We start from the raw sequence: 115,343 nt of genomic DNA on the forward strand, positions 1-115,343 counted from the left end.
TTAAAAAGAGACTAACGGTAATGCGCTTCTTTATTATTGCAGGGATGCTCTTACTTACCATTTCTTATGTTGGGGCAAGCTTTGTTTCGAACGTGTACTTCTTAATAGGAATTCTTGTATTTGGCAGCGTAGGAACCGGCATGATTCTGCCCTGCCTCAATTCTATGATCATTGGATCGGTTACAAAGACAGAGCGTGGTATGATTACGTCTTTGTATAATGGTGTCCGGTTTATAGGAGTAGCGTTGGGGCCTCCGATTTTTACGTGGTTGTTGGGATTTTCGACGAAAGTTATGTTTTACTCGATTGCTTCTGTCACGTTACTATTTGCTATAATTGCATTTTTTACTATAACGCCGCAAAAGGGCAGCAATTCTCAAGGAGCTTCACAGGAAGAAACTGTTAAAAAAGAATCTTCAGCAGGCGGGAATTCAATGGATTCGTCAAGATCAGCAGGTACTAACAGTGACGCCGAATCCTCTGCAAAGGAAAAGAGTCTTTTGGATCAGAAGGCTTTGGACGAGATGACTTTGTTATTAGAAATGCGAGAGGAAACAAAAGAGCAGCAAAAACAGGAGCAATTGAAAAAGGAACTGGGCTTCGACCTAGGAGATTTGTTTGAAAAGCTACTTACCAAAAAAGAAAAAGAGAAAAAGAAATAGATGCTTAGCCTCCAGTTTTGGAGGTTTTTTTGTATTCTACTATTTCTATATAAAAAAATTACTGCTAACAAAAATAAACAAAAGTAAAAACAAGGGTGGTTCTATTGACATTTCAAGTAACGATGATATGATAATTTATAAATTGAATCCGATAATTTTATACAACTTCTTATCAAGAGCGGTGGAGGGACTGGCCCTATGAAACCCGGCAACCTTGATTCATTCAAAAGGTGCTAAATCCAGCAGAAGTATTTCTGAGAGATAAGGAGAATGGCAGATACATAGACATGAAGCCCTTCTTCTTAGAGAGAAGGGCTTTTTTGCATAGATTTTTCACAGACAAACAAATCACAAAGGGCGGTCATAGAGGAAAAAATGTATCCTTGCAAGCATATAACCAAGTATTCCGATATAAAAATAAGGTATTAGAGAAAAGTGGGGGAACGTAGGTATGTATCTGTTAAAAAGAATATGTACCATGCTCATAACGCTATGGATTATTGTGACACTAACCTTTGTCATTATGCATCTTATACCGGGTGATCCATTTGCTACTGATTCGCAAATGCTGCCGGCTGATGTCGTCCAAAATATGCGGGAAAAATATAATCTGGATAAACCAATGGCACAGCAATATTTGTTATATCTAAAGGATTTGGCCCAGTTGGATTTAGGACCTTCCATACAATCAAAATCACGTGATGTAAATACCTTGATTGCTTCTGGATTTCCAGTATCGGCAACACTGGGTCTACAAGCGCTATTTTTAGCTTTATTTCTTGGTATTTCCTTAGGGATTATCGCAGCCCTTCATCATAATAAATGGTTAGATTACGTTTCGATGTTTATTGCGATCATAGGGATTTCTGTCCCAAGCTTCATTCTGGCTCCCCTGCTAATCAAATTAGTTGCGGTTGAGTGGAAGCTTTTGCCGGCTGCCTCATGGGGATCATGGAAGCATTCAATCCTGCCGTCTGTTACATTAGCGGTCGGTCCCACGGCTATTATCGCCCGCTTTGTTCGGGCTAGCATGCTTGAGGTTTTTAGTCAGAATTACATCAAGACGGCAGAGGCAAAAGGCTTACCTACGTTTGCAATCGTGGTAAAGCACGGCATTCGTAACGCCTTGATACCAGTTTTAACCTTTATCGGGCCGTTGTTTGCAGCGCTGATTACGGGGACGTTTGTGGTTGAAAAAATCTTTGCTATTCCAGGTATTGGCAAGTATTTCGTAGATGGCATCTTTAATCGTGATTACCCAGTTGTGATGGGAACAACGGTTTTTTATAGCACGGTCCTGATCTTGTCGTTGTTTTTGATCGATGTGTCATACCGACTGGTGGACCCAAGAATTAAGCTAACGAGCAAGGGGGACTAACAGATGGCGCAATCTTCACTGCATTCTGAACAAGATCATCTTTTTCGACCTGTGGATAAACGAGTTTTTGAGAAGCATCAGATAGACCGTCCTAGCCTAAGCTATGGCAAAGAGATGCTGCGAAAAATCATACAAAACAAGCTGGCGATGCTTGGTTTTAGTTTATTAATCCTTGTGGTCATGCTTTCGCTGATCGGTCCGCATCTAGTAGCCTTCAGTCCAGAAAAGCAAGATTTGATGCTTGGAAATCTCAAGCCTTCCGGTACTCATTGGTTTGGGACAGATGATTTAGGACGAGATATGTGGGCGCGCACCTGGGCAGGTGGACAGATTTCTCTTTTTATCGGCTGTATCGCAGCAACCATCGATTTATTGATTGGCGTAGCTGTCGGTGGAGTCTCGGGTTATATGGCAGGACGCGGTAGGATAGGGGATCGTATTGACAGCATCCTGATGCGTATTGTCGAGGTTTTGTACGGCATTCCTTATTTATTGGTTGTGATTTTATTGATGGTGGTGTTAGAGCCTGGACTGTCCACTATCATTATCGCCCTTTCTGTTACAGGCTGGGTTGGCATGGCTCGTTTGGTACGTGGTCAGGTATTGCAGCTAAAACAGCAAGAGTTTGTACTAGCGGCCGAAAAGCTAGGAACCTCGCACGCCAAAATTATTTGGAAGCATCTGTTGCCAAATGCCTTAGGAATCATCATCGTGAATCTGACTTTTACGATACCTCAGGCTATCTTTGCTGAATCCTTTTTAAGCTTTCTAGGTTTAGGGGTACAAGCACCGAGTGCTAGCTGGGGAACGATGGCCAATGATGGTATAGGCGTGATTTTAAATGGCCAGTGGTGGAGACTGTTTTTCCCGGGCCTATTTATTTCACTAACGATGTTTGCCTTTAATGCTTTCGGAGATGGCTTACAGGATGCACTTGATCCTAAAAGTAAAAAGTAGAAGGGAGGGATAATCATGGGACATTTGTTAGAGATAGATGAGCTGGAAGTTGGGTTTACGACATATGGCGGTGAGGTTAAGGCGGTTCGTGGGATTTCGTTTTATGTGGACAAAGGAGAGGCGGTAGCCATTGTCGGTGAGAGCGGCTGTGGCAAATCAGTTACAGCGCAGGCAATCATGGGAATGGTTAAGGCAGGAAGCGGTGTTAGAACGGAAGGCTCTATTCGCTTTGCTGGACAGGAAATGACAGGTTTGTCTAAAAAGGAATTGCAGGAGATCAGGGGTTCTAAAATAGGAATGGTGTTTCAAGATCCAATGACATCACTAAATCCTACGATGAAAATCGGCAAGCAAATCGCAGAGGGCTTACTAAAGCACCAAGGGCTCTCCCAACAGGCGGCACAGCAAAAAACGATTGATCTGTTGCGGCAAGTGGGCATCCCAGAAGCAGAGAAGCGCTATCATCAGTATCCGCATGAATTCTCGGGAGGAATGCGCCAGCGGGTCGTAATTGCGATTGCGATTGCCTGTAATCCACAGCTATTGATCGCTGATGAGCCAACAACCGCATTGGACGTGACCATTCAAGCACAAATTCTTGACTTGCTGCTTGAATTGCAACAAACAACCAATACTTCGATCATTATGATCACGCATGATTTAGGAGTCGTTGCAGAAGTGGCTCAGCGGGTGGTAGTGATGTATGCTGGCAAAATTGTAGAAACAGGGACAGTCGATGAGTTATTTGAATCCCCGGGACACCCATATACAAAAGGCCTATTAGACTCGGTGCCAAAGCTGGAACAAGCCGGGAAGCATAGATTAGTCCCGATTGATGGAGCACCACCAGATTTATTTGCTCCGCCAAAAGGATGTCCATTCGCTCCTCGCTGTCCATATGCGATGGAAATTTGCCTGGATCATCTCCCTCAGCCGACCACATTTTCAGCTACACATCAGGCGAACTGCTGGCTGCATGACCCAAGGGCTCCACGCCAACAAGAGTTTAGAGTAGCAGGGAGGGAGTAAGAATGGTGCGAAGCCTAGAGATTACAGAAGATAAGGAACAATCTGAAACTATGTTGGAATTACGCAATGTAAAAAAATACTTTTCCTTAGGCTCTGACCAAACAGTGAAATCGGTCGATGATATTACGCTTTCTATTAAAGCAGGCGAAACCTTTGGTCTGGTGGGGGAAAGCGGAAGCGGGAAATCAACGCTGGGACGCACAGCGGTCGGATTGTACCAGCCTACAGATGGACAAATTCACTTTGCAGGGAAAGACATCACAACCTATAGTCGGCAGGAAAAGCGTGAATTCAATCGGAATATGCAAATGATTTTCCAAGACCCTTACTCCTCCTTAAATCCGCGTATGCGAGTAGGTGACATTATCGGAGAGGGGATGGATGCTTATGGCATAGCGAAAGGGGCTAAACGTACAGAGCGTATCTATGAGCTTTTAGAAAAAGTAGGTTTGCGACCAGAACATGCAAAACGGTATCCTCATGAATTTAGCGGAGGACAGAGACAGCGAATCGGGATAGCCCGAGCCTTAGCAGTAGAGCCTACCTTTATTGTGGCAGACGAGCCTATTTCCGCTTTAGATGTCTCGATTCAGGCACAGATTGTTAATTTATTAGAGGATTTACAGCAGGAACGAGGACTAACCTATTTATTCATCGCACATGATTTGGCGATGGTGAAGCATATCAGCGATCGGATCGGTGTCATGTATTTGGGTCAGATGATGGAGGTTGCAGACAGTGAAACATTATTTCAGGAGCCGCTTCATCCATACACACAAGCCTTATTGTCGGCGATCCCAGTATCATCTACAGCAACAAAGGCAAAGAAAGAACGTATCGTGTTAACAGGTGAGCTGCCAAGTCCGTTGCAACCACCAGCTGGATGCCCGTTTTCAACCAGATGTCCCGTTGCAATGCCGATCTGCAGAGAAGCGAAACCAGAGTGGAGGGAGGTGAAGCCGGATCATTGGACGGCTTGCTACTTGCACCATTAAGAAAAGAGAGAGATAACGAGGAGGAACCATCAGTGAAAAAACTTTTATCGCCAGCGTTAGCCATTCTATTATTCCTAGTACCAACTCTGACTGCTTGTGGAAATCAAACAGGTACAGCAGGTGCGCCTGAAGCAGGAGCTAGTGTTAAACAGGAATTGACAGCAAATTTGGCAGGTGAACCATATTCACTTGATCCTGCCATTGCGACAGATACGAAATCCTTTTGGATTATTGATCATCTTTATGAGGGGCTGTATGCCTTTGATAAGGAAGGAAATGTGGTTGAGGGGGCTGCTAAAAAAGTAGAGATTTCTCCAGACGGAAAAACCTATACCTTCACGATTCGTGACGATGCGAAATGGTCTAATGGTGATGCTGTGACAGCCAAGGACTTTGAATACTCCTGGAAGCGTGTCTTACATAAAGAGACGGGGGCTACTAATGCATTTTATCTGTATTACATAAAAGGTGCAGAGGCCTATAATAAAGGGGAAGGTAAGGTAGAAGATGTTAAAGTAAAGGCAACAGATGACAAAACACTGGTAGTGGAGCTGAATGCACCTACTTCCTATTTCCCAAAAGTAATGATGAATAATGTCTACTTCCCTGTAAATCAAAAGGTTGTAGAAGGAAATAAAAATTGGGTAGCGGAAGCAAATACCCTCGTATCTAATGGAGCTTATAAATTATCTAGCTGGGAACATGACAGTCAATTAACGCTAACAAAGAGCGAAACCTACTGGAACAAATCGAATATCAGCATGGATACACTACATTTCAAAATGGTGCCAGATGCAACTACTTATTACCAAATGTACAAGACAGGTGAGCTAGATATCATTGATACGTTGCCAATCGATGCTATCGAACAAGAAAAGAACAATGCGGAATATGTAAGTCTACCTAAATTTGGGACTTATCTGTATACTTTTAATGTAACGCAGGAGCCATTTACAAATGCTAAAATCCGTCGCGCCTTTGCTTTAGCTGTCGATCGTGATCAATTGACGAAGAATGTGACTAAGGCAGGTGAAACACCAGCATTCGCTTATGTGCCGCAGGGTGTTAAAACGGCTGGTTCTGATTTCCGTAAAGAAAAGCCAACTTATTTCACGTTTGATCCAACTGAAGCGAAGAAGCTATTGGCTGAAGGGATGAAGGAAGAGGGCTGGAGTAAACTACCTGCGGTCACATTGAAGTACAATAATGCACAAAACCATAAAAAGGTAGCCGAAGCTCTGCAACAAATGTTTACAAATAATCTTGGCGTCGATGTGAAGCTGGAAAACCAAGAGTGGAAAACCTATATTGATACCTACAAACAAAGTAACTTCCAGATGGCTCGCATGGGCTGGATTGGTTCTTTCCTTGATCCGGTTGCAATGCTTGATTACTATCTAGGCGAGAGTCCGAATAACCAAGCGAAGTGGGTCAATTCACAATTTGACGAGTTAATGGAAAAAGCCAAAGTAGAGCAAGATGAAGCAAAGCGTAATCAATACCTACATGAGGCTGAAGATATTTTCATGCAAGACTTGCCTGTGCTTCCAGTCTTCTTCTATTCACAGAACTATTTAAATACCAAAACCTTGAAGGACGTCACATACAGTGTTTATAAGAATCCAGACTTGCGTTGGGCTAAAAAAGTAGCAGAGTAGCAAGTAGGGCTAACTATTAGAGTAAATGCTTTTAGACGCATACCTGACACCCTAGGTCTGCTCCTGCCTCAAGAGGAGCAGACCCTCTTTTTTCATACAACACACATGCTTACAAGCAATGAAACAATATAATAGCAAACTTGGTTCAGCCAATGCCAGCAAGATAAATGATTCACCAGTGAAGGAGATTGCTATGGATACAATTATGGATACGCTGTTTCTAACAGGCTTACTCCTAGTGCTGGGAGGAGCGATTATTTATGTATGGATAAGCAATTTTTTTGCCACGTTTATGAAGGGATTCTATCTATTAGGTAGCACTCTGTTTAAAAAGTCAAAGGCACTTCAGCAAATTGACGAACAGATGTCTGAGGATACAAATCTGCAAGAATGGAAACGAAAACGAGCAAGGCAACTGATGGCGCTCCTGTTAGTGGCAGGGATGCTTTTGATCATCCTATCTCTGATTTGGGCTGGCATCCAGTTGTCATGACACCATATAGGTAATAAATAGAGCAAAATACGTAACGAAAAGGGGAGGATACATATGTCAGAAGCAGTAACAATCATTACAAATGCTACAATCATCCTAGGCAATGGGCATAAAATTGATTCAGGCAGTATTTTATTGGCAGAAGGAAAAATTAAGGCGGTGGGTAAAACAGAAGAGATTGCAGAGCAAATCAATCAGCTAAAAAATCAATACAAGGAGTCCGTTACAATCCATGCAGAAGGAAAGTATGTTACACCGGGACTCATCGATGTACATACCCATCTTGGCGTTCATGAGGAGGGTATCGGAAGAGAAGGGCATGATTATAATGAGACGAGCTCACCGGTGACGCCTTATGTAAGAGCATTAGATGGAATTAACCCTTTTGAGCGAGGTTTTCTTGAGGCTCGAAAAGCAGGTGTAACAACTGTTCAATCCATGCCGGGCAGCGCTAATGTGATCGGTGGCGAGATGGTTGTCCTAAAGACGGCAGGGACGATTGTCGATCACATGATTGTTCGCGAGCCCTCCGGAATGAAAGCAGCTTTTGGTGAAAATCCCAAGCGTGTCTTTGGCGCTAAGGACAAGGCACCTATTACACGGATGGGAACTGCTGCATTGTTTCGCCAGGAATTTATAAAGGCGCAAGAATATTTGGAATCTAAAGAAAAAGGAGGGTCCGTAAAACGTGATTTAGGCCTAGAAAATCTGGTAAAGGTGTTGAAGCGAGAGATTCCCTTACGTGCCCATGCTCATCGTGCTGATGATATTGTAACAGCACTTCGCTTAGCAGAGGAATTTAAGATTGAAATCACAATCGAGCATTGCACAGAGGGACATAAAATCGCGGATTTCTTATTAGAGAAAGGGGTCAGTGTTTCCGTGGGGCCTACTCTTTCCTCACGCTCCAAAATTGAGCTAGCAGATAAAGGCTTCCATACCCATCTTGCCTTGGCAAAAGCAGGTGTACCTTTTAGCATTACCACAGATCATCCTGTAGTAGGTATCGAATACTTAGTGAACAGTGTAGCGCACGCTGTAAGCGATGGTTTGGATGAAGCGTTAGCATGGCAAGCTATTACACTGCAAGCTGCCAAGCATCTAGGGGTAGAAGAACGTGTTGGTTCTTTGGAGGTTGGAAAGGATGCTGATGTGGTTATCTGGAGCGGACATCCGTTTCATATACAAAATAAAGTAGAAAAGACATTTATCAATGGTGAACTGGTGTATGAGCGTGTAGAAAACTAAGCAAAATGAAGCAGGTGGATTATGATGAGAGTAGATCAGACACAGGCCGTCCAGATGGGGACGGATCTCACTGAGTCAGAGCTGGAAAATAGAATCATTACCTACGTGGAACAAAACAAGCAGCAATTTATTTCTGTTAGTCATGCGATTCATGAGCATCCAGAGATCGGCAATGAGGAAGTGTATGCACAAGGGGTATTAACAGCATTATTGGAAGAGGCGGGCTTTCAGATTGAAAAAGGGGTGGCTGGTCATCCTACAGCGTTTCTTGCACGTAAAAAGGTAGGGGAGAAAACAGGACCTACGATAGGATATTTAGCTGAATATGATGCCCTGCCAGGTCTAGGCCATGCGTGTGGACATAATATTATTGGTACAACAAGTGTGCTTGCAGCTATTGCGTTGGGTGAAACCCTCCAAGAGACTGGTGGAGAGGTGGTAGTGCTAGGAACGCCGGCGGAGGAGGGCGGTCCAAACGGCAGTGCAAAAGGCAGCTTTGTTAAACATGATTTGCTGAAAGGAATCGACGCATGTATGATGGTGCACCCATTTAGCCACAATTGTATTACGGGGACAACCCTTGCTGTCATTCCTCTTGATTTCGAATTTATTGGCAAGGCGGCTCATGCAGCGGCTGCACCAGAAGAAGGGATCAACGCACTAGATGCTGTTATTCATTTGTTCAATGGGATCAATGCTCTTCGTCAGCATGTAACCGCTGATGTCCGTATTCATGGAATTATTACCCATGGGGGAGACGCACCTAATATTGTACCTGAATATGCTAAGGCAAGATTCTATATTCGTGCGGCAACGCGTCACAGATGCCTGAAAGTGACGGAAAGAATCAAGGAGATTGCCCAAGGAGCGGCATGTATGACGGGTGCGACTGTCAATATTATTGCTTTTCAAAATGAAGTGGATGATATGGTGCTTAATCGAACGTTTGATGGAGTGTTTCAAGCGCAAATGGAACGTTTTGGTTATTTGGTAGATACGCGTCATCAGGCGGGACTTGGCTCTACCGATGCAGGAAACATCAGCTACGTGGTCCCAACCATTCATCCCTATATTAAAATCGGCTCCGAAGAGTTGGTTTGTCATACAGATGCGTTTCGTGAAGCAGCCAAATCCCCAGAGGGTGACGCGGCACTGATTGTGGGCGCTAAGGTATTGGCTTTGACAGGTTTTACCTTAATGACGAACGAGGCTGTGCTGACAGAGATTAAACAAGAATTCTTTCAACGAAAACAGGAGCTAGCTCTACAGTCGTAAGCGACTGGGGGCAGCTCCAGCTTTTTTATATGCAACGTTCTTTTGTCAAGCGGTGCTAAAAGTGGAAGAGCATAGAGTATATTTATAAAATTTCGTACTGTTTTTTAGAAAGCTGGATGATAAGATGAAGGGAAGAAAAGGAGGCTGTATATTCACACTACATTTGTGGCCTTTATCTATAGCCTTATAGAAACTAGAAACGAGCTAATGTAAGGTCAATTCGCTATCCCAGCTCGAACAAGGCTGTTAAGATTTGATTCTGTTAAAATTCATGCCAATTTAGGTGAAAATTGCGCAAAAATAAATTTCCTCAAAAAATACTAAGAAATGTAATCCTGTTGTGAAGGGGATATGTTATAATTTTCCTACTACAATAGCTTCCTATCTCAAAAGTGGTCGGCTCACCCCTAGAAAAGATATGCCAGAGGGGGGTGAGAACATGGAGGTTTATCAAGCGCTGTCCCTGATGTTTATGTTTGGGATGTTCCTGCTAGCTTTGTTAACCTACCTGAAAAAGAAATGACCTCATGCTGTGCACAAAGCACAGGAGGTCATTTCTTGTCTATAGCAGATGAGCTGATTCACCGAAGAGAATCAACTATTGTAGTAGGCTGTGAGTGCGGCAACACTCACGGCTTTTTCTATATTACCATATGCAAGTAACTACATTTTAACACAAAAGGGACAAGGTGACTAAGCCTGTCCTGAAAAGACGTTACGCTTAGATTATTTAATATAGCCTAAGTCACGTAAATGAGCGATGGTCAGTGGATAGACATCGTCTTTTACAAAAGCGCTATATCGCTCATCTGAACGCAACTCCTCGGCTGTTGGAATTTTATCACTGATAAATGCCCCGCCAACCGATCCTTCTATAATAGTAGCGACCTGTCGTTCCGCCTCTGCTATATAAATATCTTTCACAATCGAATCTCCGACCGTATACTGACCGATTTTTTTGATGGCGGATAAGTGATAGCCTGTCTCTTCGTACGTCTCTCGAATGGCAGCAGCAATGCTTGATTCGCCAGGCTCTACTTTGCCTCCAGGAAGCTCATATCCTCGTTTGGTATGAATCGTGAATAAAAGCTTGCCTTGATAAAAAGGAAAGACAAGGACGTGCTTAGCCTGCTCCTCCCGAAATTCCGCCGGGTCAAAGCTTAACGTCATGGGTACGCCTGTCGTATCGTAAAAAGTGTCCATGTTAGGCCTCCTTGGCATGTAAAGCAATGTGTTTTGCGGTTTTCATAGCCTGACCGATGGCAAGTGAAAGACTAGCATAATCGCTTCCATTTGTAATGTCTCCAATGGCATATATCCATTCATGAGCAGTGCGCAGATGCTCATCAACCGTTAGAAATCCGCTCATTTTATCCACTAATTCTGCCACCGGGCTACTATTAGCAGCGATACCAACACGAGGTAAAATCCAGTCAACCTGCAAGCGGTGTATCTTTTGGTTGTGCGTTTGTAAATCAACCGAGCATCTATTGCCCTCCGATTGTGCCGCTTTTACCTTTGTTCCCATCCAAATGGTCACGTTAGGCAGTGAAGTGGCTTTTTGTACCCATTCTTGTCGGCCGCGAAATTGAGATTTACGGACGGCAAGCCAAATATGATGCGCGTAGGCCGACAGATTACAAACACTTTCTAAGGCACGATCTCCACCGCCAATCACCAGAATATCCTTTTGATCTAATAAATGAGCTCCCGAGGATGTAGAAAACTCTGGACCTAACACATGGGCCGAAACCTCTGCAAGCTGTGGCAAGTGAACAGGACTCACCCCTGTGGCAACAACTACATAATCCGCCTGATACGAGGTTTGATCTGTATGTATAATTTTGGTTTGATAATCAATGCTACGTAGGCATTCTTGATAGCGAATAGGGATTTGCAACACTTGCACACTTTCGCGTAAGTCTGTCAGCAATTCCTCTCCATTTGCATATAGTTTGGGGGGGAGGTCCCAAATGCGATTATGAATATAGTGAATTTGACCGCCAAGCGTATCGCTTTGTTCTATTACGAGGCAAGAAAGCCCAAGCCGTTTGCACCAAATCGCAGTGGAAATACCCGCCATCCCAGCGCCGACGATCAGCACTTGAACATGTTTCAATTTCATTTCCCCCGCTTCTTGCTAAGATGGTTGCTTCTCTTCATTATAACAAATATCACTGCACTGGGGGATACATTAAGCAACCATGCCCCTAAAACCACAATGGATTCCTCCTACAATGAGATTGTCTAAGCGGGCAAAACACGGTAAACTAGAAAACAGTTTTTTTACTAGATCAGAAGAATAAAGCTATTGATAAAAGGGAGCCGTTTACATGAAAGTCATTATTGCTGAAAAACCTGATCAGGCCTCAAAGCTCTCCAGCCCATTTGCACATAAAAAACAACAAGGATATATTGAAATCGCTCCGCATCGTTTATTCCCACAGGGAGCATTGGTGACTTGGGCTGTCGGACATATTTGCGAATTAGTTCCACCAGAAGAATACAACCCTACTTGGAAAAAGTGGAGCATGGAGACACTGCCCATGATACCGGAACGTTTTCGCTATCAGGTAATGAGATCAAAGGCCAAGCAGTTTACGATCATTAAACAACTGCTAAAACGCTCAGATGTCACAGAAATCATTCATGCGGGTGACGCAGGGCGTGAGGGTGAACTTATTATCCGCACGGCTATCGAGCTTGCTGGTGTAAAAAAACCAATGAAAAGACTATGGATTTCCTCCTTGACGGACCGTGCAATTGTGGAGGGATTTGAGCACTTACTAGACGAAACACACACTCGTAATCTGTATTATGAGGCGTACAGTCGCTCCTGTGCAGACTGGCTCATTGGTATGAATGCTTCTCGGATTTATACGATTCTCTTTAAGCAAAAGGGCGTTTCGGATGTATTTTCTGCAGGACGTGTACAGACCCCTACTCTAGCGCTCGTTGTCAAAAGGGAAAAGGAGATTGCTAATTTCAAATCAGAGCCATTCTGGGAAGTGATTGCTTCCTTTACCATAGAAGGAAAGAAATATGAGGGGATTTGGCAAAAGGACGGAGAATCCCGCTTGTTTGACGAGCAAATGGCTGCACGCATAGCTCAATTCTGTGAGAAAAAGCCTGCTAGTGTGCAGGAGGTTAAGAAGGAACGCAAGGAATTTTTACCACCCTTCCTATTTAATCTCTCATCCTTACAGGCAACCGCTAATAAGATTTTTAAGTTTTCGCCTAAAAAAACGTTGGATATAGCCCAACAATTATATTTGAAGGGATTTTTATCTTATCCGCGTTCTGATTCCAGCTTTGTTACACCAGGAGAAGCTAAGAGTTTTCCAGAAATTTTGTCCAAGCTGGCTAAAAAGAAGGAATTTCAATCATTCTTTCCTACGCCAATTCATTCAGTAGCAAATAACAAACGCTATGTAAATGAAAAGAAGGTAACGGACCACTACGCTATTATTCCTACAGAGCAGGTGCCACATTTGGACAAGCTCTCTGCTGACGAACGCCATATCTATGATTTGGTGGCACGCCGTCTGATCGCTGCTCATTATGAGCCGGCGATTTTTGACTATACTACGATTACTACCTTGGTGGATGGGCGAGCAACCTTTATCAGTAAGGGAAAATGTCAGGTACAAGCAGGCTGGCGAACCGTGTTATTTCAAGGTCAGGAAGAGGACGACAAGGATAAAGAGGAAGAAAAGCTACTGCCGCCTGTTGAAAAAAATGAAACAGGGAAGGTAAGCCGTGTAAAAGTCAAAGCGGGCAAAACCCAACCGCCGAAACGCTATACAGAGGGTCAATTAATTACGCTAATGAAGACCGCAGGTAAGCATTTAGAGAATAGCGAGTGGGAAAAGGTCTTGTCTAAAACCGAGGGACTCGGTACAGAGGCTACACGAGCGGGTATTATTACAATGTTAAAGGATCGCAAGTACATCGAGGTGAAGAAAAACCAAGTATTTGCCCTAGAGAAGGGGAGCTTATTAATTAATGCCATTGGAGATAAGATTCTTGCTTCTCCAGAGATGACGGCTCGCTGGGAACAACGGTTGGCAGAAATTGGGCAGGGGCAGGCTTCGGCGCAGGAATTTATGGAGCAAGTCAAAAAATTAGCGCACAAAATTGTTCAGGATGCTACCGAGCAATCTGCTACATGGGACTTTTCCGGCACGGATATCGAGGCAATGCCTAAGCAAGCCTCTAAGTTTACGGTAGGGAAAAAGATAGCGGTTTGTGCTGGATGTAGGGGCTCGATTGTAGATAAAGGGAATTTCTATGGCTGTGATCAGTATAACAAGACGGGGTGTAAAATCACTTTACCGAAAAAATTACTTGGCAAATCCTTGTCTGCCACCAATGTGAAAAAACTGATGGAGCAAGGAAAAAGCGGATTAATAAAAGGCTTTAAAAAAGGTGACAAGACGTTTGATGCCTATTTGAAATGGGATTTAGAGAAAGCGCAATTTCAATTCGAGTTTGAAGCAAAAACAGCTTCTTCGGGTGCTAAGGAGTATAAAAAACCAAGCGCAAGAGCACCGAAAGGGAAAAAAATTACAGAAGCGCTATATTCTACTGAGTAGAAAAGAATAAAAGAAGGCAAAGTAACAAACAAGAAAGAAAGGGGGTGTGATGATGAAGCAAGCAAGACCGATTTCCGTTAACGATCGAATAACATCAATTGATACCGTTAGAGGCATTGCGATCCTGGGTATCTTTCTGGTGAACTTCCCGGCTATGCTAGGAATCCAACCGCTTGACACGAGAGGGTATACCCAAGGGGCTGATGCCATGTTTCGCTTTGGCTATGACTTATTTATCCAAACAAAATTCTACTCCTTATTTGCCTTTTTATTTGGATTGGGGTTTTATCTATTTATGAGTAGAGCAGAAGCGAAAGGGTATAGGATGAGGGCCCTTTTTTCGATGCGTCTAGCTGTGCTGTTTCTTCTGGGATGCCTGCATTTTCTGCTTTTGTGGTACGGTGATATTTTACATATGTATGCATTAGTGGGCTTTTTACTTTTATTTTTTTATCGTCAGAAGGCATCAGCATTGTTTGTTTGGAGCATTTTTTTAATGGCTCTGTTTATGTTGTTTATCTGGTTTGCTTTTTCCGGGGATATTGATTTAGATCAAAAAGTGCTATTGGAAGCTCCTTGGTTTAATGGACTAGAGGATTATGCACAAAAAGTAAGTCAACGCTATGAAATGCTAAGTGGCATCCAGATTCTCAATGTAATTATCTATATTCCTGAATTACTAGGACTTTTTTTGTTGGGATTGTGTGCAGGGAAGATCAACTTTTTTCAACGTGTGCATGAATGGAAACGTGGATTGCGCATCACTCAGATTGTCAGTCTAGTAGTAACGATTCTATTGTTTATTCCGATGTTTCGTTATTATTTCAGCCATGAAGTCTATGTGTCTGAAGAAATTCAAAAGTACATTCAATTGACAGGAAAAACGTTGTTCGTCTTTTATCTCGTATCTATTGTTCTGCTTCTGGAAAACAAACGTTTTCGAGCAAAAATGCAAGGCTTCACATATGTGGGGCGTATGGCATTAACCAATTACTTATTGCAGACATTGGTAACAGTCCTATTGTTTTCCCTGTTTATTCCTAATACGGCAGGAATTCCGCTATGGATTGGATTTATATTTTGTATTACGATCTATCTATTACAGATCATGTTTAGTAAATGGTGGTTATCTCAGTATGCCTTTGGACCAATGGAATGGCTGTGGAGATGTGCAACCTATATGCAAAAGCAGCCACTACGGCTGAAGCAACAAAGCCGTGATCGATCATAGAAAGGCTAAAAATCTAGTTGAAATCTAATGGTTTATCATCTATAATGACATTATCTTTTTTAATAAAATAATAAATCCTCATCATATCTGGTGAGGTAGAGGTTGCGGTATTTAAGAGTATGCTGGACGAGACCCAGAGATGTTGTAGACTCCATCAGAAAGGAAAGACCGCCGAAGCTTGTACAAAGACTCTGTGATGTACAGGCTGGGGCTGTTTCCGAAAGGGACAGAACTGTCACGTTTATTTGCCGAATAAGCGTGTTGTGCTATCTTCATGGAAGGTATGATGCGGGTTACGTATAAATCCGTCGACAGATTCTAAAATGACGGATTTTTTATATTCCCACTCCTTCCTTGCACGTATCTTTGAAAAGATAAGGAGTGTTTTTTTATGTCACAAGCAACAACTGGGAATGAAAGTGTAACAAACATATCGGCAACTAGGGATGGGGGACAGCCTCAAGAATTGAAGCGCGGTCTAAAGGCTCGACACCTGACGATGATCGCTCTTGGCGGTTCTATTGGTACGGGGTTATTCCTAGCAAGTGGGGGAGCTATCTCTCAAGCAGGCCCTGGCGGTGCGATTGTAGCATATGTAGCAATTGGTATTATGGTATATTTCTTAATGACCAGCTTGGGTGAAATGGCAGCTTATATGCCGGAGTCAGGGTCTTTTAGTACCTATGCAACAAAGTTTGTAGATCCTGCTCTTGGCTTTGCATTAGGATGGAACTATTGGTATAACTGGGCTATTACGATTGCAGCCGAGTTATCTGCCGCTACGCTTTTAATGAAATTTTGGTTCCCGAACAGTTCATCTTTGTTATGGAGCGGCTTGTTTTTAGCCTTTATGTTTGGATTAAACTATCTATCTGTCAAAGGATATGGGGAGTCAGAGTTCTGGTTCTCGATGATTAAAGTAGCAACTGTTATTATTTTCTTGGTAGTTGGTATCTTAATGATTTTTGGCATCATGGGCGGAGAGGCTGTAGGTTTTACGAACTTTACCATTGGCGATGCTCCATTCCATGGCGGCTTTATGGCAGCCCTTGGCGTATTTATGATTGCTGGGTTTAGCTTTCAGGGTACAGAATTAATCGGGGTAGCGGCAGGAGAGAGCGACGATCCGCGTAAAAATATCCCGAAAGCCATCAAGCAGGTGTTTTGGCGCATTCTGTTGTTCTATGTTTTTGCCATTTTAGTTATTGGTTTGCTGGTACCCTACACCAGTCCGAATCTGGTAGGTGGAGATATAGAAGCGATTGCTCTAAGCCCGTTTACAATGGTATTTGAAAAAGCAGGCTTGGCATTTTCTGCCTCTGTGATGAACGCTGTTATTTTATCGGCTGTATTATCTGCGGGTAACTCTGGTATGTATGCTTCTACACGGATGCTGTGGGCGATGGCGAAGGATGGGAAAGCACCTAAATTTTTTACAAAACTAAACCGCCGCGGTATTCCGATTTACTGCTTGTTAATGACAGCATCAGTTGGGATGGTTGCTTTCTTCGCTTCTCTTTTTGGCGACGGGGTTGTGTATGCATGGTTGCTTAATGCTTCTGGTATGTCTGGCTTTATTGCTTGGTTGGGCATTGCAATTAGTCACTATCGCTTCCGTCGAGCGTTTGTGGCGCAAGGGCATAGCTTGAGTGAATTGCCTTTTAAAGCAAGATGGTTCCCATTCGGTCCGCTATTTGCTTTTATACTGTGCATCGTTGTTATTATGGGACAGAATTACGAGGCATTTATTGGAGATAAAATTGATTGGTACTCTATGATGGTGTCCTATATCGGCATTCCGATCTTCCTTGCTTTATGGTTGGGATACAAATGGGTCAAGAAAACAAAGGTTGTGAAATTGCACGATTGTGATTTTAGCAGTGCACATGTAAGAGACTAGCCTGTAGTCCTTTTATATTGCTCATAATAATCAATACAGGAAAAACCACTTTTCAAGCTGGAAGAAATTCTGGGGCTTGTGAGTGGTTTTTTTCTATGCTTCTTAAATGTTTCCAATCCACGTAAGCTTCTTGTCCATCGATTTTTCTTTTAAAAAAATTTAGTAAATATAAAAATTTTGTCGAACTAGCATTCTCTATGCCGAACGTTTTAGCTGGTATCGACAAAAGAAGAAAAGTTATGCGTTCAGCGTTCGACATGATTTGAAGGCAAGCTCTTTTATACTTAAAAGCAATGAGTTAAGCAGAAAGGAGCACAACCTTCATGATTACAAGAATCCTACAAATGCGAGCACAATCCCTATCACTGCAAGAAATCGCTACAAGGTGCGAGATGACCATTGGCCAAGTGAGATACCAACTTCATAAATTTGGACTGAAGTCGCAGGCTTACAAGGAGAGCAGCCAAAGCGTAGCAGAGGAGTCCTTCATTAATTTGTTCATGGGAAAGGTTGTTAGCCCACCTTTTTATCCTGCTGTCTATCCATTGGAAACGGACAGAGGGGAGAGCTATACTACTCAGGAGAAAGACTTTTTAGCTGAACAAACCCAAGGACAAGCTATCTTAGAGGAGAAGCGAGTCCCTTCTATAGCTGTTATTCCAACGGCACCAGACACTGTGTATATCCATTGGTCTATTTCTGAATATCGCCTGCATATGATTGCGGGGTACCTAAAGGAAGAGTGGGCGAAAATTACACAAGGAATTCGTCTTTATGAGGTGGAGGAAGGCATATCCTCTAATAGGGAGGTGGGGTATAAAGACGTGTATATGAACGAAGAAGCAGAAGCCTGCTACGTTGAACATTTGCAAACAGGGAAACAGTACGTAGCAGAGTTTGGTCTTTATGCTTCTGGGCAATTTTGTCCTATCATGCGGTCTGAGAAAGTGAGATTGACAGCTTACCGGTACGCCGTTTGGTAAAAATTAGGGATGACACTCCTTGAAGCGTCTAGTGAAGAAATAAGGATTTTCATGATAGATATGTAAAGCGGCCAATGTGTCGCTTTTTTATTTGTTTCTGTTCCCAAACCTTCTATCCTACTATTTCCCTTCATACAGTAAAAATGGAGTATTTGACGTGACTACCTTGTCTAGCATGGAGGGAATCAAATGAAAAAACAGATTGTTTTTGGAACAGACGGCTGGAGAGCTGTGATGGCCGATCAGTTTACGATGGAAAATGTACGGACCGTGGCAAAAGCAATTGCCTGTTATACAGAGGAGAATGGGTGGATCGATCGGGGAATCATCGTGGGATATGATACTCGTTTTATGGGACGAATGTTTGCGCAAGAGGTTGTACGTGTGTTAACTGCTCAGGGCATACTTTCGTTCTTGGTAAGTGAGCCGACCCCCACCCCTGTCGTTGCCTTTGGCGTAAAGCATTTTGGGGTAAGCGGCGCGGTGATGCTAACAGCTAGTCACAATCCCGCAGAATACAATGGAATCAAATATATTCCCGAATATGCAGGGCCAGCTTCTCCTGAGATTACCCAGCGCTTAGAGGTGTTGATTCAAGAGATTGTAGCAAGGAATGAACAGATAGAGACCCGCTGCATTGAGGAGGCTAAAAATTGTAAGCTATATCAGCCCATTCACTTAAAGCCTCACTATGAGGCACATATTCGCAGACTTATTCGCATGGATGCATTACAGCAAGCAAACTTAACCGTTGTCGTAGATGCCATGCATGGAGCAGGGAGCGGATATATGAGCGCTCTATTGCAGGAGGCCGGCGTTGCGGTGAAAAGCATCCGCGAAGAAAGAGATCCGTTATTTGGCGGAGGCCTACCAGAGCCCAATGAACATCATTTAGCGGAATTGTCTCGTCAAGTGTTGGTCGAGCATGCGGATTTAGGAGTAGCCAATGATGGAGATGCAGATCGGTTTGGAATCGTGGATCGACAAGGGAGGTATTTACCTCCAAATGAAGTGCTTACGCTACTTACCTACCATATGGTCAAAAACCGAAACGGTCAGGGCAAAGTCATTCGTACAGTAGCCACCACTCATCAGCTAGACCGGATTTGTGAATATTATGGATTGGATATAATCGAGACCCCTGTCGGATTTAAATATATTGGGGCGCAGATGCTCAAGGGTGATGTGCTTATTGGGGGCGAGGAGAGCGGGGGAGCCAGCATTCTGGGACATATTCCTGAAAAGGATGGAATTTTAATAAATTTATTAATTGCAGAAATGTGTGCGGTCGAGGGAAAGAGTTTAGACGAAATTAAAGCGGATATCCACCGCCAATTTGGACGCATGTATAGTATCCGATTAGATATTCGCTTGAAAGAAAAGGAAGCTTTTTTACGCCGTTTTAAAGAGAAGCCGCCACATGCGATCGCTGGATATGCTGTTGAATCGATTCATACACCGGATGGGTTTAAACTGTTACTAGAAGGTGGACATTGGGTATTGATACGCCCATCCGGCACGGAGCCCTTGCTACGGATTTATTGTGAGGCAACTGGATCAGAAGAGTTAGAAAGGCTGAAAGAGGCAGTAAGGGATTGGTTTGAGTAAACAAGCAAAAGCTTTACCCCCAATAAGAAAACGCTGAATGGAGAGAAACCGGCTTCTCGTGAGTTGGTTTTTTTCTCATGTCAGTTAAAAGTATGCAGGTCAAATCAATTGCATGGCGAAAAGTTCTTTCTAGAAAAAATTACACTATTAAAGGAACAATGTTTCTCACATCTTTCTTTGTTACAATAAAAAGAAAGATGCGATGACGAAGAGAGGGTACCGATGAAATTGGAGCAGGAGCTTTTAGAACGTTTTTTAGAAGAAGTAGTATTGGACTCACCTTCTCCCTATGACCCTGTGCAAGTCCTTTATGCTCCTCATCCATGGGAGATTGTTGGAACTGGTAATTATGCAGGTGTATTCTGTCATCCGGATTACCCTGACGTTGTTGTTAAACTGTACGCCCCAGGAAAACCGGGAATCGAAGAAGAGAGTGAGGTATATCGTCGTCTGGGCGAATCAAAATATTTTCCGATTTGTTATGAGAAGGGAGAAAATTATCTGGTAATAAAGCGGATGCGAGGAATCTCATTGTTTGATTGTGTCCGCTATGGAATCCCGATCCCTGAAAATGTAATTAAAGAAGTAGACGAGGCATTGGATGAAGCGAGAGAGAAGGGCTTATATCCTCAAGATGTGCATGGTAAAAATGTTCTTATGTATCAAGGACATGCCTATATCATTGACGTGAGCGACTATATCCATCCGGGAGAAGATCGCAAATGGAAGGATATTAGAAGCGCATACTATCGGATTTATTACCCTTATATTAAAGATCGTCGCATCAAGATTCCGTTGTGGGCGCTTGATCTGGTGCGTAAAGGGTATCGCTTTTATCGGAAGCTAAAGGGATTGACCTCCTTGAAACATAAAGAGAGACATAAAAAGAGCTCTATCTAATAAACAAGCAGGAAGTTATTGAAAAAAATTGCCCAACTGATTTTGCCTGTGGTACAATTTGCGGTGTTACTCTACGCCATTTCTGTAAGGAGGCTGTTATGTATTTATACTACATAATTGCGCTCGCGGTTATTGCCTTGGATCAATGGACCAAGCATCTCGTGGTGAAGTATATGGAATACGGGGAGTCCATTCCTTTGATTGAAAATGTGTTCCACCTTACTTCTCACCGTAATATGGGTGCTGCGTTTGGCATGCTCCAGAACCGTCGCGTGTTCTTTATTATTATTACTACTTTAGTTGTAATTGGGATTATCTATACTCTTTACAAACAAGGAAAAAGCAATCCGCGTATGTCCTTTGCCTTATCGCTTGTATTAGGCGGAGCCATCGGTAACTTTATTGATCGAGTTTCAACGGGACAGGTAGTGGACTTTTTACACGCTGTTATTATCAACTTCCCAATCTTTAATGTAGCCGATATGGCTATTACGTTTGGTGTAGCCGTGATGCTGATTGATATTTTTATGGAATCTCGCAAGCCATCACATTCTTCCAGCAAGTAAGAGCATACTACCATTAGAATGAATATATTTAGGAGCTTATAGATGACAGAGCAAACTTTCGAACGTTATGATTGGACAGTGGAAAAAGAAGAAGCAGGAGAACGCATTGATAAATTTTTGACTATGCAAGAAGGAGAATGGTCTCGTTCTCAAGTGCAAGCATGGGTAAAAGAAGGACGAGTTACGGTCAATGATGCTCCGATTAAAAATAATTACAAGGTAGCAATGGATGACGAGATCAGCTTGCGTGTGCCACCTCCAAAAGAGTTGAAGATCGAAGCGCAAGCGATGGATTTAGACATCGTCTATGAAGATTCCGATGTCGTGGTTGTAAACAAGCCACGTGGCCTAGTCGTGCATCCAGCGTTAGGCCATTATACAGGAACATTAGTCAACGGTCTCATGTATCATTGTAAGGATTTATCAGGTATCAATGGTGTGATGCGCCCAGGTATCGTTCATCGTATTGATAAAGACACGTCTGGTTTATTAATGATTGCCAAAAACGATAAGGCTCATGCGAGTCTAGCTGCTCAATTAAAGGAACATACCGTTAATCGTAAATATGTGGCTTTGGTTCACGGAGAAATTCCACATGAGATGGGGACAATTGATGCCCCAATCGGACGCGATCCCAAAAATCGTCAACAGATGGCGGTTGTCTTTGGCAATAGTAAGCCTGCTGTCACTCACTTTGTCGTATTAGAGCGGATGAAGGATTTTACCCTTGTGGAATTAAAGCTTGAGACAGGACGCACCCATCAGATTCGTGTTCACATGAAATATATTGGCTACCCGCTAGCAGGTGATCCCAAATATGGCCCACGAAAAACACTGGATATTAATGGGCAAGCCTTACATGCGAAGACACTAGGATTCATTCATCCGAGTACAGGTGAATACATGGAATTCGAGGCTGAGCTCCCACAGGAACTGCAAGCAGAAATTCAGTTCATACGTGAGCAAAAAAGTTAAACGTGTTGACAGATATAAAAAGGTATGACATAATCATTCGTAACAAAAGGTAACCTTTAAATCCAGTCCCGTGAGGCTGGCAAGGGCGACGGTGAATAACGCAGATATAGTTGGGATGGTTATGCCCTTCTTTATGTGCGCACGAAGCTTCTTGTCAGTGAGACAAGAAGCTTTTTTTGTGTCAGACCACCAGGAACAACACAAGCTAGCAGATAGTAGTCTCCCGAGTCTTGTAAAGGTCATCTACTTCTGCTGAAAGGAGCAACTCCAATGAACGAAAAAAGCATTATGATGGATGAAGCAGCGATTAGACGGGCCTTAACTCGCATTGCTCATGAAATTATTGAACGCAACAAAGGCGTAGAGGACTGTGTGATCATCGGCATTAAAACTCGCGGAATTTATTTGGCAGAACGCTTAGCCAAACGAATCGAGCAAATTGAGAATGTGAAGCTTCCCTTTGGTGAATTAGACATTACTTTATACCGAGACGATTTGACACACAGGTCTTCAGACGCTGTTGTTCATGGAGCAAAACTGCCTGAGATTACAGGGAAAAAGGTCATCTTGGTGGATGATGTGCTGTATACAGGACGTACGGTCCGAGCTGCTCTGGATGCCTTAGTGGATCAGGGACGCTCGAAGATGATCCAGCTCGCTGTATTAGTGGATCGTGGCCATCGCGAGTTACCTATTCGACCTGATTATGTGGGTAAAAACCTCCCAACGTCCCGTTCTGAAATTATTGCTGTACAATTGCAGGAAGTAGATGGAACGGATAAGGTTTCACTGATGCAAAAAGAAGAATGAATCGACAACTATATATCGCCTCTTTAAGGCTAATCCCGTGAGGTTAGCAAGGGGACTCGATCTAACGCTGGAGGTATGCGTACCTCTGTGCTTGGACCTGCCTCTTTGTGTACTCACGAAGAGGTTTTTTTGTGCAAAAAATTAAGAAAGCAGGGGAGAAAATGAGCAAACAAGATTTTGTAGACGTACATGAAACACCAGCTTTGACTCGTTTATTACCACTTAGTATTCAACACTTATTCGCCATGTTTGGCTCCACAGTACTAGTTCCAATCTTAACAGGTTTAGATATATCTGCCGCACTGATTGCCAGTGGATTAGGCACCCTGATTTTCATGCTGATTACGAAGGGAAAAATTCCTAACTATCTAGGTTCTTCCTTCGCTTTCATCGGCCCCATCATTACCGTGACAGCAACATACGGGCAAGGAGTTGCCTTACTGGGCTGCTTCCTATCGGGACTGGTTTATGTCCTAGTAGCAGCCATGGTACGAAAATTCGGGGTAGGCTGGCTGGATCGCTTACTCCCACCCGTTGTGATAGCTTCCATCATCGTGGTTATCGGTTTGAGCTTAGCAGGTGTAGCTGTAGATATGGCTACTAAAGTAACGGTAGAAGGAAAATCAGTAATCTCGCTTACTTCAATTGAAATCTCCTTAGTTACATTGCTGGTAACCATTATCGCTGCGGTTATGCTGCGCGGCTTCTTGTCACTGATTCCGATCCTGCTTGGAATCATTGGCGGGTACGGCTATACAGCTCTGCGACATGCGGATTTGATTGACTGGGCTTCCATTACAAAGGCTCCACTTTTTATCAGCCTGCCAGAAATGTTTTCGCAACACTTGCATGTTGGCCTGCTGACAACTGCCATGACGGATAAAGGAGCATGGTTATCAGCTCTGATTATTGCACCGATCGCGTTTGTCTCCTTAACCGAACATCTAGGCCATTTATTGGTAACAAGTAAAATTATGAATCGTGACTTAATGAAGGAGCCTGGCTTGCATCGAAGCTTGCTAGGTGATGGTGTAGCTACTGCGGTTGCCGCCTTTATCGGTGGACCACCTAGTACGACTTATGGTGAGAACATGGGTGTTCTAGCAATCACAAGAGTTTATAGTCGAGCAGTTATTGCCCTAGCCGCAGTATTCGCGATCTTATTCTCCTTCTGTGGAAAAATCAGCGCGTTTCTCATGACCATCCCAACGCCGGTACTAGGTGGCGTCTCCATCGTACTGTTCGGGATTATCGCATCCCAAGGCTTTAGGATGTATGTTGAAAATAAAGTCGATTTTGCGAATAAACGCAACATGATTATCGCTGCTTCCATACTTGTAACGGGAATCGGCGGGTACAAAATTAGCTTCGAGGGAGTTACCTTCTGGCAAAGCTTCTTAACGAACCTAACGATTGATAATGTAGCATTCTCAACCTTCATAGGAATTTTTCTACATGCGATCTTGCCTGGAAAGGAATCTGCGATGGGCGAGGCGCACAAGGATCAGGTAGAGTCAGCAGCATAAGCATTATGACAAACCATGCGGGCAAAGGAGTGGGGATAATGAAGAATCTGCTGGGAATCAAACACCTTGGTAAAGATGAGATCGAAGCAATCTTGCGAGAGGCCGAATATTTTGCAGCAAGGCCAAATGAACAGATTGACCTCTTACAGGGACGATTTGTAGCAAACTTATTTTTCGAAGCAAGTACACGTACCCGCTTTTCCTTTGAAGTAGCGGAAAAACGTTTGGGAGCTCATGTACTGAATTTTAGCGATAGCAGCTCTTCTACTACCAAAGGTGAGACGATTTATGATACTTTGCGAACGCTTGAATCAATGGGAGTAGAAACGGCCGTTATTCGCACCGGACAAAATGGATTATTTCATGAGCTTGCGAACGAACCAAATTTAAACCTGCACCTTGTAAATGCAGGGGAAGGCACGATGGAGCATCCAACGCAATGCTTGCTGGATTTGCTTACAATGAAGCAGCATCATGGGGGCATTCAAGGGTTACAGGTAGCTATAATTGGCGATTTGCGCCATAGCAGAGTGCTCGGCTCGCATTTAGATGCATTGCCGAAGCTCGGGGCCAAACTTATGATTACAGGACCAGATCAGTTGATGCGGGATCAGACAGCCTTGCCAGAAGATGTACGAGTGGTAGGGATGGAGGAAGCAATAGCAACGGCGGATGTGGTGATGATGCTGCGAGTGCAGCTAGAACGTCATACCGGCCATCTCTTTTCTTCTAAAGAAACGTATCATCAGGCTTATGGATTAACTAGAGAACGCGCAGCCATGATGAAACCAAATGCCATCATTATGCATCCGGCTCCTTTTAACAGAGGGGTGGAGATTGATGGACAACTGGTGGAGGGCGAGCAATCAGTTATCTTCCCGCAAGTTACAAATGGAGTAGCTGTTCGAATGGCTGTAATCGCGAAATTGATGACAGGAGGAATAAGCACATGGGAATCATCCTTAAAAATGGCAAACTGCTAAACGAACAAGGTGAACTTTCGATCAAGGATCTGTTAATCGTAGAAAATCGCATTGCTAAGATCGAGAGCAACATTGAGGCGGAAGCAGATCATGAAGTGGTGGATTTGAACGGACACTTCGTAGCCCCAGGTCTAGTAGATGTACATGTGCATTTCCGCGAACCAGGATTTGAAGCGAAAGAAACCATCGAAACAGGCGCTCATGCGGCAGTGGCAGGCGGTTACACTACGGTAGCCTGCATGCCGAATACACGCCCAGTGATCGATCGTGTAGAAACAGTAGAATTCGTTCTTCATAAAGCAAAACAAGCTAACCTGGCACGGGTTTTACCCTACACTGCTATTACCGTTCGTCAGCTTGGGGTGGAGCACACAGACTTTGCGGCTCTACAGCAATCTGGAGCCTTTGCACTAACTGATGATGGGGTAGGAGTGCAATCCACGAAAATGATGGTAGAAGCAATGCAAAAGGCGAAAGCGTTAGGAATGACTGTAGTTGCCCACTGTGAAGATAACGACTTGTTGCCTCCCGGTGCGGCATTGCATGATGGAGTGACAGCAGCTAAGCATGGGCTGCCAGGCATCCCGTCTGCTTCAGAAGCTGTGCATGTCGGCCGAGATATTCTACTAGCAGAAGCAACGGGGGTTCATTATCATGTATGCCATATCAGCGCAAAAGAATCCGTGCGACTTGTACGCGACGGGAAACGTGCAGGTATCAACGTTACCACGGAGGTAACTCCGCATCACCTATTGTTATGTGACGAGGATATCCCAGACAGCCTAGATCCTAATTGGAAAATGAATCCACCGCTTCGCTCTCGTGAGGATCGTGATGCATTAATCGCCGGATTAAAGGAAGGAAGCATTGATATCATTGCTACCGATCATGCACCGCATACCTCGGAAGAAAAAGCAAAGGGATTAAAGCGGGCTCCATTTGGAATAGTCGGACTAGAAACGGCATTCCCACTCCTTTATACGCATCTTGTAGAAAAAGGAGTACTCACCCTTGCCGAGCTGGTAGACAAAATGGCTACAAAACCAGCGGAACTGTTTGGGCTACCCTATGGAAAATTAGAAGTAGGAGCAATTGCTGACTTGGCAGTATTTGATCTTACGACTGAGAAAAGCATTAATCCCGATCATTTTAAAAGTAAAGGAAAAAATACACCATTTGCGGGTTGGGTATGTAAGGGATGGACTGTACTCACTATGGTAGATGGAAAAATTGTATACAACAATTAGGGATAAGGGGGATAACGGCATGAAAGCGCGTTTGATATTAGAAGACGGAACGATTTGTGTAGGAAAAGCGATGGGGTCCACCAATGAAAGCATTGGTGAGGTGGTATTTAACACAGGATTAACAGGCTATCAAGAGGTATTATCCGATCCCTCTTATTGTGGACAGATCGTCGTCATGACGTATCCCTTGATTGGTAACTACGGGATTAATCGCGATGATTTCGAGGCGGTTCGTCCGTTTATCCATGGCTTTGTTGTACGAGAGCATTGCGATATGCCAAGCAATTGGCGCTCGACACAAACCCTGCACGAGCTCTTACAGGCATATGAGATTCCGGGCATTTCCGGCGTAGATACAAGAATGTTAACACGTAAAATACGTCATTTTGGAACCCTGAGAGGATTGATTACAACCAGTGAGCGTCCAGCCGAGGAATTGCTTGCTCAGTTGAAAAGTACGGATGTCATGACCAATCAGGTTGCTCAGGTATCAACAAAAAGTATTTACTCCAGTCCAGGTAACGGTGATCGCGTCGTCTTAGTAGACTTTGGCTGCAAGCATGGCATTATGCGGGAATTATCCAAGCGGGGATGCGACATTGTAGTGGTTCCGCATAACATCACCGCAGATGAAATTCGCCGACTACAACCAGATGGCATCTTGCTGTCTAACGGCCCAGGTGACCCTAAGGATGTACCGCAAGCTATCCAGATGGTGAAAGAAATTCTCGGAGAATACCCATTATTCGGAATATGTTTAGGTCACCAGTTGTTTGCTCTGGCAAGCGGAGCTGATACGGAGAAATTGAAGTTTGGTCACCGTGGCGGGAATCATCCCGTAAAAGAATTGCTAACTGGACGTACATATATCACGTCCCAAAACCACGGCTATGCTGTAAACGAAGCTTCCATCATTGAGACAGAATTAGAAGTGACCCATCTTGCTCTAAATGACGGGACGATTGAAGGATTACGCAATGCGAAAAAGCAAGCATTCTCTGTTCAATACCATCCAGAAGCAGCACCTGGACCGTATGATTCAGGCTATTTATTCGACCAATTCCTAGACATGATGAAACAATCCAAGGAGGAGAAATGGTATGCCAAAAATAGATAATCTGAAAAAAATTCTGGTGATTGGCTCTGGTCCTATCGTGATTGGACAGGCGGCAGAGTTTGACTATGCAGGAACGCAGGCTTGCGAAGCATTAAAAGAAGAGGGGATGGAGGTGGTTCTAATCAACTCCAACCCAGCTACGATCATGACAGATACGAATATGGCTGACAAAGTATACATTGAACCAATTACTCCTGAGTTCGTAGCCCGAGTCATTCGTCAGGAAAAACCAGATGGATTGCTACCAACCTTGGGTGGACAAACAGGATTGAATATGGCAGTAGCTTTAGCAGATATGGGTGTATTGGAAGAAGAGAATGTTAAGCTGCTCGGAACAAATCTGAGCTCGATTAAACAAGCAGAGGATCGCGATTTGTTCCGCTCTCTCATGCAGGAGTTAAACGAACCAGTACCAGATTCTGCAATTGTAAGCTCGGTAGAAGAGGCGCTTGATTTCGCTAATGAGATTGGCTATCCAATCATTGTTCGCCCGGCTTACACGCTCGGCGGAACCGGTGGGGGTATCTGTGAGGACCAAGCCTCATTAATTGAAATTGTCACAAGCGGACTAAAATATTCCCCGATTACGCAATGCTTAGTGGAAAGAAGTATTGCAGGAATGAAAGAAGTAGAGTATGAAGTAATGCGTGATGCTAACGACAACTGTATCGTGGTCTGCAACATGGAAAATATTGACCCAGTTGGTGTACACACAGGTGACTCAGTCGTTGTCGCTCCGAGTCAGACGCTATCTGATCGTGAATATCAAATGCTGCGTTCCTCTGCATTAAATATCATCCGCGCTTTAAAAATTGAAGGTGGATGCAATGTTCAGTACGCGCTTGATCCCGTTAGCTTCCAATATTATGTCATCGAGGTAAATCCTCGCGTCAGCCGTTCCTCAGCCTTAGCGTCCAAGGCCACAGGGTATCCGATTGCTAAGATGGCGGCAAAAATCGCTATTGGCTATACATTAGATGAGCTGAAGAATCCGGTGACTGGTCAAACCTACGCTTGTTTTGAACCAACCTTAGACTATGTGGTTAGCAAAATTCCTCGCTGGCCTTTCGATAAATTTCAATCCGCAAATCGCCGTCTTGGTACACAAATGAAAGCAACGGGCGAGGTAATGGCAATTGGACGTAGCTTTGAAGAATCCATGATGAAAGCGATCCGCTCCTTAGAGATTGGAAGCTACCATTTAGAACTGCCAGAGGCGAGAGAGCTTACTGATGAGGAATTGGAGCAACGTTTGGTAATCGCAGATGATGAACGCCTGTTCTTACTAGCAGAAGCAATGCGACGTGGCTATCACATCTCTCGGATTCATCAATTAACGAAGATCGACCTCTTCTTCCTACAAAAATTCTGGAATATTGTCGCTTATGAAACAACATTAGCCGAATCTGGATTGACACAGGAAGCTTTACATGAAGCAAAACGCCTTGGCTTTACCGATCGAAAAATCGCAGAATGTACAGGACAAAAGGAAGAAGAGATTTATAACCTACGTACGCAATGGGGAATGAAGCCTGTATATAAAATGGTAGATACGTGCGCTGCCGAATTCGAAGCGCAAACACCGTACTATTACTCGACCTACGAGCAAGAAAACGAATTTATTGATACAGGGAAAAAACGTGTCATCGTGCTAGGCGCGGGTCCGATCCGCATTGGCCAAGGAATTGAATTTGACTACTCAACAGTCCATGCGGTCTGGGCTTTGAAGGAGGCTGGGTACGAAGCCATTATTGTCAACAATAACCCTGAAACGGTATCAACAGATTTTAATACCTCTGATCGTCTCTACTTTGAACCGCTGTATATAGAGGATGTTATGCACATCATCGAGCAAGAGCAGCCAGAAGGTGTCATTGTCCAGTTTGGAGGACAAACAGCGATCAATCTTGCTGATAAGCTTACTAGTCGCGGTGTCAAAATTCTAGGAACCAGCTTAGAAAGTATTGATGCAGCTGAGAACCGTGAGAAGTTTGAGGCCCTGCTGCGAAAGCTGGATATCGCTCAACCGCCGGGCAAAACGGTGACCTCTGTAGAGGAAGCTGTGGTCGCTGCTGACTTATTAGGCTTCCCTGTGCTGGTTCGCCCTTCCTATGTCTTGGGAGGACGGGCGATGAAAATTGTTTATAACGAAGAAGAGCTAATCTCTTATATGAAAAAAGCAGTGAAAGTAAATCCAGAGCATCCCGTACTGATTGATCGCTATATGCTAGGGATTGAAGCAGAAGTGGATGCGATTTGTGATGGAGAGAATGTGCTGATTCCAGGTATCATGGAGCACATCGAGCGTGCAGGGGTTCACTCAGGCGACTCTATCGCAGTATATCCGCCGCAATCCTTATCAGAGACAGTGAAAGCAGAGATCATCGACATGACTACGAAGCTAGCACGCGCTCTCTGCATCAAGGGCTTACTCAATATCCAATTTGTCATCTATAAAGGCAAGCCTTACGTCATCGAGGTAAACCCGCGCAGCTCCCGTACCGTTCCATTCCTGTCTAAGGTAACCGGAATTCCGATGGCGAACATTGCGACGAAGGCAATTCTCGGCTACAGCATTCTCGATCAAGGGTTTGCTACAGGCTATCATCCTGAGGAAAAGATGGTTTCTGTAAAGGTTCCTGTCTTCTCCTTCACAAAACTACGCCGTGTGGACATCACTTTAGGCCCTGAAATGAAATCCACCGGGGAGGTAATGGGGCGTGAGACCACCCTAGCTAAAGCTCTTTACAAGGGACTGCTAGCGGCTGGCATGAATATTCCAACCAAAGGAACACTTTTGGTAACGGTAGCTGACAAGGATAAGGAGGAAGCGTTGTCGATCACGAAGCGTTTCCAACAGCTTGGTTTCCATCTACTAGCCACGGATGGAACTGCTGATTATCTAGAGCAGGCAGGCTTGTCTGTCCGTCGTGTACAAAAGCTATCCGAAGGCACACCGAACCTACTGGATGAAATCCGTACAGGTCAAGTAAACCTTGTGCTTAACACCTTAACGAAAGGTAAAACACCACAGCGTGATGGATTCCGCATTCGTCGTGAGGCCGTAGAGAACGGAGCAGTCTGCCTGACATCTCTAGACACAGCGAGCGCCATCCTGCACGTATTAGAGACAATCACATTCTCTACAGAGGCAATGCCCAAGCAACAGATGGGAAAAGTACTGGTAACACAGTAAAAAAGTAGAGTTGACTTAGACCGGGGGCGTGTTCATCAGGAGCACTCCCCTCCTATATGTGGACAATGAGGGAAAACAACGGAGAGGAGCGTTCACACATGGAATTATCCTTACTACAAGATCATTCGTTAGATAAAATCGATGAACGGATTATTCTAGCGCTGGATTTTCAAACAAAAGACGAGGTAGTAAACTGTCTTGCTAGCCTAGAAAATCAAGTGCGCTACGTGAAAGTTGGCTTGGAGCTGTTTTATGCAGAAGGATCAGCAATTGTATCGCTGTTAAAGGAACAGGGATTGAAAGTGTTTGTTGATTTGAAAATCCATGATATTCCCAATACAGCTAAAGGCTCAATGAAAAGCTTAGCTAAGCATGGCGCCGATATGGTGAATGTGCATGTAGCTGGTGGATTAGCTATGATGGAAGCGGCACGAGAAGGCTTAGAGCAAGGTATTTCTGCCGGCAGTGCATCTCCATTACTGATCGGTGTAACCATGCTGACGAGTAGCAGTCAGCAGATGATGAATGAGCAGATTCTCATTCCTGGTAGATTGGAAGAGACGGTTGCTCATTATGCATCCTTGGCTAGCCAAGCTGGGCTGGACGGTGTTGTTGCTTCTCCCTTGGAAGTACCAATCATTAAACAAGTCACTCGAACAAATTTTTTGACCGTAACACCAGGCATTCGTACTGTTGGTTCCGCCTTTGGAGACCAAACTCGCGTAACCACGCCAGTCAAAGCATTTGAGTTAGGTACAGATTATATCGTAATCGGTAGGTCCATTACGCAGACCGAAGAACCTGCTAAAGCATGGGCTGACATGATGAAAAGCATACGGGAGGGAAAATAGATGAGTACAACGATTGCAAAACAAGTGGCACAGCATCTCTTACAAATTGGAGCTGTACATCTTCGTCCTGACGAACCATTTACCTGGACATCTGGCATTGCTTCACCTATATATTGCGATAATCGTATCACGATGACGTATCCAGAGGTTCGTAGCTTTTTAGCAGATGCTTTTGTTCAGATCATTCGTGAACGGTTTCCTGAAGTAGAAGTCATTGCTGGAACAGCGACGGCAGGAATTCCTCATGCAGCCTGGATTGCTGATCGTCTGGGATTGCCAATGATCTATGTTCGCGATAAGGCAAAAGGTCATGGCCGCCAAAACCAAATTGAGGGGCGTATTGCTGCCGGTCAGAAGGTGATCGTTATTGAAGATTTAATTTCCACAGGGGGTAGCTCCATCAAGGCAGCAAGGGCTGTTGAGCTGGAAGGGGCTGAAATACTAGGAATAGTTGCTATTTTTAGCTACCAATTTAACGATGCAGAACGTGCCTTTGCAGAAGCGAACTATCCATTGTACACGTTATCCAACTACACGGCACTCTTAGAGCAAGCAAAAGATAATGGAACAATCAATGCCCAACAAGAAAAAGTTTTATCCCAGTGGAAGGAAAAGCCGCACACATTTTATCAGGAGCAGGCTTTAAAACAAGAATAAAATGTGGCTGGATGAGGACGACTTTAACCTAAATAAAAAAACTGACCCCAATTGAAGCGTGGGGTCAGCAAGCGTCCTAACGAACGGGCTATTCAGGTTGATTACAAAGCAGGCTTATGCCCAAATGAGCGGTGTGATGGAAAATCCACTCATCTCAATAAATACTTTGCACGTGATGAGCTAAGTTTTTTCGCATTTTTATCATCAATCTTTGCTTCAATAAATTCTATCCCTGCTTTTTCTAATCGAATTCGATTTGAATTAAAATGCTGGAAATCAACTAATACAGGCAGCTTGCTTTTTTTCATTTCATGAAGCTGTATGTTTACTTGAACATTGAAGAAGGATTGAGCAATAGCTTGAGTAGCCCCTACTAGCATCAAGTTTATGGAAAGCGTACAAATTAAAAGCCAACTTCCGTACTTCGCTAATTGTTTTTCGGATTCGAAGCCTACCATTGCAATGAGTATGGGGACAAACCACAATTGCGGAACATATCGAGCCCACCAGCTTTCTGGATTGATAAATACGGTCAAGAGAATGATCCCGCTTAGTAAAAATACAGGCTTCGCTAATTGTCTACTGTGAAGAAAGAGAGCAAGTGAGACAACACAGGTTACTAACACAGCTCCTCCAAACAAAGGCCCAAATCCCGCTAAACGAGCATCAGCCCCAACAAAAGCTTGAAATTCCTCAAATGCTATAGTAAACGGCCATTTCATTGTGCTTTCATTTGGTCTTGTAATATTTTCCGACTTCGCAAATAAAGATACAAAGAACTTTTCAAATGGATTTTTTCCCTTGAAGTCGGCTGGACTGTTAGCTGTCATAATATCGACAGCATGTTCACCAGCTAACGGATAAAATGGATGTCCCTTCGCTAAGAAATTGGTAACGTAAGGATTGTAACCAACGATTGTTACTGCTACGAGACCGCACGCTACAAGCGAAAGCAAAAGCTTTTTCCAATGTCTATGCTTATCGTACAGGAAAAATAGAACGAGCAATCCGCAGCATAAAAGAACGGCGTATACAAGGGCGGTAAATTTAATAGCCGTTAGCAGGGTGATGGCCGAGCATAGCCCTACGACAATCCATGCGTTAAATCGCTTAAATAAGAGATAGCCCAAGGAACAAATGATAAGTACAAGCGATGCCAATTGACCATCAATATAAAAGGTGACAAGCTGTGCTATAACGACTGGATTGCAGGCCAAGAGTAGGGAGAAGAAGAAGGCTCGCCTTTTTTTCTCTGGATAGGCATCAAGCATTGCCGCTAAACAAAGAAAAAATGAAGCAAACAAAAGAATAAAGTTAAACATCTTACTGCCTTCTATGTTATCCGTCAATTTGTACATGACGGCATCAAGTATCCACGGGCCTTTTGTGTAATGATTAATCCAAAGATAAAAGGGAGTTCGTAGGCTCTCCTCGCTTGGATTATCGATCTTTTGGGTATCTGTGATGTTAAGCAAAGGTTGGTCATGAACAGGATTCCAGCCATTCTTTAATAAAATGATCGCTTCTTGATGGTACGTTTGCCCGTCCCATGATAGATCATATGTATCGGTACTAACATACCAGCTTATTCCAAAAACCAATCCCAATCCCATTAATAAAGACAAAAACATGGTTGCCCTGCGTGTGGTAAAAAATGTATATGTCATAGCCAGAAGGCAGACGGCACTTGCACATACAGCCACCCAGAAGCTAGCTGTTGAGATGGACACACCAAGTAAAAATAAAATCGATGCAGAAAGTACGATTCCGATTAAGAATAGGAGTAAGACAATTCCTATCACAAGAGAGACGTTCGGTGTTCGGCTTTTCATATGTTTTCTAGTTCCCCCCCAAGCTGAGTAGTCCTGTAACGATTGGTGACAGCAGATACAATAGCAGTCCTACTAGCACACCTAGAACAATACCGCCGAGGATTTCCCATTTTGTATGTCCCATGCTTTCACGCAGGATTTCTTTTTCTTCAGCAGTAGCATGCTCTTTTACCAATAAGTTAATAGCAGTAGCATGCTTGCCGACAGCTCTTCGCAATCCGGCCGCATCAATAATAATGATAAAGGTAACAGCCACCCCTAGACCAAAAATAGGGGTGGCAAAGCCTTCGTGAAGACCAATTAAGCTGATCGTGGTTACCATTACGGTTGTGTGTGTACTCGGAAAGCCGCCATTTCCGATTTTATTTCTTGCTTCTTTCCCATATCGTAAATAATTAATCATAAATTTAATCGTACCGGATACTAACCAGCCGATAAATGGTGCTAGAGCGTATAGCATAAACATTTCCTCCGAATCGATACTAAGAACGTGAAATTACAATGACGCCAATAACAATAATAGCTAGACCAAGCAAGCGGACACCTGAGAGGGGCTCCTGAAAAATCCACATAGAAAACAGGGCTACTAGAACATAGCCCAATGCCGCCATAGGATAAGCATAGGAGAGCTGCACCTTTTCAATGGCTGCAATCCAAACAAACGCAGAAATTCCATAAAGGCCAAGCCCCACCATAATTGGAATATTGGTTAGATATTGCAGTATTTTCATCAAAAACACATCGCTTTTTCCTGAGAGACCAGAGGCTCCCATTTTCATAGCGACCTGCCCGCATGCACTAAGAATGACTGAAATAAGGATAAGAACTTGCGATGGCATAAATGTTTACACAACCTTTTATCTCGTTTATTCAAAAATAAGGATAATACTAGCTACTGCAATCACATATAGTAGAACCGTAATCAGAATCGGTTTGTCCTCTACCAGCACTTTTTCAGGGGTTCCTCCTTTGTTGCCCATCATAATCAAGTAAAGATAGCGGAAAATACCAAAGATCACAAACGGGATTGTCCACATAAGCTGAATGGTTCGTCCTGAAGTGAAGGTGAACAAGGAGTAGCTGATAATCGTTGCAGAGGTTACAATCGTGTTTAATTGATTTAATAGCTCTATCGAATAATTTTCCAATACTTTTCGGTGACTTCCTTTTTCCTCTTGAAGCAAATAGAGCTCATGGCGACGTTTACTAATCGCTAAGAATAGGGAAAGCAACATTGTACACAGCAAAAACCACGGAGTAAATGGAGTGCCGATCATTAGGCTGCCACCGATTGCTCTGAGTACAAAACCAGCAGAAATAATCATAACATCCAGAATAACCACATGCTTTAATGTAAAGGAATAGGCAACATTGATCAAAAAATAAAATAATAAAACACTGCCAAACCCCAAATCGAAGTGAAAAGCAGAAAACAAGGAAGCTATCAGCAGCCCACATCCGAATGCTAGTCCCAGAAAGGGATTTAATGCTCCTGAAGCCATAGGACGATATCGTTTTTCGGGATGATTGCGATCGTTTTTGATATCAGCAAAATCATTTATGATATAGACACAGCCTGAAACCATGCAAAATAGGAAAAAGGCGATCAGTGATTTGCCAAGCAGGTGAATACTGACTTTATGTAAAGAAAATAAGAGGGCAGCAAACACAAGCAAATTTTTTGTCCATTGATGAGGACGCAACTGGAGAAGGAGTAAAAGGAAAATATTTTGTTTTGAAGCTATTCTTTCTTTTAGTTTAATTGAATTAGATAACACGTATAAATCCCCTGTCTTCTAGTAATATACCTCTTATAATTGACGAAAATTGTCAAAAGTCGGTTACATGATTTGGAATTCGCAATCGTCAGAGTAAGAGTAAATGTGCAAGTGTTTCTTATCGTGCGTGTTGTAGATATTTTCTGTTTATGTGGATTTTTACAAAAGCTTACTTTCCGATTTTTCTAGGTCATAGACGAAAAGGCCAAGCAGTTGTGTCTGTTGCGATTCAAAAAGATAAGTGGGACGTAGAGGTCGATTTTCATTTTAAGTCCAAACGATGAGTAGCCGTACATCTCTCTATTAAACCACATTCTGGATCAAAAACCACGCATAATGAAGATAAAAAACGCATTTTTTTACCTGAAATTACATCAATAAATAAAATAAAAAAGCGAGCTGCCAAGCAGGAGAATTATGCTTTGGATAGCTCGCTTTGTGTAATTTCTAAATTGGAAAGCATGGGTTATTTAATCAGTCTTTTATACATATAGAGCATGGCAACTCGCCACGGGAGAATCATGCCGTAAGCAAGGACAAAGAATAAACCTGCTGTCTGCATCGGAGTAAATGTATCACCGACCCAGATTTTAATCCCGAGTCGAATTACTAGCAGAACAAACAAAATCACGATAAACGCATTGGAACGACGCAAAAAGACATGATTCCCTACTTGTTCAAAGCGGGAAGACAAAATGAGCGGAATAGAGAACAAACACCCAATAAAGAAAGCGATAAAATCATAGCTGATAGGTGTTGGTACGCCTGGATAATGAAACATAGCAAACCCTGTAGACATAGCTACGGGTGGGATAATGATCTTACGTGTAGATATAGGTTTTTTTGCTGAACGCAACCGAACAAGAATGACAGTGGTCGCCATGAATAGACCAATCAGTATGCTAACGACTGTAGGGGAGATGCCAAGAATTGTATTCATCGTTTCGTACGGCTCCCTTCTCGATTCACCCTAAATATTTACCTTTTGACTTATGTCTATACTACAAAAAAAGAAGAGGTGGTGTAAATACACCCCCCCTTCCTACGATCTGGAAATACACCAAAATATAAGATTAGATATGGTTAAGCCATTTTAACAGGTGGTGCTTCTGTAACCTGTCTGACATCCAGAGCATGCCGCTTTCCATAGTAATAGGACAGAGCACCGACAACAAGGGAAGCAAAGCCCATTATGAAAAGGTATGCGTGAATGCCCATGAGATCAAGGCACAATCCTGTACCAGCCAACGCTAGTAGGAACCAAGCCCGATCCAGCATGGTTTTAAAGGAGAAGAAGCGGCCACGTGATTCAGCAGGCAATTGCTTTTGAAACAGGGTGGCAGTAAGAGGCACAACCGTCCCAAAACAGAACCCGAATAGCGTATAAGATAAAAGCAATGGAACCAAGCCATGCGACAGAGCCATCCCGATTTGAGACAGAGCCAGCAAAAACAGAAAAAGAGTTGATGACATGACTAGATTGGTTTTTCCAAAAAAGCGTTTGACCAATATGCCTGCAATGAGTGCTGTGAGTCCTTCAGTCGTATAAATCCAGCCCATCAGCCCTGGTACTGCAAGCATTTCACTGAAATTGATAACTAATAGATTGGAACCACCTACAAAATACGAGACAACCAATGCATTTGTAAGACCCAGACTTAATGTTCGATCTGATTTAAGCAGGGAAAAAACTTCTCGAAAAGGCATTTTAATAACCCTTCCGGCCGTTTTTAATGAGTTGATTACAGGGATATGAACAGGAAGAATAAAAAGAATAAGAACAAAATAGCAAGCTAGTGTAATGCTATAAAGCGTCCAGAGCTGCATAAAACCAATTAGGATTCCACCGATCGCCGTTCCACCAATTCTTGCAAGTGTGGAAGCATTTACATAAAATCCGTTGGCACGAAGTAATTCTTCTGAGGGCACGATTAACGGAATAGATGCTTGAGCGGCTGGTTGATAAAAAGTGGCGGCCAACTGGATAAAGATCGATGAAGCGATCATCCAGCCTACAGAATCGTACTGAATCGCAAATAGCATACAAATGGGAGCTAAACATCGTATCAAAGTCGCATAAAACAACACGTTCTTTTTAGAAAATCGATCAATCCATTCTCCTGCTTTAGGAGAAAAGAACAGACTGACAAAAAGCCCTACCATCAATAATAACCCCTTTAAAAAATCCGAATCGAATAAATGTTGCAAAAATTTAAGGTTTCCGATGATTCCAATCCACATCCCTGTACCAGCTATAACCTCACCTATAACTAAGCATAAGTAAGATTTATTCCGTGATAAAATAATGACCACCCCTTACCTTGAATGTGTAGTTAAAATGTTCAGCGTTATTATTATACCAATATTTACATAAATAGGCATATCTTATTTATGGCTTTTTTCTTATCTATGCGCATTAGTTATTTTTCATTCATTACAAATAGAAAGAGAATAAACATCACACACTAGAGTAGAAATCTGGGGGGAGTGAGTATTTTGCATACAAACAAAGCTGACAAACGAAGAAGACAGCCTTTATTGATACTTATATGCTATAGCTGCTTTGCCACCCTCACCATATTTTATGGATTAGTTGAAAGGCATAGCTTATTAATTACCTTTATTGGCTTTCATCTTGTAACCTGTCTAATCATCCCTATTTTTCATGCTTATTGGGAGGGAGATCTGGCGTTAAAGTGGCGAGAAGCATGGGGCTTGCATAGACATCAGGAAAGAAAGCTAAAAGGTATTTGGTGGGGCATTATCTCGGGTGTTGTATTGTTTCTCCTGATTTGCCTTGGATTTTATCTATTGCTATGGACAGGGGTATCCACAGAGTGGATGAGAAACAAGCTATTTTCTTGGGGGTTAACCGAAGAAACGAAGTGGTGGTTTGCCCTATATATGACCGTTGGCAACTCTCTTTTTGAAGAAATGCTGTGGAGGGGCTTTCTGCTCGAACGCCTACTTTATAATATGCAGCTATTTAAAGCCGTTTTACTTAGCAGTTTTTTTTATTCGCTGTATCATTGTATCATTGGAGTAACTTTGTTCGGTATAAAGGCTGGGCTGGTTGCTACGTTTCTGGTTTTTATGACTGGTGTGTTTTGGGCATGGTTAAGGAGAAGGTATCAAAGTATTTATCCCACATGGATCAGTCATTTATTTGCTGATTGGGCTTTGATGTACATGGTGCTACGAAATGTCCTGTAAAAAGAATTCCCCTAGCCAGATGTAAAAAACTCTCCAGCTAGGGGAAGGATATTTTCATTTCGTAATTTTCACGAATCGTTCTGTCTTTTCTTTTGAGTGAGGCTAAGATGGCGTTCCATGATAACCTCGTTACGGTCACGCAGGGTATGCTTGTGTACAAGATATTCATCAGCAGGGGCATCGATACTGCCGAAGGTTAATCCGCGATGATTAGCTAGCTTTTGACACTGCATCAGAAGGCTTTTGTCAGCTAAGGGAAGATTCAAGCTGACATATGGTTCCTTCGCTAATACAGATTGCAGCCGTTCTTGTAGAAGCTGTGTAAACAAATCTACGTCTATGCCTAAATGATGTAGCTCAGCCTTATTTGAAATCGCTAAGGAGGAGGCATTTTGCAGTAATTTAATTGCGCCATTAAAATTGCCACGGCGATGATGATAGAGAGCAACGGCTACCTGAATGAGACATACCCAGGTAGAGGTGCGTTTGTCTGGAGGAAGTGATTTCCAATATTCCTCTAAAATCTCATGACATTCAAAATAATCTCGATCAGTATGAAAATGCAGTAGAAATGCTACATAAGCAGAAGGATACATTTGATTCGCTCCTGTTAATCCATGTTTTTCTTTATTATAATAGATGGACTCCCCTAATGTAGAGCGGGAATACAATTCGTTTAGATAAAGGTGGATAAAAAATGACTCAACAAGAAATAGTAGATACACTAAAAGAAAGACGAATGACGGAAATTCTTGAGCTTATTGAGGATGCAAAATCAGGAGATCTAGAGGAATTAGAGCTAGTGGAAAGCCTGGGGCTATTGGCAGATGAAACATTAAATAAAGAAGTGATTCGTTTGTTAGAGGAGCTTGGGGTAACCATCATCTATTTAAGCGGTGATGAAGAAGATGAGGAAGAGGACGAGGACGACGAGGTCTAAGTCTGTGAAAAAAGAAGAAAATGAAAAAGGCACATGCCGGTATCAGGCTGTGTCTTTTTCATTTTTATACAAGAAGATAGGCTTACTTTTGTGTCCACACACGATTTTTATTTCGGGTAGCAGGGAATTTCTCCCCCTTTTTTAGGGAAATAATCATGGGGTCCTCTACACCTGACCCTGTTTCTCCAATTTCGATATAGACCTGATTTTTCGGTGATTTTTCTCCTTCACGAAACCGGCTATGTTCGCCCATGCTTCCGTCACTCCTTCTTCGTATGTTATCACTAGTATCCCCTCATACAAATGGGCTCATGTACATCAAAAAACGCCAAAAAATAGACGATTGTCTCCGGTATATTAGCTGATTTTGATTGAACTAGACACCTGTACCAATCACAAACATTGATTTGTACATAATTTGGTAACGTATCAGACAACGAAAGGATGATGAGTTTATGGGTTGTGGTTGCAGAAGAAGAAGAAGATCCCATAGTTGTGGTCGTTGTGGAGGGTATCGTGATCACGATGGCTATGGCGGCTTCGGAAATTGTTACACGAAGAAGCATTGGAGAAAAGTTTGTAAATGTGTACCATTCTACAAAACAATATGTGAAGCACCTGCTTATGACGGGTATGGCGATGGGTATGGCGACGGTTTCTGCGGACACCGCCATCGCCATCACCATCACCACTGTCATAAAAAATGCTAGTTAATGCTTAAGGAGAGAGGCGCTTTAAGGCGCTTCTCTTGCTTTTTTCGGTGGAAATCATGGCAGAGATACCCTCATAAAATAAACCCCCTGTCTCCCACCTAATACGCATCTGAGATACCGGTAACAGAAGCCTTGTCCTGTATAAACAAAAGTGATATGATATACCTACATAATCCTTTAGTAACATTTGTATAAAAAGTTGATTCCAATCGGTATTTGTGATAGGATTTCAAATACATATGATGTGTAGCATATTCCTGCGATGTGCGTTGAGCTAATATGTTTTTAACCTTAAGTGTTTCTAGGGAGATAGAACGCTGTTACCTAATGTCAAGCCCACCTCCTTTATGGGACGATGGGAAGGCAGACGGGCGGCTGAGTCACCCACCTGGTCTTTCAGGTTAAAAGAAACATGTATAGCAAGACGGCAGAGCGGGGCGTTATACATAAGAAACAAAAAACCTGAAGCAATCGCTTCAGGTTTTTTTGTATAAGTAAGTGTTATTTTCATTGATATTGCTGTTTGTTTTTGTCCTTTTGGTTGTTCTTTTGATCTTTGAACGAGCCCTTTTTTGATTTATCCTGTTGTTGCTGCTGATGTTGATTTCCTTGCTGGTTTTGCTGACCATTTGGATTTTCAATACTTACGATTGTGAGCTGCTGCTCCAAATCTGCTTGTTTCTGAGCATCTGTTACGATCTGATACATCTGCAAAAATGTCGCCTTTTGCCCCTCAGGAATTCCTTTGATTCGGACAACCATCTCTTGTGGCTCCTGTTGTTGCTGTGATTTATCTCTTGAATTGCCAGTTTCCTGTAAAATATCCCCGCCAAGAAAACTGAGAAAATTACTGTCGTCATCGTGATGATGATCCTGATCCTGATGATTCTGTTCGTCTCCATTTTGCTTTCCCTGTTGATCTCGCTTCTTCTTTTTATCCGGTTCGAATAGAATGCTGAATTCATTCAGGTCTGTTTGGACAATTCCAATTACTTCCACATTTTCACCCTCGTTCACTACAATAATCTACCGCTTATCTCATATATGTAGTATGAAACGGAAGCGGTATAGATATGCAGTCTATGTATGAACAAAGGTGATTACGTGGATCTAGCGTTATTTTTGTTCTGCTGCCGAATTGTTTTTTAACGCAGCGACTAAGGTAGCATCTGGAGTAACAAATAGCGTTTTTTGCTGGTCATAGGTTACATAGCCAGGTTTAGCACCACTTGGTTTTTTTACATGTCGAATTAAGGTGTAATCGACTGGCACTTTGCTGCCTTGTTGAGCTTTGCTGAAATAGGCAGCAAGCATGGCTGCTTCAAATAAGGTTTGATCGCTTACTGTGCGTGATCTAATGACCACATGGGAACCAGGGATGTCTTTGGTATGCAACCATGTCTCAAAGCTGGCCGCTAATTTATTAGTCAAATATTCATTTTGTTTATTATTTTTTCCGACTAACAGCGTGACACCATCTGAGGAATAGTAAGTATCAAGCTCAGGCGCAGAATCTTTTTTCTTTTTAGAACCGCGTTTGTTTCGATTGCGCAGATAACCTTGCTCCACTAACTCTTCCCGAATCTCTTCAGCTTCTGCTAAGCTAGCGTGAGCCAATTGTACGAGAATGCCATCCAGATAGATGACTTCCTGTTCAGCCAAGCTAATTTGCTCTGCGATAAATGCTAGACTTGCTTTTGCTTTGTTATATTTTTTATAGTAAGCTTGCATGTTTTCCGACGGTGTTTTTAACGAATCTAGCGGTATGACAATTGTCTCCGCATTTTCACTATACCAGTTGGTTGCAGTAAGCTCAGTATCTCCTTTTTTGACCTGATGCATATGAGAAAGTATCAGCTCGCCGTAGAGGCGATAACGTTCGGCCTCGTGGGCATCCTCGATAGAATGGTGTAGCTTTTCGATTTTTTTCTCGTTTTTGTGCTTTTCATTCGTTACCAATCGCAATAAATCCTGCACCTTTTGCTTAACCACGTCTCGCATGGCTTTATGCTCATAAAATCGTTGTAAGCATTCGCTGATTGACGTGAAGGTCTCGCTTTCTCTGACACCCAGATGTGAGAGAGAGGTTATGGAGAAAGCAGCTTTGTCGTTGGTTGTCTCAATCACAGGCTCATAGCGGTGAAGATTCATTTGTTCCATAAAGCTGGAGAACTCATGCCAAATTGCATCACGTGTAGGCAGTGCTGCTCGAGAAACAAGCTCTCTAGCTATCAAGGGACTAAGGCCGCTGAAACGCTCGACAAGCTGTTTTTCCAGCTTTCCTTCGTTCCATTGGAGAGCCATCACAAAATCCTGCTCACTGGCAGTTAATGGATTCAGCTTATTTTGGGCAGGAGGAGCTATATAAGCTCGACCTGGCAATACCTGACGATACTGGCTGACGCCATGAGAAACATGATGAATGCCATCCAGAATCATGTCAGTTTTTACATCTAGCAAAATAATATTGCTATGACGGCCCATGATCTCAATCACAATTCGTTTTCTGGTTGTATCTCCTAGCTCATCACGAGACTTTAGATCAATGTAAATAACACGTTCCATTCCATCCTGCGTGATGGCCTCAATTACCCCATTTTCGCAATGCTTCCGCAATAACATACAAAACATCGGAGCTTCCTTTGGATTCATAAATTCCTCTGTTGTCAAATGAATGCGGGGATAGGTTGGATTTGCTGAAATTAATAATTTTAACGTACCTTGGTTTGAGCGCACCTGCATAACAATATCGCTTGGATGCGGTTGATGTATACGTGTAATACGGGCTCCTACGAGCATGGATAGCTCATGAACGACCGCTCTAGTTACTAATCCGTCAAAAGCCACATTCTTCACCTCTTGCTTCCTCTACCTAGCAGTAGCTATTTCCTCAGTGTAGCATACAGGGAAGCTCAACCCAAGTAGGAACAGGAATTTTGTAACGGGGAGTCAAGTTGACACTAGACTGTATTCTCTCCTATAATAAATTAACGATTTTATGTCTGTGGGTGGAACCAGATGATTTCTATGACAGGCTACGGCCGAAAAGAAATAGAACGTGGATCTATGCGTTTAACGGTGGAAATGCGCGCGGTTAATCATCGCTTTTGTGAGATTATTGTTCGGTTGCCAAAAATCTGGACTATGTATGAGGAACGAGTGAAAAAGCGGATTGCAACGAAAGTGCGCCGTGGGCGAGTGGATGTCACCGTCTCGCTAGAAGCCGTTCGGGACGAGTCTTCCGAGGTTCAGGTTGATTGGAATACAGCGCAATTTTATGTTACGGCGGCCAATCAGCTAGTGGAGCGCTTTGGTTTGCCTGAGACCCTTCATGTGAAAGATCTGATGCGTATGCCTGGCGTATTAATTGAAGCCAGTGTACCTGAGCTTTCTGACGAAGAGGTAGAACAACTATTAGATGAGGCTACAGATGCTGCTTTAGCAGAGCTCTATGTTATGAAGAGTACTGAGGGGAATCTCTTGCAGCTTGATCTGATCCGACGCCTCGAATACATTAAGTCAACGACCCACACTTTGCAGGATATTGCTCCTGAAGTAAGAGAGCAGTATCGCAATCGCTTGAAAAATCGCCTTGATGAAATTATGGAAGATCATATGCTAGATGAATCTAAAATCTTTCAAGAGGTGGCATTGTTTGCTGAAAAGGCTGATATCTCCGAAGAAATTACGCGTTTGTTAAGTCATTGTGAGCAATTTCTGGAGCAGATACATAGCTCGGAGATTATTGGACGCAAATTGGACTTTCTATTGCAGGAAATGAACAGAGAGGCTAATACAATCGCGTCAAAAGCGAATCATTTACAGATTCAGCGCTTGGCAGTTGAAGTGAAGACCGAACTGGAAAAAATGAGAGAACAAGTGCAGAACGTTGAGTGAGGAAGGGTGCCAATCTCTATGGGGATTAAGTTGATAAATATCGGGTTTGGAAATATCGTGAATGCAAGTCGCATTATTTCGATTGTAAGTCCTGAATCCGCACCAATTAAACGAATTATCCAAGAAGCAAGGGATCGCAACATGCTTGTTGATGCTACGTACGGACGTAGAACGCGTGCTGTAATTATCACAGATAGTGATCATGTCATTTTATCAGCGGTACAGCCAGAAACGGTTGCCCAACGTCTAACCAATAAAGATGACGAGTCTGATGAATAAGGTAGGAGTTGAAACAAAGATTATGGATAAGGACCACGGCCTTCTGTTAGTTTTGTCGGGGCCATCTGGAGTGGGTAAAGGGACGGTTTGTAAAGCACTTCGAGAATACATGCCGCACCTTATCTACTCTGTATCTGCGACAACCAGACAACCGCGTGTGAACGAAGTGGATGGGGTAAACTATTTCTTTAAAGAAAAAGAAGAGTTTAAGCGTATGATGAAAGAAGATGAGCTTCTCGAATGGGCAGAGTATGTTGGTAACTACTATGGAACGCCTAGACGTTTTGTAGAAGATACACTCGCTACTGGACGAGATGTCATCCTAGAAATTGAAGTGCAAGGAGCCATGCAGGTAAAAGAAAAATTCCCGCAAGGCATTTTCCTATTCTTAGCACCTCCTGATCTGGAAGAGTTACAAAACCGCATTGTTGGACGTGGTACGGAAACGGAAGAATCCATTAAGAATCGGATGGCGATGGCACGTAATGAGATTGAGATGATGGATCATTATGATTATGTTGTGGTTAATGATGAAATCTCACAGGCATGTGAAAAGATCAAATCCATTGTAACAGCCGAGCATTTGAAAAAAGATCGTCAGGTTCATAAATTTTTGAAATGGCTTAAGGAGGTATAATTCATGTTATATCCATCAATTGATAAACTTGTAGACAAAGTAGGTAGTAAATACACATTGGTGACACTCGCTTCCAAGCGTGCACGTCAGCTTCGTGAAGACAATGATATGCAGGTAGAAAAACCTTTCTCGAAAAAATTTGTTGGGCAATCGTTAGAGGAAATCATCTCAGACAAATTACCGTACGAAACTCCAGCAGTAAAATAATCCGAAGAAAAATAGGTACAGGCTAGTTTTAGACCGACAAGCTCTCTTTATGTTCGTTACATAAAGGGAGCTTATTTCTTTTTTACGACTTGTAACCATCAAAAGGTGGGGGGTATGAAAAAAACGTTATCAAGTGAATGATAACGTTTAAAAATGTATGTTTAGACTGTAGGTATAAAAAAGCCTATCGCATCAAGTTCACTAGCAGATCTTCCGAAGAAGCCGCTTATATGTGCGGCGTCAATCTCAAAGGGATTGCCCCCATCCCCGCCGTAAGGACCATACGTACGCTTATTTGTCGTAAAGGTAAGTTGATCTACCCGTCTATCAGTACGCCCGGTAACTTGGATGATATACTCATCATTTTCAAAGAAAACAATGTTATGAGAGCCTCCATATCCTCCATGGAAGCCTTGTGGAGTTCTTCTCCCGTCCGAATACTCATAAATCGCCTGAATAGCATCGATTCTACTGGCGTGACGGATATAGAAGCCTGCTAATCTTTTTACGTTAGTAAGATCATCACTAAAGGGACTACCGCCGTCGCCGCCAAATTGTGTAGATTTTCTCCACGACATACCTAATCACTCCTTGGGAAATGAACTTTGGGTTAATTTAAATATAATCCAATAAATGTAATTTATACGTAAATTTCAAACTTTATAAATTACGGACTATTTTACTATTATTTTTAGAAGCAATCTCTGTAACCTTTTTACTTTTTCTGTGACTAATGTAAGATACAAAAATTCGCAACAGAAATCAGGAGGATACAAAATGAATACTTTTCATAGGCTTACAGCCACGGCAGCAATAATTAGTCTGTTATCAGCGATGCCGCTAGAGGCTGTTGATGCAAAGGGAAATGTCGCCACACAGAAGGTGGAGATGGACAAGTACACCAAGATCGCAAGTCAATGGCAGGAAAAAATAGCACTTATGTTTCCAAAGGTAAAGGACTATTACAAGGTGAACCTGCAAAATTATGAGTGGAGTGACTTGATAACGGTGACGCTGAGTAAAAATGGTCCGGGCACGCCTTCTCTCTCGATAGAAATCAATAAGGAAACGAATCAACTTTATAGATTCAGGCTTATGGAACCTGATGGAGTGGATAGGGAAGGAGATTATCGATATAAAACATCTGCTGGACACAAAAAGGCTATTACAGATGAGCAAGCAAAAGAGAAAGCAACTACATTGCTGCAGAATTTGTACGGAGCGAAAGCGAAAAACTATCAGATCATTTCAATTTGGCGCGAACCTGATCGGGATGCTCCGGATAAAACGCTTCCACCTATTGTTAATGTGAAATCCCCTATCGAGGGTAATGGGAAAATGGCTACGTACGCGTCTATTACCTTTGCGGACGATGGAGGTATCGGTGCATATCGGATTGAAACGAAACCAACAACCTTTGATAAGTGGTACGGTGCAGACTTGAATACACGTGAAATGCAGGATGATATCCTTTCTCAACCTGCCCAGGTTACCTATGATAAAGTAATAGCTACTTTGTCTCATTTTGAAAAATTTCCACTTAAGAATGTTACGTATGAATATCATAACCAAACTTTTAACGTGACTCTAAAACATGCACAAGATCAAGGCTGGGGTTCACTTAACGTTGCTACCATTGCTATTAAAAAGAATGGCCAATTGAAATTGTTAAATTATCCGACGTTATCCAATAAAATCCCTGCTCCAGATATCGCTAAGCAAAAAGCGACTCAATTTCTCCAAAGCTTTTACAAAGAGAAAGCGCAAGCGTATAAAATCCAAGAGATTATGGACTGGACCTACAGCGGTAAGAATTACGATAATCAAAAAGGAAGTATGATTCAATTCTCTCTTCCAGATAAGCAAGATGCGATACAAATAGGGGTTAATGGTAACGGTGACATTTTTACAATTTATGTGAATGATGGTACTAAATAATATAGATAAACAAATGAAAAGCCCTTGCTGCCATGCAGGGGCTTTTTGTGATTAATCTTGGAGGAGCAGGTTAATGATAGGGAAAGAAATGGCTCCATGATGGTGGAGAAGGGATTGTACCAAATGGGGCAAATTTGAGACCAAAATAGGCAAAAGAGGTTACAAAAGGCTATAAAAAATATATACTCGAAAGCAGAGAAAGCCAATATAACAATAAAATTTATATGATAACTGCAATGAATGCAAACGCTCAACCACTTTTTGAAGGTTGTTTTTTTGCGTAGGTTGGCGTGAAAGGAGCTGTACCATGAGTATCTTACAAGATAAAGAGATTGTTCTGGGTGTGTCCGGTGGAATTGCCGCCTATAAAGCAGCAGCCTTAACAAGTAAATTAACACAGGCAGGAGCCAAGGTAAGCGTCGTGTTGACGGCTAATGCTTGTAAGTTTGTACAACCGATTACGTTTGAAGCATTATCGCATCGACCTGTTTATACAGACACGTTCAAAGAACCTGTTCCAGGAGTAATCTCTCATATAGATGTAGCAGATCGAGCTGACTTGGTCATACTCGCCCCTGCCACAGCTAATATTATCGGGAAATATGCAAACGGAATAGCTGACGATATGTTATCTACCATGTTATTAGCTACGACTGCTCCTGTCATGGTAGCACCGGCTATGAATGTCAATATGTACAATCATCCTGCTGTACAAGCCAACATGCAGCGTTTACTCACCTATGGAGTGACGATGGTAGAGCCGAATGAGGGCATGCTGGCTTGTGGATGGGTTGGCAGAGGACGCCTAGCCGAGCCTGAAGAAATTGTAGAAGCGGCTATTCGCTTTTTTGAACAGAAAGAGACTACTACGAAATCATTACATTCAGCACCTCAACAGGACCTGCAAGGTAAAAAAATCGTTGTGACAGCAGGGCCTACCCGTGAAAAAATTGATCCAGTACGTTATATTTCAAATTATTCGAGCGGAAAGATGGGCTATGCGATTGCAGAAGCAGCACGTGATCGTGGAGCGGATGTGACGTTAATTAGCGGACCTACAGCGCTTTCCATCCCTGCTGGAGTTACTTTTGTCCCAGTCGAGTCTGTCCAAGAGATGTTGGATGCAGTCCTACAGGTTTATCCACAGGCCGATGTTGTGATTAAGTCAGCCGCTGTATCTGATTATCGCCCAGAACAAGTGTATGCGCATAAGGTCAAGAAAACACAGAGTGAGGACTTTTCGCTTTCGTTAGTAAAAGCCCCGGATATTCTTCGGACGTTAGGGGAACAGAAAACCCATCAGATATTAGTCGGCTTTGCAGCGGAAACACAGGAGGTTGAGAAGCACGCACTAGATAAAATGCGCCGTAAAAATTTGGACATGATTGTAGCAAATGATGTGTTGCAGGAAGGTGCAGGTATGGGTGTTGATACGAATATTGTAACCATCTATCAACAGGATCAAGCACCGATTCGTCTCGACAAAATGAGTAAACGGGACGTAGCAGAGCGTCTTATAGATGTAATTAAGCAGAATCTGCAAGTAGCGGTTCAAGAGGCGTGATGCCGCATGAATAATCATCAAATCAGAGCAAAAGTCATTGTAGATGTCCCAGCAACTCGGACCAATCGACCGTATGACTATGCTGTTCCCCTGTGGTTACAGCCGTTGGTAGCGGTAGGAAGTCGTGTTGTTGTACCGTTTGGACCTCGTAAGGTTCAAGGGTATGTCATCGGATTGATACAAGGACAAGAGGCCGATCATGACCCTGATGGCCCTGGCATGATCAAAATAAAAGAAATTGAAAAGGTACTAGACGATGTTCCTCCACTCTCCCTTGAATTAATTCAATTGGCGGAATGGATGAGCCATCGTTATTTATGCCCACTTACTATGTCCATTGCAGCGATGTTGCCTGCTGTTTTAAAAGGTAAAACAGAAAAATGGTACATGCTTGCAGATGAAGTCGATGAAGAACTGGCAGAAAAACATCCTATGTTGCGCTATTTACTACATCAAGGAAGCCTGCTGCAAACAGAAGCAGACAAGCAATTCCCTGCCGATAGTAAACAAATACCCAAATGGATTAAAAACGGATTAATTGTTAGTGAATATCAGGTGAAAAATCGGCTTACCCATAAAAAGCTAGCACATGTACAGCTTGTAATAGATGAGGTACGAGCATGGGAGCTTATGGAGAACATCCCAAAGCGTTCCTATCGTATGCGACATGTACTTGAATTTTTGTTGAATCAGCAGAAGGAACAAGGAAAGCAGGCGTCATACCCGGTCAAGGATGTGATCGAAAAGCTATCTATTACTCGTTCCACACTTACAACGATGCAACAAAAAGGCTGGATAGCGATAGAGCAGAAAGAAGTAGGGAGAGATCCTTACGCCAATCGTACTTTTTCACCTCCGCCAAAGCATATATTGACACGGGAGCAACAACATAATTTAGCGGCCATTTTGCGTTCCGTTGAGCAAGAAGAATATCATTCCTTCCTGCTACATGGAGTCACGGGTAGCGGTAAGACGGAAGTGTATATGGAAGCAATCGAACATACGTTGGCAAAGGGCCGAGAAGCCATCTTTTTAGTGCCTGAAATTTCCCTGACACCTCAAATGGTAGAGAGGATTAAGGGGCGTTTTGGTGATAATGTAGCTGTATTACATAGTGCGTTGTCACAAGGTGAGCGTTATGATGAGTGGCGCAAGATTTTACGGCAACAGGTACAGGTGGTAGTCGGGGCCCGTTCGGCTATCTTTGCTCCGTTTCGTAATCTGGGCCTGATTATCATGGATGAGGAGCACGAGGGTTCTTATAAACAGGAGGAGACCCCAAGATATCATGCTAGGGATGTGGCGTTATGGCGAGCACAGATGAATAAAGGTGTATTTATCATGGGTAGTGCCACACCCGCTTTGGAAACCTATGCGTTGGCAACGCGTGGACGTTATGATTTGTTATCAATGAAGTCCCGGGTAGGGAACAGACCGCTTCCTAAAGTGCATGTGGTGGATATGCGGGAAGAGATGCGCGAGCAAAATCGATCCATGTTTAGCAGGAGTCTACATCAAATGATTGCGGATCGGCTTCAAAAACAGGAGCAGATTGTCATTTTTTTGAATCGTAGAGGCTTCTCTACTTTTGTCATGTGCCGGTCCTGTGGCTATACATTGGCCTGCCCGCATTGCGATATCTCACTTACTTATCATCGAACAAATCATACGGCCCGCTGTCATTATTGTGGTTATACCATTTCCCAGCCAAGGCATTGTCCTGAATGTCAAAGTGATCACATTCGTTTTTTTGGCACAGGGACACAGAAGGTCGAGGAAGAATTGGCTAAATTATTTCCTGGTGTTCGCGTTATTCGAATGGATGTGGATACTACCTCCAAAAAAGGAGCGCACGAGGCGCTATTGACCAAATTTCGGACTGGTCAGGGTGATATTTTATTAGGCACACAAATGATAGCGAAGGGTCTTGATTTTCCACGTGTAACGCTCGTAGGAGTAATTGCTGCCGATACATCCTTACATCTGCCGGATTTTCGGGCGGCAGAAAAAACGTTTCAGCTTCTAACACAGGTAGGGGGGCGAGCCGGTCGGCATGAGCTTTCTGGTGATGTAGTCGTACAAACCTATACACCTGAGCATTACAGCATCCAGCATGCAACTCGTCACGATTATGAAGCCTTTTATCAAGATGAGATGGTTCACCGTAAGAAGAAGGGTTATCCCCCATTCTATCGGCTAGTATTGATCACATTTTCCCATGAGGATGTTCCTATGGTGATTCGGGCTGCGGAACAGTATGCTGCCTATTTACGGCCGCGGCTGGCGCAGACAACCGTAGTTCTGGGGCCTGTGGCCTCACCGATTGCCCGGATCAAAGATAGATTTAGGTTTCAGATCATGTTAAAATATCGTGATGAACCGAAAATATTTGATCTGTTGGCGCAAACTACGCTACATTTTGATGATTGGATGAAACAAAACAAAGTGTTGTCCACGATAGATGTCGACCCACAGATGCTACTCTAATCAGATCAAATGCAATTTATGCTGGATATAGATAAAGGAGGCCTTTTTTATGGCAATTCGCAACATCGTAAACCATCCTGATCCTATTTTAAGAGAAAAAGCAATACAGGTAACCAAATTTAACAGTAACCTGCACAAATTGCTTGATGATATGAAAGATACAATGTATGCAGCAAACGGGGTAGGGATTGCGGCTCCGCAGGTAGGTATTTCGAAACGCGTATTCGTGATGGATTGCGGCGATTTCTATGTAGAAGCGATCAACCCTGAAATCATTGAGTTTAGTGGCGAGCAATTTGACAATTATCCAGAAGGGTGCCTAAGTATTCCAGGTCTACATGGTGATGTTCGTCGTCATATGGTGGTCAAAATGCGTGCACAAGACCGTGACGGTAATTTCTATGAGCTAGAAGTAGACGACTTAGAAGCTCGTTGCATTCAGCATGAACTGGATCATTTGAACGGTGTTTTATTCATCGATATCGCTGAAAAAGTATATCCTGCAACAGAGGGCAAGGAAGGGGTTTAGAGTCTTGAAAGATACTCGTATTCTTTTTATGGGAACCCCTGATTTTGCTACACAAAGCTTGGAAGCCCTGATCACGAATGGTTATCAGGTTGTAGGTGTTGTGACACAACCAGATCGTCCGGTCGGCCGCAAACGCGTGCTGACCCCTCCTCCGGTGAAAGAGCTGGCACTTCGTCACGGGTTGCCTGTTTATCAGCCGGAAAAAATTAGGGAGAGCGAAGCCGTTCAAAGTGTGTTGGATGCTACTCGTCCCGACTTGATTGTAACAGCAGCTTATGGTCAAATTTTACCTGTCTCTTTATTGGAAGCTCCTAAACATGGATGCATTAATATACATGCCTCCTTGTTGCCAAAATATCGTGGCGGCGCTCCCATTCACGCCAGCATTATTAATGGCGAGAAAGAGACAGGAGTTACCATTATGTATATGGTACAAGCGCTGGATGCAGGTGATATGATCTCGAAGGTGATTGTACCGATTGAAGAACGCGATACGGCGGCTAGCATGTTTGAAAAGTTAGCGACAGCCGGAGCAGACTTATTGATCGAAACGTTGCCTAAACTATTGAAGGGCGAGATCACACCAGAGCCTCAAAACCACGAGGAAGCTACCTTTGCGCCTAATATTAAACGTGAGAATGAGCGACTAGATTGGAATAAATCAGCGCGGGAAATATATAATCAGGTGCGTGGCATGAACTCATGGCCGGTTGCCTTTACTACTTTTGAAGGCAAAGTGTGGAAAGTTTGGTGGGCCGAAGTAGTGGAGCTAGCTGGCCAACTGGCTACACCGGGAACCATCATCGGCCGAACCGAGGATGGTCTCATCATTGCTTGTGGAGCAGGAAGTATTATCTTGAAAGAAATCCAACCAGAGGGCAAAAAGCGTATGAGCGTGTACGATTTCTTACGCGGTGCAGGCGCTTCAATTGCTTCAGGTTCGAAAGTAGGAGAATAGATTCGTGTCAAAAACGAGAAGTACAACAGCGCGGGAAGTAGCCCTAGATGTTCTAGTGCGAGTAGAAGAGAATCAATCCTATAGCAACCTAGAATTGAAATACGCTTTAGGTGAAGCAGGACTTTCCAAAGCAGATGTAGGATTGGTGACGGAGCTTGTTTATGGAACAATTCAACGCCGAATGACGTTAGATGAAGTGATTGGTCAATTTGTAAAGGGTGGTACAAAAAAACTTCAGGGCTGGGTTCTGCAATTATTACGGATGAGCCTGTATCAGGTTCGTTTCTTGGACCGTGTTCCCGATCGAGCAGCCGTACATGAAGCGGTTGAGATTGCCAAAAAGCGCGGACATAAGGGGATTTCCTCATTAGTCAACGGGGTTTTGCGCAATATTCTTCGCCAACCAGAGGCATGGGACAAACTACCTAAAGGCATAACAAAGCAAATTGCGGTCACCGAGTCACATCCAGAGTGGCTGGTCAAGCGCTGGGTTAAACAATATGGTGAGGAAACGACCAGAGCGATCTGTCACAGCAATAATCAGCCGCCTATGCCAAGCATTCGAGCAAATCGTTTGCGAACAACTGCTGATGCGTTGTTACAAGAAATGAAGGAAGCATTCCCTGAGGCTACAAAATCTGAGCTTACGCCAGATGCTCTTTTGCTGCAAAGTGGACATGCAGCAGGTTCTTCTTGGTTTCAAGAAGGATTTTGCACCATTCAGGACGAAAGCTCTATGCTAGTGGCTCCTGCCCTGCACCTTGCTCCAGACCTACGAGTTCTGGATGCTTGTGCGGCACCCGGAGGGAAAACAACGCATATGGCAGAGTTGATGGGCAATCAGGGGGAGATTCTTGCTTGCGATGTGCATCCTCATAAACGCGAGCTAATTGAACAAAATGCGAAACGTCTAGGAATTACGATTATCACAACAATGGTAGCAGATGCGGCTGATTTAGTAGACCGTAACGTGGGTGAATTTGATCGGATTTTACTAGATGCTCCTTGCAGCGGATTCGGTGTAATTCGCCGTAAGCCTGACCTGAAATGGAATAAAACAGCAGAGGATATAAAAGCGATCTCTGAAATTCAATATGATTTGCTGGAGCGCGTTGCTCCTTTACTAAAGCCAGATGGTTACCTCGTTTATAGTACATGCACAATCGATTCTCAGGAGAATCAAGATGTTGTGGAGCGTTTTATTGCCGAGCACCCAGAGTTTGAGCTGGATAAATCATTGGCAGAAGACTTGCCTACAGGCCTAACTGAAAAGATTGATGCTTCGAAGGGCTATGTGCAGATTTTGCCACACCACTTTTCTAGCGATGGATTCTTTATTGCCAGAATAAAGCGTGTATGTAAATAAATAACGAACTGGTTTACCAGGCTGTATCAGGTGGCAGGAATCAGATCTCTTTGTGAAAAAAGTCAAGTGGAAATCTGCAATTGCGGCTTTCCACTTTTCCTTTTCCGTCACAAAGGGTACAATGAGTGAATGGGGTTTGTTTCTTACCCCCAAATACAATGTAGTTACGACTAGTAAAAAGGTGAATCTTACAATGAACATTACGTCATTTACAGACAATAAACCCTTAATCTATAGCTTGCGTCTTGAAGAAATGAAACAATGGCTGGAAGAGAACGGGGAAAAAGCATTTCGAGCTGCACAAATTTTTGACTGGTTATATGTGAAACGAGTAACAGCATTTGAAGAGATGAGCAACCTGTCGAAGGCCTTGCGTGATAAATTGAATGAGGAGTTTCGTATCAATGCGCTAACCGAAATTACACGTCAGGAATCAGCGGATGGAACAATCAAGTTCTTATTCCAACTGATAGATGGGCATGCCATTGAAACAGTAATCATGCGCCACAATTACGGAAATAGCGTATGTGTAACAACACAGGTAGGCTGTCGCATTGGCTGTACGTTCTGTGCATCGACACTGGGTGGCTTAAAGCGAAATCTGGATGCCGGTGAAATTGTGGCACAGGTATTGCAGGCCCAACGTGCTCTAGATGCAGATGAAGGACGTGTAAGTCATGTAGTTGTAATGGGGATTGGCGAACCATTTGAGAATTTTGAACCACTATTATCCTTCTTGAACATCATTAATGACAATCGTGGATTAAATATTGGTCAACGACATATTACGGTTTCCACCAGCGGAATCGTGCCTAAGATTTATGAATTTGCTGAGCGTGGAGGTCAGGTGAATCTGGCTATTTCCCTTCATGCTCCTAATACAGAGCTAAGAACCAAGCTAATGCCGATCAATCGCGGCTTCCCGTTGGAAAAATTAATGGAAGCTTGTCGTCAATATATAGCGAAAACGGGGCGTCGTATCTCCTTTGAGTACGGTTTGTTTGGTGGACAGAACGACCAGCCGCATCATGCGGAAGAATTAGCCGAGTTAATTGGCGATATGCTTTGCCACGTTAACCTAATACCTGTGAACTACGTGCCAGAACGCGATTATGTTCGCACGGCTAGAAATGATATTTTCACCTTTAAACGCATTTTAGACGATCGCGGTATAAACGTTACAATTCGACGAGAGCACGGCAGTGATATTGCGGCTGCTTGCGGTCAATTGCGTGCGCAACACGCGAAAGAAACGGCAGGGTGATAAAGTATGGAAATAGCGATGAAATCGCATGTGGGATGCGTCCGACAAGTTAACGAGGATTTTTATGCCTGCGCAGTTGACCTAGCTGGACGTGTACTTGCAGTTGTCGCAGATGGCATGGGCGGTCATCAAGCTGGCGATGTTGCGAGCAAAATGGCGGTTGAACGCATTTTAAAAGAAATGAAAAAAGTTGAACATAACATGGCTCCTTTAGAAGAGCGAGAATTATTGATGGATGCTTTACTTCTTGCTAATCAAGAGGTATATGAGTATGCCGAGGCACATCCGGAGTGTAATGGGATGGGAACCACAGTCGTTGCTACACTAGTAGGAAATGATGCGGGTGTCACCGCACACATTGGTGATAGTCGTTTGTATATTTATAAGGAAAATGAGCTGATTCAGCATACAGAGGATCATTCGCTTGTACAGGAATTGTTAAAAAGCGGGCAAATCAATCAAATGGAGGCGTCCCTGCATCCGCAGCGCAATGTCCTGATGAGAGCTCTAGGTACGGAGGATCATGTTCGAATTGATCTGGGACAGTTTGAGTGGTCAGATGGCGAGGTTGTGCTGCTTTGCTCAGACGGATTATCCAACAAAGTACCAGAAGATATCATAGAGGAATGGTTAGCTAAACCAATACCTTTGCAGCAAAGCGTGGACGCACTCGTTCAATATGCACTTGATGCAGGGGGAGAAGATAATATTACTTGTGTGGCCATACGTAATAAAAAGAAGCCTTCGCAAGTCTGTGAGAAAGAGGGGGGAGGAGAATGCAAGGTCAACGACTAGGTGGGCGCTATCAACTTGAGGAAGTGATTGGTGGCGGCGGAATGGCTATTGTTTACAAAGCCAGAGATCTTGTATTAAATCGAATCGTTGCCGTCAAATTGCTAAGACCCCAATTTGGCACGGACGAAGACTTTGTAGAGAGATTTCGCAGAGAAGCGCAAGCGGTAGCAAGTCTTTCGCATCATAATATCGTCAATGTTTATGATGTTGGGCAAGACGATGATATTCATTATATGGTGATGGAATATATCGAAGGCTCAACCTTAAAGGAGATTATTACTGCTCAAGGCGGCATGCTGATGAGTGAGGCGGTTCGAATCGCGATGCAGGTGTGTGACGCACTAGATCACGCCCATCAAAACCAGATCATTCATCGCGATATTAAGCCGCACAATATCATGATTGGAACGAATGGTCGTGTGAAGGTAACGGATTTTGGGATTGCCCGTGCGGTTACGTCACAGACGATTACACAGACGGGTTCGGTACTTGGCTCAGTCCATTATTTTTCTCCTGAACAAGCTCGTGGAGGAATCACGGCAGAGAAATCCGACATTTATTCTCTCGGAATTGTACTGTATGAAATGGTTACTGGCACGTTGCCATTTTCAGGAGATTCGCCCATTACTGTAGCGCTTAAGCATTTACAAGACCCATTGCCTGAACCACGTAAATTAAATCCAGCTATCCCACAAAGCTTGGAGAATGTTATTATTCGTGCTTTGGCTAAGGACCCATTCCAGCGCTACAAGTCTGCACGAGAAATGTATGAGGACTTGGAAACGTGCTTGTCAACAGAAAGACGCCATGAACCAAAGCTTACGTTTGCAAGCGATATAGATGATGAAGAAACACGGGTCATTTCAGCAATCACGCCAGATATGCTGGAGAACAATAAACAAGATAGCTATCAACCGAGAACCTATCCTACCCGCACTCCTCAAAAGGCGGCAAGCACAGAGGAGCAATATAGAGACGAGGAGGAAGAGGAGGAGGAGAACTTGGCTAACAAGAAAAAGGGGATCTGGTGGAAGCGAGGCCTTCTTTGGTCTGGTATCGCTGTTCTATTCATTGTTTTGGCTATTTTTGGTTTTAACCTTGCTATGAAGCTGCTCACTGTTCCAGAAACAGATGTACCTAATGTGATTGGAATGACGAGAGAGCAAGCAGATATGGCCCTGAAAAATGCTGGATTAAGTGCTACGTTTGAAGAGGCCTTTAATGCCGAAGACAAGGGTAAGGTTTTTGAACAAGATCCAGCGGCAACAAGGCGGGTAAAAGAAAATAGCACGGTAATTGTAATGATCAGTAAAGGAAAACAATTACTACCGACTCCAGATTACATTGGTATGTCTCAACAGGAAGCAGAGCAAAAAGCCCGTTTAGCTAACTTTAAGGAAGTAAAGATTGTTATGCAAGAAAGCAATGATGTTCCAGCCGGACAGGTCATGAATCAAGATCCAGTGCCAAATGTTAATCTAGCTTTTGTAGATACTGTTATGACCTTAACGGTTAGTGAAGGAAAAAAACGGACAAAAGTACCAAATGATTTAGTAGGTAATCACTGGGATTTAGCTAAAGCTTCTCTCAACAATGTAAAGCTAAAAGAAGGAGAATTAATACAGCAGGGTTCTTATGAATACCGTGAAAGAGGTATTGTCCTTTCCACAAATCCTCCTGCTAATACTGTAGTGGAAGAAGGTACAAAGGTTAACATGGTAATAAGCAATGGAAAATGGCCTTCTGATGCCAAGATTGTAAGTGTTCCTGTTCATGTTGAGCATGATCCTGTCGAAGTACCTTCTGCAACCATTGAAATCGTTGTAAATGATGCTCGCAAAACGGAACAAAAGCCCATTCATCAATCCATATCAGAGAGCGCTGATTTTAATGTTGAAGTAATCTTGTCGCCAGAGACGAATGGAAAAATCGAGGTTAAAAGGAATGGCGAAACAATCAATACCATAGATGTTGATTATCAATCGTATCCGTAAAACGCTGGAGGTACATGCATGCCAGAAGGGCGAATTGTGAAAGCATTAAGTGGATTTTATTACGTGGCCGATCAAGCGAATCCAGAGCGAATCGTCCAATGTCGAGCTCGTGGCTTGTTTAAAAAGAAAGGGGCAAAGATTACCCCTTTAGTTGGTGATTGGGTCGTATTTGAGGCACCAAATGATCGAGATGGGTATGTGATGGAGATAGAAGAGCGAACAAGTGAGCTGGTTCGCCCTTCTATTGCCAATGTTGATTTAGCTGTCTTAGTGTTCTCTGCTAAGGAGCCTGATATGAGTCCGTTGCTGTTGGATAAATTCCTTGTGCATACGGAGCATGCTGGCATTGATGCGATTATTGTTATTACGAAGGCAGATTTATTAGACGAGGAAGATTGCAGCAGGCTTGTAGCGGAATATGAAAAGGTGGGATATCGAGTGATTCCCACCTCCATTCTTGATCAGCGCGGTGTAGAACAAGTACGTGAAGAGCTGATTGGAAAGCTAGCGGTGTTTGCTGGACAATCAGGAGTAGGGAAATCATCTTTGCTAAATGCCATTTTTCCAGGAATCAGCCTACAAACAGGAGAAGTCAGTCAAAAGCTGGGACGTGGTCGACATACTACTCGCCACGTAGAGCTGCTTCCATTAAAGGAAGGTGGCTATGTTGCGGATACACCTGGATTTAGTTCATTAGATTTTATCAATATGACCGAGCTAGATTTGGCGCAAGCATTTCGTGATTTTGAGCAACGAAGCGATGAGTGTAAGTTCCGGGGGTGTTTGCATATAACGGAACCAAGCTGTGCAGTCCAAGCGGCTTTGCAGGCTGGTGAAATCGTTGAACATCGTTATAAACATTATCTACAGTTCATGGAAGAGTTGAGAGAATACCTGAGGAGGAACAAACAATGGTAAAAATCGCACCATCTATTCTATCAGCTGATTTTGCTCGCTTAGGAGAAGAAATTAAAGATGTAGAACATGGAGGCGCTGACTGGATTCATGTAGATGTAATGGATGGCCATTTTGTCCCTAATATTACAATAGGTCCCTTGATCGTCGATGCGATTCGTCCAGTCACACAACTTCCTTTAGACGTACATCTGATGATTGAAGAACCGGATCGCTATATCGCTCAATTTGCTAAAAGTGGAGCAGATTACATCACTGTTCATCAGGAAGCTTGCCGCCATTTACATCGGACTATTCACCACATTAAAGAACAAGGTGTAAAGGCAGGGGTTGTTTTAAATCCAGCTACTCCAATTAGCACGATCGAGCATGTGTTGGAGGATTTGGATCTGGTGTTATTGATGACGGTAAACCCAGGTTTTGGCGGTCAAAAATTTATACATAGCGTATTACCAAAAATACGTGATCTACGTCATTTATTAAATGAACGTGGTTTATCTCATGTTGATATTGAAATTGATGGTGGGGTAAATGCTCAAACGGCTCGCTTTTGTGAGGATGCTGGAGCGACTGTACTTGTCGCAGGTTCAGCTGTTTATAATCAACCAGATCGAGCAAAGGCGATTGCTGAGATTCGCGGCTAACAAAAAAAGGATGATTCTCTCTTTAATACGGAGAGAGCATCCTTTTTTTATGACCATCTCTGTGAGCTCTCGGATTCGTTTAAGACTATAGGCAAAAAAGAATGAAAAGAGTATGTAAATACTAATATAATAAATGATTATCGTATTATAGTTTTAGGAAAGGAATGAGAATAACGAACCGATGAGGGTCCGTATTATTTTTAGGAGGCTTGATTATCCTGAATAAGGATCAGGCTAAAATAGTATCTCAATCGGAATACCAATTATAGGTAAAGATTGATTACAGTGTGAATCAATAATAGTAATGCGTACCTTGAAGATTAAAGGTGCGCATTTTTATATTTACATGCATATTTGTCTTTGGTGACCTAATAAAGAACAGATATTCATGCATAAAAAATGCATAAAAACCGATAAAATGTATAAATACTGGTGTTGAGCAGGTTATAAAGGCGAATATATGTGAATAGACGATTAGTTTTGATCGCACACTATACAGAGATTTTGTTTAAGCAAAGCTGGTTGAATAAGGATTATGCTTACATACGCATCGTGTTTTTATTAATGTTTAAAAAATATTATTAAATTTTACTTTCTTATTTTTATACATATGGTATTATAAATATAAGTTTTCAGTGTTTCGTAAATAATTGGATTACACACATCGTAGAACATCGGTGTTTCATACAGGAGGGTATTATTATGAGAAAATCTACAAAATCATTTGCAGCACTTGCCTTGTCTACTTTATTATCTGTTTCCTTATTAACAGGCTGTGGTTCTGCTAGTCAGGACAGTGGAAATGCAGCTAACAAAAACACAGATCAAGCAGCAGCTAAAACCTTAACGATGTTCACGTCAGCGGATTACTATCCGTATGAATTCCATGAAACAAAGAATGGCAATGATCAAATTGTAGGTATGGACATCGATATTGCTACTTATATTGCAAAGGAACTTGGTTATGAATTAAAAGTAGTGGATACAGATTTTAATGGTTTGGTTCCTGCTCTTCAATCAAAACGAGCAGACTTCGTAATGGCGGGAATGTCCACTTCACCTGAGCGTAAGAAGAATGTAGATTTCTCCAATAATTATTATGAAGCAAAAAATACATTAGTGAGCAAAAAAGACTCGCCTATTACTAAGCCAGAACAGCTATCAGGCAAACGGCTAGCCGCTCAAATTGGCTCTATGCAAGAAAAGGCCGCTCAAGTGATTGCGAAAGAGGTTAATGGGGTTGAGGTGGTTTCCTTAAATAAAATGGGAGAAATCATTCAAGAGGTGGTTACGGGTCGATCTGCGGCGGCTGTTGTAGAAAATACCATCGCACAAGGCTTCCTGGAGAAAAACCCTGGTTTGCAATCAACGGTTATGACAACAAATAATACAGAAGGTTACGCAATTGCTTTCCCAAAAGGATCAGAACATGTGGAAAAGTTTAATGAAATCTTGAAAAAGATGGAAGAAAACGGTGAAATGGACAAACTGATTAAAAAGTGGCTGGGACAATAATCCCAGTCTGCTTTTTTTTACAGGGCAAGATGATGAAGCAGAGGTGAACATAAAACATGAATACAAGCATACCAATAGATTTTTCATTGCTTAGACCACATATACCCTACATGCTAGAGGGTATGGGGATTACCTTACAATTTACGGTTTTATCGGTTTTTTTCGGATTTATTCTGGGCACAATCCTAACCTTATGCAAAATATCCAATAGCAAATTTTTACAGGTATTTGCTGCTTTTTATACAAGTATTTTTCGTGGTACACCATTGCTGGTTCAGCTCTTATTGATTTATTATGCAATTCCGCAATTAACGGATTATCAGATTCCAGCTTTATTTGCTGGGGTTCTCGCTTTTAGCTTGAATTCTGCAGCCTATTTGTCAGAGACCATGCGCGCTGGAATTTTGGCTGTAGACAAGGGGCAGTGGGAAGCGGCTAAGGCATTGGGGGTTCCTTACTCTCGTATGATGAAGGATATTATTTTTCCTCAGGCGATTCGCAACATTTTACCTGCCATTATGAATGAATTTATTACCTTACTTAAGGACTCATCCTTAGTATCCGTTATTGGAGTGGCGGAAATTTTGCGCCGTGCAGATGTCGTCAAGGGTCAATTGTATATTTATTTTGAGCCTTTAGTGTTTGCAGGCTTACAGTACTATATTTTGGTTATGATTTTAACGCTACTGTCTACATGGCTAGAACGGAGGCTGCGTCGTAATGGTTAAAATTGAAAATTTGCATAAAGCATACGGGAAACTGGAGGTTCTGAAAGGAATCAGTACCAGCATTAAAAAAGGAGATGTAGTTGCTATTATTGGACCGTCTGGTTCGGGTAAATCTACATTCTTACGTTGCATGAATATGCTAGAGGAGCCCACAAAGGGACAAGTAATGATCAATGGGATGGATATTACCAACTCGAAGGGAAACATCCAAGAGATTCGGCAGAAAGTGGGAATGGTGTTCCAGCATTTTCATTTGTTCCCACATATGACGGTACTGCAAAACCTGACCTACGCACCAATCAAGGTAAAAAAACTAACGAAGGCGGTTGCGGAGAAAAAGGGAATGGAGCTTTTGGAACGCGTTGGGCTGGCTGATAAGGCAGGTGTCTATCCAAGCAGCTTATCAGGTGGGCAAAAGCAACGTGTAGCGATTGCGCGAGCCTTAGCAATGGAACCAGAGATTATGCTCTTTGACGAGCCCACGTCTGCTCTTGATCCAGAAATGGTCAAAGAGGTCTTAGAAGTTATGAAAAGCCTGGCGAACTCTGGTATGACAATGGCAATTGTTACACATGAAATGGGCTTTGCTCGTGAAGTGGCAGATCGTGTACTGTTTTTGGATGGCGGGTTGCTCATTGAGGATGCCTCCCCGCAGGAGTTTTTCACAAATCCAACAAGTGAACGCGCCCGTCAGTTTTTGGAAAAAGTATTATAAAAAGCCGAAATGAAAAGTAGTGTAAAAGGCAGGTGTTGTCCCTATTGGACAGCACCTTTTTTCGTGTCCAAGCTCATTTTTATTCAATTCTGTGTTGAGGTAATGGTAGTATTCAGAGTAGTGATTTTTGGTATGTGATGACTACAAATGATAATCTAGAAGCGCTTCGTTTTTATCAACGGCGGGGCTTTGTCATTACAGGCATTAGAATAAATGCCGTAGAAATAGCCAGACAAATGAAACCAACGATTCCTGTGGGAGACTTTGGTATTCCAATACGAGACGAGATTGACCTAGAATTTGTATGGTAGCAAGCCTATTTTTTTGATTTGATACCTGTCTACCTGCTTTAAGGGGATGGCTATTTTAAAAAAAACTCTGTCTATACCTTCTTTTTAACAAGAATAGGCAGGAGGTTTTTATTTTTTCAATGGATTTATACTAGGCTTACGTTTACTTCCCCTAGGAGCGACCGTACAATATAGAGTAGCTTCCTAAATTAGCTAAAACAATTAGATATGAAAAAACTACTAAGAGGCACGTGCTAGAGAAAGGAATGTAAGCATAATGATTGATTTTACTATACATATTTGCACAGGTGGAGACCTCGATATGCTGCCGCAGATGGAGAGAGAGGATTTATTAATCGGAGTGGATGGGGGAGCGATTGCTTTACTAGAAGGAGGGATGATTCCGCATATTGCCGTGGGGGATTTTGATACCATTCAGGAAGAGGGGCTTAGACTGCTTCAGGAGGCAGGTATTGCTATTAAAAAGTTCTCCGCCATGAAGAATGCCACTGATACGGAAATTGCCATAGAAATCGCTATGGAGGCTGCACGAGAGCATTTGCGTGATTTAGGTGCTACACTAGATAGCGAGGATGGTGTTGTGCATTTATATCCAGATCATCGCTTCAAGATCGTAATGTACGGGGCGGTAGGTAGTAGATTGGATCATTCGCTTGCAAATTTATCACTGTTAAAAAAAGCGCATCGTGAAGGTGTCTGGATGGAGATTGTTAATCGACAAAATCGTGTCATGCTGTTATCCGATCATTTTCCAAGCGTCAATCTTCGCGGACATTCCGGTGAATTTCTGTCCTTAGTGCCAGCTTCGCAGGAGGTGACCGGCATTTATTTAACAGGCTTTGCTTATCCATTGACCGATGCGACTATTGCATTTGGCTCCTCTATTGGGATTAGTAATGAATGGGCAAGTGAATATGGCAAAATAGAACGTGCATCAGGGGATTTATTTGTGATCGCAGCTAGGGATTGTTAAACGCCTTACACAAGCTTTTGCTTCTTACCTGCTGCTATTGATTTTTCTAGAAAAACTAGCAACAAATGAACTTTGGACGCATATAAATATCAGGTAGGCAGGTACTGTTCTTACGTCATGAAGTTTTTCTATTTTTCCCCGGCATACTGGACATATGTTTGACCCTCTTCGGAATATGTATGTAATAGCTTTATTACGGAATAAGCCTAAGGGGGGTGCGACCTGGTATGAGTTTTCGCTCGTTTCACGTGAAGCAGGGGATGGCAATCAAGCGCGTTCTCGGAGTCATTTTTGGAGTGGGTGGACTTATCCTCATTTTGAATACGATGCCCCTCTGGGTGTGGTATGCCATCTTGGGAACAGCACTCATAGCAACAGGCTGGTTTTTATTTCATCACAAGTAATTCCGGAGTAAGGAGGGGTCAAGATGCGTTTCTATACGATCAAGTTGCCGAAAATTCTAGGTGGTATGGTTCGCGCCATGATTGAAGCTTTCAATAAGAAAGCCAAGTAAACGCTGAGGATGTGGCTCAGATGAGAGGCGACATTCGATTGCCCATCAGCATTTTAAACAGGCATTCACCCTGTATTTTTGGTAGGTGGATGCCTTGGTATTTATGATGATTCCCATCTTAGGGGATAATAATAGTAAATAAAAAAAGCACCCAAGAAAGGTGCTTTTTTTACATGTTACATGTAAGTGCAACGTTGTCGTATCTAGTTAAAGACTAGACAGACCCATTCTATGACGAATCAAACAAATTGATTCGCTTCTAGCTCAGCCTTTGCTGAGTTATACGCGAGTTACAAGACCAGATTTCAAAGCTCTAGTGCTTACATAAACGCGTTTTGGTTTCCCGTTAACAAGGATGCGCACTTTTTGAACGTTAACACCCCAAGTACGGCGGCTAGCACGCATAGAGTGAGAACGCGCATTACCAGCTTTCGCTGTTTTTCCAGTAACAAAACATTTACGTGACATTTACATCCACCTCCCTTGAAGCTATTAAACAAGCCCAATACGGGCATAAGAACAGCTTGATCCATAGTATCATAGCAAGCTGTCAATTGCAATACTTGACAGGAAATTCCCTGTGGCTATTTCGACAAATGAAAAAACCTTCAAATCGTACTTTACTTATAGTAGAATGGGGTGAAGTACAAGATATACCATTATACGGATTGGTCTTTTGTAAAAGGAGGAACCTGAAATGCCAGTTGAAATGAATACACCTCTTGGAAAAATTGACGTTAGTGAGGAAGTAATCGCTCGAATTGCTGGTGGGGCCGCCATGGAAGTATTTGGACTGGTGGGTATGGCTTCCCGTAAAGCATTAAAGGACGGAATTGCAGAACTTCTAAAAAAGGATAATTTGAGTAAAGGCGTTGTTGTTCGCAATGAGAATAACGATGTTAGCTTAGATTTGCATATTATTGTGAGCTATGGTACAAAGATTTCTGAAGTGGCTGGCAATGTGCAGAGCCGTGTGCGATATACACTCGAACAAACGCTAGGAGTCGAGGTATCGGCGATTAATATATATGTCCAAGGGGTCAGAACAGACCGTGAACTGTAAGGAGGAAATGTAGTGGTACACAAGCGTCTTGATGGCGTGCAATTTAGTCAGATGGTTTATCTAGGCGCCAATAACCTGCATACGAACTACAAAATAGTAGATGCTTTAAACGTGTTCCCTGTTCCAGATGGCGATACTGGTACAAATATGAATCTTACGTTTACAGCTGGTGTAGAAGAGCTTTCCCGTAAAGAGTCTGCACACATCGGTAATTCAGCTCAGGCGTTGGCAAAAGGACTTTTAATGGGGGCTCGCGGAAACTCAGGTGTTATTTTGTCTCAATTATTCCGTGGATTTAGCAAGGTGGTGGCAGGTAAGGAAACCATCGATGCTCGCACGTTTGCAGATGCATTAAAAATGGGTGTGGATACAGCATATCAAGCGGTAATGAAGCCAGTAGAGGGTACTGTTCTTACTGTAGCACGTGAAGCTGCTGAAATGGCTGTTAAAATCTCTCGCACGACGGATGACATCCTCACTGTGATGGACAAAACCTTTGAACAGGCAAAGCTTACCCTAAGCCAAACCCCTGAATACCTGCCTGTCTTAAAAGAGGTAGGCGTTGTTGACTCCGGTGGGCAAGGATTGGTTTACATCTATGAGGGCTTTGTTCGCGCCTTGCATGGTGAGAAGGCTGTTGAGCAAAAACAGATGCCTGGCAAAGCTGCGACGTTACAGGATATGAGTGATCTGGTTGAAGAGAAGCATAGCGCTCAATCTCAATTAAAAACAGAAGACATTCTGTATGGATATTGCACGGAGTTCATGGTGTATTTGACTGGAAGTACAGAAGCGAATAAAAAGCCGTTTGCTGAAGCCACATTCCGTGCGCAATTAGATACAATGGGAGATTCATTGCTGGTTGTATCTGATGAGGATGTCGTAAAAGTACATATTCACGCTGAGCACCCAGGAAATGTGCTTAACTATGCACAGCAATTCGGTTCACTACATCGAATTAAAATTGATAATATGCGTGAACAGCATTCCAATATCCTGCGTGAAGAAACAGCTCACGTGACTTCTGAAGAAGTACAGGCTGAGCCAGCATCTACAGCATTCAAAGATGAGCAAGAGCTCCCAGTACCTTATGGAATTATTGCGGTAGCAGCAGGAGACGGAATCGCGGAGATTTTCCAAAGCTTAGGAGTACAAGTAGTGGTACAAGGTGGACAAACCATGAATCCAAGTACGGAAGACTTCGTAAAAGCTATTGAAGAGCTTCACGCTGAAAAGATTATTATCCTGCCAAATAATAAAAACATCATCATGGCTGCGCAACAGGCGGCTGTATTGGCAAGTGTACCTGTTGCTGTTGTTCCGACGAAGAGTGTGCCACAAGGGATGGCAGCGTTGGTGGCATTTAATGGCGGAGAAGAATTAGAGAGCAATAAAGAAATGATGACAAAAGCGCTGGAGCAGGTAAAAACAGGGCTGGTTACGCATGCAGTTCGAGATACCAAAATGGGGGATGTCGAAATTGCAGAGGGTGACTTTATTGGAATCAACGAAGGAACCATCATTACAGCACAATCAGACATGATGGACAGTGCTATGGAGCTTTTGAAAAACATGGTAGATGAAGAGACAGGGCTGGTTACAATTATCTATGGTGAAGGTGCTTCCGAAGAGCAGGGGGCCCTACTAGAGGAAATGCTAGCGGATTTATTTGAGGATGTGGAAGTTGAGATCCTTTCTGGTAGACAACCACTTTATCCTTTCATTTTTGCTGTCGAGTAAGAGAGGAGTAATGTTACGTTGTCACCTATTGTAATTGTTACGGATAGTGCGTCAGATATTGATCCAGCTCTGATTACAGAGCTAGGTATTGAGATCGTTCCTTTGAAGGTGAGCTTTGGTGCTGAAACCTTTCTGGATGGAATCACTATGCGCTCTACTGAGTTTTTTGAGCGTTTACGTTCGTCCGACGTATTTCCAAGAACATCTCAGCCATCACCAGTAGAGTTCTCTCAAAAATTCCAAGAAATTAGTGAGAAGCATGGTGCGGATGTTTGCATCATTGCTATTTTGTTGTCCAGTCAATTATCGGGCACGTACCAATCCGCTGTTATTGGCAAGGGAATGCTCGAACAAGACCTAGACTTGACGATTATTGACTCGAAGAAGGGTGCTATGTTTGAGGGACTCCTTGTTGTTGAAGCAGCTAAAATGGCGCGTGCAGGATGCTCTAAACAACAAATTCTGGATGAAGTGGACCGGATGATTCAGCAAATGCAAAATTTCTTTATCATCGACACTTTGGAGTTTTTACAAAAAGGCGGTCGAATCGGTCGAGCTTCCGCATTTATTGGTTCGCTACTAAACATTAAGCCGATCCTGTCGCTAGATGCAAATGGTGCTGTGTATGCCTTTGACAAGGTACGCGGCAATAAAAAAGCAGTGGCTAGGATGCTGAATGAACTAAAATCCTATGCTGCCGATGCAAGAGTAAAGGTAGCCATTCTGCATGCAAATGCGTTAGAAGAAGCAAAGGCGTTAAAAGAGCGAGTCGCTCAGGAATTCCAGGTAATTGAAACCTATATATCCGAAATTGGTCCTGTTATCGGAGCACATATTGGACCAGGCGGAATTGCCTGCGCAATGGTAAAAGAGTAGGAGTAAAACAACATTTTATTGTGAATAAAGGTTCACGAAAAACCAAGAGAATAAGGGACACCTTGCTTGAATCGTGCAAATAGCGATTAGGTAAGGTGTTTTTGTTTTGCATTCGTGCAAATAAAAGGGTGGGGTTGATATCCAGCAGTTGAGCATAGTTGAATGCATGATAAACGAAACATTTTGGCACACGTCCTATAATTATTCATAAGATAAAGATAAAAAATAATTAGACTCCAAATGGAATGGAGGTCCTTATGAAAAAAACAACACGATTAAAGCATCTCATTCATTCTGAAGAAATTGAATTTTTAATGGAAGCACATAACGGATTATCAGGCAAAATTGCAGAGAATTGCGGCTTTAAAGGAATTTGGGCTAGTGGTTTGACCATTTCGGCTTCGCTGGGTGTGAGGGACAACAATGAGGCGTCCTGGACCCAAGTGCTAGATGTATTAGAGTTTATGAGTGATGCTACTTCTGTACCAATTTTGCTAGATGGCGATACGGGTTATGGAAACTTCAATAATGCAAGGAGATTGGTAAAAAAATTAGAGCAAAGGAGCATAGCGGGTGTATGCATTGAAGATAAGCTTTTTCCAAAAACCAATTCGTTTATCAAAAGTGAAATGCAACCGCTCGCCAATATTGATGAGTTCTGTGGAAAGATTAAAGCGATGAAGGATAGTCAAACAGACGAGGATTTTGTTGTTGTGGCAAGAGTAGAGGCATTCATTGCAGGATGGGGGCTGGAAGAATCCTTACAAAGAGCTGAAGCTTATCGACAAGCGGGAGCGGATGCTATTCTGATCCACAGTAAAAGATCCGATGTCACAGAAATTGATGCTTTCATGAAAGAATGGGCGTTTAGACATCCTATTGTGATCGTACCGACTAAATATTACAAGACACCGGTGGACAAATTTGAAGAATTGGGTGTGAGCACGGTCATCTGGGCGAATCACAATCTGAGATCATCAATTGTTGCTATGCAACAAACCTCGAAGCAAATCTTCGAACAGAAAAGCCTCATTCAGGTGGAAGAGAATTTGGCAACGTTAGATGATGTGTTCCATCTACAGAATGCGGATGAATTAAAGGAAGCGGAAAAGAAATATCTCCCTGCAAACGAATTTAAATCCTAGATGTAAAAAAAGGATGATTGAATGGTGCTAAATACGAATCTGTTTGTTAATGAATTGAGAAAGCGGGGATTCCAATTTTACTGTGGAGTTCCTTGTTCGTTTTTAAAGGATTTTATCAACTATGTCAAAAATGAATGTATGTATGTGGGGGCTACCAATGAAGGCGAAGCTATAGCTATCTCATCTGGAGTAGCGTTAGGAGGAGAAAAGGCAGTGGTTTTTATGCAAAATTCCGGTCTGACCAATGCTGTTTCCCCTTTAGTATCACTCAATTATCCTTTTCGTCTTCCAGTTCTTGGCTTTGTCAGTTTGAGAGGAGAAGAAGGGATTCAAGATGAGCCACAGCATGAATTAATGGGAAAAATAACGACACAGCTCCTGGATTTAATGCAAGTAAAATGGGAATTTTTATCGGTCGATATAGAAGAAGCGAAGGAGCAGATTAACCGAGCTAATGAATATGTGGAAGCGAATCAGTCTTTTTTCTTTGTTGTCAGAAAGAAAACCTTTGAAAAGGTTGAGCTGTTCAATCAAGAGCCTTCTGTGAAAGGCAATCTATATAAAAAGCAAAAAAATAAACAGGATGCTGTTCCAAAGCGTTCAGAAGCGTTGGAGGTTATTAACGCACTAAAAGATAGTCAAACAATTCAGCTTGCCACAACTGGAAAAACGGGACGGGAACTGTATGAAATTGAGGATGCTAACAATAATTTATACATGGTTGGCTCTATGGGATGCGTTAGCTCTCTAGGACTCGGTCTTGCCCTAACCAAAAAGGATAAAGAGATTGTTGTCATTGACGGGGATGGTTCCATGCTGATGCGTATGGGGAGTCTGGCTACAAACGGGTACTATGCTCCAGACAATATGCTCCATATTCTGCTCGACAATCATGCCCACGATTCTACGGGTGGACAAAGCACCGTATCCCATACGATTGATTTTGTGGAGATTGCTTCCGCCTGCGGGTATCTGACATCCATCTACATTCACAGCTTAAAGGAATTGGAAGCCTCCATTCGAGAATGGAAACAAACGAAAGGACTTACTTTTTTCTATTTGAGAATTGCCAAAGGTTCCTTGGAGCAGCTTGGTCGCCCTAAAATAAAGCCTTATGAAGTAAAAGAGAGGCTGCAGGCGTTTGCAAGTAGCAATGTGCCCCATTTTGGAAAGGGGGATATCTGATGCAGATCGTGAAGAGAAATATTTTATTGAATCCCGGTCCCGCCACAACTACGGATAGTGTGAAATACGCCCAAGTAGTTCCTGATATTTGCCCTCGTGAAACAGAATTTGGTGACCTATTGGAATATGTATCTACAGAGCTTACCCAGTTGGTTGCTGATCCTAAGGATTACACGACGGTCTTGTTTAGCGGTTCCGGTACAGCAGCTGTTGAAGCTATTATTAGTTCTGTTGTGCGCGATGATGCTGTACTTGTCATTAACAATGGTGCGTACGGAAAACGAATGTGTGAAATTGCCAAAGCCTACAATCTGCCCCTCCTCGAATTCACTAGTCCTCACGATGATGGAATCGATTTATTTGCACTAGAAAACACGATCAAAAATTCGTGTCAAAAAATCTCCCACCTAGCCGTAGTTCACAACGAAACATCTACTGGTCTTTTAAACAATCTTGAAGCGATTGGAGCCATTTGCCAAAAATATCATATTGATATGATTGTGGATGCAATGAGCTCATATGCGGCCGTTCCAATTCAAATGGACAAAATGAATATCAGTTTTTTGGCTGCAAGCTCGAATAAAAATCTACAGGGCATTGCAGGTGTCGCATTTGTCGTTGCCAATCGAAAGAAATTGGAACGTATCCGGGACAATAAGCCCAAAAATTATTACTTACATCTCTATGAACAATATCAGTTTTTTTGTGAGTCCCGTCAAATGCGTTTTACTCCTCCTGTCCAGACCTTCTATGCACTAAAGCAAGCGATCATCGAATTGAAAGAAGAGGGGGTAGAGAGAAGATACCAAAGATATGTAAAATCGTGGGAAACATTAATCAAAGGCATGGCTAGGCTTCATTTGAATTACATTGTTCCAAAGGAGCATCATTCCAAAATCATTACTTCCATCGTTGAGCCTGATTGCAGCGGATACAATTTCAATGAAATGCACGATTATTTGTACAATCAAGGCTTTACCATTTATCCTGGGAAATTTGCAGAGTCAAAAACATTTAGGGTGGCAAATATTGGGGATATTACCTATAAGGATATTGAGGGTTTTTTGAGTATCCTAGAAAGTTACTTACAAGCCATTGGTTATCCTTTTGCAAAGGAAGATGCCTAATGAGAGCAAGAAATAAATGGTCAAAATATTTATTTTTAAAACAGTCAAAAAAATTAGCACCGTACTTGCCGGAAACACAACGGATGACAAAAAGAGCCTTTTGGGATTTGATTAACCAGTATGGAAAGGTGATTCTAAAGCCTGTCAGGGGAAGGGGAGGGGCAGGCGTCATTCAAGTATCTTCACTAGGGGATCGTAAATTTAATATACACAGTGAAAATAAAAGGAAGACCATAACAGGGAAAAAACAGACTTATCGCTACATCAAAAAAAAGATAAGATCGGCTGCTTATATGATTCAACGGCGAATTTCCCTTGCTACAATCCGTAAACGGCCTTTTGATATGCGGATCATTGTACAGCGCAGAAGATATTCTGATGCGTGGAGAGTTACTGCTAGAGCAGCTAAAGTAGCTGGCAAAGGTTATTTCGTCACCAATAATACTAGGAGTAAAGGAAAGATGCTGCACGTTAAAAGGGCACTTCAAAAATCATCACTTCAAAATCATTCGCATCAACTTCTCCTCTCTAATGTCAAACGGGTGGCTTTATTGTCCGCAAAAAGGCTAAGAGTAGCATTTCCATCGCATCGTACCTATGGAATGGATATGGGATTGGATAAGAAGGGGCATGTATGGATTATTGAAACAAATCATTATCCAGCTATTTCTCACTTCCGCAAGCTGGGTGATAAAGCTATGGTGCATCGAATTTTGGCATATCAAAAGGGTAGATAAGTAGGGACTTTGGAAGTAAAGGATCGGTTTGTCAATGGATTATATTAGAATAGTAAGGTTCTTGTAACGTAAACGTGGCAATCTTTTATGAATGAATGGTTGTCACGTTGGTTACTATCTTGCCGGGATATTAAAGTATGCTAAGACAAGCTGACGTACCACTGCGCCTATGGAATCCTATTCATTGTTACTATTCAGAAAATTGTGTCATTGTTTTTTCCCTTTATATGAGAATCTCTATTCCCTTTTTGGCAAACCATACATATACAGGCTACAACAGCAAACTGGAACGCAGAGGTTCACATTGAATAAAAAGGTGAGGTCATGTCATTCTTCCAACGATATTGGACAACCAGACAGGGACGGCAGGCAGGAGGAAGCCAGACTTCAGATTCTGCCTGTATTGACTCTTCGATGTATAGCAATCTGAATCAATTAGAGAAGATATTCTCTGGAATTCCGGATTTGACTATGCGTGAGCTTCCTTTAAAAACAGGAGAGAAGGCACTATTGGTTTATTTAGATGGTTTGATAGACAAAACCATTGTGAATCGAGATATTGTTCATCCCTTGTTGGTTGCTGAAACCGTATATCCTGAACAAATGGAATCTGTATTATTTGTAGGCAAAATCAAACAAATTAATTTATGGGCTGAGATTGAAGAGTCCTTGTTTCATGGTTGCTGCATTATATTTATGGATGGATTTCCTCAGGCTTTTCTTATAGAGGCTCAAGGCTGGCCCCAGCGTGCTATTCAGGAGCCGCAGATTGAATCAGCGATTAAAAGTGCTCACCAGGGATTTATCGAGACAGCAAACGCCAATATTTCTATGATTCGGCGCTACATTCCTAGCAGGGAGCTGAAGATTAAGGAACATACCATTGGAGAACGCGGTGGAGCAAAAGTATCACTCTTGTATTTGGAGGATGTGACGAATCCTCAGATTTTAGACGAGCTTGAAAAAAGATTAGAGTCGCTTACAGTCGATATTATTTTAAATACAGGAGAACTAGAGGGATATTTGGAGGATCGAGCATTTACTCCTTTTCCTCAATTCTCTATGACAGAGCGTCCAGATACAGCAGCTTCCCATATTCTGCAAGGTAGAGTCGTCATCATCATGGATCGGTCACCGGGAGTGTTAGTGGCTCCCATGACCTTTTTTTCATATTTTCAAACCGTAGATGATTATAGTGTTCGATGGTTTGCTGCTTCTTTTATTCGCCTGTTGCGTTTTATTGCTTTTTTTATCGCAATTTTGGCTCCTGCGATCTATATTGCTTCTGTATCGTTTCATTATGAATTGATACCGCTTCCCTTGCTTTTGACGATTGGAGAATCGCGTGAAAGAGTGCCGCTCCCGCCAATTCTTGAGGCATTTATTATGGAAATGGTATTGGAAATGCTCCGTGAGGCTGGATTACGATTGCCAGCTCCTATTGGACAAACCATTGGTATTGTAGGCGGTATCGTTATAGGGCAAGCGGCCGTATCGGCTGGGTTAGTCAGTAATATCATGGTGATTGTAGTTGCTTTGACAGCGATTGCTTCCTTTATCATTCCGAATTTGGAGATGTCGGCTGGAGTTCGTATGATTCGGTTTCCTATGATGGTGGCTGCTTCTTTATTTGGGATGGTGGGTATCATTTGGGGGCTTATGCTCGTTATTCTGCATCTGCTCTCGCTGGAATCGCTTGGTACACCATATGGTGCTTCCTTTTCACCCTTGCATTTTTCTGAACTAAAAGATACCTTCGTTCGTTTACCAGTGTGGATGATGAAGAAACGGCCAATCGAGCTCAAGCCAAAGCAGATTGATCGACAGGGAGACAATGGCAGAGGGAATGGTGAACATCATGAGAAAATTGAGTGATCGGAAAATTTCTCTCCTGCAATTTATTTTAACAATCAGTGGGATTGAGGTAGGCAGTAGCATCTTGAATCTACCGGCAGATTTGGCTCGTGTAGCTGGCACTGATGGCTGGATTTCTATTATTATCGGATACTTGTGTACGATTATTATCAGTCTTTGCATCCTCGGGATTATGTCTAAGCATCCAAATAAAACGATGCTTGACGTGTTGATTTACTATTTAGGCTCCTTTTTGGGGAAATCAATTATGGTGGTCTGGATTCTATATTCCTTGCTTGGGGCTATCACGATCTTTTATACGAGCATCTATATTATAAAAGAATGGGTATTGCCTAATACAATGACATTTCTGATAGTCGCTCTCTTCCTCCTTTGCACTTACATTGGTCTAAGAGGAGGCATTCGCCTAATTTGCCGATATCAGGTGTTTGTATTTTTCTTTACTTTGTGGATGCCTTTAATTTTGCTGTTCTCATTAAAGGATGGCCATCTTACATTCTTGCTGCCAGTGCTTAAAGAGGGATGGCTGCCTATTTTATATGGGGTGAAAACAACGGTATTAGCGTTCTTAGGCTTTGAGTGGGTTTTTTTGTTTTATCCTTATTTGGAGAATAAAAAGCAAGCAGTCAAAGGAGTCATCATTGCAAATACAATCACGCTGCTCGTCTATTTGCAAATTACGTTTAGCTGCTTTACCTTTTTTAGTCCTGATGCAATTACACAATTTATTTGGCCTACGCTCACCTTGGTCAAGCCGGTTCGGTTTCCTTTTCTCGAGCGTTTTGAGATCGTCTATCTTTCCTTCTATATCTTTATTTTTTCCACGTCTGTAATCCCTTATTTCTTTTTTGCGATGGAGAATATTTCGGAGCTGTTTCATAGACAGGATTGGCAGATGCCTTACGCTATCTTACTTATCTATGCGCTTAGCTATCTGTTTTATCAGCCATCGTATACAGGTATTACGTTTTGGAAGGATTCGTGGGAATGGATGGGCTATTTTACGGTGTATGCGTTTCCAGTACTCTTTTTATTGTATACCATGCTGGTTGGCCGATGGAGGGGGCGACAGTTAAATGAAAAAGCGGGGTAAAAGTAAAGTGTCACAGCTACTGAGCTGCATGGGTGCATGTGCCTGTTTGTTCGGCTTAAGCGGCTGTGGTGGAGATCAGGTTCTTGTGGAGGATATTAATTTAGCGCTGATTTATGCCATGGATCGGACATCTGACAACCAAATACTAGTCTATGAAATGAGTCCGATCTTTGATAAAGATGCTAAAAAGAAATATGCTGTCTATGGAGCAAAGGCTCATACCGTTCGACAAGCGAAGGAAGTGTTCAACAGTGTGGCCCAAGGACAGGTAGTTGTAGGAAAAGTACAGGTCCTGCTGTTTGGCGAGGCACTGTTACAAGAGGGAATTGTTCCTCATCTGGATGTATCCTTTCGTGATTCTAAAAATGTGGCGAATATGGTGATGGCTGGAGTCAAAGGCTCCATGTCTGATCTTGTAAATAGTAATTTCCCGGATAAATCCATCCTGCCTCGCTATATTACAGATTCTCTTCAAAATAGCGCCAAGCTTAATCAAGGGCTAGAAACCACTCTTCAAGAATTTCATACATTGCTATATGACAAGGGAATCACACCGGCGATCGTGGAGGTAAAAAAAGATAGGAATGGGATTGTAGTATTGGGAGCGGCTCTTTTAGACAAAGCAGGAAGACAGCTTTTGTCCTTGAATCGTCGAGAAAATTTGTATCTGCTAATGCTGCAGCAAAAAGCCACTACTCCGATCTCTTATACCTTATCAGTTCCAACAGCTTCGTTTTCGCAAGGTCAGTCATCAGATAAAGCGAAAAAGGAAGGCTTTGTGACAGTGAATATTCATCAAGTAAATCCAAAGATAGAAACCTCCTATCAGGATAATCAATTTGTTTTTACGGTTCATCTGGAAATGGACGTCCGGGTTATTGAACGAACCTTCCCGATTGATTTGGAAAAAGAAAAGGACAAGCTGGCACATTTCATTGGAAATAAAATGAAAGCTGAAATGGAGACGCTCATCAAAAAGGTACAACAAAAAAAATTGGACCCATTCGGGTTTGGATGGTATGCAAGAGCGTATCAGTATCCACATTGGAGGAAAATTCAAGATCAGTGGCCTGCTGAATTTTCAAAAGCACGGGTGAATATCCTGCCTACCATCAATATAGAAAGCCGAGGAGTAATCCAATAGATTGAGTAACATGTGTTTTTAGAAGTAGCCGATTTCCCTAACCTACGATACAATAAGGTGTACGAGACTTTTGGGAGAGCGAGGGCTGCTCAAATGAAATTTAAAAGCGTTTTCGATATTATTGGACCCGTGATGGTTGGTCCATCCAGTTCACATACAGCCGGAGCGGCTCGAATTGGACGCGTTGCTCGCACTTTATTTGGGAGGCAACCAAAGAAGGCGGAAATCACGTTCTATGGTTCTTTTGCAAAAACCTATCAGGGTCATGGTTCAGATGTAGCGACTGTGGCAGGAATCCTTGATTTTGATACTAGTGACTTACGATTAAAAGATTCCATCCAAATAGCCAAAGACTTTGGAATTGAAGTGATCCTAACTACCTCAGAACTACAGACGGAGCATCCGAATACGTCTCGGATTAAGCTCTCAGATGAGCAGGATAGTGTAGAGATTGTTGGAATTTCCATTGGCGGAGGGAAAATGCTGATTACTGAAATCAATGGATTTCAATTAACATTGTCAGCGAGTGCTCCTACATTACTGGTTTTCCATGAGGATCGTTTCGGTATGATTGCTAAGGTGTCCGAGGTTTTGGCTGAGCATCGTGTCAATATTGGCTTTATGGAAGTATCACGACGGGTGCGAGGCAGTTTAGCTCTTATGATCATTGAGCTAGATACGCTTGTTGATCAGGCTACAATACAGGAGATGGAAAACCTGTCGTCCATTGAGCGGGTATTGTTGCTACCTACTGTGTAGCCTCGAACTGCTTTTATTTAGATATTGTCGTGAAATATAAACCCCTTTATGGGAATGGAGATAGAGCTGGAAGGTAAGTGCAAAAGGAGTTGAGGTCCATGTTTCGCAATGTAGCAGAATTAGTGGAACTGGCGGAATCACAAGGGAAACCCATTTCTCAAATCATGATTGAGGCAGAAATGAACTTTTCTGAGCGATCTCGTGAGTCTATTATGGAAGAGATGTATCGCAATCTGGATGTGATGGAAAAAGCGGTGCAACGGGGATTGACTGAGGATATTCGTTCATATAGTGGTTTAACTGGTGGAGATGCTAAAAGGCTGCAACAATATATGAAAGAAAAGCCGTTTTTATCTGGCAAGACGCTGCTTAACGCGGTAAGTATGTCTGTGGCTGTTAATGAAGTAAATGCAGCGATGGGGACGATTGTTGCCACACCAACAGCAGGTGCCTGTGGGATTGTTCCTGGAACCTTGTTTGCTGTATCAGAAAAACTAAATCCAACACGCGAGCAAATGGTGAATTACCTTTTTACAGCGGGAGCGATGGGATATTGCATTGCTAACAATGCTTTCATCTCAGGAGCAGCCGGTGGGTGTCAAGCGGAGGTAGGCTCTGCTACAGCGATGGCAGCGGCAGCGATCGTTGAAATGGCTGGAGGCACACCGGAGGAATCAGCACAAGCGGTAGCTATCGCTTTGAAGAATATGCTTGGTTTAGTTTGCGATCCAGTGGCAGGTTTAGTTGAGGTTCCTTGTGTGAAGCGTAACGCAATGGGGGCCGCTATCGCAACCGTAGCTGCCGATATGGCAATGGCGGGCATTAAGAGTGTGATCCCTACTGATGAGGTAATTTTAGCGATGTATCGTATCGGGTGTAGCATGCCAAATACCCTGAAGGAAACGGCACAAGGCGGGTTGGCGGATACGAAGACAGGCCGTGCAATTGAAGCGAAAATTTTTGGTGTGCCGGTGAAACAGCATGATTGATTTGTTGGCTGGTCCTGTTAGCAATCTGTATGGAATTGGAGCAGAGCGGGCTAAAGATTTAGAGGCACTTGGCATATACAGCATCAAGGATTTAGTAGAGTATTTTCCATCGCGTTATGAAGATTACCGTATTCGCGATCTAACTGAAGTGAAGCATGAGGAGAGGGTTACTCTTGTAGGCACAGTCTACGGCGAGCCCTCTGTTCGCTTTTTTGGCAAAAAGAAATCGCGGATCAGCGTCAAGCTTGTCATGGATCGTGTAGTTGTCACGGCTGTTTGGTTTAACCAGATGTATGTTAAAACACAGCTATCTCCCGGTAAAGAGATCGTAGTTACAGGTAAATGGGACAAGCATAAACTGCAAATTACCGTGAGTGAAATGACACAAAAGGATTCACCGCGGGCCAAGAAACGCAACGATCTCGTCCCGGTTTATCCGTTAAGTGCAGGAGTGAATCTTTTATTTTTACGCAAAACAATTCAGCGTGCCCTTGAAAAATACGGCAAGCTAATTCCTGAGATTCTGCCTCCGGAACTAGTAGAACGCTATCGTTTATTGCCGCGTCATGAAGCAATTGAGCTGATCCATTTTCCAGGCAATGCACAAGAAGGCCATCAAGCCCGCCGCCGTATTATGTTTGAAGAGCTTTTTTTATTTCAAGTAAAAATGCAGGCATTTCGACGGATAATACGTCAGCAAACAGAGGGGGTTGCCCAAGCCATTCCGCTGGAGCTGGTGCGAGAATTCGTACGTTCCCTACCATTTCCGTTAACAGGAGCTCAAAAGCGTGTGGTAAAAGAGGTGCTTGATGATATGCAGGCTCCCTATGCAATGAATCGTTTATTGCAAGGGGATGTAGGCTCCGGTAAAACAGTAGTAGCAGCTATTGCTTTGTATGCTACAGTGAAAGCCGGTTTTCAAGGTGCTTTGATGGTGCCCACAGAAATTTTGGCTGAGCAGCATTTGCACTCATTAGCAAGCTTATTGGAGCCATTGGGGCTACGGATTGCGCTGTTATCAGGCTCTGTTACAGGCAAAAAACGACGTGAGTTGCTTGAAGCTCTGCAATCAGGAAGCTTGGATGTAGTAGTTGGTACGCATGCACTTATTCAGGACGATGTATTTTTCTCCAAGCTGGGACTGGTGATCACAGACGAGCAGCATCGTTTTGGGGTCGAACAACGTCGTGTCCTTCGCAACAAGGGGCTTTGTCCAGATGTCTTATTCATGACAGCTACACCGATCCCACGTACGTTGGCAATCACGGCTTTTGGCGATATGGATGTCTCTGTAATCGATGAGATGCCGGCTGGACGTAAACCAGTAGAGACCTCATGGGCTAAGCACGAGCAGTTTCATCAAGTGCTAGAACGCATGCGAGCAGAATTATCACAAGGTCGCCAAGCTTATGTAATCTGTCCTTTAATCGAAGAATCCGACAAGCTGGACGTTCAAAATGCGATTGATGTACATGCGCAATTAAGCATGTATTTCCAGGAGTATCAGGTAGGCTTGATGCATGGGCGTTTGCCATCTAAAGAGAAGGATGAGGTCATGCAATCGTTTGCTAGTGCAAAAACTCAAATTCTTGTTTCTACGACCGTAGTAGAGGTTGGGGTAAACGTGCCGAATGCAACCTTTATGGTCATCTATGATGCTGAGCGGTTTGGTCTTGCTCAGTTGCATCAGTTGCGTGGACGTGTCGGTCGTGGGGCTGATCAATCATATTGCGTACTCATTGCCGATCCAAAATCAGAGGTTGGAAAAGAACGGATGCGTGTCATGTGCGAAACCAATGACGGTTTTGAACTGTCTCAACGCGATTTGGAGCTACGTGGTCCAGGTGATTTCTTTGGAACGAAGCAAAGCGGGGTTCCTGACTTTAAGGTAGCAGATTTACTGAGCGACTATAAAGCGTTAGAGGTAGCTCGTCAGGAAGCAGCGGTTATGGTCAATAAGGATGAGTTCTGGACAGAGCCTGCGTATGAATATCTGCGCTCCTATTTGCGAGAACAGGGAATTCTGGATGGCACCGTTTTAGATTAGACTGGTACAAATGGCTATGCTTGCTCTTTTTGATATGGATGCAAATGATTTTGATTTTTTTACTTTGCTAGGACGATAAAAAGATTACGAATAAGAATGCACGTTTGTTTACGGACGATGTAAGAAGCCCCCTCACTCTTCTTAATGTTAGAAGAGTGAGGGGGCTTTCATTTGGAAAACGTCGGAAATACGGATCGTTTTGATGTACGCATGTTCAAGGAACACATTCTTGTTTAAAAAACCAAGTGTGGGAATCGGTGCTCAAGGCACGTTCTAGTCGATGGAATCTAATAAAATAACGTCACCATTTGTTCCCAGCACTCCATAGTGGCAATCCAGCTTTCCACACAATACATAATGGGTTCTTTCTGGATGCAACACATACGTTGGCGTCAGAGTAAGATGCTGTTTAAGCCGTTCGAAGGCAAGCTCTTTGTCAATCGTGACAGGCTCAGCTTGCGCTAGATTTCTATGTATCTCTTTCCAAAAGAGCTGATTATCAAAATACGAGACGATTTGCAGTTGTTTCGGGTCTAAGAATATTGTGATTTTAGCTGAGATCACTTTAGTGGGGCTGGAAACAGACCGGAGTACAGCCTGAATGTAGTTGTTTTGCCGATATAGATGGGTTAGCTTCCACTGTCCTGACTCTGTTGGGTACATAGAACGCAAAAAGTCGGAGATTGCATGAATAGCCTGCTGCTGCTCCTCCCATGTAATAGGTAGCATATCTGGGTGTGGTTCATTAGCAAATGCTTGCTTGGCAGACACCTCCGGCTGATTCTGAAATAGGAAAGGATCTTGTTCCTCATACGTTAGCGTTAATGGTGTGACCCAATGAAAAACATGGTCAACATTCAAGCGAAAACGATTATCTATCATAAATTCAAAAGGATAAGTTGCTGATAAATCATTGGCTATATAAATTTCCTCAAGTGCATAAGCCAAAATCCATTTGTTTTGCTCTGTTGAAGGGAATTCGATTAAGCTAACCTGTTCCTTTGCGATCTGTATGACATCTGTATCTAGGGTCAGTGTATAAGGCTCCTCTTTTATCATTTCTTTTGGAGGAAACACGCCGCTTACTGTAAACGAAAGAAGCTGTCCTTTATCATTATGCTCTACTGCTATCATTCCACCTGGAGCAAGAGGAACCCTATTATGGCAGGCTTTAAAATGGTGGATGGCGGAGGACTGTGTCCGATCGCTTAGAATGAACTGCTCTTCATGGCGCAGGCCTGTTTCTGCTTCTATCCACTCTATTATTTCGGAATAGGTTGAAAAGCGTGTGGAGCTTGTAGAAAAAGTTTTTCCACCGACAAAAATCACACTTTTATAGCATTTGGAGCTAATATCATATTCAATTACGGCTGTACCGGGGGGATTTACATCATCCTCCGTACGTTCTGTTACCCCGTTTACAAACCATTCCATGCTCAATTGATAGGTTGTGCCACGAATCAAATCCACAGTTGTCGATAAACGGCTCGTATGTAAGTGATACGTTTGAAGGCCAAATTTTTCACTTGTAGCCGTAATAATCTCCTGTATGCGCTTGTCCACTTTTAATCACCTCTATCAGTAAGTACGTAATTTTGTTTGGAAGGTTTCACGGGAAACGTATACCGATCAACCTCGGCTCGAATTTTTTCTAGGCAAAAGCTAACCTGATTCTGCTGATCTGGTTTAATCCATTTACATGTAGCTCATACTCAATTCCAATTGTTCCGTTTATTTTCTCATCCTGAAGTGCTTCATTACTGTATAAAATTACCTCCGGGTTCATAGTATAAATAAGAACAAGTGTTTGGTATACTATTCGACAGGAATGTATGTTCGATAGGGGTGTTCAAGGTGAACAAGAAGCGGGTGATTTTTCTAATTGATATGCAAAGCTTTTACGCAAGCGTTGAGAAAGCGGCTAATCCAGAACTGCGTGATCAACCTGTCGTGGTGGCTGGTGATCCGAAGAGACGGAGCGGTGTGGTACTAGCTGCTTGTTCGTTAGCGAAAGCATATGGTGTGACTACAGCAGAGCCCTTGTGGAAAGCCGAACAAAAGTGCCGCCAGCTTGTGGTAGTACGCCCCCGCATGCAGCGTTATTTAGAGGTAGCGGCGCACATTACGGCTATTTTTGAGTCCTTTACCGATTTAGTGGAGCCTTTCTCGATTGATGAACAGTTCCTTGATATTACGGGGAGCCTGCGATTATTTGGGAATGATCCAGAAGCGATTGCGACTAGGATTAGACAGCGTGTTCTCATGGAGACAGGAGTAGTCTGCCGAGTAGGAATTGGTGAAAATAAGGTGCTGGCTAAAATGGCTTGCGATATGGCTAAAAAGCAGGAGGGGGGGATTTTTTGGTTAAAAAAAGAGGAGCTGGCTGAAACGCTGTGGCAGTTACCGATCGACAAGCTGTTTGGTGTGGGTTCACGGATGAAGCGGCATCTTCATCGGATGGGGATGTATAAAATTGGTCAGTTAGCAGAAGCATCGCTTGATGTCATGATGAAACGTTTTGGAGTAAATGGAGAGGTGCTGTGGCGGACTGCACATGGCATTGATGAGTCACCTGTATCGGTTCAGGCGCATGATGTTCAGAAGGGGATCGGTCATCATATGACATTGCCACGTGACTATCATACAGCCGAAGAGATTAAGGTGGTTTTGTTGGAATTATGTGAAGAAGTGTGTAGAAGGGCCAGAAGGAAGCAACTAATGGGCTGGGTCGTAGCTGTAGGATGCAGAGGGGCGGATTTTGACGTACCAACAGGTTTTTTTCGACAAATGAAAATGCTGGAGCCAACCAATGATGTGATGACGATTTATGCCGTTGTCTTAGAATTGTTTGAGCGTCATTGGGAGCATTCTCCAGTACGTAGCGTGGGCGTTCAGATTGGCCAATTGACCCCGGATGATGTTTGTCAGCTTAGTTTATTTGAAGACAAAATGAAAAAGCGTTCTCTTGCCTATACCATGGATGGAATTCGATCTCGCTTTGGCAATGATGCGATTATGCGCGCAGTGTCGATACTCTCAGCTGGTCAAGTGAAGGAGAGGGCACACAAGATTGGAGGACATTATAAATGAGCCAGTCAACCGTGCCACTCGAGTGGCAGGAGCATGTGCGCGAATCTATTTTATTTGGCTTGTTATTTAAAGTAGCGATGGTGGATCAGCAGACTTTGCGACAGATTCCATTGTCTCTGTCCTATATCCATCTATTGGAGCACCTGTCACGTTGGGCAGAGCGTAGACATCATGATCTGCGCAGAGCCCTACTAGACAGAGGATGCGAGGTGATTGGCGCACAGACAAAAGAGGGCTTATATCGCGTACAGGTTCGATTGAACGGCTATGTACACGAATTGCTCTATTCCCCCGAATTATTGCGGGCAGAATGTCAGGCGCGCGTCCAACAATGGCTGACGGGAGAGACGCAGCAAGGTGATGCAGGAAAAGGTCGCTAAAGATGATACCAGCGTTGTATGCACTACCATCCGGCGTGCATGATCCTACTCGCTACGGTTACATTTTTACGTTCTCAGCGTGCTTGGCTAGCTCTCTTTTCATGCGTTTTCCGCGTGTCATTAAGAAGAATAAATAAACGAGCAAATAGGTCACCATGGCTAAAGCAGAGATGCGATACATGATTGCATAATTGGCACTAGCTGCTACTACGCCGAGCAACATAGAACCGATGGCAACTCCTAAGTCAATCGAGTTGAGGAAGGCAGCATTAGCCATTCCTCGCTTATCTGGACTTACTTCCTTAATGATCCACGCTTGCATGGAAGGCTGGAGAGTTCCATAACCGAGTCCATACAACACAGCCGAACCAATTAGACCGATCATACCAGTCGTGAAGGAAAGAGAAAGCAGACCAGCGATTACCAATAAAGCACCTGGAATCAAAACAGCTACATGCCCTTTTTGGTCAAAAATCTTGCCAGAAAGCGGACGAATACACAGAATCGCTAGTGCATTAAACAAAAAGAAGTTACCTACATTGTCAATTTGCATTTCTTTTCCAAATAAGGCCAAAAAGCTCAGTAAGCCGCCATAGGTAACTGATAGCAACAGATTTAACAGGCAAGGAAGCAAGACGTTCTTATCCAGAAAGGAAGAGCTGCTATTGGATGACATGGTTTTGTACGTGGACTCCGTAGTGGACGTCTTAGGGTCCGTTTGCCTAATAGACTCAGCATTTCCCGTTGCTATTGATTGTTGCTTGGGTAAAACGAGGTACAGCAAAGGGAAGATCAATAAAATCAATAGGGTGGAAGAGGCAGTTAATGTGCCAAAGCCATACGTTGCTAATACCCATAATCCAATCATCGGTGCGATAGACATAGCTAGGCTGGTAGATAAACCGAAGTAACCCATGCCTTCTCCCATACGGCGAATGGGAATGACATGAGAAACCATTGTGGGAAAGGTGGTACTAGACATCCCAAAGCCAATCCCGTAACAAACGCGCATAACAAGCAAGACAGCAATAGTTCCGCACCAATAATAGCCGGCTGTAGAGAGAGCAGCAATTGCTAAGCCCGTGAATAATAGGAAAGTGATCTTTCCCCGCTTTAACAGCTCACCTGCGAATAGCCGTGTCACAATAGCAGACAAGGCAAAGAGACTTGTTACTAGACTAATCGTAAAATCATTAGCATAGAAGGTTTCTTTCACATAGGCCGGAAAAGCGGGAAGGATCATTTGTAAATTAAGAAATAACAGCAGATTACAAATTGTTAACAATATAAATTTTTTGGACCAAAGTTTCTCTTGTTCTCCTATCAAAACGTACCACTCCTAAGACTCTATCTGTTTTTGAGCATTCTCGCTCATTTGTTGTAAAAGCTGTTTCATAAACGCTAGATCAGCATCCGAGATGTTGTGGAGTGCTTCCTGAATCGTTTGTTGCTCGATGGGGAGTGTCTGTTTGACCATTTCTTTGCCAGCATCGGTTAAGAAAAGCAAAAAAGCACGGCGATCATTTTCAGACGTTTTTTTGTGAATCAAGCCTTTTTTATACAGTGCATCTAAAATTCGGGTTGTTGTTGGTTGATCTTTAGATGTACGGTGTGCTAGTTCTTTTTGGTTGATCCCGTCTTGTTTATCCAATTGATACAGAAGGGAAAATTGCTCCGTCGTAATGTCAAAATCCTTTAAGCGTGAAGAGAGCAGATAAACGATTTTGCGGTAGGTCTGCCCCAGCATAAAGCCGATAGAGTCTTCCGAAACAATTTGTTTGGTCAAAGGGGTTCCTCCTTTCTTTAAAAATACTTGCTACAACAATTATATGCAAGACAACTATTCTTGTAAATATCTGTACTTTTTGTCTAAGTAAAAAATGGAAAAAGAAAGCAGTGACGATCATGAGAAATAAGCCTGTTTCCAAGAAGGAAAATCTTTTTGCGGCTAGCCGATTTATTTTGCCAGAGCATCGGGAGCTATATTTGCGAATGAAAGCAGAGCAAGAGAGATACTGTCCGCCTGATCTAGATGAAGAGGAGCGTGCCAGCATTAGCGCCACATTATTTCAAGGCTTGCAACAAAAGCGTTTGCTGACATTGCGTTATTACGATGATACGGGGGAGCAATGCATGATCGGGCATGCCCTGCATGTTGATCCCGTGTCACAACGACTTAAACTGCAGACAAAGCACGGGGTGTCCTGGATTAGCTGCCAGACGATTCTGGCGGCTGAAGTGGAGGATATCTGGTAAAAGTTTGTAGGGGCGGAAAATAACTCGAGGAAAAAAATAAAATAAACCTAAGTAACTATCATGGAAATAGAGAGAAAATGAGTAGTAACGCAAAAAATCATGATCGGCCAAGATTGAACGATCTATTTTACGTTTCTAATTGAATTTATGGATTTTTCGCTGGAATTTTGCGTGAAAATGCATTTTGCGTTGGAAAGCGTTTTGGCTGTATTGTATGTAACGTGAGATTTTTACGAAAACACGTGAGCACAAAAGGGGATTATAAATGTTAGCACAAGAGATGGGCATGGTTTTAACCAAGCACGCGGAAGTAATGGATGCGAAGCGTTGGGCGAATCTGATTGAACAGATGGAAAAGAAGGGCTTGTACGTCGTGATCGAGACTGATACCAACTGCCGCATGCTCAGTCCACTAGGTGGATTGATGCCGATGCCTTCAAAGAATCAACAGCTGACGGTTTTGACAGAAGAAGAATTGCTAGCAAAAGGCCTAGATATTGGCCACCATATTGTTAAAAAGCAAGTAGATGTCGCTAGCGGATCATAGGTCAAACGAAAACGAAAATAATCATAGCTAAACTTAACTAAAATGAAACAAATGACACAACGAATGCAACTGCTACATGGCTCTCTTTCATTGGGAAAGAGAGCTTTTTATTCCTTCTTTCATTCTTCCTTCCATAGTTCTTATTTCGAAATTCAATCATTTGGGTCATAGAGTGATTGACTTATGATTAACCCGTTATTTATAAAAAAGGAACTGAATCTAAAATATAGGTAGATAAATTGGAAGAAATGTAAAAATTAATTATTTTGGCAGGAATAAGAGTGAAAAAGATTGAAGTTGGTTTCTAAAACCCTTTTAAGGAGGAATATTGGTTGAAAAAAATATTTTGTTTGGTGTTGCCCCTATTGTTATTTGTTTTATCTGGATGTCAAGGAAATCAAACGGTGGAAGAAAGTAAAAACATGCTAAATATTGGGGTTGTAGGATCTAAGCCATCGGTTAACGAAGAGAATGTCCAATTTATAGAACTAACATTGGATAGATTAATAAAGGATCAGAATATAACTTTAGACGCTTTGTTTATTATGCCTGATAAGTTACAAGAAGCTTCCAAAAAGCCGTATAAACCAATCTATAAAACTGGGAAATATTCCATTTATTTTGTAGATAGCGCAAGCTCATACCTTCCTTTTACCGAAGACGATATGACCTATGAAAGCGCACCGAAAATAAAAGATGGAATGTATATCATGGGAATTTTAAAAGGAACAAATAAGGAGGTCATCAAAATCAAAGGCTACGGATTGAAAGATGATAAAAAAACGGATAAAAATATAAAAGAAGTATATAGTACGGTATTTTTAGATATTGCAACTGATAAGTATCTTAAATAGTTACGTTGTGATTGCTCTTACATTTTTTGACCTACATAAAAAGCCCCCTACAAAAATGGTGTAGGGGGAGTAATTTATAAAAGAAGATAACCTATTGTACAGCGTAAAAATGGGAATATTCTCGGAAATATTTGTAATGGCTGTTTGAGCCTGAAACACCAAAAGTGGCACTAAAAATACCTGTATCAACACCAGCTTGTCCAGTTAAGGTTGTACTACCATTATTAAAGAAATCTCCATCTACGAGGTAATCAATGCCTACTTGTCTATCATCGATCCACGCCTCTACTTTTCCACTAAAACCTTTAGAAATACCATTGTACTCTCTTTCAATAGATGCATATCTAATTTGGTCGATCCATTTAGCGCTTCCAGAGGTATTTGTTCGAGCAATAACTATAAGATCAGGTGTCCAACTTTTTTTCACCTCTAATGTAGTTCTATATTCTCTCCAACCTGTAATTTTACTTGAAGCAATAAGTGATTTAGATTGTAACTTAGCTTCTTCTTCCATAACTTCCTCAAGAGTTCTATCAGAATATTTCGCTATTCTTTTCAATGCTTCTTCATATGTAATTTCTTCTACACTTACCTCTTTTTCTGTTTTCTTGTCTAACGTAGCCTCTCAGCAGAAGTAAATCCAGCAAAACACATCAAAGATAATATCATGCTTACAAAAATTGAAAACGTTTTTTTCATTTTGTATTCCTCCCTATATAGTTATTATTTAGTATAATAAAACACAGATATATGTTTGTCTATTCCAAAAAAGGGAAAAATACACAAAAATACTATTTTTATCTCTTTATTAATGGTATGTAAGCTTGTCAAGTAGAAATATCTCTGTAAAAGAAGAAAATCGAGAGAAAAAGAAGGAATAGATGGATGATCTATTCAAGAATTAAAATAGAAAACGAAGAGGAAGCGGTCACTTAAGTAGAGTAAGTATACCGCATCCCAACAAATCTGAGTAATGATGAAGATAAAGCATCCAAATCAACAAGAAAACCACTAATGTTGCTGGCAATGGGAAGTTATAGCTCAAGGAAATGAAGATTATTTGTACTAAAAATATAAATCGAAAATAAGTAAAGGTTTTTAAAATATGTAAAATGCATAATAAAGTAAAAAGTGCTTGCTGAGTAAAGTAGTTAAATCTTCATTAGTACATAAAGTAAATGGTTGGCAATAAAAGTATCTAGATAAATATCAGGAATAAAGCTTAAATTTTCATTTCCACAGTTCTTCCGTGAATCAAGGTTCTTGGAGAAAACATGTGAGAAGCTAATCCCACTCCCTCGACAGCTGTTTTTGCAATTGACTAAGCAAGCGTTTCGTTTCGGGAGTAAGAGAAGGTCTCTTCAGAGCTGACCTTTGTTTTTGCTGATATACCATCATATTCCATTCGTGTTCCTGTGCTAGCCAGATTCGGCGCTTGATCTGCTCCCAGCGGCGACAGGCCAATGAGATGGGGACCCGGAAAGCTAGAGCTAGCTGGTGTAACCAATCCCGTTCGTATTTAGGCATGGGTAAGGTTTGAAGCAAATAAAAAGGCATAGCTGCATACAACTGAAAGTGTCCGGCTTGCATTTCTTGTAAGTCGCGTAGAGCAGGTGGCAATGACAACTGATTGCCAGAATGGCGCAACGGGTGGCATAATTCATGAAAAAATTCGGCTCGTCGTTCTACTTCTGACAGATGCTGATGTAAAAAAATCAGAAAGTCTCCACTATTCTCGCACCATCTTACGTGGGATGGTAATCTTGTAAAAGCAATTTCTCCTCCAAATAACTCTGCAATCTCTTCCAGGTGTAATTCCTCAGGAGCTAGAAATCCATACCGTTGATACCTAGCTGTAATCCATTCCTCTAAGGGTGTCATTTGATATAATTCGAGATTCATGAAAACCTCCTCCCTCTAAATTATACCCTAAAAACAGGAATATTTGTTCGTATTCCAAGGAAATATCCTGCTTAATTTTATATGATGGTCGTATATAAGAAAAAAAAGGATAATTGCAAGCGTACGGGACGCATCCAATTATCCTTTTTCTTTTGTACGGGGAGAACAGCTATGCCTTGGCTCCGGCAACTACTTTAAATTCTTTCCCATTTAAGATTTCTTTACGCAATCGCAGCATTTTTTGATCCAAGCTATTTGCTGCTTCAGCGGCTTCAGTCAATTCATGTAAGACATAAGGCGGCACCTGCTTATCGTACTTATAGTACAAAATATGCTCAAGGCTCGCCCAAAAATCCATGGCTAAGGTCCGGAGTTGAATTTCTGCATTTACCCATTGTGTTCCTTCATTTAGAACAAGAGGGACCTGAACGATGAGATGCAGGCTTTGATAGCCATTTGGCTTTGGAGAGGCTATGTAATCCTTAATCTCAACAAGGCGCAAATCCTCTCGCTGTTTAAAGTGATCCGCAATGCGATAAATGTCTTCAACAAAGGCACAAACGATTCGAACACCAGCTACATCAAACAGCTTGTCTCGCACGCTTTCTAAAGTCTTTGGCAAACGTTTACGCTCTAGCTTTTTCATGATACTAGCCGGTTCTTTTAAACGCGTTTTAATATGTTCAATAGGGGAATATCCATCTTGCAGCTTCCATTCTGTATTCACGATCATGATCTTCGTTTCCAATTCGCGTAAAGCAAATTGATAATGAAAGGCCATGTTTTTCCAGACATCCATATTTTCTAGCATAGGTACGCTCCTTGTATTTCTGTGACTTGCATGCTAAGCCTAAATCAATTCATAGGCACGGTGAGCAAAAATTAATTTATTGTACGTGATGATTGTACCTGATGGTTGTGGGAGAAATGTGTAAGCGGCGAAAAAGGACGTTGCTGATTGAAACAGCAACGTCAGATCAGGAAATATGACATCATTTCAAACAAACGGTGCTCGTCTTTTTGCAATCAACGGTCTAGACCATTTAATCAATATTTTTACCAAGAAACAATAACAGCTTCATGTATGATCAATGTAAAATGGAGTATTAAGCCGAAGTAGTTTGACGCTGAAAGCCTTTAAAACGTGTTCCTTGATAAGAAACGATACCATGGTCTCCTTCGGCTAGCAGTCCGTATTGAGATCCAGTCAATTGAAATTCTTTGCGTTCACCACTCACTAATTCAAAGGTTACATAATATGAAGTGTGGGAAGCATGATTTCCAGAACCGCCAGACACTTGAAAACGCTTTGAAACAATGTGAGCTTGTTTACTTTCGACAGGAGAATGATTATTAGTTGTCCAGGTAAATAGAGCACGACCAATCACGAAAATAAAGCCACCAATTACAATCACAGGAATCACGTTAGCCATAAAAGAGAACGTGAAATCAAACATGGGTGAACCAGGCTCAAGTGGATTAGAAAAAAACAAAGTGGAATCCTCCTAATTACAAAAATAGGGAATATTCACTTGTATTATAGCATAAGTAGCAGCGGTTTACAGTTTATACCACCTTGTGAATCAGAATGGGTGTCACATAACCTTCAATAAGTGCTGCGAGCAAGACAAGCGGTAAAATAACCAAAATATAGGTTTTAAGTGACTTGAGGATCGCATTTTTAACAGAATACTGATGTCGATTGCGCGAAAATAGGCGGCGAAACACAGTAAGACTAAGAAAAATGCCAACACTTCCACTCAAGAAAATAGCAATCATCTCAATAATGCCATGAGGGAGGATTCCGTAAACTAAGATATCTATCCAAGGCTGGTTCTGAATCGCAACAGACGCAAGTAAAATACTAATCGTGCTAATGGTGATAATACCTGAAAAGGCAGGTAAAACAATTAGCGGAATGATTCCGATTACCACGGACAAAAGGGTCGCTTGCGTATTATTTTTAAAAATAGACCAGAAAAAATTGGTGGGTGTTCCGCCTGACTTGATCCCTTTTGCCTCAAAGGCTTGAGCAAGTGTAGTCAACAGCTCTTTAACCGTTTGCGGATTTTTTACAATGAGCATATAAAAAACAACAGCGATGATTAAGGACACGAATGTAAGAATCCAAAAACCTTTCTTGTAATCTTTGCGGAAATGTTCCCATTCTTGGGCATACAAATCACGAAGCATAGCATTTCTCTCCTTATCAGTTAAAAATAATGGTTTGTCTACTTAGTTATGTACACCTAAAAATCATGATTGCAACAATAATACGCATGTAATAACGGTAACGCGGTTTGGTATTCACCTCAGTTCTTTAAAGCTTTAAATGATTCATGGGTGCTTAAACTTTGCTTTCCTTTACTAAAGACCTATAACCATATTATTTATATTACCATCCAAGTAAATTTAAGAACATGTCGAGCATGAATTCCTTGTGGTACAAAACAGCATTAACTAAAAATTCTTTTCAATGAAAAAGAAAGCAGAAGATGATGTCGCAATCGGGAAAACAATGGTAAAATAAAGAAAACGAGGCCCTCTTTATCTAGAATGTACGCTGATAACGTCACTATTGTAAGCTGACAGTCTAAGCCAAGAGAAAGGAGTGTTTCTTTGATCCCTAAAAAACATCAAAAACTACGCTGGGCGGCTTGGATTAGTTTAGCTTTGTTGCTTCTTCTGAAAGCTTCCTTTCCACATAATACCACGCTTTTATACCGCCTTTTACAGCAGTTAGGCATTCCTACGAGAATAGATTCATTCCACGTAGATGGTATATTCCTTCTCTTATTATTTATCTGTGTGCTTGTCCTTTTCCTAAAAGAATACGGAGCAGGTAAAACAATTGTGACACTATGGATTGCTGTACCCGTTGCAACTTATCTTCTTTTAAGCGGATTTCAATCTTTTATTGCCAATGGTGTCTATGCACTTGATTATGAGAAGAAAAGAAGCTCCTGTCACTATCAAAGTGACGCAGATGGGTTAATTAAAGGAAGCTGTCAATTTCGTATTAAAAATTACGGTGGCCAAGAAGTCCATTTTTCCATAGATATGCCCTTTCATCTATTCGATGATAACACTACTGAGCCAGAACCGTTGCGAGCCGAGTATGTAATTCAACCACGTGCAGAAGAGATTTTTGAAATGCCGTTTCAGATTCGTCTGGCCCAAACAAATCAAACCGATGAATCGGAAAGAATAGTGAGCGGTAGCATTACAAATCCAGAAATTATGGTGCAGGCAGAGGGGCATGAACGGAAACTGTAGAAGGAAGGCTTTTAAAAAAAAGCAAATACATTCGATCAAGCTAGACTAAGATGAAAGCGCAAGAAGATAGTCTAAATAATAGATATCTTTTTGCGCTTTTTGTGTTTTGAAAAATAGGATAGATCGTCATGCTTTTGTAATCGAACGCTTCTCAAGAGAGGCAAGCTACTACTGATATGGTGGGAGATATTTATTCTGGCACAGCGATCTGTAGTGTTTGCAGATCAGAGCCGTCAGTGTTCACGGTTCTAAGCTGATATGTGGATTCAGCAGGCCAGCCGATATCTTCTAAGAAAAGCAGCTTGTTCTGTTTATGAAAATAGACAGGTGAATCAGCATGCTTATGTAAAGTGGTGATTTGCTTAGCCTGTTTTGTAGCTACATCCATGGTAAACAATTCATACTCAAACGTTTTGTTTGATGAGGCAGGTGAAACAGCAGAAAAGGCGATCTGCTTATCATCTGGCGAAATATGAACATCATACATCTCAGGAGTTCCGAGTGCCTCATTGACTGGTAGATAGTTAGCCAACGTTTTTCCCTGTAAATCGGTAGCAAATAATGAAAGCTTATCTTGGCTAAAATCGCGATTATCAGAAGTATTGGTAAATTTGGTGAAGAATAGCTTCTGTCCGTCCGATGATATTGACAGGTCTGACATCTGATATTCTTTATCGTGTGTAATTTGCCGTTTATTCTTCCCCTGTACATCAATAGAAAAAAGATCATAATCATGGGGGCGCTTAGAAGCGATTGGAGAGTAATTTTTAAATACTCCGGCTTTTAAATAATAGACGGTTTGATTATCAGGGGCAAAAATGGCGTCTGTGATCAGTTCATGAGGCTCTGATAAAAGATGCAGCTCAGAGCCATCGGCATTCATAACATAGAGTGCTTGCTCCGCTGTCTTTTTCTCTGCTTCTATAGGTTGAGCCAGAGTAAGGATTTTTTTCCCGTTGCTGGAGTAGACAGGCTGAAACAAGGAATGACCAGAAAGACTGACTAGCTTTTTGACGTCTGTTCCATCTGGATTTGCTGTATAAAGACTAGCTACCCCATTAATCGAGTAGGAAAAAAGCAGCTTAGAGTCATCTGGAGCAATATCAATCCCTGCTTCTAAACCTGTTTTTCCTACATTCATTCCAGTGTTGGATGCGTACAGGGATCCTGTCGCCCACAGACCGATTGTTAAGCAAAATGCCACTCCTAAAAATAACCAATTGCGTGTTTTTTTGTTCATTTTGATCACCTCTGTATTTTTCGTTAGACAGTGCAAAGAAGGCCGACAAAAACGGCAGAGGACATTCCAAACAGTAATCCTAAAAACGGCATTCTCCCAATTAACTTGTATTGAACCCAATAAAGACAGGCCCAGCCAAGGAGAAAACAGATAGGAAAAATAGCAAAAAACCAGCCGAAGAGTAGAATGCCACTAAACCATTTTATAAGCGGATATAGCATTATTAATAATAAGGTTAAATTTGCTGTATGGATTACATTTCTTCGTTTACGCTCCGAGAGGGCTAGGTGTAAAGGTTTTTTCCAAGCCGTCATTACGAGCGTAATCCAAGAGAGAATGAGTAACAAAGCTGTGTTAGCTAACAAGAAATTACGAATCCATTTTGCTCCAAGAAAACCGACATATCCCCAATACAAAAAAGAGAAGGTAAGTAGAATAAGTATCGTGCTGATCAAAAGCTTGCGCTGGAAAATATGTTCTGGATTCCAATAGAACCAAAGCAACGAACTTCCAAGCAGCATTCCAATTACCATAGGAAGAGGGAGAAATGCCTGTAGAATAAACAAGGCGTATAGGTAATAGAGAATGGTGAACAAAATGGTGCCTGCTCCCACCAGCAGTAATAATAGACGATAGTGGGGAGCTTGGGATTCCTGTAATTCTTGACCAATTTCCTGCTCGCCACCAAAATCACAAATAGCTAATCGCTCTGCCTCCTCCTGAGAATAACCGGCTTGCAGATAGTCACGTTGCAACTGGTGCAGATGGTCTAGAAATTCTTCTGCTAGCTCAATTCGATCCTGCTCACTAAATTCTCCATGAGATAAAATAGAGGAGACATACTCTTCTAGCCGACTCATACAAAGCCCTTGGAAACCTTACTCACCAGTGAGTGAATCGTATTCCAATCCGATACTTTTCGCTGTAACTCCTCTGCTCCAGCATCTGTAATCTTATAATATTTGCGTCTTCCTTGAGCTTCATTATCTCCCCAATAGGAGGTGACCCATCCCTTTTTATGCAGTCGATTTAAAGCTGGATAAAGAGTACCCTCACTCATGTGGTATAAATTATCACTTTTTTCCTTTAATTCTTTTGTGATTTCATAGCCATACATATCACGTTCAGCAATTAAGGAGAGTAATAAAATGTCGATGCTTCCTTTCATTAGCTCCTTATCCAATAGGCTCAGCTCCTTTCATTTTTTATATTGTATAACGATGTATCTTGTATTGCAATACGATGTATGTAAACGTAGCCATAATGAAAACAGCCCTTTCTTGGAGTGGAGTAATGCCATCCAGTCATAGGGCTGTTTCAGAATGTACATTCAGCTTGATTGCTCATTGTCATGCTGTTGGTTCGCTCCCATCTAGCTAAGTCTTTGAAGTAACAGGTTGTTCAAAGGCAAAGGCTCAATTTGTATCAACCGATCTTGTTATGATGGAATTAAAATCCGTTAACTGCTTTGTATGCATTTACGCGACCATTTTGGTAGCTAGTGCCTGTAGCAGATGTTTGATCAGCTGTAGATAATACACGATCGACGATTTGTTGGTTTGTAGCATTCGGTTGTTTACCCCAAGTTAATGCTAGAACAGATACAGCAACTGGAGTAGCCATGGACGTACCAGACATATTGGTGTAGCCACTGTTTTTGTAAGTGGAGTATACTGATACACCAGGAGCAGCAATGTCAACCCATTTTCCATAGTTGGAGAAATAAGCTAGTCCATCGTTAGAATCAGTAGCAGCTACAGCAAGTACGTTGTTGTAGGCAGCAGGGTAGGTAAGAGAGGAAGATCCGTTGTTACCTGCGGCAGCTACGATGATTTTGTTTTTGCCCCAAGCATAGTTAATAGCATCTTGGAAGGATTGTTGGAAAGCCCCGCCCCCAAGTGACATAGAGATAATGTCGGCGCCATTATCAGCAGCCCAAGTTACACCCTTAATGATGTCAGAGGTATAGCCTGAACCTTGAGCATTTAGAACTTTTACCGGGATAATTTTAGCTGAACCGTCAACCCCGCTGACCCCAATACCATTGTCACCGATAGCTGCAGCTAGACCTGCGCAATGCGTACCATGGCCATGGTCATCATTGGGAGAGGTTACACCAGGGACAAAGCTCTTTCCAGGCAATAGGCTATCCTTTAGATCAGGATGGTCTAATTGGACACCTGTGTCTAAGATAGCTATTTTCTTTTCGGACCCTTTAATAACATCCCATGCCTCATATGAATTGATTTTTTTGTGGTGCCATTGGCTGCTGATTAGAGGATCGTTTGGTGTGTAATCTACATGATACAGCATGTTGTACTCAACAGATTCTACATTTGGATCCGATAGATATTTTTGTTTGAATTCCTCAGCTTGTCCATCTGGAACTTTTACTAATTGCCATTCTGAAGTTCCGTTACCCAACTCCTCTACTTCTTCACCACCTAGAGTAGAATGAATTTGTTCTGTGTCAATAGGTACTAGAGTTTGTTTGAATTTTACCAATATTTCGTCATCTTTAAACTCACCTTTTGCGGGAGCATCAGCGGATTGTACTTGATGCTCAACTTTTTCAGTCATCGAAGCGAAAACATTGATAGGTAAGAGAGTGGCTAGCGCGGTGCAAAGAGAAAGGACTTTTAGTGATTTTTTCATTTTTAACAACATCTCCTTATAAAATATTTTGTTACTGTCTAAATTATACGAAAATTACAAAAAAACACAATATATAACTTATCGACAAAAAATGTCTAAATTTATAATTTTATGTCGGAATGTTAATTTTAAAATAACAATTTGTGTCATTATTTTTTTGTAGAATCAATTGGTTTTTGTAAAAAAATCGGAGATAATATATAAAAGTTAGATAAATAAAGAATAAATCAGGAGAATCTATACATAAAGTAATCTGGAATTCTAGAAACATTTTCGTAACATGTTAGAGAAATGGAGAAAAAAAGCCTAAATTTTTTGGGATAAATTTATGGAATTATCAAAAAATATCAGATCAAGCAGCTATAGCGAGGTTGTGAAAAAACATTATTTGTAAATTTTAGAAAAATTAAGTTATTATTTTACTTCATTCTCCTTGACTAATTTGCCTGTAATGGAGGCTAAAGCTTGTATAGATTCCTTCGTTTGTATATGAGAGGAAAGAGGTTTTGTGGTGAAGTGAGGAATTTTACAGCTAATAGACTGAAAAACGAGTAAAAGAGCAGGAAGGTAAAAACGACGGAATGTGAACAATTTGAGCAACTACTCACAAACCCCTTACACTGATTATTGTGTTGCAAGCTACAAAGAAGTTTTAATAAGGACTTAATTTGAAAGAGTTATAAATCGGGGACGCTTCAGAAATAAATAGGATTGAATTAGCAGGAAAAGAATGCATTTGCATAAAAAGTAAAAAAGAGCAGGAGGGAATAAAGATGTATTGCAATTCACAATCAAGGAGAGGATAAAATGCTGATTGTAAGGCAACAGGAAGTGAAACAGTTGCTTAGTATGAAAGAAGCTATTGAAGCCGTGTCTCATTCTTTGATTGAATTTTCGAACAAAAGGACGATTAGTCCCATTCGATTGTCTGTACCTGTAAAACAAGGCAACGGTACAGCTTTGTTTATGCCAGCTCTTGTTCCAGCTATGGAGAGCCTTGGCATGAAATATGTTTCCTTTTTTCCAGATAATAAGACAAAAGGGAAGTCTAGTATTACAGGGCTTATGATCCTCTGTGATGTGCAGACGGGAGAACCCCTTCTGTTATTAGATGCGTCCTATTTGACGATCGTACGTACGGGTGCAGTATCTGGTTTAGCTACTCAGCATTTGGCTCGTCAGGATGCCAGCATTCTTGGAGTGATTGGTACAGGGGCACAAGCGCACGGATTAATCTTAGCTATGCTAGCGGTTCGACCACTTAAGGAAATCCGGCTATATAATCGCACACAACAAAAGGCAGAGCAACTTAAAATAGAGCTACAGCAGTCTCAACAAGAAAGAGACTTGCTGATACACGTAGTACCAGAGGCAAATCAAGCTGTTGCAGGAGCAGATATTGTAATTACCGCAACCAATGCAACAAAACCCGTTTTTTCAGCAGACGCAATATCTGCGGGAGTTCACATCAATGCGATAGGATCATTTCAGCCTCATATGCAGGAGATTCCTACAGATGTACTTACAAAGGCCGATAAAGTGATTGTAGAGGGGAAGGAAGCCGCTTTAGCAGAGTCGGGAGATTTGCTACTGCCTATACAGGAGGGAGTTTTTTCTAGCCAACAAGTGTACGCTGAGCTAGGGGAGATTGCGGACGGTCAAAAGCCAGGGAGAGAAACTGCGAATGAGATAACATTATTTAAATCAGTAGGTCTAGCTGTAATGGATGTGGGAGTGGCTTGGGCAATCTATAAAAAGGCGAGACAAGCAGGTATAGGTCAAGAAATTGAGCTTCTGTAGACAAGATATGTATGAAACAGCTATTTTTTCGCTAAAAGAGAGTCCTCGGCAGTCGGAACAGGGCTGAATGAATCAGACGCGAGATATTTCTGCTGAGACCCAAGAGTACGTATTATGCAAACGAAATTTCTCCATGAGCTATTTATATGTAAAATAACATTGTTTTGCAAAAGGAAACGAAGATAGACCTCCTTTGGTGGCATAAGTCAGGAGGTCTATTTGTTATTTTACCTTCTGTTTCTTAAGAACTTTTACCATTACTGCTAATCGAGTAAAACCCCTTTAAAACAAGCATGCTATAACTACTGGGGGTGTTAGCATGAAACAAATGTATACGGCTATGATATGGAGTTTAGCAATGGTACTGAGTCTATCTCTAGTGGGGTGCTCTACTCATTCTCCAGGTGGCACGAATACGCAAATTGGCATTCAGGATTACAAAAGTGATCGTCGCAATAACCATGAATTTGTAGAACCTGGACCAGTGAAAATGATGTACCAAGGAAAAAATACAAATAGCTATCAGTTAACCGCCGTGGAGGAACGGGCAAAGAAGGTGCCAGGCGTACTTGATGCAAAAGCGATTATTTATGGAGATACCATGGTGATCGGTGTAATCACAGATGGAACTCCTAACGGAAAGTATGAACGAAAGCCGATTCAACGTGATCCAACGAGTGAACTACGACCAAAGCTAAGCTTAAAATTAAATGTTGATGGACACGATAATCGGATTATTCGGGGCATACGAGACACATTAATTCGTCAGGATAAGGCACGTCTCGTCTTTATTACGCCTGATTATAAAATGTATAAACGAATTCTATCTATCCATGACAGATTGTTGGCAGGTGAGTATGTGGACGATAGTGAATTCAGACGTTTAATTAATGATGTAGGTGCATATACAGAGGGCTTTAGTGCTTACTAGAGGTTGATAGGTACGCAGGTACTTTCTAAAGTACCTGCCGCCTTTTATTTTCAAACAAATATACATAATACTTCGCAAAATGAGATAAATAACGGTACAAAAATGTAGCAGTACTACGCAAGGGATTGTAGAGGAGAATGGTTAACTCGTAATCAAGTCTAGGGCAGGGGTTGCTACAGAATGATTAGGTTGCTCAAATGGGGATTCCATGTACAATTGGATATGTATTACAGGTAACAAAAATAACATTCTCATCGTCATATATGTAACAGCCAATACCTAACATATAAAACCAATGAAGACAAATCCCAATTAGAAGCAAGCAGCCGTTTTAGTATGGTACCGCTCTCTACTTCCTACAATCGGTTACCAGCTTTTATACATGATTGTTGCTTTGAAATGATGGGGGAGCGGGAGTGGATGGAAATGGATGTGAGATGTTGCCATGAGTATGAATAAAAATCAAAAACAATTATATAAGTCATATAAGTTATTTTTGCAAGGATTAACAAATCAACTAAATCGTATAGAGCAGTATCTGGAGCAATATGTTTATGAACAAAATCGGCAGTCAGCTCAAGCCATTTACCACATGGCTCAGACTTGGAAAGAGAATGTCTCTATCTATGGTTTAGCGGCAATTGGCAACGTAGCTGATTTATTAATAAAGGAATTTGAATGGACACAAACGGATTGTGAAAAAAGACTGACTCCTCAACAGCTTCAGAGAGCTCATATGCTAATTAGTCAATTAAAAATGGAACTGAGCTTTAGTCACGTGGAAACGGTACAGGAAGAGAAACAAATGCAGGAGGATCGGCTAGTAAATAAAAAAGCATATCGATTGCTTTTAATTGATGACGATGAGGTTTTGCGAGCCTATCTACTCAAGCGCCTTTCTCAAGAGGGATATCTTGTGGAAGAGGCTACTAGTGCGGAAGAGGCGAAGCGATTATTATGTGAGCGAACCTTTGATTTAATCATGCTCGACCTAACGATGCAACCTCAGTCTGGGTATGAGATTTTTGAATATGTAAGAAATGATCTCGTCTTAAAGTGGATTCCACTGGTCGTATTATCTGGAAAAAAGGATAGGAAGGATAAGATTAGATGTTATCGGATGGGAGCGGACCATTATGTAACCAAACCCTTCCATTTTGAGGAACTCGAGGCCTGTATCTACCGCCTGCTTACGAGAACTCAGTACTATGAGCATATGGCTTTTCGTGACCCATTAACAGGGGTGAACAATCGACGCTCTTTTGATCATCAGTTGCAGGTAGAACTGGCTCAAACCCGCAGGAAACAGGAGCCCATATCTATAGCTTTTCTTGATATCGATTATTTTAAAAAGATTAATGATATTTATGGACATCATATTGGTGATCTAGTATTACAAGGGGTGGGACATAAAATACAGCAAAGCTTACGTGCAACAGATATATTAGCGCGTTATGGAGGCGAGGAATTTGTAATCGCCTTCCCTGGAACGTCTGCTGAGCAGGCTACAATGGTTTTAGAGCGAATCCGAGATCAGCTACAGCAATCTCCTGTATTACAAATAGATGGCCGAGATTTTCATATTACGTTCTCGGCAGGAGTTGCTGATTGGGACCATATAATGCCGCAGCACAAATGGCTGGAGCTAGCGGATCGGGCTATGTACAAGGCGAAGCGCCAAGGGCGTAACCAAGTTGTTAGAGCCAAGCTGGAACTGGGCAAGCCTGAGAATGAGCCGGAAGCAAAAAAGAAAAAATGCTTGCTTATAGCTGACGATGATCAAATGATTCGCTCAATCGTAAGAACAAAGCTTGCACATTTAGAAGTGGATATCGTAGAAGCCATAGATGGGAAAGAGGCGCTGGAAGCTATGAGGAAAAAGCGACCACAGCTTTGTATTTTAGGTGGAATCATGCCTGAAATGGATGGATTTTCCTTGTTGCAGATCATTCGACAAGATCAAGCATTGCGTAAGATGAGAATCATAATGCTTTCAACAAGAAATAGTCAAAAAGATATCATTCAAGGATTGTCGTTAGGGGCAGACGATTATATGTCAAAACCGTTTTCAATGCTTGAATTGGAATTGCGTGTAAAGAGGCTGTTGTATGCCGAGTAATGACAAACCTATATGTGTATCAAAAGAGTAAGAGGCTTACGATCAAGCGAATCTTACTCTTTTTTTCTGTCATAAAAAGCTTCATAAAAAGTACAGGCATCATTTCCGTGGAAATAATGCCTGTAAGCGGCATGAAGCCTAATGCTTACAAGTCGCCTACACCTTTACGTAATTTAACTAACAACTGTAATAATTGCTGTTGCTCATCTTTTGATAGAGGGGCAAAAAAACTAGTTTGATAATGCTCTCGGATTTTCATTAATGATTCTTCTACCATACTTTGATACTGATCTACTAGCTTAACCACATAACTACGGGAATCTTGAGGATGTGCTTCCTTATAAATAAATCCCTTTTTAAATAATCCAGGCAAAATTCGAGAGATAGTCGTTTTGTCACGTAAGGTAATCTCCCCTAGTTCTGTTGGGGTAACACCATTTGTTTTATATAAGACAGCAAGCATTTGCCACTGTTCAGGGGTGAGATCGTAAGGCTTTAATACCTTATTCGTTTCCTCACGGGTAAGCTGACCAATTCGATGAAGATTATGACCTAAACTATTACATACATCAGCTAAGTACGAGCTAGGGTTCATAAACAGGGTCCTTTCCATTCAAAAAGCGTTTTCCTTTTATATAACCACAGATAGAAAGCTTCGTCAAAGCAAGACACACGTTGCTTTCGTGTAATGTCTAAGGAAATAGAAAAGAAAAAGCGAAAAGGATAGTATGTTTTATCAGTATATTTCCTTCGGTAATGAAAATGCTTGTAGCAAAAATCATAGGTGTAGAAGGGGTTTATTAGATTCGTGCTAGGGTTTTTCAATTTAAAGAGGAGTATCATTGGAAATGAAATGATGATAAGGAGCGAGTAAAAACATGAATGAACAGGCAAATTCATCTGGAAATATAGGAGTTATAGGCTTTAGTCATATCACTCTACAGGTCTCAAATCTGGAACAATCTTTACGTTTTTATTGTGAGAAATTGCAAATGAAAATGGTTCATCAAGGCAGAACAGATGCATACTTGGAATGGGGAAGTGCTTGGATATGCCTATTGGAGAGGCCGGAAATATTTCCGATTAAACTTGAGCAACAGCACCTTCATCATTGTGCCTTCTATATAAACGAGGAGGATTTTGACATGGCAGTGGATCTGCTACGTAAGAGGGAAATCATGCTAGTAAAAGGCCCCATTTTTCGTGGAGGGGGCAAAAGCGTATATTTTCATGATCCCGATAAGATTATGCTAGAACTACATACCAGTACGTTGCATCAAAGGATGAGTAATTGGACCTAAATCATCACTTACCTATAATTTGGAAAAAAACATAGATGCATCCTTTTTCTAGGTGCAATTTGGAAATGTTACAGCTTGAAATGAGCAGAATCAGTGGGTAAAATGAACTAGAGAATATGGTTCTTAAGATTTACTTCTGATTTTTATGAAACAGCGTCCGGCTTGAGGGAGGTATCAAATTGAGATATCGATATAGAGGAGCAGGTATTGGATTTCTGCTCGGTTGCTTATGGTGGTGGCTTGGCGCCGTTTCTCAGGTCTCTTTTCAATCTGTCTATGTTCCATTTTTTTTAGCGGTTCTCCAAGGTGCATGCGGCTTTTATTATGGAAAAAAGCTTGAGGACTATAAAAAACAGGCTCATCATGATTCACTAACAGAAGTTCTGGTTAATCGACAGTTTTTTAAAATGATGGACAGGGAAATTCAAAAAGCGAAAATCAACGAATATTCAGTCACATTACTGGTCATTGATCTGGATCATTTTAAAAAATACAACGATGAACATGGTCACTTGGAAGGCGATAGGCTCTTGCAGCGCTTTGCGGGATTTTTACGTGAAAATGTGAGGGGAAATGATCTAGTTGGACGGTGGGGAGGAGAGGAATTTGTGGTGCTGCTTCCGGATACCTGCCTAGAGGTAGGAGTGGATGTAGGTCTGCGTTTACAGAACAAAATTAGACAGGAAGTAGGCGAAGTGACAGTTAGTATAGGGGTAGCTTCCTATCCCGATCATGCTGCTACAGCTACGGAGCTTACTGCCTATGCAGACCAAATTATGTACCAAGCTAAAAAACAACGTGATTGCTTATATAGTGGTCCAGTGGGCGGGGAGATAAAATTTTGGCATCGTGACACCAACCACATTCCACTTCATTGAACACATATACATGAATGTATGTAACAACGTACACAATAGAAAAGAGCTAAGATGAAACCAGGATACCCCTGGTTTTTTTGATGACGAAAAAAGATTGGGGAGCATCTGATACAAATGACCTATGTATTTGGCAAGCAAACATTTTGTTAACAATTTGCTATCAAATGTCAAAAAATATCTAAATGCTACCAGTTAATTAATGTATATATTATCAATAAATGTAAATAGAGTATGTTTTTGTTTAATTTTTATGGAGGAAATAAATGATTTTTTTACAAACAAATAAAAAATAAAAACGCTAAAAACCCTGTCATCTAGCGGTTTATCAAATCTTATTAATATCTTTACAAAAACTTAACATAGTTTTGTCGAATTTTGACTATAAATCAATTTACGTAGAAAACCATGTTTTATATAATCGTAGAGGTGATAATTCTGAAGGAGTGAGATTTCTTCCATGATCAAATCTAACAAAACAACATTCTTCGATCTTTTTGAACAGCAAGCTGCGACTGTACATAAAGGTTCCCATCTCTTTTTTGAAATGGTTAGTAACTACCAAAATTTACAGGAGAAAGTAGCTGAAATTAAAGCAGTTGAAAAAGAAGGCGATGCTGTTGTTCGTCAAATAATGAACCAGTTGAACTCAACATTTATCACACCGTTGGAACGTGAGGATATTCATGCGTTGGCTCATACACTGGATTCCGTTATTGACTTGATTGATGGTACTGCAGAATGCATGTATCTCTACCAGGTAAAACAAGTAGACAAGCGTGTTCTAGCTCAAGCAAATATCCTACACCAGCTAACCTCTAAACTAATTGAATTGATTCGCACTCTACGTAAGCTGGATCATAACGTAGTAGAGGGTATCGCAAAGGATATTAAAGCACTTGAGCATGAATCAGATGCGAACTATCGTAAAATGGTTTCTGAGCTGTTGAATACACCAGGGCAAGACCCAATTGAAGCGATTAAGCTGAAAGAGATATATGAAAAACTGGAAGACTGTGCTGATTTTGCTGAGGACGTCTCTAATCTGGTTGAAGGGATTGTGCTGAAGAATGCTTAATCTGTCGCCAGAACTAATCATCCTTATTCTTGTGGTGATTATGGCTTTAAGCTTTGACTTTATCAACGGATTCCATGATACAGCCAATGCAATTGCAACCTCGGTGTCAACTCGTGCGCTAAGCCCACGTACGGCCATTCTCATGGCTGCAATCTTTAACTTGGTCGGTGCGCTGACTTATACGGGTGTTGCCAAAACGATTGGCAGCGATATTGCTAATCCATTTCAGCTAGAAAATGGTTTAGTGGTAGTTCTTGCAGCTTTGGTGGCTGCAATTCTTTGGAACCTGATTACTTGGTGGTTCGGCATTCCTAGCTCTTCCTCCCATGCATTAATCGGTGGAATTGCAGGTGCGGTGGTTGGAGCTGAAGGCTTTAGTGCGGTTAATTATGGTGGCTTTATCAAAATCATTCAAGGTTTGATCTTTTCTCCGCTCATTGCCTTTGTAATTGGCTTTATTGTTATTAAACTTGTTTCCAAAATCGTCGCTAACATGCCTTATCACAAGACAAACAGAGGCTTCCGTTACTTACAGGTGCTGTCTGCTTCCTGGCAAGCATTTAGCCATGGTGCAAATGATGCACAAAAGACGATGGGAATCATAACTTTTGCAATGGTTTCAGGTGGTTTCGCTACAACAACAGATATCCCGCTATGGGTGAAGGTGTCAGCCGCTCTTGCCATGGCATTCGGAACCTCTGTTGGGGGATGGAGAATTATCAAAACGCTAGGTGGAAAGATTATGAAGATCAAGCCGATTTCCGGCTTTTCGGCTGATATCTCCTCTGCGTTTATCATTACTCTATTTACGATTCTGAAATTGCCGGTTAGTACCACTCATGTTATTTCCTCCGCTATTATGGGGGTAGGTGCCTCACAGAAATTCTCTGCTGTTAAGTGGGGGGTTGCAGGACGTATCGTTTTCACATGGGTGATTACTCTTCCATCAGTAGCTCTCTTAGCTGCTGTCAGCTATCGTGTTCTTGATGTGTTTTTATAAAATGTAACAATAGTAAGACTACAAGCTAAAAGCTAGGACACTCCTGTTAAGCGTTGCCAGAGAGTGGGCCTAGCTTTTATTTCTATTTTTTGGATGGAATGAAATGGAATATAACACAGATTTTTTTGACATAGCAAGATTCCAGCACTGTCAAAATCATAAAGTAGCCCTTCTTCTGTATGATGAGCGGGGAGCGTATTCGAAGTGTCGGCTAGCTGATAATGCACAATTACAACGTGATCTAAATATTCTTCTAACAGTTCAATAGTCATTTTTTCAGACCTTCCTTATCAGAAATGCCAGTCGATTATGACTGTATATCCAGTATGACCTGTTTCTATTTTTTTTAAACGAGTAACAGCTCTTCTGCAAATAACAAAAGCACCCGGCCCCTTTTACTGGGACAGAGTGCTTTATCTTGGGTCTTGCTACATACTATCTTTTTGCTTGGAACCGATCTTTTTTTGTCTACGATAGCAGTAAACTAGTACAATGAAGCCTACAACCATCAAAACAAGGCTCATTACTTGGGCAATGCGTAAAGGTCCGAGATACAAGGAGTCTGTACGCATTCCTTCAATAAAGAAACGGCCAAATGAGTATAAAATCAGGTAACTGCCTAAAATTTGTCCATCAAATTTTTTGAACTGGTACAGCATCAATAATAAGAGGGCAACGACAAGTATATTCCACAAGGATTCATACAAGAAAGTAGGATGGTAGTATTGACCTTGGATGAACATTTGTTCACGGATAAAGGCAGGGAAGTGAGACATGAATGCGGCAGAAGCTACATCCCCATGTGCTTCCTGATTCATAAAATTACCCCAACGACCGATGGCTTGACCCAAGATAACACTAGGCATCATAGCATCTGCTAATGTAAGGAAAGGCAGGTTGTATTTTTTTATATACAAAGCACCAGCGATAAATCCGCCAATGAGTCCTCCGTGGATTGCCAGACCACCATTCCAGACCTTAAAGATATCGAGCAGGTTCTCTTTATACGTGCTCCACTCAAAGGCTACGTAATAAAGACGAGCACAAACGATAGCGGCAGGAATAATCCAGACCACCATGTTTAAAATGTGATCGGGATCTATACCAGAGCGCTTGGCATTATAACGCGCGAGATATGTTCCTACCAAAAAAGCAGTCCCCATAATAAGTCCATACCAATGGACATCTAAGCTTCCGATGGAAAAGGCAATCGGATCATACAAAGTGAATCTCCTCCTCATGTTTACTCATGGGGAAAGTATAACATAGAATACACACGTATTTCCTCCTCCATTCTCACGAAAGCTGTTTTTCTATCAAGATAAGGATTGGAACAAAAAATCCGTATATGTCTTAGCTTAATATATCTAAAATATGGTCTAAAGTAGATCGATTTTCTCGCTGTTGTAAGGGAAGAAATGAGTCTCCTTTTTGTTTGACCCGTTCAGGCATTGTGTGGATGGTAAAATCACTGGGATGTACACTCTCTATTTCCGACCAGCTTAAAGGGGCGGAGACTGTTGCTAGCTCTTTGGCTCTGGTGGTGTAGGGAGCGGGTAATGTTTTGCCGCGCCAATGCTGTAAGTAATCGAGATATAACTTCGTTCCTCGATTCTTCGTTAGACGTTCGATGGTTAATGTTTTAGGATACTTTTGCGTCAGATAGTTACAAATAAATTCTCCTACCTTTCGAGTTTGTTCGAAAGCATAGCCTGGATGAATAGGAATATACACTTGGATACCACTGGCCCCCGATGTTTTGGGATAGCTGTTGAGCTGTAGCTCATCCAGAATCTCTTTTAGATACAAACTAGCTTCTATTGCATCTCTAAATTCGGGAGTGGACGGATCAAGATCAAAAACCAACTCAGTAGGCCATTCCTGTTGATAGGTATGAAAAGCAACGTGCCATTCTAATACAGCCTGATTGGCCATCCAGATCAATGTGGCAGTATCATTTAACAATGCATAGGTGACAGAGCCATCTACAGCACGTGGAATCCACTCTGGTGCATAATCTGGAAGATTTTTTTGATAAAACGATTTATCCTCGACTCCATGCGGATAGCGAATCACAGTTAAAAATCGATCAGTTGTATAAGGGAGCAAATAAGGAGCCATTTGTATGAGATATTGTAAATAGATGAGTTTGGTTACGCCGGCTTTAGGCCAAAGAGGCTTATCGGGATTGGTGATAACTAGCTCTTTTCCTTCGATATCTAAACGATACTCTTTCGCAGCAATCGCCAAGGAATATACACCTCCTGCTATTCGGATGTGCCTTATTCTTCCCGATATTTCTGTATTTGCTTCACAGAGTCCGCTTCTTTTTTGTCCGGATCAAAAAGCTTATGCTCTTGTAGTCGTATGATCAAGATGGGGAATAACGAAAACCTGTATTTCTTTCAGGATTTGGTGGCATTTTAATCGACGAACTAGCCTCAGGCTTTATAAAATTTGCTGGGAAGAGAATAAGATACATCTTTTCGAGTCTGATCAATACTAGATAAGAGTATGGCTTTGGAGGAATTTCAGCAAATATTACACATCAAATCGACATGACTGAGCTGGTACATCAACAAAGGCTTGAATACTTGGTTGTCGCAATGTTAAACCGCTTGTCCACTCAGCAAAATGCACTTTTACCGTTAGTTCAGGTGAAAGCCAACTGGCATCCTTATACCGATCGGGTCGATTCATGAAGGGCATCTCCTTTTGAAGGAGCGGCTTGATACCCTGTGTTAATGCTAACCAATCTGCGTTTGTCAGTTTTCCTGTACCAGCATGACCAATATAGTGTAAATGACCATCGGGTGTGTAGAGTCCTAATAGAAGTGAGTTGACCACCTGATCGCGAAACGTAACACCGCCTACAACAGCAATCAGATCACGGTAGTATTTTTTCTTTTGCCAACGCTTATCCTTTCCATTGATAAGGTAGCTACTTGTTAGATCTTTTAGAACAATGCCCTCTAATTGATGTTGTTGTACAACCTTATATAGTGCATGTCCGTCGGGATGACTGGTTACCAGCTGAATATGCTCAGAAGGCTCGATCCACTGCTGCAGCAGTTCCATTCGATCGTGTAGGGGAAGATGATTGACCCAGTCCCCATTAACAAATAGGATATCAAAGATCATATAAGTAATGGGAACCTGGGATTTTAGTTGAGATACCTTTTCAAGACGGCGAATTCCATCTCTACGCATTACTTCATGAAAGGATGGTTTTCCTGTAGAACCAAGGGAAATCACTTCACCGTCCAAAATGAGGGAAGTGGCTGAACTATACGTAGCCATATTTGTGATTTCAGGGTAGTGCCAGGTTCTTTCATTGCCTCTTCTGTTAAATAGCTGAACCTGTTGACCGTCAAAATATGTTAAGATGCGAACGCCGTCCCATTTAATCTGAGCTATCCATTCAGAGCCTTGAGGAATGCTTTCACATATGGTTGGTTCAAATGGGATGATTGGGTTCATATGCCACCTCATAACAATGGAATGATTGGATGTATAGATCGCTTTCTTAACAGTTCTTATTGTTGCTGAACTTTTTCCTTCACATTTGCTTTATCATCGCAAATAAGACTCGTTTTGTATTCTACTAGCTGGATGTCGCATCCAGGACCTAAGGTGATATGATTGCCGCGGACAATGGTGGCTTTGGTGTCTTCCAAATAAATATCGTCACCTTCGATAATATGTGTCGTTAGACTGTTGGAAAAAAACGGGCGAAGCAGGGAAGGGAGGAAGGAGCCGCGTCGTTTTACTTCTATATGCTCACCGCCTATTTCTTTTGCTCTGCATTCACCGCTTGGCTGAATATAAATTCGTCCCGCATTTAGTAATCCTTCTATTTGAAAGCAGCCATACGTCTGAAAGGACTCTGCTTCACAATCACCTGCAATTTTAGTATATCCACGTACTCTCATCTCTTCTGCATGGCAGGAGCCATCAACCAAAATACTGCCATCAATGTTAATTTCCTGACCTTTAACCTGACCATTGACTTTTGTATTACCACTAATTTTCAAGATTTGACTTTCTACGTTTCCATGAACCGAGGAGTTGCCTCGAACGACAAAGGTTTCAGACTCAACATCTCCATCCACCGTAGCATGCCCCGCGCAAGAAAATTCCTTACATGCAAGATCAGACGTGATTTTTGCACTGCCAGCTATTTTGACAGAATGAAAAGTTCCTCCGGGTATTTTCATGGAACCATTGATTACGAGATCATCGGGTTCTTTTCTTGACATTTACAATTCCTCCTTGAGTATGTCCCATTTCTGCTTCAAATTTTCAAGTAAAACAGGAAGAGAAAGACGGGCAACAATTCGAGCATGCTCTTCCCAAAATAGTTCTTCAGGGGATGGTGTGATTAAACAGATGGATACGCCCATTTTTCTAACAAGAATGAGCTCTGCCGTTTTCCCCTGTAAGGAAGCATAGTTAGCTGCATAGGTGCGCAGAACGGTTTTGGCTTCCTCTCGACTACACTCACCGCTGAGCAGTAATTGATCAACAGCATACAAGGACAAGACGATTTCAAAAGAGTATTCCTGCTGCTTGGCAAAGCATTCCTCATATAGCTCAAGTGAAGTTTGTGTAACAATGTTTCGAGAAAGGATCGTTTGTCTATCCATTGCATGATCTAAAGGAATAGGAGAGAACATATTTGCCAACTCATCTAGTGACAGATCATCCTTCAGACTTAGAATTTTGTTCACTCGATGCAGGATCTCCTGCTTAGGAAAAAAAGTCTCCTGCCCTGTAAAGGTTGACTTACGAATAAACCAGTCCTCGGGAATTAAATTTTTACGTTTCCAGCGGTAAAGCTGGCCGTAGGAGATTCCGGTTTGCTCTAGCAATTGTTTTTTTGAAAGCAATTCCTGATTAATCTGGGTGACCTCCTTTTATAAAGATAAGTAGTTTACTTTGTGCAAATGATCGTAACATAACAATGTTACGTTGTAAATGGATCAAAAGTGTATGAAAGTGCAAAAATAATTGCCGTAATTTATTTAGAATGATTATAATGTAGAAGGGAGGATGGTGATTCGTTTGAGCATTTTTAATTTTTCCGTACAAACAATGCATGAGGAAACGGTGTCATTAGAACGTTATAAAGGCAAGGTCTTACTTATTCACAGGCATCTGGCCGACTTTTACATATGTTTTTACAAGAAAAGTTCCTGAGACATTGACGGATGACTCTATAAAATGGAATTTCACGAAATTTTTAGTGGATCGAGAAGAGAAGGTAGTGGGGCGTTTTGAGTCGCCTGTTGAGCCAATGGATTTAGAAGCTCCAATTAAGGATGTATTATAGACATACTAGCTACCCTAGAAAGTAAAAATGAAAAAGCTGAGAGCAACAAGCTGGGCCCTCAGCTTTTTCGTTATGATTTACGAATTCGGTGTCTGTGTTTTCTTTCGTCGCAAGGCTTTCGTTACACTGGTAGTGCTTGTATCAGGGGATAGCTTAGTTGTAGCCGCAGTTGTAGATGCTTTGCTTTTCTTTTTGGAATTCTGAGCAATAGGCCGCGGCTCAGGATATCGTTCCACGATGTCACGATTCTCATTTGTTTCTTTTGGTGCCAGGCCTTCAGGTGCTTCAGCTTGCGCCAGGCTTTCCTTTAATGCCTGCATGAGATCAATGACATTAGCGCGTGGTGCGGAAGGCGCTGTTGCCACCTCTTTACCTTCCAGCTTTTTCGTAATGAGCTCTTGTAGATGCTGTCGGTACGTATCTTGGTATTGTTCAGGGTGGAAGGGACGAGACATGCTTTCGACTAATTGAATGGCCATAGCTAGCTCACTCTCGACTAGTGGTGCATCTGCTTGAGGGAGAGCTGGTACTTGAGCTAAGGAGCGTACCTCATCTGGATAGAAAATCGTTTCTAACACCATACCATTTTGATATATACGTAATACGGCCAAGCTTTCTTTATTCCGCAAGGTGATTCTAGCAATTGCGATTTTACCAGTCTGCTCCAAAGCGACCCGTAAGAGGGAATAAGCCTTTTCCCCTGTTTCCTGTGGAGAGAGGTAGTAGCTTTTATCGAAGTAAATGGGGTCAATTTCTGACAGTTGAACGAAATCGACAATTTCAATAGCCCGTTTCGTTTCTGGGGCGATTTTGTCCAAATCCTCGTCTTGAATCATAACAAAATTACCTTTTTCATATTCGTATCCTTTTATGATTTCATCGGAAGCTACTTCACGGTCACAGGTCGGGCAAACCTTGGAGTACCGAATGGGCGTGTGACACTCCTTATGCAATTGACGAAAACGAATATCGCGGTCTTCTGTTGCTGTAAACATACGAACAGGGATATTCACTAAACCAAAACTAATGGAACCTTTCCAAACGGTGTGCATAAAAAACGCCTCCTTATAGAAGTAGTATCCACAAGGAGGCATGATGTATTGGCATGTAACTTTTGGGACGTCAACAATATTTATTGGTTATGTTTCTTGGCATCAAGAAGATCCGCTTCCGATTGCATATCGCGGGCACGCTCGATATCAACACCAGTGCGATCCGCCTGCGATTGAGCTTTCGAGGCTTTGAGCTTACGTTCTGATGGATTTTTAGCAGCCATGCTGGTTCTCTCCTTCTATTCTTTATGAATGGGGACGTTTACTAATATCTCTGTTTTGGACAAAAAAATACCTCACTTCTTCTTAAAAAGAGTGAGGCAGTCATTCAAGCTGTTTCCACGAGGGAAACCTGTCACCTTCATGCTCCTATCTACATGAGGTGTCAACTGAACTGACTTCAATTATGGGAGAGGAGAAACCGGAGGAAGAGCTTATGGGGAAACGTAAGTCTTCTCCGCGGTTGTCAGCGACACCATAGCATCGCTTGTAACACATTTTTACCAGCAAACTGGTAAGTTATACATTCTGATTTATATTTTTTATCGTTTGGATTGAAAATTTTACGTTTTTCCTTCCTATATGGTAGTATGAAAACTACTGTCTCACAAAAAAAGTGTGACAACGGATATGTATACAAGTTAGGTGAAGAAAATGAGAGTGATTTCAGGAGAACATAGAGGTCGTCCGCTAGCTGCCGTGCCTGGTACAAGCACAAGGCCCACAACAGACAAGGTAAAGGAATCCATCTTTAACATGATCGGACCATATTTTGATGGAGAATGGGCGTTGGATCTATATGCAGGGACAGGAGGCTTAGGGATTGAAGCTCTTAGTCGTGGGGCTGCAAAGGCCATTTTTGTAGACAGTGACAACAAAGCTTTTAACACGGTCAAACAAAATCTTAAAACATTGCGATTGAATGAGCAGGCAGAGGTTTATAAAATTGATTCAGCACGTGCCCTTAAGGTACTTTCTACTCGTGGGGTGCAATTTGATTTAGTATTTCTTGATCCTCCTTATGCAAAGCAAAAGCTTGAGCAAGAGATTGAACTACTCCAACAACTACATATAGTAGCCGCTGATGCTTGGATTGTGACCGAGCATGATGCAAAGCTAACTTTACCTGAACAGATTGGAATGTGTGAGCAATTTCGTTGCTCTACTTATGGAGATACGAGAGTTACTATTTATCGCTATATAGTGGAAGGAGATTCCTAGCATGAGAATAGCAGTTTGCCCAGGCAGTTTTGATCCGGTCACGTATGGGCATCTAGATATCATTAAGCGTGGAGCTAAAATTTTTGACAAGGTTATTGTGGCTGTACTGGTTAATTCAAATAAAAAGCCGTTATTTACATTAGAAGAGCGCATGGCATTATTACGCGAAGTAACAGCCGAGTATTCTAATGTAGAAGTAGATACCTTTAATGGCTTGTTGGTTGATTATATGCAAAGAAAAGAGGCTCGGGTCTTGTTAAAGGGCTTACGGGCAGTATCTGATTTTGAATATGAAATGCAGATGGCCTCTATTAATCGCAAGCTGGACGAGGAGATTGAAACACTGTTTGTCATGACGAATAATCAATATTCTTTCTTGAGTTCAAGCATCGTAAAGGAGCTTGCCAAGTATGATGCCAATGTAACTGATTTGGTGCCCCCGATTGTAGAGCAATCGATGCGGTTAAAGTTTCAGGAATTGCAGGGAAACAGCTAGAAATGGTTGCTAGCCGGCCTGTAGGGGAAGGTTTCAATAAATGGGTAAGGAACGTGGGTTTCTTACCCTTCCTTTATTTGTATACATATTAGGTCATTATTGCTTCCAAAGCTTGTGCAATAAAAAACAAATTAAAAATAAGACAATTGCGATACAAGCTGCAATGGTGCTCATTTGAGAAAAAATAAGCCACCACGATTTAGCCTGAAGTAAGTGCTCGCTAGGTAAAAATGCTGGGATGCTTGTATTTACATTTTGCGTGATGATCGTAAGTGGTTTCCAGAACACGATGGTTAACACCGCTGCAAAAATAGCATGGATAGCCCGCCCGATGAGATAAGGCTTCACGCTAATATCCGTTTTGCTTAAAATGCTTGCAATTTGCGCATGGACGCTCAGACCGCCCCAAGATATGATGGCAGCGGTAATAGCTGCTTTGACCATCATAGAGATATCCTGAATTTCACTAGTATTTTGAGCACCCATTGTTACTTCAAATAACCCAGCCAAGCCAGCCTTACCCATCGCATCTGTAAATCCAAACGGGCCCAGCAATAAAAAGAGAACCCGGTTTAAGAAGCTGGTAATGCCAACGGTCTGCATCATTTGAAG

115 protein-coding genes, 1 other RNA gene and 2 riboswitches (1 of these 118 running past the window's edge) are annotated in these 115,343 nt (G+C 42.1%); of the genes, 80 read left to right on the forward strand and 36 right to left on the reverse strand.

What is annotated here, in order from left to right:
• From AYJ08_RS16615 to AYJ08_RS24780, 10 genes are all read left to right on the forward strand, one after another.
• On the forward strand, nt 1-662 hold a 662-nt coding region (locus AYJ08_RS16615; RefSeq protein WP_157452883.1), incomplete at its 5' end, for an MFS transporter.
• A gap of 166 nt (nt 663-828) precedes the next feature.
• A riboswitch (SAM riboswitch) is annotated at nt 829-930 on the forward strand.
• Nucleotides 931-1,113: 183 nt separating this feature from the next.
• A complete protein-coding gene (locus AYJ08_RS16620) occupies nt 1,114-2,040 on the forward strand; it encodes an ABC transporter permease (RefSeq protein ID WP_064018660.1) in 927 nt (308 codons plus the stop codon).
• A gap of 3 nt (nt 2,041-2,043) precedes the next feature.
• A complete protein-coding gene (locus AYJ08_RS16625; RefSeq protein WP_031413494.1) occupies nt 2,044-2,997 on the forward strand; it encodes an ABC transporter permease in 954 nt (317 codons plus the stop codon).
• Nucleotides 2,998-3,012: 15 nt separating this feature from the next.
• Nucleotides 3,013-4,026 (forward strand): ABC transporter ATP-binding protein, encoded by a 1,014-nt coding sequence (locus tag AYJ08_RS16630; protein ID WP_064018661.1) that lies wholly within the window; start codon nt 3,013-3,015, stop codon nt 4,024-4,026.
• Between the two features lie 2 nt (nt 4,027-4,028).
• Nucleotides 4,029-5,021: an ABC transporter ATP-binding protein gene (locus tag AYJ08_RS16635; RefSeq protein WP_064018662.1), complete on the forward strand. Its 993-nt coding sequence runs from the start codon at nt 4,029-4,031 to the stop codon at nt 5,019-5,021.
• A gap of 32 nt (nt 5,022-5,053) precedes the next feature.
• Nucleotides 5,054-6,679 carry a peptide ABC transporter substrate-binding protein gene (locus tag AYJ08_RS16640; protein ID WP_064018663.1) on the forward strand — a complete coding sequence of 542 codons (1,626 nt, stop codon included), beginning with the start codon at nt 5,054-5,056 and terminating at the stop codon, nt 6,677-6,679.
• Nucleotides 6,680-6,872: 193 nt separating this feature from the next.
• Nucleotides 6,873-7,172, forward strand: coding sequence for a DUF3899 domain-containing protein (locus AYJ08_RS16645; RefSeq protein ID WP_003342691.1), 300 nt, complete (start codon nt 6,873-6,875; stop codon nt 7,170-7,172).
• A 54-nt stretch (nt 7,173-7,226) separates the two neighbouring features.
• Complete coding sequence (locus AYJ08_RS16650; RefSeq protein WP_064018664.1) at nt 7,227-8,420, forward strand: amidohydrolase; 1,194 nt, start codon at nt 7,227-7,229, stop codon at nt 8,418-8,420.
• 24 nt (nt 8,421-8,444) lie between these two features.
• Nucleotides 8,445-9,695, forward strand: a complete 1,251-nt coding sequence (locus tag AYJ08_RS16655) for a M20 family metallopeptidase (protein WP_064018665.1) — start codon at nt 8,445-8,447, stop codon at nt 9,693-9,695.
• A gap of 439 nt (nt 9,696-10,134) precedes the next feature.
• Nucleotides 10,135-10,218, forward strand: a complete 84-nt coding sequence (locus AYJ08_RS24780; protein ID WP_018671828.1) for a putative holin-like toxin — start codon at nt 10,135-10,137, stop codon at nt 10,216-10,218.
• 203 nt (nt 10,219-10,421) lie between these two features.
• Here AYJ08_RS24780 and AYJ08_RS16660 read toward each other — a convergent pair whose 3' ends face one another.
• Together AYJ08_RS16660 and AYJ08_RS16665 are read right to left on the reverse strand one after the other, a co-directional pair.
• On the reverse strand, nt 10,422-10,898 hold the full coding sequence (locus AYJ08_RS16660; RefSeq protein WP_064018666.1) for an NUDIX domain-containing protein: 477 nt from the start codon (nt 10,896-10,898) through the stop codon (nt 10,422-10,424).
• Nucleotide 10,899: 1 nt separating this feature from the next.
• Nucleotides 10,900-11,820 carry an NAD(P)/FAD-dependent oxidoreductase gene (locus AYJ08_RS16665; RefSeq protein ID WP_082890998.1) on the reverse strand — a complete coding sequence of 307 codons (921 nt, stop codon included), beginning with the start codon at nt 11,818-11,820 and terminating at the stop codon, nt 10,900-10,902.
• Nucleotides 11,821-12,028: 208 nt separating this feature from the next.
• Here AYJ08_RS16665 and AYJ08_RS16670 point away from each other — a divergent pair, with 208 nt between their 5' ends.
• The 16 genes from AYJ08_RS16670 (at nt 12,029) to pyrE (ending at nt 32,840) form a co-directional block, all read left to right on the forward strand.
• Entirely contained in the window at nt 12,029-14,290 is a 2,262-nt protein-coding gene (locus AYJ08_RS16670; RefSeq protein WP_064018667.1) for a DNA topoisomerase III, read from the forward strand.
• Nucleotides 14,291-14,339: 49 nt separating this feature from the next.
• Entirely contained in the window at nt 14,340-15,521 is a 1,182-nt protein-coding gene (locus AYJ08_RS16675) for a DUF418 domain-containing protein (RefSeq protein ID WP_231929133.1), read from the forward strand.
• A gap of 88 nt (nt 15,522-15,609) precedes the next feature.
• A riboswitch (Lysine riboswitch) is annotated at nt 15,610-15,798 on the forward strand.
• Between the two features lie 114 nt (nt 15,799-15,912).
• Nucleotides 15,913-17,421: an amino acid permease gene (locus AYJ08_RS16680; protein WP_082890999.1), complete on the forward strand. Its 1,509-nt coding sequence runs from the start codon at nt 15,913-15,915 to the stop codon at nt 17,419-17,421.
• Nucleotides 17,422-17,744: 323 nt separating this feature from the next.
• Complete coding sequence (locus tag AYJ08_RS16690) at nt 17,745-18,404, forward strand: DUF4912 domain-containing protein (protein ID WP_064018670.1); 660 nt, start codon at nt 17,745-17,747, stop codon at nt 18,402-18,404.
• A gap of 189 nt (nt 18,405-18,593) precedes the next feature.
• Entirely contained in the window at nt 18,594-20,012 is a 1,419-nt protein-coding gene (locus AYJ08_RS16695) for a phosphoglucomutase/phosphomannomutase family protein (protein WP_064018671.1), read from the forward strand.
• 222 nt (nt 20,013-20,234) lie between these two features.
• Nucleotides 20,235-20,912 (forward strand): hypothetical protein, encoded by a 678-nt coding sequence (locus AYJ08_RS16700; protein ID WP_064018672.1) that lies wholly within the window; start codon nt 20,235-20,237, stop codon nt 20,910-20,912.
• A 98-nt stretch (nt 20,913-21,010) separates the two neighbouring features.
• On the forward strand, nt 21,011-21,478 hold the full coding sequence (lspA, locus tag AYJ08_RS16705) for a signal peptidase II (RefSeq protein WP_031413516.1): 468 nt from the start codon (nt 21,011-21,013) through the stop codon (nt 21,476-21,478).
• 42 nt (nt 21,479-21,520) lie between these two features.
• Nucleotides 21,521-22,453, forward strand: a complete 933-nt coding sequence (locus tag AYJ08_RS16710; RefSeq protein ID WP_022584320.1) for an RluA family pseudouridine synthase — start codon at nt 21,521-21,523, stop codon at nt 22,451-22,453.
• A 270-nt stretch (nt 22,454-22,723) separates the two neighbouring features.
• Nucleotides 22,724-23,263, forward strand: coding sequence for a bifunctional pyr operon transcriptional regulator/uracil phosphoribosyltransferase PyrR (gene pyrR, locus AYJ08_RS16715; protein ID WP_031413519.1), 540 nt, complete (start codon nt 22,724-22,726; stop codon nt 23,261-23,263).
• Between the two features lie 161 nt (nt 23,264-23,424).
• Complete coding sequence (locus AYJ08_RS16720) at nt 23,425-24,789, forward strand: solute carrier family 23 protein (RefSeq protein ID WP_064018744.1); 1,365 nt, start codon at nt 23,425-23,427, stop codon at nt 24,787-24,789.
• Between the two features lie 38 nt (nt 24,790-24,827).
• Nucleotides 24,828-25,772, forward strand: coding sequence for an aspartate carbamoyltransferase catalytic subunit (locus AYJ08_RS16725; RefSeq protein ID WP_064018673.1), 945 nt, complete (start codon nt 24,828-24,830; stop codon nt 25,770-25,772).
• Entirely contained in the window at nt 25,739-27,019 is a 1,281-nt protein-coding gene (locus AYJ08_RS16730) for a dihydroorotase (protein ID WP_064018674.1), read from the forward strand. Before AYJ08_RS16725 ends, AYJ08_RS16730 begins: the two co-directional genes overlap by 34 nt.
• Nucleotides 27,020-27,038: 19 nt before the next feature.
• Entirely contained in the window at nt 27,039-28,136 is a 1,098-nt protein-coding gene (locus AYJ08_RS16735) for a carbamoyl phosphate synthase small subunit (protein WP_064018675.1), read from the forward strand.
• Nucleotides 28,120-31,332, forward strand: a complete 3,213-nt coding sequence (gene carB / locus AYJ08_RS16740; protein WP_064018676.1) for a carbamoyl-phosphate synthase large subunit — start codon at nt 28,120-28,122, stop codon at nt 31,330-31,332. The genes AYJ08_RS16735 and carB overlap by 17 nt, the downstream gene beginning before the upstream one ends.
• 137 nt (nt 31,333-31,469) lie before the next feature.
• Nucleotides 31,470-32,183 carry an orotidine-5'-phosphate decarboxylase gene (gene pyrF / locus AYJ08_RS16745; RefSeq protein ID WP_197490736.1) on the forward strand — a complete coding sequence of 238 codons (714 nt, stop codon included), beginning with the start codon at nt 31,470-31,472 and terminating at the stop codon, nt 32,181-32,183.
• Nucleotides 32,184-32,840, forward strand: coding sequence for an orotate phosphoribosyltransferase (pyrE, locus tag AYJ08_RS16750; protein WP_064018678.1), 657 nt, complete (start codon nt 32,184-32,186; stop codon nt 32,838-32,840).
• Between the two features lie 149 nt (nt 32,841-32,989).
• Here pyrE and AYJ08_RS16755 read toward each other — a convergent pair whose 3' ends face one another.
• The 6 genes from AYJ08_RS16755 to AYJ08_RS16780 all read right to left on the reverse strand — a co-directional run bounded on the left by AYJ08_RS16755 (nt 32,990) and on the right by AYJ08_RS16780 (nt 38,763).
• Nucleotides 32,990-34,672 carry a hypothetical protein gene (locus AYJ08_RS16755; RefSeq protein WP_064018679.1) on the reverse strand — a complete coding sequence of 561 codons (1,683 nt, stop codon included), beginning with the start codon at nt 34,670-34,672 and terminating at the stop codon, nt 32,990-32,992.
• Between the two features lie 7 nt (nt 34,673-34,679).
• Nucleotides 34,680-35,132, reverse strand: coding sequence for a divergent PAP2 family protein (locus AYJ08_RS16760; protein WP_064018680.1), 453 nt, complete (start codon nt 35,130-35,132; stop codon nt 34,680-34,682).
• A gap of 22 nt (nt 35,133-35,154) precedes the next feature.
• Nucleotides 35,155-35,511, reverse strand: a complete 357-nt coding sequence (locus tag AYJ08_RS16765; RefSeq protein ID WP_064018681.1) for an EamA family transporter — start codon at nt 35,509-35,511, stop codon at nt 35,155-35,157.
• Between the two features lie 27 nt (nt 35,512-35,538).
• The gene (locus AYJ08_RS16770) at nt 35,539-36,450 is read right to left on the reverse strand and encodes a decaprenyl-phosphate phosphoribosyltransferase (RefSeq protein WP_031413532.1); all 912 of its coding nucleotides are present in this window, start codon (nt 36,448-36,450) and stop codon (nt 35,539-35,541) included.
• 466 nt (nt 36,451-36,916) lie between these two features.
• Nucleotides 36,917-37,390 carry a CcdC family protein gene (locus tag AYJ08_RS16775; RefSeq protein ID WP_022584328.1) on the reverse strand — a complete coding sequence of 158 codons (474 nt, stop codon included), beginning with the start codon at nt 37,388-37,390 and terminating at the stop codon, nt 36,917-36,919.
• Nucleotides 37,391-37,533: 143 nt separating this feature from the next.
• Nucleotides 37,534-38,763, reverse strand: coding sequence for an MFS transporter (locus AYJ08_RS16780; protein ID WP_255365470.1), 1,230 nt, complete (start codon nt 38,761-38,763; stop codon nt 37,534-37,536).
• Nucleotides 38,764-38,937: 174 nt separating this feature from the next.
• Here AYJ08_RS16780 and AYJ08_RS16785 point away from each other — a divergent pair, with 174 nt between their 5' ends.
• Complete coding sequence (locus AYJ08_RS16785) at nt 38,938-39,663, forward strand: CPBP family intramembrane glutamic endopeptidase (RefSeq protein ID WP_231929135.1); 726 nt, start codon at nt 38,938-38,940, stop codon at nt 39,661-39,663.
• 68 nt (nt 39,664-39,731) lie between these two features.
• On the opposite strand, the gene AYJ08_RS16790 is transcribed toward AYJ08_RS16785, so the two are convergent.
• Nucleotides 39,732-40,259, reverse strand: a complete 528-nt coding sequence (locus AYJ08_RS16790; protein ID WP_064018682.1) for a DUF309 domain-containing protein — start codon at nt 40,257-40,259, stop codon at nt 39,732-39,734.
• 101 nt (nt 40,260-40,360) lie between these two features.
• On the opposite strand from AYJ08_RS16790, the gene AYJ08_RS16795 reads away from it, so the two are divergent.
• A complete protein-coding gene (locus AYJ08_RS16795) occupies nt 40,361-40,603 on the forward strand; it encodes a hypothetical protein (RefSeq protein ID WP_064018683.1) in 243 nt (80 codons plus the stop codon).
• Nucleotides 40,604-40,685: 82 nt separating this feature from the next.
• Here AYJ08_RS16795 and AYJ08_RS22650 read toward each other — a convergent pair whose 3' ends face one another.
• Nucleotides 40,686-40,856 carry a YjzC family protein gene (locus AYJ08_RS22650; RefSeq protein ID WP_064505009.1) on the reverse strand — a complete coding sequence of 57 codons (171 nt, stop codon included), beginning with the start codon at nt 40,854-40,856 and terminating at the stop codon, nt 40,686-40,688.
• A gap of 209 nt (nt 40,857-41,065) precedes the next feature.
• Between AYJ08_RS22650 and AYJ08_RS16800 the strand changes: the two genes are divergently transcribed.
• Together AYJ08_RS16800 and ssrS are read left to right on the forward strand one after the other, a co-directional pair.
• Nucleotides 41,066-41,317, forward strand: coding sequence for a hypothetical protein (locus AYJ08_RS16800; RefSeq protein ID WP_197490740.1), 252 nt, complete (start codon nt 41,066-41,068; stop codon nt 41,315-41,317).
• Between the two features lie 250 nt (nt 41,318-41,567).
• Nucleotides 41,568-41,759: non-coding RNA, 6S RNA (gene ssrS / locus AYJ08_RS16805), on the forward strand.
• A 64-nt stretch (nt 41,760-41,823) separates the two neighbouring features.
• Here the strand turns inward: ssrS and AYJ08_RS16810 are convergent.
• Entirely contained in the window at nt 41,824-42,315 is a 492-nt protein-coding gene (locus AYJ08_RS16810) for a hypothetical protein (protein WP_064018685.1), read from the reverse strand.
• Nucleotides 42,316-42,432: 117 nt separating this feature from the next.
• Complete coding sequence (locus AYJ08_RS16815) at nt 42,433-44,163, reverse strand: Rqc2 family fibronectin-binding protein (RefSeq protein ID WP_064018686.1); 1,731 nt, start codon at nt 44,161-44,163, stop codon at nt 42,433-42,435.
• A 171-nt stretch (nt 44,164-44,334) separates the two neighbouring features.
• Between AYJ08_RS16815 and AYJ08_RS16820 the strand changes: the two genes are divergently transcribed.
• Genes AYJ08_RS16820 through rpoZ form a run of 4 tightly spaced genes read left to right on the forward strand, consistent with a single transcriptional unit; the run spans nt 44,335 to nt 46,336 of the window.
• A complete protein-coding gene (locus AYJ08_RS16820; protein ID WP_064018687.1) occupies nt 44,335-45,213 on the forward strand; it encodes a YicC/YloC family endoribonuclease in 879 nt (292 codons plus the stop codon).
• Between the two features lie 18 nt (nt 45,214-45,231).
• Nucleotides 45,232-45,492 (forward strand): extracellular matrix/biofilm regulator RemA, encoded by a 261-nt coding sequence (gene remA, locus AYJ08_RS16825; protein WP_003336768.1) that lies wholly within the window; start codon nt 45,232-45,234, stop codon nt 45,490-45,492.
• Nucleotides 45,485-46,129, forward strand: a complete 645-nt coding sequence (gene gmk, locus AYJ08_RS16830; protein ID WP_231929136.1) for a guanylate kinase — start codon at nt 45,485-45,487, stop codon at nt 46,127-46,129. The genes remA and gmk overlap by 8 nt, the downstream gene beginning before the upstream one ends.
• 3 nt (nt 46,130-46,132) lie before the next feature.
• The gene (rpoZ, locus tag AYJ08_RS16835) at nt 46,133-46,336 is read left to right on the forward strand and encodes a DNA-directed RNA polymerase subunit omega (protein WP_031413545.1); all 204 of its coding nucleotides are present in this window, start codon (nt 46,133-46,135) and stop codon (nt 46,334-46,336) included.
• 161 nt (nt 46,337-46,497) lie between these two features.
• On the opposite strand, the gene AYJ08_RS16840 is transcribed toward rpoZ, so the two are convergent.
• Nucleotides 46,498-46,914: a jacalin-like lectin gene (locus tag AYJ08_RS16840; protein WP_064018688.1), complete on the reverse strand. Its 417-nt coding sequence runs from the start codon at nt 46,912-46,914 to the stop codon at nt 46,498-46,500.
• A gap of 199 nt (nt 46,915-47,113) precedes the next feature.
• Between AYJ08_RS16840 and AYJ08_RS16845 the strand changes: the two genes are divergently transcribed.
• From AYJ08_RS16845 to spoVM, 18 genes are all read left to right on the forward strand, one after another.
• Nucleotides 47,114-48,274: a hypothetical protein gene (locus AYJ08_RS16845; protein ID WP_064018689.1), complete on the forward strand. Its 1,161-nt coding sequence runs from the start codon at nt 47,114-47,116 to the stop codon at nt 48,272-48,274.
• Between the two features lie 307 nt (nt 48,275-48,581).
• Complete coding sequence (gene coaBC / locus AYJ08_RS16850; RefSeq protein WP_064018690.1) at nt 48,582-49,838, forward strand: bifunctional phosphopantothenoylcysteine decarboxylase/phosphopantothenate--cysteine ligase CoaBC; 1,257 nt, start codon at nt 48,582-48,584, stop codon at nt 49,836-49,838.
• 6 nt (nt 49,839-49,844) lie between these two features.
• Nucleotides 49,845-52,325 carry a primosomal protein N' gene (gene priA, locus AYJ08_RS16855; protein ID WP_082891001.1) on the forward strand — a complete coding sequence of 827 codons (2,481 nt, stop codon included), beginning with the start codon at nt 49,845-49,847 and terminating at the stop codon, nt 52,323-52,325.
• A 49-nt stretch (nt 52,326-52,374) separates the two neighbouring features.
• Nucleotides 52,375-52,854, forward strand: coding sequence for a peptide deformylase (gene def, locus AYJ08_RS16860; RefSeq protein WP_031413549.1), 480 nt, complete (start codon nt 52,375-52,377; stop codon nt 52,852-52,854).
• A gap of 4 nt (nt 52,855-52,858) precedes the next feature.
• Nucleotides 52,859-53,812: a methionyl-tRNA formyltransferase gene (gene fmt / locus AYJ08_RS16865; RefSeq protein ID WP_064018691.1), complete on the forward strand. Its 954-nt coding sequence runs from the start codon at nt 52,859-52,861 to the stop codon at nt 53,810-53,812.
• Between the two features lie 4 nt (nt 53,813-53,816).
• Nucleotides 53,817-55,178, forward strand: coding sequence for a 16S rRNA (cytosine(967)-C(5))-methyltransferase RsmB (rsmB, locus tag AYJ08_RS16870; protein WP_064018692.1), 1,362 nt, complete (start codon nt 53,817-53,819; stop codon nt 55,176-55,178).
• A 193-nt stretch (nt 55,179-55,371) separates the two neighbouring features.
• Entirely contained in the window at nt 55,372-56,442 is a 1,071-nt protein-coding gene (rlmN, locus tag AYJ08_RS16875) for a dual-specificity RNA methyltransferase RlmN (RefSeq protein ID WP_064018693.1), read from the forward strand.
• A gap of 6 nt (nt 56,443-56,448) precedes the next feature.
• Nucleotides 56,449-57,237 (forward strand): Stp1/IreP family PP2C-type Ser/Thr phosphatase, encoded by a 789-nt coding sequence (locus tag AYJ08_RS16880; protein WP_064018694.1) that lies wholly within the window; start codon nt 56,449-56,451, stop codon nt 57,235-57,237.
• Nucleotides 57,219-59,231 carry a Stk1 family PASTA domain-containing Ser/Thr kinase gene (gene pknB, locus AYJ08_RS16885; protein ID WP_064018695.1) on the forward strand — a complete coding sequence of 671 codons (2,013 nt, stop codon included), beginning with the start codon at nt 57,219-57,221 and terminating at the stop codon, nt 59,229-59,231. The genes AYJ08_RS16880 and pknB overlap by 19 nt, the downstream gene beginning before the upstream one ends.
• A gap of 18 nt (nt 59,232-59,249) precedes the next feature.
• Nucleotides 59,250-60,149 (forward strand): ribosome small subunit-dependent GTPase A, encoded by a 900-nt coding sequence (gene rsgA / locus AYJ08_RS16890; RefSeq protein WP_031413558.1) that lies wholly within the window; start codon nt 59,250-59,252, stop codon nt 60,147-60,149.
• A complete protein-coding gene (gene rpe, locus AYJ08_RS16895; protein WP_064018696.1) occupies nt 60,143-60,790 on the forward strand; it encodes a ribulose-phosphate 3-epimerase in 648 nt (215 codons plus the stop codon). The genes rsgA and rpe overlap by 7 nt, the downstream gene beginning before the upstream one ends.
• A 702-nt stretch (nt 60,791-61,492) precedes the next feature.
• Nucleotides 61,493-62,305, forward strand: coding sequence for a transporter substrate-binding domain-containing protein (locus AYJ08_RS16900; RefSeq protein ID WP_064018697.1), 813 nt, complete (start codon nt 61,493-61,495; stop codon nt 62,303-62,305).
• Nucleotides 62,306-62,373: 68 nt separating this feature from the next.
• Nucleotides 62,374-63,033, forward strand: coding sequence for an amino acid ABC transporter permease (locus AYJ08_RS16905; protein WP_064018749.1), 660 nt, complete (start codon nt 62,374-62,376; stop codon nt 63,031-63,033).
• Nucleotides 63,026-63,748 carry an amino acid ABC transporter ATP-binding protein gene (locus AYJ08_RS16910; RefSeq protein ID WP_031413565.1) on the forward strand — a complete coding sequence of 241 codons (723 nt, stop codon included), beginning with the start codon at nt 63,026-63,028 and terminating at the stop codon, nt 63,746-63,748. The genes AYJ08_RS16905 and AYJ08_RS16910 overlap by 8 nt, the downstream gene beginning before the upstream one ends.
• A 134-nt stretch (nt 63,749-63,882) precedes the next feature.
• Complete coding sequence (locus tag AYJ08_RS23630) at nt 63,883-64,059, forward strand: N-acetyltransferase (RefSeq protein ID WP_157452884.1); 177 nt, start codon at nt 63,883-63,885, stop codon at nt 64,057-64,059.
• Nucleotides 64,060-64,315: 256 nt separating this feature from the next.
• Nucleotides 64,316-65,032: a thiamine diphosphokinase gene (locus tag AYJ08_RS16915; RefSeq protein WP_064018698.1), complete on the forward strand. Its 717-nt coding sequence runs from the start codon at nt 64,316-64,318 to the stop codon at nt 65,030-65,032.
• Between the two features lie 227 nt (nt 65,033-65,259).
• The gene (locus AYJ08_RS24070; RefSeq protein ID WP_022584347.1) at nt 65,260-65,436 is read left to right on the forward strand and encodes a hypothetical protein; all 177 of its coding nucleotides are present in this window, start codon (nt 65,260-65,262) and stop codon (nt 65,434-65,436) included.
• A gap of 23 nt (nt 65,437-65,459) precedes the next feature.
• The gene (spoVM, locus tag AYJ08_RS16920) at nt 65,460-65,546 is read left to right on the forward strand and encodes a stage V sporulation protein SpoVM (protein ID WP_035292591.1); all 87 of its coding nucleotides are present in this window, start codon (nt 65,460-65,462) and stop codon (nt 65,544-65,546) included.
• A 279-nt stretch (nt 65,547-65,825) separates the two neighbouring features.
• Here spoVM and rpmB read toward each other — a convergent pair whose 3' ends face one another.
• A complete protein-coding gene (gene rpmB / locus AYJ08_RS16925; protein WP_003341540.1) occupies nt 65,826-66,014 on the reverse strand; it encodes a 50S ribosomal protein L28 in 189 nt (62 codons plus the stop codon).
• A gap of 229 nt (nt 66,015-66,243) precedes the next feature.
• On the opposite strand from rpmB, the gene AYJ08_RS16930 reads away from it, so the two are divergent.
• The 13 genes from AYJ08_RS16930 to recG all read left to right on the forward strand — a co-directional run bounded on the left by AYJ08_RS16930 (nt 66,244) and on the right by recG (nt 81,326).
• A complete protein-coding gene (locus AYJ08_RS16930) occupies nt 66,244-66,609 on the forward strand; it encodes an Asp23/Gls24 family envelope stress response protein (RefSeq protein WP_003336793.1) in 366 nt (121 codons plus the stop codon).
• 12 nt (nt 66,610-66,621) lie between these two features.
• On the forward strand, nt 66,622-68,349 hold the full coding sequence (locus tag AYJ08_RS16935; RefSeq protein ID WP_064018699.1) for a DAK2 domain-containing protein: 1,728 nt from the start codon (nt 66,622-66,624) through the stop codon (nt 68,347-68,349).
• Nucleotides 68,350-68,367: 18 nt separating this feature from the next.
• Nucleotides 68,368-69,225 (forward strand): DegV family protein, encoded by an 858-nt coding sequence (locus AYJ08_RS16940; RefSeq protein ID WP_064018700.1) that lies wholly within the window; start codon nt 68,368-68,370, stop codon nt 69,223-69,225.
• Between the two features lie 257 nt (nt 69,226-69,482).
• The gene (gene aepX / locus AYJ08_RS16945) at nt 69,483-70,370 is read left to right on the forward strand and encodes a phosphoenolpyruvate mutase (protein WP_064018701.1); all 888 of its coding nucleotides are present in this window, start codon (nt 69,483-69,485) and stop codon (nt 70,368-70,370) included.
• Between the two features lie 21 nt (nt 70,371-70,391).
• Nucleotides 70,392-71,555: a phosphonopyruvate decarboxylase gene (aepY, locus tag AYJ08_RS16950; protein WP_064018702.1), complete on the forward strand. Its 1,164-nt coding sequence runs from the start codon at nt 70,392-70,394 to the stop codon at nt 71,553-71,555.
• Nucleotides 71,555-72,682, forward strand: a complete 1,128-nt coding sequence (locus AYJ08_RS16955) for a 2-aminoethylphosphonate aminotransferase (protein WP_064018703.1) — start codon at nt 71,555-71,557, stop codon at nt 72,680-72,682. Before aepY ends, AYJ08_RS16955 begins: the two co-directional genes overlap by 1 nt.
• Complete coding sequence (locus AYJ08_RS16960; protein ID WP_064018704.1) at nt 72,682-73,419, forward strand: YheC/YheD family protein; 738 nt, start codon at nt 72,682-72,684, stop codon at nt 73,417-73,419. The genes AYJ08_RS16955 and AYJ08_RS16960 overlap by 1 nt, the downstream gene beginning before the upstream one ends.
• 324 nt (nt 73,420-73,743) lie before the next feature.
• Nucleotides 73,744-75,294: a spore germination protein gene (locus tag AYJ08_RS16965; RefSeq protein ID WP_064018705.1), complete on the forward strand. Its 1,551-nt coding sequence runs from the start codon at nt 73,744-73,746 to the stop codon at nt 75,292-75,294.
• Complete coding sequence (locus AYJ08_RS16970; RefSeq protein ID WP_064018751.1) at nt 75,278-76,387, forward strand: GerAB/ArcD/ProY family transporter; 1,110 nt, start codon at nt 75,278-75,280, stop codon at nt 76,385-76,387. Before AYJ08_RS16965 ends, AYJ08_RS16970 begins: the two co-directional genes overlap by 17 nt.
• On the forward strand, nt 76,371-77,531 hold the full coding sequence (locus AYJ08_RS16975) for a Ger(x)C family spore germination protein (protein ID WP_082891004.1): 1,161 nt from the start codon (nt 76,371-76,373) through the stop codon (nt 77,529-77,531). Before AYJ08_RS16970 ends, AYJ08_RS16975 begins: the two co-directional genes overlap by 17 nt.
• Before the next feature lie 93 nt (nt 77,532-77,624).
• Nucleotides 77,625-78,290, forward strand: a complete 666-nt coding sequence (sdaAB, locus tag AYJ08_RS16980; RefSeq protein WP_031413582.1) for an L-serine ammonia-lyase, iron-sulfur-dependent subunit beta — start codon at nt 77,625-77,627, stop codon at nt 78,288-78,290.
• Between the two features lie 98 nt (nt 78,291-78,388).
• Nucleotides 78,389-79,279: an L-serine ammonia-lyase, iron-sulfur-dependent, subunit alpha gene (gene sdaAA, locus AYJ08_RS16985; RefSeq protein WP_064018706.1), complete on the forward strand. Its 891-nt coding sequence runs from the start codon at nt 78,389-78,391 to the stop codon at nt 79,277-79,279.
• Nucleotides 79,272-81,326, forward strand: a complete 2,055-nt coding sequence (recG, locus tag AYJ08_RS16990; protein ID WP_064018707.1) for an ATP-dependent DNA helicase RecG — start codon at nt 79,272-79,274, stop codon at nt 81,324-81,326. Before sdaAA ends, recG begins: the two co-directional genes overlap by 8 nt.
• Nucleotides 81,327-81,599: 273 nt before the next feature.
• Here recG and AYJ08_RS16995 read toward each other — a convergent pair whose 3' ends face one another.
• On the reverse strand, nt 81,600-82,889 hold the full coding sequence (locus AYJ08_RS16995) for a hypothetical protein (protein ID WP_064018708.1): 1,290 nt from the start codon (nt 82,887-82,889) through the stop codon (nt 81,600-81,602).
• A gap of 291 nt (nt 82,890-83,180) precedes the next feature.
• On the opposite strand from AYJ08_RS16995, the gene dinB reads away from it, so the two are divergent.
• Nucleotides 83,181-84,416 (forward strand): DNA polymerase IV, encoded by a 1,236-nt coding sequence (gene dinB / locus AYJ08_RS17000; protein WP_082891005.1) that lies wholly within the window; start codon nt 83,181-83,183, stop codon nt 84,414-84,416.
• Nucleotides 84,413-84,796, forward strand: coding sequence for a YhjD family protein (locus AYJ08_RS17005; RefSeq protein ID WP_064018709.1), 384 nt, complete (start codon nt 84,413-84,415; stop codon nt 84,794-84,796). The genes dinB and AYJ08_RS17005 overlap by 4 nt, the downstream gene beginning before the upstream one ends.
• A gap of 58 nt (nt 84,797-84,854) precedes the next feature.
• Here AYJ08_RS17005 and AYJ08_RS17010 read toward each other — a convergent pair whose 3' ends face one another.
• Both AYJ08_RS17010 and AYJ08_RS17015 read right to left on the reverse strand, forming a co-directional pair.
• Complete coding sequence (locus AYJ08_RS17010; RefSeq protein WP_082891006.1) at nt 84,855-86,123, reverse strand: MFS transporter; 1,269 nt, start codon at nt 86,121-86,123, stop codon at nt 84,855-84,857.
• 12 nt (nt 86,124-86,135) lie between these two features.
• A complete protein-coding gene (locus tag AYJ08_RS17015) occupies nt 86,136-86,582 on the reverse strand; it encodes a MarR family winged helix-turn-helix transcriptional regulator (RefSeq protein ID WP_064018710.1) in 447 nt (148 codons plus the stop codon).
• 119 nt (nt 86,583-86,701) lie between these two features.
• Here AYJ08_RS17015 and AYJ08_RS17020 point away from each other — a divergent pair, with 119 nt between their 5' ends.
• From AYJ08_RS17020 to AYJ08_RS17030, 3 genes are all read left to right on the forward strand, one after another.
• On the forward strand, nt 86,702-87,052 hold the full coding sequence (locus AYJ08_RS17020; protein ID WP_064018754.1) for a YolD-like family protein: 351 nt from the start codon (nt 86,702-86,704) through the stop codon (nt 87,050-87,052).
• 265 nt (nt 87,053-87,317) lie between these two features.
• Entirely contained in the window at nt 87,318-87,599 is a 282-nt protein-coding gene (locus tag AYJ08_RS17025; RefSeq protein WP_003341509.1) for a hypothetical protein, read from the forward strand.
• A 332-nt stretch (nt 87,600-87,931) separates the two neighbouring features.
• Complete coding sequence (locus tag AYJ08_RS17030) at nt 87,932-88,453, forward strand: hypothetical protein (RefSeq protein ID WP_064018711.1); 522 nt, start codon at nt 87,932-87,934, stop codon at nt 88,451-88,453.
• 91 nt (nt 88,454-88,544) lie between these two features.
• Here AYJ08_RS17030 and AYJ08_RS17035 read toward each other — a convergent pair whose 3' ends face one another.
• From AYJ08_RS17035 to AYJ08_RS17055, 5 genes are all read right to left on the reverse strand, one after another.
• Nucleotides 88,545-88,967: a hypothetical protein gene (locus tag AYJ08_RS17035; RefSeq protein WP_082891007.1), complete on the reverse strand. Its 423-nt coding sequence runs from the start codon at nt 88,965-88,967 to the stop codon at nt 88,545-88,547.
• A gap of 770 nt (nt 88,968-89,737) precedes the next feature.
• Entirely contained in the window at nt 89,738-90,355 is a 618-nt protein-coding gene (locus AYJ08_RS17040; RefSeq protein ID WP_064018712.1) for an ImmA/IrrE family metallo-endopeptidase, read from the reverse strand.
• A gap of 169 nt (nt 90,356-90,524) precedes the next feature.
• Nucleotides 90,525-91,166 carry a GTP pyrophosphokinase gene (locus AYJ08_RS17045; RefSeq protein ID WP_003336820.1) on the reverse strand — a complete coding sequence of 214 codons (642 nt, stop codon included), beginning with the start codon at nt 91,164-91,166 and terminating at the stop codon, nt 90,525-90,527.
• A 295-nt stretch (nt 91,167-91,461) separates the two neighbouring features.
• On the reverse strand, nt 91,462-91,848 hold the full coding sequence (locus AYJ08_RS17050; RefSeq protein ID WP_082891008.1) for a DUF2500 domain-containing protein: 387 nt from the start codon (nt 91,846-91,848) through the stop codon (nt 91,462-91,464).
• Nucleotides 91,849-91,921: 73 nt separating this feature from the next.
• Nucleotides 91,922-92,548 carry a stage II sporulation protein M gene (locus AYJ08_RS17055; protein ID WP_064018713.1) on the reverse strand — a complete coding sequence of 209 codons (627 nt, stop codon included), beginning with the start codon at nt 92,546-92,548 and terminating at the stop codon, nt 91,922-91,924.
• Nucleotides 92,549-92,974: 426 nt separating this feature from the next.
• Between AYJ08_RS17055 and AYJ08_RS17060 the strand changes: the two genes are divergently transcribed.
• Entirely contained in the window at nt 92,975-93,631 is a 657-nt protein-coding gene (locus tag AYJ08_RS17060) for a hypothetical protein (protein ID WP_064018714.1), read from the forward strand.
• A 190-nt stretch (nt 93,632-93,821) separates the two neighbouring features.
• On the opposite strand, the gene AYJ08_RS17065 is transcribed toward AYJ08_RS17060, so the two are convergent.
• The 4 genes from AYJ08_RS17065 to AYJ08_RS17080 form a co-directional block, all read right to left on the reverse strand.
• Nucleotides 93,822-94,871 (reverse strand): TolB family protein, encoded by a 1,050-nt coding sequence (locus AYJ08_RS17065; protein ID WP_064018715.1) that lies wholly within the window; start codon nt 94,869-94,871, stop codon nt 93,822-93,824.
• Nucleotides 94,872-94,894: 23 nt separating this feature from the next.
• Complete coding sequence (locus AYJ08_RS17070; RefSeq protein ID WP_064018716.1) at nt 94,895-95,731, reverse strand: permease prefix domain 1-containing protein; 837 nt, start codon at nt 95,729-95,731, stop codon at nt 94,895-94,897.
• Entirely contained in the window at nt 95,728-96,054 is a 327-nt protein-coding gene (locus tag AYJ08_RS17075) for a PadR family transcriptional regulator (protein WP_064018717.1), read from the reverse strand. Before AYJ08_RS17075 ends, AYJ08_RS17070 begins: the two co-directional genes overlap by 4 nt.
• Nucleotides 96,055-96,320: 266 nt before the next feature.
• Nucleotides 96,321-97,526, reverse strand: coding sequence for a S8 family peptidase (locus AYJ08_RS17080; protein WP_064018718.1), 1,206 nt, complete (start codon nt 97,524-97,526; stop codon nt 96,321-96,323).
• Nucleotides 97,527-98,333: 807 nt separating this feature from the next.
• On the opposite strand from AYJ08_RS17080, the gene AYJ08_RS17085 reads away from it, so the two are divergent.
• The 3 genes from AYJ08_RS17085 (at nt 98,334) to AYJ08_RS17095 (ending at nt 102,376) form a co-directional block, all read left to right on the forward strand.
• Entirely contained in the window at nt 98,334-99,326 is a 993-nt protein-coding gene (locus tag AYJ08_RS17085; protein WP_064018719.1) for an NAD(P)-binding domain-containing protein, read from the forward strand.
• 319 nt (nt 99,327-99,645) lie between these two features.
• Complete coding sequence (locus tag AYJ08_RS17090) at nt 99,646-100,257, forward strand: YhcN/YlaJ family sporulation lipoprotein (RefSeq protein ID WP_064018720.1); 612 nt, start codon at nt 99,646-99,648, stop codon at nt 100,255-100,257.
• Between the two features lie 445 nt (nt 100,258-100,702).
• Nucleotides 100,703-102,376, forward strand: coding sequence for a GGDEF domain-containing response regulator (locus tag AYJ08_RS17095; protein WP_064018721.1), 1,674 nt, complete (start codon nt 100,703-100,705; stop codon nt 102,374-102,376).
• Nucleotides 102,377-102,521: 145 nt separating this feature from the next.
• Here AYJ08_RS17095 and AYJ08_RS17100 read toward each other — a convergent pair whose 3' ends face one another.
• The gene (locus tag AYJ08_RS17100; protein WP_003336836.1) at nt 102,522-102,971 is read right to left on the reverse strand and encodes a MarR family winged helix-turn-helix transcriptional regulator; all 450 of its coding nucleotides are present in this window, start codon (nt 102,969-102,971) and stop codon (nt 102,522-102,524) included.
• 283 nt (nt 102,972-103,254) lie between these two features.
• Between AYJ08_RS17100 and AYJ08_RS17105 the strand changes: the two genes are divergently transcribed.
• From AYJ08_RS17105 to AYJ08_RS17120, 4 genes are all read left to right on the forward strand, one after another.
• A complete protein-coding gene (locus AYJ08_RS17105) occupies nt 103,255-103,677 on the forward strand; it encodes a VOC family protein (protein WP_064018722.1) in 423 nt (140 codons plus the stop codon).
• A gap of 179 nt (nt 103,678-103,856) precedes the next feature.
• Nucleotides 103,857-104,555 carry a GGDEF domain-containing protein gene (locus AYJ08_RS17110; RefSeq protein WP_064018723.1) on the forward strand — a complete coding sequence of 233 codons (699 nt, stop codon included), beginning with the start codon at nt 103,857-103,859 and terminating at the stop codon, nt 104,553-104,555.
• A 457-nt stretch (nt 104,556-105,012) separates the two neighbouring features.
• Complete coding sequence (locus tag AYJ08_RS17115) at nt 105,013-105,630, forward strand: DUF47 domain-containing protein (RefSeq protein ID WP_003336841.1); 618 nt, start codon at nt 105,013-105,015, stop codon at nt 105,628-105,630.
• The gene (locus AYJ08_RS17120; protein WP_064018724.1) at nt 105,623-106,630 is read left to right on the forward strand and encodes an inorganic phosphate transporter; all 1,008 of its coding nucleotides are present in this window, start codon (nt 105,623-105,625) and stop codon (nt 106,628-106,630) included. The genes AYJ08_RS17115 and AYJ08_RS17120 overlap by 8 nt, the downstream gene beginning before the upstream one ends.
• A gap of 32 nt (nt 106,631-106,662) precedes the next feature.
• On the opposite strand, the gene AYJ08_RS17125 is transcribed toward AYJ08_RS17120, so the two are convergent.
• The 8 genes from AYJ08_RS17125 to AYJ08_RS24075 all read right to left on the reverse strand — a co-directional run bounded on the left by AYJ08_RS17125 (nt 106,663) and on the right by AYJ08_RS24075 (nt 113,238).
• The gene (locus tag AYJ08_RS17125; protein ID WP_064018725.1) at nt 106,663-106,902 is read right to left on the reverse strand and encodes a hypothetical protein; all 240 of its coding nucleotides are present in this window, start codon (nt 106,900-106,902) and stop codon (nt 106,663-106,665) included.
• A gap of 156 nt (nt 106,903-107,058) precedes the next feature.
• On the reverse strand, nt 107,059-107,853 hold the full coding sequence (lgt, locus tag AYJ08_RS17130) for a prolipoprotein diacylglyceryl transferase (protein WP_064018726.1): 795 nt from the start codon (nt 107,851-107,853) through the stop codon (nt 107,059-107,061).
• Between the two features lie 130 nt (nt 107,854-107,983).
• Complete coding sequence (gene ligD, locus AYJ08_RS17135; RefSeq protein ID WP_064018727.1) at nt 107,984-108,880, reverse strand: non-homologous end-joining DNA ligase; 897 nt, start codon at nt 108,878-108,880, stop codon at nt 107,984-107,986.
• A 291-nt stretch (nt 108,881-109,171) separates the two neighbouring features.
• Nucleotides 109,172-110,110, reverse strand: coding sequence for an ATP-dependent DNA ligase (locus AYJ08_RS17140; RefSeq protein ID WP_064018728.1), 939 nt, complete (start codon nt 110,108-110,110; stop codon nt 109,172-109,174).
• A gap of 56 nt (nt 110,111-110,166) precedes the next feature.
• Nucleotides 110,167-110,889 (reverse strand): polymer-forming cytoskeletal protein, encoded by a 723-nt coding sequence (locus AYJ08_RS17145; protein ID WP_064018729.1) that lies wholly within the window; start codon nt 110,887-110,889, stop codon nt 110,167-110,169.
• Nucleotides 110,890-111,519: a YhbD family protein gene (locus tag AYJ08_RS17150; protein WP_082891010.1), complete on the reverse strand. Its 630-nt coding sequence runs from the start codon at nt 111,517-111,519 to the stop codon at nt 110,890-110,892. It lies immediately after the preceding gene.
• Between the two features lie 520 nt (nt 111,520-112,039).
• The gene (gene ku, locus AYJ08_RS17155) at nt 112,040-113,014 is read right to left on the reverse strand and encodes a non-homologous end joining protein Ku (RefSeq protein ID WP_064018731.1); all 975 of its coding nucleotides are present in this window, start codon (nt 113,012-113,014) and stop codon (nt 112,040-112,042) included.
• A gap of 80 nt (nt 113,015-113,094) precedes the next feature.
• Nucleotides 113,095-113,238, reverse strand: a complete 144-nt coding sequence (locus tag AYJ08_RS24075) for a hypothetical protein (protein ID WP_197490727.1) — start codon at nt 113,236-113,238, stop codon at nt 113,095-113,097.
• A gap of 430 nt (nt 113,239-113,668) precedes the next feature.
• On the opposite strand from AYJ08_RS24075, the gene rsmD reads away from it, so the two are divergent.
• On the forward strand, nt 113,669-114,235 hold the full coding sequence (gene rsmD / locus AYJ08_RS17160; RefSeq protein ID WP_064018732.1) for a 16S rRNA (guanine(966)-N(2))-methyltransferase RsmD: 567 nt from the start codon (nt 113,669-113,671) through the stop codon (nt 114,233-114,235).
• Between the two features lies 1 nt (nt 114,236).
• A complete protein-coding gene (gene coaD / locus AYJ08_RS17165) occupies nt 114,237-114,731 on the forward strand; it encodes a pantetheine-phosphate adenylyltransferase (RefSeq protein ID WP_003336854.1) in 495 nt (164 codons plus the stop codon).
• 96 nt (nt 114,732-114,827) lie between these two features.
• Here the strand turns inward: coaD and ylbJ are convergent, their stop codons facing one another.
• On the reverse strand, nt 114,828-115,343 hold the 3' portion of the coding sequence (gene ylbJ, locus AYJ08_RS17170) for a sporulation integral membrane protein YlbJ (protein WP_064018733.1). 702 nt of this gene lie beyond the right edge of the window; 516 of the gene's 1,218 nt are visible here — the last part of the coding sequence; the start codon falls outside the window, past its right edge; it ends in the stop codon at nt 114,828-114,830.

Origin of the sequence: Brevibacillus sp. SKDU10 (assembly GCF_001645205.1) — a bacterium.
GTDB classification, from domain to species: domain Bacteria; phylum Bacillota; class Bacilli; order Brevibacillales; family Brevibacillaceae; genus Brevibacillus_B; species Brevibacillus_B halotolerans.

What these genes read in the sequence shown, in the direction of transcription:
- AYJ08_RS16620 (WP_064018660.1), top strand. Translation starts at nt 1,114, where the DNA reads ATGTATCTGTTAAAAAGAATATGTACCATGCTCATAACGCTATGGATT.
- AYJ08_RS16625 (WP_031413494.1), top strand. Translation starts at nt 2,044, where the DNA reads ATGGCGCAATCTTCACTGCATTCTGAACAAGATCATCTTTTTCGACCT.
- AYJ08_RS16630 (WP_064018661.1), top strand. Translation starts at nt 3,013, where the DNA reads ATGGGACATTTGTTAGAGATAGATGAGCTGGAAGTTGGGTTTACGACA.
- AYJ08_RS16635 (WP_064018662.1), top strand. Translation starts at nt 4,029, where the DNA reads ATGGTGCGAAGCCTAGAGATTACAGAAGATAAGGAACAATCTGAAACT.
- AYJ08_RS16645 (WP_003342691.1), top strand. Translation starts at nt 6,873, where the DNA reads ATGGATACAATTATGGATACGCTGTTTCTAACAGGCTTACTCCTAGTG.
- AYJ08_RS16650 (WP_064018664.1), top strand. Translation starts at nt 7,227, where the DNA reads ATGTCAGAAGCAGTAACAATCATTACAAATGCTACAATCATCCTAGGC.
- AYJ08_RS16655 (WP_064018665.1), top strand. Translation starts at nt 8,445, where the DNA reads ATGAGAGTAGATCAGACACAGGCCGTCCAGATGGGGACGGATCTCACT.
- AYJ08_RS24780 (WP_018671828.1), top strand. Translation starts at nt 10,135, where the DNA reads ATGGAGGTTTATCAAGCGCTGTCCCTGATGTTTATGTTTGGGATGTTC.
- AYJ08_RS16660 (WP_064018666.1), bottom strand. Translation starts at nt 10,898, where the DNA reads ATGGACACTTTTTACGATACGACAGGCGTACCCATGACGTTAAGCTTT.
- AYJ08_RS16665 (WP_082890998.1), bottom strand. Translation starts at nt 11,820, where the DNA reads ATGAAATTGAAACATGTTCAAGTGCTGATCGTCGGCGCTGGGATGGCG.
- AYJ08_RS16670 (WP_064018667.1), top strand. Translation starts at nt 12,029, where the DNA reads ATGAAAGTCATTATTGCTGAAAAACCTGATCAGGCCTCAAAGCTCTCC.
- AYJ08_RS16675 (WP_231929133.1), top strand. Translation starts at nt 14,340, where the DNA reads ATGATGAAGCAAGCAAGACCGATTTCCGTTAACGATCGAATAACATCA.
- AYJ08_RS16680 (WP_082890999.1), top strand. Translation starts at nt 15,913, where the DNA reads ATGTCACAAGCAACAACTGGGAATGAAAGTGTAACAAACATATCGGCA.
- AYJ08_RS16690 (WP_064018670.1), top strand. Translation starts at nt 17,745, where the DNA reads ATGATTACAAGAATCCTACAAATGCGAGCACAATCCCTATCACTGCAA.
- AYJ08_RS16695 (WP_064018671.1), top strand. Translation starts at nt 18,594, where the DNA reads ATGAAAAAACAGATTGTTTTTGGAACAGACGGCTGGAGAGCTGTGATG.
- AYJ08_RS16700 (WP_064018672.1), top strand. Translation starts at nt 20,235, where the DNA reads ATGAAATTGGAGCAGGAGCTTTTAGAACGTTTTTTAGAAGAAGTAGTA.
- lspA (WP_031413516.1), top strand. Translation starts at nt 21,011, where the DNA reads ATGTATTTATACTACATAATTGCGCTCGCGGTTATTGCCTTGGATCAA.
- AYJ08_RS16710 (WP_022584320.1), top strand. Translation starts at nt 21,521, where the DNA reads ATGACAGAGCAAACTTTCGAACGTTATGATTGGACAGTGGAAAAAGAA.
- pyrR (WP_031413519.1), top strand. Translation starts at nt 22,724, where the DNA reads ATGAACGAAAAAAGCATTATGATGGATGAAGCAGCGATTAGACGGGCC.
- AYJ08_RS16720 (WP_064018744.1), top strand. Translation starts at nt 23,425, where the DNA reads ATGAGCAAACAAGATTTTGTAGACGTACATGAAACACCAGCTTTGACT.
- AYJ08_RS16725 (WP_064018673.1), top strand. Translation starts at nt 24,828, where the DNA reads ATGAAGAATCTGCTGGGAATCAAACACCTTGGTAAAGATGAGATCGAA.
- AYJ08_RS16730 (WP_064018674.1), top strand. Translation starts at nt 25,739, where the DNA reads ATGGGAATCATCCTTAAAAATGGCAAACTGCTAAACGAACAAGGTGAA.
- AYJ08_RS16735 (WP_064018675.1), top strand. Translation starts at nt 27,039, where the DNA reads ATGAAAGCGCGTTTGATATTAGAAGACGGAACGATTTGTGTAGGAAAA.
- carB (WP_064018676.1), top strand. Translation starts at nt 28,120, where the DNA reads ATGCCAAAAATAGATAATCTGAAAAAAATTCTGGTGATTGGCTCTGGT.
- pyrE (WP_064018678.1), top strand. Translation starts at nt 32,184, where the DNA reads ATGAGTACAACGATTGCAAAACAAGTGGCACAGCATCTCTTACAAATT.
- AYJ08_RS16755 (WP_064018679.1), bottom strand. Translation starts at nt 34,672, where the DNA reads ATGAAAAGCCGAACACCGAACGTCTCTCTTGTGATAGGAATTGTCTTA.
- AYJ08_RS16760 (WP_064018680.1), bottom strand. Translation starts at nt 35,132, where the DNA reads ATGCTATACGCTCTAGCACCATTTATCGGCTGGTTAGTATCCGGTACG.
- AYJ08_RS16765 (WP_064018681.1), bottom strand. Translation starts at nt 35,511, where the DNA reads ATGCCATCGCAAGTTCTTATCCTTATTTCAGTCATTCTTAGTGCATGC.
- AYJ08_RS16775 (WP_022584328.1), bottom strand. Translation starts at nt 37,390, where the DNA reads ATGAATACAATTCTTGGCATCTCCCCTACAGTCGTTAGCATACTGATT.
- AYJ08_RS16790 (WP_064018682.1), bottom strand. Translation starts at nt 40,259, where the DNA reads ATGTATCCTTCTGCTTATGTAGCATTTCTACTGCATTTTCATACTGAT.
- AYJ08_RS16795 (WP_064018683.1), top strand. Translation starts at nt 40,361, where the DNA reads ATGACTCAACAAGAAATAGTAGATACACTAAAAGAAAGACGAATGACG.
- AYJ08_RS22650 (WP_064505009.1), bottom strand. Translation starts at nt 40,856, where the DNA reads ATGGGCGAACATAGCCGGTTTCGTGAAGGAGAAAAATCACCGAAAAAT.
- AYJ08_RS16820 (WP_064018687.1), top strand. Translation starts at nt 44,335, where the DNA reads ATGATTTCTATGACAGGCTACGGCCGAAAAGAAATAGAACGTGGATCT.
- remA (WP_003336768.1), top strand. Translation starts at nt 45,232, where the DNA reads ATGGGGATTAAGTTGATAAATATCGGGTTTGGAAATATCGTGAATGCA.
- gmk (WP_231929136.1), top strand. Translation starts at nt 45,485, where the DNA reads ATGAATAAGGTAGGAGTTGAAACAAAGATTATGGATAAGGACCACGGC.
- rpoZ (WP_031413545.1), top strand. Translation starts at nt 46,133, where the DNA reads ATGTTATATCCATCAATTGATAAACTTGTAGACAAAGTAGGTAGTAAA.
- AYJ08_RS16840 (WP_064018688.1), bottom strand. Translation starts at nt 46,914, where the DNA reads ATGTCGTGGAGAAAATCTACACAATTTGGCGGCGACGGCGGTAGTCCC.
- AYJ08_RS16845 (WP_064018689.1), top strand. Translation starts at nt 47,114, where the DNA reads ATGAATACTTTTCATAGGCTTACAGCCACGGCAGCAATAATTAGTCTG.
- coaBC (WP_064018690.1), top strand. Translation starts at nt 48,582, where the DNA reads ATGAGTATCTTACAAGATAAAGAGATTGTTCTGGGTGTGTCCGGTGGA.
- priA (WP_082891001.1), top strand. Translation starts at nt 49,845, where the DNA reads ATGAATAATCATCAAATCAGAGCAAAAGTCATTGTAGATGTCCCAGCA.
- def (WP_031413549.1), top strand. Translation starts at nt 52,375, where the DNA reads ATGGCAATTCGCAACATCGTAAACCATCCTGATCCTATTTTAAGAGAA.
- rlmN (WP_064018693.1), top strand. Translation starts at nt 55,372, where the DNA reads ATGAACATTACGTCATTTACAGACAATAAACCCTTAATCTATAGCTTG.
- AYJ08_RS16880 (WP_064018694.1), top strand. Translation starts at nt 56,449, where the DNA reads ATGGAAATAGCGATGAAATCGCATGTGGGATGCGTCCGACAAGTTAAC.
- pknB (WP_064018695.1), top strand. Translation starts at nt 57,219, where the DNA reads ATGCAAGGTCAACGACTAGGTGGGCGCTATCAACTTGAGGAAGTGATT.
- rsgA (WP_031413558.1), top strand. Translation starts at nt 59,250, where the DNA reads ATGCCAGAAGGGCGAATTGTGAAAGCATTAAGTGGATTTTATTACGTG.
- rpe (WP_064018696.1), top strand. Translation starts at nt 60,143, where the DNA reads ATGGTAAAAATCGCACCATCTATTCTATCAGCTGATTTTGCTCGCTTA.
- AYJ08_RS16900 (WP_064018697.1), top strand. Translation starts at nt 61,493, where the DNA reads ATGAGAAAATCTACAAAATCATTTGCAGCACTTGCCTTGTCTACTTTA.
- AYJ08_RS16910 (WP_031413565.1), top strand. Translation starts at nt 63,026, where the DNA reads ATGGTTAAAATTGAAAATTTGCATAAAGCATACGGGAAACTGGAGGTT.
- AYJ08_RS16915 (WP_064018698.1), top strand. Translation starts at nt 64,316, where the DNA reads ATGATTGATTTTACTATACATATTTGCACAGGTGGAGACCTCGATATG.
- AYJ08_RS24070 (WP_022584347.1), top strand. Translation starts at nt 65,260, where the DNA reads ATGAGTTTTCGCTCGTTTCACGTGAAGCAGGGGATGGCAATCAAGCGC.
- spoVM (WP_035292591.1), top strand. Translation starts at nt 65,460, where the DNA reads ATGCGTTTCTATACGATCAAGTTGCCGAAAATTCTAGGTGGTATGGTT.
- rpmB (WP_003341540.1), bottom strand. Translation starts at nt 66,014, where the DNA reads ATGTCACGTAAATGTTTTGTTACTGGAAAAACAGCGAAAGCTGGTAAT.
- AYJ08_RS16930 (WP_003336793.1), top strand. Translation starts at nt 66,244, where the DNA reads ATGCCAGTTGAAATGAATACACCTCTTGGAAAAATTGACGTTAGTGAG.
- aepX (WP_064018701.1), top strand. Translation starts at nt 69,483, where the DNA reads ATGAAAAAAACAACACGATTAAAGCATCTCATTCATTCTGAAGAAATT.
- aepY (WP_064018702.1), top strand. Translation starts at nt 70,392, where the DNA reads ATGGTGCTAAATACGAATCTGTTTGTTAATGAATTGAGAAAGCGGGGA.
- AYJ08_RS16955 (WP_064018703.1), top strand. Translation starts at nt 71,555, where the DNA reads ATGCAGATCGTGAAGAGAAATATTTTATTGAATCCCGGTCCCGCCACA.
- AYJ08_RS16960 (WP_064018704.1), top strand. Translation starts at nt 72,682, where the DNA reads ATGAGAGCAAGAAATAAATGGTCAAAATATTTATTTTTAAAACAGTCA.
- AYJ08_RS16965 (WP_064018705.1), top strand. Translation starts at nt 73,744, where the DNA reads ATGTCATTCTTCCAACGATATTGGACAACCAGACAGGGACGGCAGGCA.
- AYJ08_RS16970 (WP_064018751.1), top strand. Translation starts at nt 75,278, where the DNA reads ATGAGAAAATTGAGTGATCGGAAAATTTCTCTCCTGCAATTTATTTTA.
- AYJ08_RS16975 (WP_082891004.1), top strand. Translation starts at nt 76,371, where the DNA reads ATGAAAAAGCGGGGTAAAAGTAAAGTGTCACAGCTACTGAGCTGCATG.
- sdaAB (WP_031413582.1), top strand. Translation starts at nt 77,625, where the DNA reads ATGAAATTTAAAAGCGTTTTCGATATTATTGGACCCGTGATGGTTGGT.
- sdaAA (WP_064018706.1), top strand. Translation starts at nt 78,389, where the DNA reads ATGTTTCGCAATGTAGCAGAATTAGTGGAACTGGCGGAATCACAAGGG.
- recG (WP_064018707.1), top strand. Translation starts at nt 79,272, where the DNA reads ATGATTGATTTGTTGGCTGGTCCTGTTAGCAATCTGTATGGAATTGGA.
- AYJ08_RS17005 (WP_064018709.1), top strand. Translation starts at nt 84,413, where the DNA reads ATGAGCCAGTCAACCGTGCCACTCGAGTGGCAGGAGCATGTGCGCGAA.
- AYJ08_RS17020 (WP_064018754.1), top strand. Translation starts at nt 86,702, where the DNA reads ATGAGAAATAAGCCTGTTTCCAAGAAGGAAAATCTTTTTGCGGCTAGC.
- AYJ08_RS17025 (WP_003341509.1), top strand. Translation starts at nt 87,318, where the DNA reads ATGTTAGCACAAGAGATGGGCATGGTTTTAACCAAGCACGCGGAAGTA.
- AYJ08_RS17035 (WP_082891007.1), bottom strand. Translation starts at nt 88,967, where the DNA reads ATGGAAGAAGAAGCTAAGTTACAATCTAAATCACTTATTGCTTCAAGT.
- AYJ08_RS17040 (WP_064018712.1), bottom strand. Translation starts at nt 90,355, where the DNA reads ATGAATCTCGAATTATATCAAATGACACCCTTAGAGGAATGGATTACA.
- AYJ08_RS17045 (WP_003336820.1), bottom strand. Translation starts at nt 91,166, where the DNA reads ATGCTAGAAAATATGGATGTCTGGAAAAACATGGCCTTTCATTATCAA.
- AYJ08_RS17055 (WP_064018713.1), bottom strand. Translation starts at nt 92,548, where the DNA reads ATGCTTCGTGATTTGTATGCCCAAGAATGGGAACATTTCCGCAAAGAT.
- AYJ08_RS17065 (WP_064018715.1), bottom strand. Translation starts at nt 94,871, where the DNA reads ATGAACAAAAAAACACGCAATTGGTTATTTTTAGGAGTGGCATTTTGC.
- AYJ08_RS17070 (WP_064018716.1), bottom strand. Translation starts at nt 95,731, where the DNA reads ATGAGTCGGCTAGAAGAGTATGTCTCCTCTATTTTATCTCATGGAGAA.
- AYJ08_RS17080 (WP_064018718.1), bottom strand. Translation starts at nt 97,526, where the DNA reads ATGAAAAAATCACTAAAAGTCCTTTCTCTTTGCACCGCGCTAGCCACT.
- AYJ08_RS17085 (WP_064018719.1), top strand. Translation starts at nt 98,334, where the DNA reads ATGCTGATTGTAAGGCAACAGGAAGTGAAACAGTTGCTTAGTATGAAA.
- AYJ08_RS17090 (WP_064018720.1), top strand. Translation starts at nt 99,646, where the DNA reads ATGAAACAAATGTATACGGCTATGATATGGAGTTTAGCAATGGTACTG.
- AYJ08_RS17095 (WP_064018721.1), top strand. Translation starts at nt 100,703, where the DNA reads ATGAGTATGAATAAAAATCAAAAACAATTATATAAGTCATATAAGTTA.
- AYJ08_RS17100 (WP_003336836.1), bottom strand. Translation starts at nt 102,971, where the DNA reads ATGAACCCTAGCTCGTACTTAGCTGATGTATGTAATAGTTTAGGTCAT.
- AYJ08_RS17105 (WP_064018722.1), top strand. Translation starts at nt 103,255, where the DNA reads ATGAATGAACAGGCAAATTCATCTGGAAATATAGGAGTTATAGGCTTT.
- AYJ08_RS17115 (WP_003336841.1), top strand. Translation starts at nt 105,013, where the DNA reads ATGATCAAATCTAACAAAACAACATTCTTCGATCTTTTTGAACAGCAA.
- AYJ08_RS17120 (WP_064018724.1), top strand. Translation starts at nt 105,623, where the DNA reads ATGCTTAATCTGTCGCCAGAACTAATCATCCTTATTCTTGTGGTGATT.
- AYJ08_RS17125 (WP_064018725.1), bottom strand. Translation starts at nt 106,902, where the DNA reads ATGACTATTGAACTGTTAGAAGAATATTTAGATCACGTTGTAATTGTG.
- AYJ08_RS17140 (WP_064018728.1), bottom strand. Translation starts at nt 110,110, where the DNA reads ATGAACCCAATCATCCCATTTGAACCAACCATATGTGAAAGCATTCCT.
- AYJ08_RS17145 (WP_064018729.1), bottom strand. Translation starts at nt 110,889, where the DNA reads ATGTCAAGAAAAGAACCCGATGATCTCGTAATCAATGGTTCCATGAAA.
- ku (WP_064018731.1), bottom strand. Translation starts at nt 113,014, where the DNA reads ATGCACACCGTTTGGAAAGGTTCCATTAGTTTTGGTTTAGTGAATATC.
- AYJ08_RS24075 (WP_197490727.1), bottom strand. Translation starts at nt 113,238, where the DNA reads ATGGCTGCTAAAAATCCATCAGAACGTAAGCTCAAAGCCTCGAAAGCT.
- rsmD (WP_064018732.1), top strand. Translation starts at nt 113,669, where the DNA reads ATGAGAGTGATTTCAGGAGAACATAGAGGTCGTCCGCTAGCTGCCGTG.
- coaD (WP_003336854.1), top strand. Translation starts at nt 114,237, where the DNA reads ATGAGAATAGCAGTTTGCCCAGGCAGTTTTGATCCGGTCACGTATGGG.